The sequence below is a fragment of the Trueperella sp. HMSC08H06 genome, assembly GCF_001808465.1.
Taxonomy (GTDB): Bacteria; Actinomycetota; Actinomycetes; order Actinomycetales; family Actinomycetaceae; genus Trueperella; species Trueperella bernardiae.
This window is the reverse complement of record NZ_KV793365.1, coordinates 56,037-169,120: the sequence shown is the minus strand read 5'-3', so window position 1 is coordinate 169,120 and position 113,084 is coordinate 56,037. Positions and strand designations below refer to the sequence as shown.

Annotated in this window: 109 protein-coding genes and 2 tRNA genes (2 of these 111 cut by a window edge); 25 read left to right on the top strand and 86 right to left on the bottom strand. The window is 66.9% G+C overall.

The genetic code is table 11. The annotated features are described in order from the left end of the window. A protein-coding gene (locus HMPREF3174_RS07370) for an ABC transporter ATP-binding protein (RefSeq protein ID WP_082661057.1) crosses the window boundary here: on the top strand, positions 1-368 show its final stretch. 1,405 nt of this gene lie to the left of the window's left edge; 368 of the gene's 1,773 nt are visible here — the last part of the coding sequence; its start codon lies beyond the left edge, outside the window; the stop codon is at positions 366-368. After that, complete coding sequence (locus tag HMPREF3174_RS07365) at positions 365-2,176, top strand: ABC transporter ATP-binding protein (RefSeq protein ID WP_062612247.1); 1,812 nt, start codon at positions 365-367, stop codon at positions 2,174-2,176. The genes HMPREF3174_RS07370 and HMPREF3174_RS07365 overlap by 4 nt, the downstream gene beginning before the upstream one ends. Before the next feature lie 6 nt (positions 2,177-2,182). Here HMPREF3174_RS07365 and HMPREF3174_RS07360 read toward each other — a convergent pair whose 3' ends face one another. The 3 genes from HMPREF3174_RS07360 to HMPREF3174_RS07350 are packed head-to-tail and all read right to left on the bottom strand — an operon-like array spanning position 2,183 to position 4,147. After that, on the bottom strand, positions 2,183-2,911 hold the full coding sequence (locus HMPREF3174_RS07360; protein ID WP_062612245.1) for an HAD hydrolase-like protein: 729 nt from the start codon (positions 2,909-2,911) through the stop codon (positions 2,183-2,185). Further along, positions 2,908-3,531 (bottom strand): L-threonylcarbamoyladenylate synthase, encoded by a 624-nt coding sequence (locus tag HMPREF3174_RS07355; RefSeq protein WP_062612243.1) that lies wholly within the window; start codon positions 3,529-3,531, stop codon positions 2,908-2,910. The genes HMPREF3174_RS07360 and HMPREF3174_RS07355 overlap by 4 nt, the downstream gene beginning before the upstream one ends. Then, positions 3,515-4,147, bottom strand: coding sequence for a hypothetical protein (locus HMPREF3174_RS07350; RefSeq protein ID WP_083200501.1), 633 nt, complete (start codon positions 4,145-4,147; stop codon positions 3,515-3,517). The genes HMPREF3174_RS07355 and HMPREF3174_RS07350 overlap by 17 nt, the downstream gene beginning before the upstream one ends. A 59-nt stretch (positions 4,148-4,206) precedes the next feature. Here HMPREF3174_RS07350 and HMPREF3174_RS07345 point away from each other — a divergent pair, with 59 nt between their 5' ends. Next, positions 4,207-4,626, top strand: coding sequence for a phosphopantetheine-binding protein (locus HMPREF3174_RS07345; protein ID WP_062612240.1), 420 nt, complete (start codon positions 4,207-4,209; stop codon positions 4,624-4,626). A gap of 33 nt (positions 4,627-4,659) precedes the next feature. On the opposite strand, the gene HMPREF3174_RS07340 is transcribed toward HMPREF3174_RS07345, so the two are convergent. From HMPREF3174_RS07340 to HMPREF3174_RS07290, 11 genes are all read right to left on the bottom strand, one after another. After that, the gene (locus tag HMPREF3174_RS07340; protein ID WP_068538373.1) at positions 4,660-5,163 is read right to left on the bottom strand and encodes a DUF3145 domain-containing protein; all 504 of its coding nucleotides are present in this window, start codon (positions 5,161-5,163) and stop codon (positions 4,660-4,662) included. An 83-nt stretch (positions 5,164-5,246) separates the two neighbouring features. Further along, positions 5,247-6,155 (bottom strand): TIGR01777 family oxidoreductase, encoded by a 909-nt coding sequence (locus HMPREF3174_RS07335; RefSeq protein WP_068538374.1) that lies wholly within the window; start codon positions 6,153-6,155, stop codon positions 5,247-5,249. After that, positions 6,152-6,637 (bottom strand): peptide deformylase, encoded by a 486-nt coding sequence (gene def, locus HMPREF3174_RS07330; protein ID WP_070448302.1) that lies wholly within the window; start codon positions 6,635-6,637, stop codon positions 6,152-6,154. Before def ends, HMPREF3174_RS07335 begins: the two co-directional genes overlap by 4 nt. Positions 6,638-6,835: 198 nt before the next feature. Continuing rightward, positions 6,836-6,910, bottom strand: a tRNA-Asn gene (locus HMPREF3174_RS07325). A 161-nt stretch (positions 6,911-7,071) separates the two neighbouring features. Beyond that, positions 7,072-7,563, bottom strand: a complete 492-nt coding sequence (locus HMPREF3174_RS07320; RefSeq protein ID WP_148132196.1) for a hypothetical protein — start codon at positions 7,561-7,563, stop codon at positions 7,072-7,074. Continuing rightward, positions 7,547-7,765 carry a hypothetical protein gene (locus HMPREF3174_RS07315; RefSeq protein WP_062612231.1) on the bottom strand — a complete coding sequence of 73 codons (219 nt, stop codon included), beginning with the start codon at positions 7,763-7,765 and terminating at the stop codon, positions 7,547-7,549. The genes HMPREF3174_RS07320 and HMPREF3174_RS07315 overlap by 17 nt, the downstream gene beginning before the upstream one ends. A 51-nt stretch (positions 7,766-7,816) precedes the next feature. Beyond that, entirely contained in the window at positions 7,817-8,647 is an 831-nt protein-coding gene (locus tag HMPREF3174_RS07310) for a hypothetical protein (protein ID WP_070448301.1), read from the bottom strand. Then, a complete protein-coding gene (locus HMPREF3174_RS07305) occupies positions 8,644-9,255 on the bottom strand; it encodes a DUF6318 family protein (RefSeq protein ID WP_143601933.1) in 612 nt (203 codons plus the stop codon). Before HMPREF3174_RS07305 ends, HMPREF3174_RS07310 begins: the two co-directional genes overlap by 4 nt. 127 nt (positions 9,256-9,382) lie before the next feature. Continuing rightward, a tRNA-Ile gene (locus HMPREF3174_RS07300) sits at positions 9,383-9,459 on the bottom strand. A gap of 74 nt (positions 9,460-9,533) precedes the next feature. Continuing rightward, positions 9,534-10,436: a 4Fe-4S dicluster domain-containing protein gene (locus HMPREF3174_RS07295; protein WP_143601935.1), complete on the bottom strand. Its 903-nt coding sequence runs from the start codon at positions 10,434-10,436 to the stop codon at positions 9,534-9,536. After that, positions 10,429-11,040 carry a TorD/DmsD family molecular chaperone gene (locus HMPREF3174_RS07290; RefSeq protein WP_070448300.1) on the bottom strand — a complete coding sequence of 204 codons (612 nt, stop codon included), beginning with the start codon at positions 11,038-11,040 and terminating at the stop codon, positions 10,429-10,431. Before HMPREF3174_RS07290 ends, HMPREF3174_RS07295 begins: the two co-directional genes overlap by 8 nt. Positions 11,041-11,137: 97 nt before the next feature. Here HMPREF3174_RS07290 and HMPREF3174_RS07285 point away from each other — a divergent pair, with 97 nt between their 5' ends. From HMPREF3174_RS07285 to HMPREF3174_RS07270, 4 genes are read left to right on the top strand one after another with little or no spacing between them, the layout of a single operon-like run. Further along, entirely contained in the window at positions 11,138-11,449 is a 312-nt protein-coding gene (locus HMPREF3174_RS07285; protein ID WP_070448299.1) for a twin-arginine translocase TatA/TatE family subunit, read from the top strand. Between the two features lie 47 nt (positions 11,450-11,496). Then, complete coding sequence (gene tatA / locus HMPREF3174_RS09670; protein ID WP_068538380.1) at positions 11,497-11,904, top strand: Sec-independent protein translocase subunit TatA; 408 nt, start codon at positions 11,497-11,499, stop codon at positions 11,902-11,904. Positions 11,905-11,936: 32 nt separating this feature from the next. Beyond that, positions 11,937-12,674 carry a twin-arginine translocase subunit TatC gene (gene tatC, locus HMPREF3174_RS07275; protein ID WP_062612223.1) on the top strand — a complete coding sequence of 246 codons (738 nt, stop codon included), beginning with the start codon at positions 11,937-11,939 and terminating at the stop codon, positions 12,672-12,674. Next, positions 12,667-12,927 carry a DUF6457 domain-containing protein gene (locus tag HMPREF3174_RS07270; protein ID WP_062612221.1) on the top strand — a complete coding sequence of 87 codons (261 nt, stop codon included), beginning with the start codon at positions 12,667-12,669 and terminating at the stop codon, positions 12,925-12,927. Before tatC ends, HMPREF3174_RS07270 begins: the two co-directional genes overlap by 8 nt. Positions 12,928-12,931: 4 nt before the next feature. Here the strand turns inward: HMPREF3174_RS07270 and dnaG are convergent, their stop codons facing one another. Together dnaG and HMPREF3174_RS07260 are read right to left on the bottom strand one after the other, a co-directional pair. Continuing rightward, the gene (dnaG, locus tag HMPREF3174_RS07265; protein WP_070448298.1) at positions 12,932-14,866 is read right to left on the bottom strand and encodes a DNA primase; all 1,935 of its coding nucleotides are present in this window, start codon (positions 14,864-14,866) and stop codon (positions 12,932-12,934) included. 89 nt (positions 14,867-14,955) lie between these two features. Then, positions 14,956-16,200 (bottom strand): deoxyguanosinetriphosphate triphosphohydrolase, encoded by a 1,245-nt coding sequence (locus HMPREF3174_RS07260; RefSeq protein WP_070448297.1) that lies wholly within the window; start codon positions 16,198-16,200, stop codon positions 14,956-14,958. A gap of 35 nt (positions 16,201-16,235) precedes the next feature. Here HMPREF3174_RS07260 and HMPREF3174_RS07255 point away from each other — a divergent pair, with 35 nt between their 5' ends. Next, positions 16,236-17,276, top strand: a complete 1,041-nt coding sequence (locus HMPREF3174_RS07255; RefSeq protein ID WP_148132195.1) for a hypothetical protein — start codon at positions 16,236-16,238, stop codon at positions 17,274-17,276. A 56-nt stretch (positions 17,277-17,332) separates the two neighbouring features. On the opposite strand, the gene dusB is transcribed toward HMPREF3174_RS07255, so the two are convergent. Genes dusB through HMPREF3174_RS07240 form a run of 3 tightly spaced genes read right to left on the bottom strand, consistent with a single transcriptional unit; the run spans position 17,333 to position 21,191 of the window. Then, entirely contained in the window at positions 17,333-18,616 is a 1,284-nt protein-coding gene (dusB, locus tag HMPREF3174_RS07250) for a tRNA dihydrouridine synthase DusB (protein WP_168160572.1), read from the bottom strand. Then, complete coding sequence (locus tag HMPREF3174_RS07245) at positions 18,613-19,797, bottom strand: YibE/F family protein (RefSeq protein ID WP_236698625.1); 1,185 nt, start codon at positions 19,795-19,797, stop codon at positions 18,613-18,615. Before HMPREF3174_RS07245 ends, dusB begins: the two co-directional genes overlap by 4 nt. Continuing rightward, positions 19,797-21,191, bottom strand: coding sequence for a glycine--tRNA ligase (locus HMPREF3174_RS07240; protein WP_068538384.1), 1,395 nt, complete (start codon positions 21,189-21,191; stop codon positions 19,797-19,799). Before HMPREF3174_RS07240 ends, HMPREF3174_RS07245 begins: the two co-directional genes overlap by 1 nt. 202 nt (positions 21,192-21,393) lie before the next feature. Here HMPREF3174_RS07240 and HMPREF3174_RS07235 point away from each other — a divergent pair, with 202 nt between their 5' ends. From HMPREF3174_RS07235 to HMPREF3174_RS07210, 6 genes are read left to right on the top strand one after another with little or no spacing between them, the layout of a single operon-like run. Further along, complete coding sequence (locus tag HMPREF3174_RS07235) at positions 21,394-22,419, top strand: metal ABC transporter substrate-binding protein (protein ID WP_083297715.1); 1,026 nt, start codon at positions 21,394-21,396, stop codon at positions 22,417-22,419. Continuing rightward, the gene (locus HMPREF3174_RS07230; RefSeq protein WP_070448295.1) at positions 22,419-23,201 is read left to right on the top strand and encodes a metal ABC transporter ATP-binding protein; all 783 of its coding nucleotides are present in this window, start codon (positions 22,419-22,421) and stop codon (positions 23,199-23,201) included. The genes HMPREF3174_RS07235 and HMPREF3174_RS07230 overlap by 1 nt, the downstream gene beginning before the upstream one ends. Positions 23,202-23,209: 8 nt before the next feature. Then, the gene (locus HMPREF3174_RS07225) at positions 23,210-24,124 is read left to right on the top strand and encodes a metal ABC transporter permease (RefSeq protein WP_062612683.1); all 915 of its coding nucleotides are present in this window, start codon (positions 23,210-23,212) and stop codon (positions 24,122-24,124) included. A gap of 26 nt (positions 24,125-24,150) precedes the next feature. Continuing rightward, on the top strand, positions 24,151-24,540 hold the full coding sequence (locus HMPREF3174_RS07220; RefSeq protein ID WP_306467460.1) for a Fur family transcriptional regulator: 390 nt from the start codon (positions 24,151-24,153) through the stop codon (positions 24,538-24,540). 40 nt (positions 24,541-24,580) lie between these two features. Beyond that, complete coding sequence (locus HMPREF3174_RS07215) at positions 24,581-25,090, top strand: DedA family protein (protein WP_168160571.1); 510 nt, start codon at positions 24,581-24,583, stop codon at positions 25,088-25,090. 41 nt (positions 25,091-25,131) lie between these two features. Continuing rightward, positions 25,132-25,341 (top strand): RNA-binding S4 domain-containing protein, encoded by a 210-nt coding sequence (locus HMPREF3174_RS07210; protein WP_068538387.1) that lies wholly within the window; start codon positions 25,132-25,134, stop codon positions 25,339-25,341. Here the strand turns inward: HMPREF3174_RS07210 and dnaE are convergent, their stop codons facing one another. From dnaE to dinB, 23 genes are all read right to left on the bottom strand, one after another. Further along, on the bottom strand, positions 25,342-28,884 hold the full coding sequence (gene dnaE / locus HMPREF3174_RS07205; protein ID WP_070448294.1) for a DNA polymerase III subunit alpha: 3,543 nt from the start codon (positions 28,882-28,884) through the stop codon (positions 25,342-25,344). Positions 28,885-28,965: 81 nt separating this feature from the next. After that, positions 28,966-29,424 (bottom strand): GNAT family N-acetyltransferase, encoded by a 459-nt coding sequence (locus tag HMPREF3174_RS07200; protein WP_201783125.1) that lies wholly within the window; start codon positions 29,422-29,424, stop codon positions 28,966-28,968. Continuing rightward, positions 29,421-30,281, bottom strand: a complete 861-nt coding sequence (locus HMPREF3174_RS07195; RefSeq protein ID WP_371258051.1) for an RluA family pseudouridine synthase — start codon at positions 30,279-30,281, stop codon at positions 29,421-29,423. The genes HMPREF3174_RS07200 and HMPREF3174_RS07195 overlap by 4 nt, the downstream gene beginning before the upstream one ends. A 59-nt stretch (positions 30,282-30,340) precedes the next feature. Beyond that, entirely contained in the window at positions 30,341-30,805 is a 465-nt protein-coding gene (gene lspA, locus HMPREF3174_RS07190; RefSeq protein ID WP_062612195.1) for a signal peptidase II, read from the bottom strand. Positions 30,806-30,859: 54 nt separating this feature from the next. Then, positions 30,860-31,447, bottom strand: a complete 588-nt coding sequence (locus HMPREF3174_RS07185; RefSeq protein ID WP_062612681.1) for a DivIVA domain-containing protein — start codon at positions 31,445-31,447, stop codon at positions 30,860-30,862. Positions 31,448-31,654: 207 nt separating this feature from the next. After that, positions 31,655-31,939, bottom strand: coding sequence for a YggT family protein (locus tag HMPREF3174_RS07180; RefSeq protein WP_062612193.1), 285 nt, complete (start codon positions 31,937-31,939; stop codon positions 31,655-31,657). Then, positions 31,939-32,346 carry a cell division protein SepF gene (locus HMPREF3174_RS07175; RefSeq protein ID WP_062612191.1) on the bottom strand — a complete coding sequence of 136 codons (408 nt, stop codon included), beginning with the start codon at positions 32,344-32,346 and terminating at the stop codon, positions 31,939-31,941. Before HMPREF3174_RS07175 ends, HMPREF3174_RS07180 begins: the two co-directional genes overlap by 1 nt. Before the next feature lie 36 nt (positions 32,347-32,382). Beyond that, positions 32,383-33,159, bottom strand: a complete 777-nt coding sequence (locus HMPREF3174_RS07170; protein ID WP_143601938.1) for a purine nucleoside phosphorylase YfiH/LACC1 family protein — start codon at positions 33,157-33,159, stop codon at positions 32,383-32,385. Positions 33,160-33,225: 66 nt separating this feature from the next. After that, on the bottom strand, positions 33,226-34,425 hold the full coding sequence (gene ftsZ, locus HMPREF3174_RS07165; protein WP_062612188.1) for a cell division protein FtsZ: 1,200 nt from the start codon (positions 34,423-34,425) through the stop codon (positions 33,226-33,228). Between the two features lie 113 nt (positions 34,426-34,538). Beyond that, entirely contained in the window at positions 34,539-35,657 is a 1,119-nt protein-coding gene (locus HMPREF3174_RS07160; RefSeq protein WP_070448293.1) for a cell division protein FtsQ/DivIB, read from the bottom strand. Then, positions 35,654-36,985 (bottom strand): UDP-N-acetylmuramate--L-alanine ligase, encoded by a 1,332-nt coding sequence (gene murC / locus HMPREF3174_RS07155; protein ID WP_070445376.1) that lies wholly within the window; start codon positions 36,983-36,985, stop codon positions 35,654-35,656. Before murC ends, HMPREF3174_RS07160 begins: the two co-directional genes overlap by 4 nt. Next, positions 36,982-38,088: an undecaprenyldiphospho-muramoylpentapeptide beta-N-acetylglucosaminyltransferase gene (murG, locus tag HMPREF3174_RS07150; protein WP_148132194.1), complete on the bottom strand. Its 1,107-nt coding sequence runs from the start codon at positions 38,086-38,088 to the stop codon at positions 36,982-36,984. The genes murC and murG overlap by 4 nt, the downstream gene beginning before the upstream one ends. After that, entirely contained in the window at positions 38,088-39,317 is a 1,230-nt protein-coding gene (locus tag HMPREF3174_RS07145; protein ID WP_062612179.1) for an FtsW/RodA/SpoVE family cell cycle protein, read from the bottom strand. The genes murG and HMPREF3174_RS07145 overlap by 1 nt, the downstream gene beginning before the upstream one ends. Beyond that, entirely contained in the window at positions 39,304-40,773 is a 1,470-nt protein-coding gene (gene murD, locus HMPREF3174_RS07140; RefSeq protein ID WP_210382942.1) for a UDP-N-acetylmuramoyl-L-alanine--D-glutamate ligase, read from the bottom strand. Before murD ends, HMPREF3174_RS07145 begins: the two co-directional genes overlap by 14 nt. Next, a complete protein-coding gene (mraY, locus tag HMPREF3174_RS07135; protein WP_062612175.1) occupies positions 40,770-41,855 on the bottom strand; it encodes a phospho-N-acetylmuramoyl-pentapeptide-transferase in 1,086 nt (361 codons plus the stop codon). Before mraY ends, murD begins: the two co-directional genes overlap by 4 nt. Continuing rightward, a complete protein-coding gene (murF, locus tag HMPREF3174_RS07130) occupies positions 41,856-43,250 on the bottom strand; it encodes a UDP-N-acetylmuramoyl-tripeptide--D-alanyl-D-alanine ligase (RefSeq protein WP_070448291.1) in 1,395 nt (464 codons plus the stop codon). Further along, positions 43,247-44,734 carry a UDP-N-acetylmuramoyl-L-alanyl-D-glutamate--2,6-diaminopimelate ligase gene (locus HMPREF3174_RS07125; protein ID WP_070445384.1) on the bottom strand — a complete coding sequence of 496 codons (1,488 nt, stop codon included), beginning with the start codon at positions 44,732-44,734 and terminating at the stop codon, positions 43,247-43,249. Before HMPREF3174_RS07125 ends, murF begins: the two co-directional genes overlap by 4 nt. Positions 44,735-44,740: 6 nt before the next feature. Then, complete coding sequence (locus HMPREF3174_RS07120) at positions 44,741-46,633, bottom strand: peptidoglycan D,D-transpeptidase FtsI family protein (RefSeq protein WP_062612171.1); 1,893 nt, start codon at positions 46,631-46,633, stop codon at positions 44,741-44,743. 8 nt (positions 46,634-46,641) lie between these two features. After that, on the bottom strand, positions 46,642-47,034 hold the full coding sequence (locus tag HMPREF3174_RS07115; RefSeq protein WP_062612169.1) for a cell division protein FtsL: 393 nt from the start codon (positions 47,032-47,034) through the stop codon (positions 46,642-46,644). Further along, entirely contained in the window at positions 47,031-48,032 is a 1,002-nt protein-coding gene (gene rsmH / locus HMPREF3174_RS07110; protein WP_101923417.1) for a 16S rRNA (cytosine(1402)-N(4))-methyltransferase RsmH, read from the bottom strand. The genes HMPREF3174_RS07115 and rsmH overlap by 4 nt, the downstream gene beginning before the upstream one ends. Positions 48,033-48,114: 82 nt before the next feature. After that, positions 48,115-48,546 carry a division/cell wall cluster transcriptional repressor MraZ gene (gene mraZ, locus HMPREF3174_RS07105; protein WP_062612165.1) on the bottom strand — a complete coding sequence of 144 codons (432 nt, stop codon included), beginning with the start codon at positions 48,544-48,546 and terminating at the stop codon, positions 48,115-48,117. A 242-nt stretch (positions 48,547-48,788) separates the two neighbouring features. After that, complete coding sequence (locus tag HMPREF3174_RS07100; protein WP_062612163.1) at positions 48,789-49,157, bottom strand: DUF3040 domain-containing protein; 369 nt, start codon at positions 49,155-49,157, stop codon at positions 48,789-48,791. A 31-nt stretch (positions 49,158-49,188) separates the two neighbouring features. Beyond that, positions 49,189-50,460 (bottom strand): DNA polymerase IV, encoded by a 1,272-nt coding sequence (gene dinB, locus HMPREF3174_RS07095; protein ID WP_062612161.1) that lies wholly within the window; start codon positions 50,458-50,460, stop codon positions 49,189-49,191. Between the two features lie 41 nt (positions 50,461-50,501). Here dinB and HMPREF3174_RS07090 point away from each other — a divergent pair, with 41 nt between their 5' ends. Further along, positions 50,502-51,329, top strand: coding sequence for a spermidine synthase (locus HMPREF3174_RS07090; protein WP_070448290.1), 828 nt, complete (start codon positions 50,502-50,504; stop codon positions 51,327-51,329). On the opposite strand, the gene HMPREF3174_RS07085 is transcribed toward HMPREF3174_RS07090, so the two are convergent. Then, a complete protein-coding gene (locus HMPREF3174_RS07085; RefSeq protein ID WP_070445393.1) occupies positions 51,330-52,349 on the bottom strand; it encodes a PAC2 family protein in 1,020 nt (339 codons plus the stop codon). 141 nt (positions 52,350-52,490) lie between these two features. On the opposite strand from HMPREF3174_RS07085, the gene HMPREF3174_RS07080 reads away from it, so the two are divergent. The 3 genes from HMPREF3174_RS07080 to HMPREF3174_RS07070 all read left to right on the top strand — a co-directional run bounded on the left by HMPREF3174_RS07080 (position 52,491) and on the right by HMPREF3174_RS07070 (position 57,910). Continuing rightward, positions 52,491-54,713: a HelD family protein gene (locus tag HMPREF3174_RS07080; protein ID WP_070448289.1), complete on the top strand. Its 2,223-nt coding sequence runs from the start codon at positions 52,491-52,493 to the stop codon at positions 54,711-54,713. Between the two features lie 14 nt (positions 54,714-54,727). Next, positions 54,728-55,933, top strand: a complete 1,206-nt coding sequence (serA, locus tag HMPREF3174_RS07075) for a phosphoglycerate dehydrogenase (RefSeq protein WP_062612153.1) — start codon at positions 54,728-54,730, stop codon at positions 55,931-55,933. 63 nt (positions 55,934-55,996) lie between these two features. After that, positions 55,997-57,910: an AMP-binding protein gene (locus tag HMPREF3174_RS07070; protein ID WP_062612151.1), complete on the top strand. Its 1,914-nt coding sequence runs from the start codon at positions 55,997-55,999 to the stop codon at positions 57,908-57,910. Between the two features lie 69 nt (positions 57,911-57,979). Here the strand turns inward: HMPREF3174_RS07070 and nrdR are convergent, their stop codons facing one another. Next, entirely contained in the window at positions 57,980-58,420 is a 441-nt protein-coding gene (gene nrdR, locus HMPREF3174_RS07065; RefSeq protein WP_070448308.1) for a transcriptional regulator NrdR, read from the bottom strand. A gap of 107 nt (positions 58,421-58,527) precedes the next feature. Beyond that, positions 58,528-59,106, bottom strand: coding sequence for a LysM peptidoglycan-binding domain-containing protein (locus HMPREF3174_RS09075; RefSeq protein ID WP_083297714.1), 579 nt, complete (start codon positions 59,104-59,106; stop codon positions 58,528-58,530). A gap of 190 nt (positions 59,107-59,296) precedes the next feature. Here HMPREF3174_RS09075 and lexA point away from each other — a divergent pair, with 190 nt between their 5' ends. Further along, positions 59,297-59,989, top strand: coding sequence for a transcriptional repressor LexA (gene lexA, locus HMPREF3174_RS07055; RefSeq protein ID WP_070448288.1), 693 nt, complete (start codon positions 59,297-59,299; stop codon positions 59,987-59,989). Here the strand turns inward: lexA and HMPREF3174_RS07050 are convergent. Beyond that, positions 59,967-61,913 (bottom strand): ATP-dependent DNA helicase, encoded by a 1,947-nt coding sequence (locus tag HMPREF3174_RS07050; protein ID WP_062612145.1) that lies wholly within the window; start codon positions 61,911-61,913, stop codon positions 59,967-59,969. The genes lexA and HMPREF3174_RS07050 overlap by 23 nt on opposite strands. Continuing rightward, positions 61,910-63,346: a GTPase HflX gene (gene hflX, locus HMPREF3174_RS07045; protein WP_083297713.1), complete on the bottom strand. Its 1,437-nt coding sequence runs from the start codon at positions 63,344-63,346 to the stop codon at positions 61,910-61,912. Before hflX ends, HMPREF3174_RS07050 begins: the two co-directional genes overlap by 4 nt. 81 nt (positions 63,347-63,427) lie before the next feature. On the opposite strand from hflX, the gene HMPREF3174_RS07040 reads away from it, so the two are divergent. Continuing rightward, the gene (locus tag HMPREF3174_RS07040) at positions 63,428-64,033 is read left to right on the top strand and encodes a class I SAM-dependent methyltransferase (RefSeq protein WP_062612143.1); all 606 of its coding nucleotides are present in this window, start codon (positions 63,428-63,430) and stop codon (positions 64,031-64,033) included. On the opposite strand, the gene miaA is transcribed toward HMPREF3174_RS07040, so the two are convergent. From miaA to pgsA, 8 genes are all read right to left on the bottom strand, one after another. Next, entirely contained in the window at positions 63,997-64,926 is a 930-nt protein-coding gene (gene miaA / locus HMPREF3174_RS07035) for a tRNA (adenosine(37)-N6)-dimethylallyltransferase MiaA (protein WP_068538405.1), read from the bottom strand. The genes HMPREF3174_RS07040 and miaA overlap by 37 nt on opposite strands. Continuing rightward, positions 64,923-66,452, bottom strand: coding sequence for a tRNA (N6-isopentenyl adenosine(37)-C2)-methylthiotransferase MiaB (gene miaB / locus HMPREF3174_RS07030; RefSeq protein WP_143601944.1), 1,530 nt, complete (start codon positions 66,450-66,452; stop codon positions 64,923-64,925). The genes miaA and miaB overlap by 4 nt, the downstream gene beginning before the upstream one ends. Before the next feature lie 61 nt (positions 66,453-66,513). Then, positions 66,514-67,059, bottom strand: coding sequence for a regulatory protein RecX (locus tag HMPREF3174_RS07025; RefSeq protein WP_083200508.1), 546 nt, complete (start codon positions 67,057-67,059; stop codon positions 66,514-66,516). Beyond that, positions 67,059-68,102, bottom strand: coding sequence for a recombinase RecA (recA, locus tag HMPREF3174_RS07020; RefSeq protein ID WP_070448287.1), 1,044 nt, complete (start codon positions 68,100-68,102; stop codon positions 67,059-67,061). The genes HMPREF3174_RS07025 and recA overlap by 1 nt, the downstream gene beginning before the upstream one ends. A 259-nt stretch (positions 68,103-68,361) precedes the next feature. After that, complete coding sequence (locus tag HMPREF3174_RS07015) at positions 68,362-68,574, bottom strand: DUF3046 domain-containing protein (RefSeq protein ID WP_062612134.1); 213 nt, start codon at positions 68,572-68,574, stop codon at positions 68,362-68,364. Next, positions 68,571-68,942 (bottom strand): helix-turn-helix domain-containing protein, encoded by a 372-nt coding sequence (locus HMPREF3174_RS07010; RefSeq protein WP_276786553.1) that lies wholly within the window; start codon positions 68,940-68,942, stop codon positions 68,571-68,573. Before HMPREF3174_RS07010 ends, HMPREF3174_RS07015 begins: the two co-directional genes overlap by 4 nt. 109 nt (positions 68,943-69,051) lie before the next feature. Beyond that, positions 69,052-69,537, bottom strand: coding sequence for a CinA family protein (locus tag HMPREF3174_RS07005; RefSeq protein WP_062612130.1), 486 nt, complete (start codon positions 69,535-69,537; stop codon positions 69,052-69,054). Then, positions 69,524-70,099, bottom strand: a complete 576-nt coding sequence (gene pgsA / locus HMPREF3174_RS07000; RefSeq protein ID WP_236698624.1) for a CDP-diacylglycerol--glycerol-3-phosphate 3-phosphatidyltransferase — start codon at positions 70,097-70,099, stop codon at positions 69,524-69,526. Before pgsA ends, HMPREF3174_RS07005 begins: the two co-directional genes overlap by 14 nt. 51 nt (positions 70,100-70,150) lie before the next feature. Between pgsA and HMPREF3174_RS06990 the strand changes: the two genes are divergently transcribed. Beyond that, on the top strand, positions 70,151-71,413 hold the full coding sequence (locus HMPREF3174_RS06990; protein WP_148132193.1) for a CapA family protein: 1,263 nt from the start codon (positions 70,151-70,153) through the stop codon (positions 71,411-71,413). Here HMPREF3174_RS06990 and HMPREF3174_RS06985 read toward each other — a convergent pair whose 3' ends face one another. Continuing rightward, the gene (locus HMPREF3174_RS06985; protein ID WP_070448286.1) at positions 71,414-73,981 is read right to left on the bottom strand and encodes an FtsK/SpoIIIE family DNA translocase; all 2,568 of its coding nucleotides are present in this window, start codon (positions 73,979-73,981) and stop codon (positions 71,414-71,416) included. Positions 73,982-74,112: 131 nt separating this feature from the next. Here HMPREF3174_RS06985 and HMPREF3174_RS06980 point away from each other — a divergent pair, with 131 nt between their 5' ends. Next, on the top strand, positions 74,113-75,015 hold the full coding sequence (locus HMPREF3174_RS06980; protein ID WP_062612124.1) for a 2-hydroxyacid dehydrogenase: 903 nt from the start codon (positions 74,113-74,115) through the stop codon (positions 75,013-75,015). Here HMPREF3174_RS06980 and HMPREF3174_RS06975 read toward each other — a convergent pair. After that, positions 75,012-76,688 carry a ribonuclease J gene (locus tag HMPREF3174_RS06975; protein ID WP_062612122.1) on the bottom strand — a complete coding sequence of 559 codons (1,677 nt, stop codon included), beginning with the start codon at positions 76,686-76,688 and terminating at the stop codon, positions 75,012-75,014. The genes HMPREF3174_RS06980 and HMPREF3174_RS06975 overlap by 4 nt on opposite strands. A gap of 150 nt (positions 76,689-76,838) precedes the next feature. After that, positions 76,839-77,735 carry a 4-hydroxy-tetrahydrodipicolinate synthase gene (gene dapA, locus HMPREF3174_RS06970; protein ID WP_068538411.1) on the bottom strand — a complete coding sequence of 299 codons (897 nt, stop codon included), beginning with the start codon at positions 77,733-77,735 and terminating at the stop codon, positions 76,839-76,841. A 76-nt stretch (positions 77,736-77,811) separates the two neighbouring features. On the opposite strand from dapA, the gene HMPREF3174_RS06965 reads away from it, so the two are divergent. Beyond that, positions 77,812-78,399, top strand: a complete 588-nt coding sequence (locus HMPREF3174_RS06965; protein WP_070448285.1) for a GNAT family N-acetyltransferase — start codon at positions 77,812-77,814, stop codon at positions 78,397-78,399. Positions 78,400-78,403: 4 nt separating this feature from the next. Here HMPREF3174_RS06965 and HMPREF3174_RS06960 read toward each other — a convergent pair whose 3' ends face one another. The 3 genes from HMPREF3174_RS06960 to HMPREF3174_RS06950 are packed head-to-tail and all read right to left on the bottom strand — an operon-like array spanning position 78,404 to position 83,632. Beyond that, on the bottom strand, positions 78,404-81,583 hold the full coding sequence (locus HMPREF3174_RS06960) for an SNF2-related protein (RefSeq protein WP_070448284.1): 3,180 nt from the start codon (positions 81,581-81,583) through the stop codon (positions 78,404-78,406). Continuing rightward, on the bottom strand, positions 81,580-82,311 hold the full coding sequence (dapB, locus tag HMPREF3174_RS06955; protein ID WP_068538414.1) for a 4-hydroxy-tetrahydrodipicolinate reductase: 732 nt from the start codon (positions 82,309-82,311) through the stop codon (positions 81,580-81,582). Before dapB ends, HMPREF3174_RS06960 begins: the two co-directional genes overlap by 4 nt. A gap of 22 nt (positions 82,312-82,333) precedes the next feature. Further along, a complete protein-coding gene (locus HMPREF3174_RS06950; protein ID WP_082661080.1) occupies positions 82,334-83,632 on the bottom strand; it encodes a M16 family metallopeptidase in 1,299 nt (432 codons plus the stop codon). Positions 83,633-83,759: 127 nt separating this feature from the next. On the opposite strand from HMPREF3174_RS06950, the gene HMPREF3174_RS06945 reads away from it, so the two are divergent. Then, positions 83,760-84,452 (top strand): hypothetical protein, encoded by a 693-nt coding sequence (locus HMPREF3174_RS06945; RefSeq protein WP_062612111.1) that lies wholly within the window; start codon positions 83,760-83,762, stop codon positions 84,450-84,452. 62 nt (positions 84,453-84,514) lie between these two features. On the opposite strand, the gene HMPREF3174_RS06940 is transcribed toward HMPREF3174_RS06945, so the two are convergent. From HMPREF3174_RS06940 to rimP, 17 genes are all read right to left on the bottom strand, one after another. After that, positions 84,515-86,854, bottom strand: a complete 2,340-nt coding sequence (locus HMPREF3174_RS06940) for a polyribonucleotide nucleotidyltransferase (protein WP_070448283.1) — start codon at positions 86,852-86,854, stop codon at positions 84,515-84,517. A gap of 161 nt (positions 86,855-87,015) precedes the next feature. Further along, the gene (rpsO, locus tag HMPREF3174_RS06935; RefSeq protein WP_062612106.1) at positions 87,016-87,285 is read right to left on the bottom strand and encodes a 30S ribosomal protein S15; all 270 of its coding nucleotides are present in this window, start codon (positions 87,283-87,285) and stop codon (positions 87,016-87,018) included. A 146-nt stretch (positions 87,286-87,431) separates the two neighbouring features. Then, positions 87,432-88,415 carry a bifunctional riboflavin kinase/FAD synthetase gene (locus tag HMPREF3174_RS06930; protein WP_068538415.1) on the bottom strand — a complete coding sequence of 328 codons (984 nt, stop codon included), beginning with the start codon at positions 88,413-88,415 and terminating at the stop codon, positions 87,432-87,434. Continuing rightward, a complete protein-coding gene (locus HMPREF3174_RS09470) occupies positions 88,412-88,630 on the bottom strand; it encodes a hypothetical protein (RefSeq protein WP_083200509.1) in 219 nt (72 codons plus the stop codon). Before HMPREF3174_RS09470 ends, HMPREF3174_RS06930 begins: the two co-directional genes overlap by 4 nt. A gap of 9 nt (positions 88,631-88,639) precedes the next feature. Next, positions 88,640-90,340, bottom strand: a complete 1,701-nt coding sequence (locus HMPREF3174_RS06925; RefSeq protein ID WP_068538416.1) for a DUF2207 family protein — start codon at positions 90,338-90,340, stop codon at positions 88,640-88,642. Further along, positions 90,337-90,897, bottom strand: coding sequence for a LemA family protein (locus tag HMPREF3174_RS06920; protein ID WP_068538525.1), 561 nt, complete (start codon positions 90,895-90,897; stop codon positions 90,337-90,339). The genes HMPREF3174_RS06925 and HMPREF3174_RS06920 overlap by 4 nt, the downstream gene beginning before the upstream one ends. Positions 90,898-90,972: 75 nt before the next feature. Then, positions 90,973-91,998, bottom strand: a complete 1,026-nt coding sequence (locus HMPREF3174_RS06915; RefSeq protein ID WP_062612097.1) for an ABC transporter ATP-binding protein — start codon at positions 91,996-91,998, stop codon at positions 90,973-90,975. Continuing rightward, positions 91,974-94,376, bottom strand: a complete 2,403-nt coding sequence (locus HMPREF3174_RS06910; protein WP_070448282.1) for an extracellular solute-binding protein — start codon at positions 94,374-94,376, stop codon at positions 91,974-91,976. The genes HMPREF3174_RS06915 and HMPREF3174_RS06910 overlap by 25 nt, the downstream gene beginning before the upstream one ends. A gap of 54 nt (positions 94,377-94,430) precedes the next feature. After that, positions 94,431-95,837 carry an MFS transporter gene (locus tag HMPREF3174_RS06905; protein WP_068538418.1) on the bottom strand — a complete coding sequence of 469 codons (1,407 nt, stop codon included), beginning with the start codon at positions 95,835-95,837 and terminating at the stop codon, positions 94,431-94,433. Between the two features lie 103 nt (positions 95,838-95,940). After that, positions 95,941-96,633, bottom strand: a complete 693-nt coding sequence (locus HMPREF3174_RS06900) for a response regulator transcription factor (protein WP_068538419.1) — start codon at positions 96,631-96,633, stop codon at positions 95,941-95,943. Beyond that, positions 96,630-97,415, bottom strand: coding sequence for a sensor histidine kinase (locus HMPREF3174_RS06895; RefSeq protein WP_068538420.1), 786 nt, complete (start codon positions 97,413-97,415; stop codon positions 96,630-96,632). Before HMPREF3174_RS06895 ends, HMPREF3174_RS06900 begins: the two co-directional genes overlap by 4 nt. After that, positions 97,412-98,431: a tRNA pseudouridine(55) synthase TruB gene (gene truB / locus HMPREF3174_RS06890; protein WP_244899196.1), complete on the bottom strand. Its 1,020-nt coding sequence runs from the start codon at positions 98,429-98,431 to the stop codon at positions 97,412-97,414. The genes HMPREF3174_RS06895 and truB overlap by 4 nt, the downstream gene beginning before the upstream one ends. Beyond that, positions 98,431-98,868 carry a 30S ribosome-binding factor RbfA gene (rbfA, locus tag HMPREF3174_RS06885; protein WP_062612087.1) on the bottom strand — a complete coding sequence of 146 codons (438 nt, stop codon included), beginning with the start codon at positions 98,866-98,868 and terminating at the stop codon, positions 98,431-98,433. The genes truB and rbfA overlap by 1 nt, the downstream gene beginning before the upstream one ends. 75 nt (positions 98,869-98,943) lie before the next feature. Then, the gene (infB, locus tag HMPREF3174_RS06880) at positions 98,944-101,682 is read right to left on the bottom strand and encodes a translation initiation factor IF-2 (protein ID WP_068538421.1); all 2,739 of its coding nucleotides are present in this window, start codon (positions 101,680-101,682) and stop codon (positions 98,944-98,946) included. A 101-nt stretch (positions 101,683-101,783) separates the two neighbouring features. Further along, positions 101,784-102,041: a YlxR family protein gene (locus HMPREF3174_RS09665; RefSeq protein WP_210382941.1), complete on the bottom strand. Its 258-nt coding sequence runs from the start codon at positions 102,039-102,041 to the stop codon at positions 101,784-101,786. A gap of 82 nt (positions 102,042-102,123) precedes the next feature. Further along, positions 102,124-103,125, bottom strand: coding sequence for a transcription termination factor NusA (gene nusA, locus HMPREF3174_RS06875; RefSeq protein ID WP_062612082.1), 1,002 nt, complete (start codon positions 103,123-103,125; stop codon positions 102,124-102,126). An 8-nt stretch (positions 103,126-103,133) separates the two neighbouring features. Continuing rightward, positions 103,134-103,583 (bottom strand): ribosome maturation factor RimP, encoded by a 450-nt coding sequence (rimP, locus tag HMPREF3174_RS06870; RefSeq protein WP_062612080.1) that lies wholly within the window; start codon positions 103,581-103,583, stop codon positions 103,134-103,136. Between the two features lie 39 nt (positions 103,584-103,622). Between rimP and HMPREF3174_RS06865 the strand changes: the two genes are divergently transcribed. Continuing rightward, a complete protein-coding gene (locus tag HMPREF3174_RS06865) occupies positions 103,623-104,450 on the top strand; it encodes a hypothetical protein (RefSeq protein ID WP_068538422.1) in 828 nt (275 codons plus the stop codon). Here HMPREF3174_RS06865 and HMPREF3174_RS06860 read toward each other — a convergent pair. From HMPREF3174_RS06860 to HMPREF3174_RS06825, 8 genes are all read right to left on the bottom strand, one after another. Then, positions 104,447-106,225: a proline--tRNA ligase gene (locus HMPREF3174_RS06860; RefSeq protein WP_068538423.1), complete on the bottom strand. Its 1,779-nt coding sequence runs from the start codon at positions 106,223-106,225 to the stop codon at positions 104,447-104,449. The two genes, HMPREF3174_RS06865 and HMPREF3174_RS06860, sit on opposite strands and share 4 nt — an antisense overlap. Positions 106,226-106,364: 139 nt before the next feature. Beyond that, entirely contained in the window at positions 106,365-107,216 is an 852-nt protein-coding gene (locus HMPREF3174_RS06855) for a GNAT family N-acetyltransferase (protein ID WP_062612074.1), read from the bottom strand. After that, a complete protein-coding gene (gene ispG / locus HMPREF3174_RS06850; protein ID WP_068538424.1) occupies positions 107,216-108,352 on the bottom strand; it encodes a flavodoxin-dependent (E)-4-hydroxy-3-methylbut-2-enyl-diphosphate synthase in 1,137 nt (378 codons plus the stop codon). Before ispG ends, HMPREF3174_RS06855 begins: the two co-directional genes overlap by 1 nt. A gap of 71 nt (positions 108,353-108,423) precedes the next feature. Beyond that, on the bottom strand, positions 108,424-109,695 hold the full coding sequence (locus HMPREF3174_RS06845) for a M50 family metallopeptidase (protein WP_062612070.1): 1,272 nt from the start codon (positions 109,693-109,695) through the stop codon (positions 108,424-108,426). Then, the gene (dxr, locus tag HMPREF3174_RS06840; protein WP_062612068.1) at positions 109,695-110,906 is read right to left on the bottom strand and encodes a 1-deoxy-D-xylulose-5-phosphate reductoisomerase; all 1,212 of its coding nucleotides are present in this window, start codon (positions 110,904-110,906) and stop codon (positions 109,695-109,697) included. Before dxr ends, HMPREF3174_RS06845 begins: the two co-directional genes overlap by 1 nt. After that, positions 110,906-111,451, bottom strand: a complete 546-nt coding sequence (locus HMPREF3174_RS06835) for a cell division protein DivIVA (protein ID WP_062612065.1) — start codon at positions 111,449-111,451, stop codon at positions 110,906-110,908. Before HMPREF3174_RS06835 ends, dxr begins: the two co-directional genes overlap by 1 nt. Then, positions 111,448-112,725 (bottom strand): dual-specificity RNA methyltransferase RlmN, encoded by a 1,278-nt coding sequence (rlmN, locus tag HMPREF3174_RS06830; RefSeq protein ID WP_062612063.1) that lies wholly within the window; start codon positions 112,723-112,725, stop codon positions 111,448-111,450. The genes HMPREF3174_RS06835 and rlmN overlap by 4 nt, the downstream gene beginning before the upstream one ends. Before the next feature lie 10 nt (positions 112,726-112,735). Further along, on the bottom strand, positions 112,736-113,084 hold the final stretch of the coding sequence (locus HMPREF3174_RS06825; RefSeq protein ID WP_062612061.1) for a phosphatidate cytidylyltransferase. It continues 536 nt past the right edge of the window; the window shows 349 of its 885 coding nt (coding positions 537-885); the start codon falls outside the window, past its right edge — the gene reads right to left on this strand; the stop codon is at positions 112,736-112,738.

Sequence of the window (113,084 nt, the reverse complement as noted above, 5' to 3'; positions counted from 1 at the left end):
TCGAATCGGGCGGTAAAAACTTCTCCGGCGGCCAGCGCCAGCGCCTGACGATCGCTCGTGCGATCTACCGGTGCCTGCCGGACGCACAGGGCCGCCGGCAGGCTGACCTGCTGATCTTCGACGATTCCTTCTCAGCGCTCGACTACCAGACCGACGCGCGGCTGCGGCGCGGCTTGCGCGCCTTCATTGGTGACGTTGCGGTGTTCATCATTGCCCAGCGCGTGTCGACCATCCGCCAGGCCACCCACATCCACGTGCTCGACCACGGCCACATCGTCGGAGTGGGCACCCACCATGAGCTACTCGATTCCTGCGAAACGTACCAAGAGATCGTCGCGTCGCAGCTGACCGCGGAGGAGGCACGATGAGGGGCGGACCTCACGGGGCGAACCCGTATTCGACCGAGACTCGCGACACGAAGGGAGCGCTGAAGCGCCTGCTCCGCATGCTGCGGACCGAGCGGCTGCGCGTGTTCGGCATCGCCGTCCTCATGTTGTTCGCGGCGGGCGGCAGCGTGCTCGCGCCGAAGTTCTTGGGCGACGCCACGAACGTGGTCGTCGATGGCATCTCCGGAAGCGGCGTGGACTTTTCCAAGCTTGCGCGGGTGTTGCTTTTCGTCGTCGGGCTGTACGCGGTCTCAGGCATCACGAACTTCGCCGCGGGCTACATTATCCGCTACACGGTCCAGGACCTGGGCTACAAGCTCCGCCACGACGCACAGGCCAAGATCGACGCGCTATCCCTGTCATGGCTGGATAAGCAGCAGCGCGGCGACCTCCTCTCCCGCGTCACGAACGACATCGACAACATCACCCAAACCCTCATGCAGACCCTCAACCAGGTGATCCAGTCGGTCTACCTGCTGATCGGCATCGTGGCGATGATGATTTGGGTTTCGCCGCGGCTGACCGTGGCCGCCCTGTTCGTCATGCCGCTTGGCGTCGTCGCTCTGCTCGTCATCCTCAAGAAGGCCCGGCCAGAGTTCCGCGCCCAGTGGGCGAAGACGGGCGAGGTATCGGCCATCGTGGAGGAATCCTTCACGGGCTTCGACGTGGTGAGCGCCTACGGCCTCCAGGACGACTTCGAGCGCATCTTCGACAAGGCCAACCACGGCCTGTACGAGGCGGGCTACAAGGGCCAGTTTCTTTCCCAACTCTCCCAGCCGATCATGGGTTTCGTGTCCAACCTCGGCTTTGTCATCATCGCGGTGTGGGGCGGGTTCCAGGTGATCAACGGCCAGCTAACGATCGGCGGCCTGCAGGCGTTCATCCAGTACAGCCGCCAGCTCAGTCAGCCGGTCTCTACGCTCGCGTCCATGACGGCGATGCTGCAGTCGGGTGCCGCCTCGGGCGAGCGCATCTTCGACTTCCTCGACAGCGAGGAGATGGACCATGACGCCGCCGTCGATTTCCACGACCTCATTCCTGCTGACAAATTCCATGGCCACATCACGTTCGAGAGCGTGGAGTTCTCCTACGAGGAGGGCATCCCAGTGATCAACGGCCTGTCGCTGGACGTGCATCGCGGGGATCAGGTGGCGATCGTGGGTCCCACGGGCGCGGGCAAGACCACGCTGGTCAACCTGCTCATGCGCTTCTATGAAATCAACGGGGGCCGGATCGCGCTCGACGGCGTGTCCACCCGCGACTTTTCCAAGGATTCGCTGCGCTCCCAAATCGGCATGGTATTGCAGGACACGTGGCTGTTCGAGGGCACGATTGAGGAAAACATCGCGTTTGGCAAGGAGGGCGCCACCCACGACGAGGTCGTCGCGGCGGCGAAGGCCACGGGCGTGGACCGCCTGGTGCGCCAGCTACCTGAGGGCTATGACACGATCATCGACGACGAGGGCGGCAACATCTCCGCTGGCGAGAAGCAGCTCATCACGATCGCCCGCGCCTATCTTTCCGACCCGGCCGTGCTCATCCTTGACGAGGCCACATCGTCGGTGGACACCCGCACAGAGATGCTGGTCCAGCGCGCCATGGGCGAGCTGCGCGAGGGGCGCACGTCGTTCGTCATCGCCCACCGTCTATCCACAATTCGCGACGCCGACCTCATCATCGTCATGGTTGACGGCGACGTGGTGGAGCAGGGCACACACGAGGAACTGCTCGCGCACCACGGCGCCTACTACGATCTGTACCAGTCGCAGTTCAGCGGGCCGGAGGAGTAGGGCGGCCTAGAAGCCGTTCGCCCGGGTATCGAGGAGTAGTTCGCGTAGCTCGTGCGGGGTGGAGACCGTGGCCCAGGCGAGCTCGCGCTCCTCGGGCCACGAGTCGGCCCATTCGACCAGGATGGTCCGCACGCCGTGGACGCCCGCGCCCTCGATGTCGTAGATGCGGTCGCCCACCATGATGACGTCGTCGCGCCACGGGCCCGACGTGGGCGAGCTCGCTGGCACTTCGGCCGAGCCCGTGAGCTGCCCGGCACCGGCGGCGAGGACGCCCTTGGCGCGTAGCTCGTTGAGCGCGGATTGGACCACCTCGGCCTTGCCGAAGAGGTTCTTTTCGGTGGTATCCCCGCACACCGCGGTGAAGAGGTGGGCGATGCCGAGGTGCTCGCACACGCCACGGGCGCTGCGCTGGAACTTGGAGGTGGCAAGGCCGAGCGCAAAGCCGTCGTCGTGAAGGCGCTCGAGTAGTTCGCGCGTGCCGGCGAAGAGGTCGACGTCGTTGCCTACGGCCGAGTAGCGGCGCCGGTATTCGTCGATGTAGTCCTGAACCTGGTCGGCGGGCACGCCGAGGTCGCCGAAGCTGGCCTTGAGCGGCGGGCCGAGGTACTTGCGGAACGCCTCGAGCGGGAGGTCGACGCCAGCGAGCGCCTTCATTGTGGCGGCGAGGGTGGAGGTGACGACGGGCGCGGAGTCGGTCAGCGTTCCGTCGAGGTCGAAGAGAACGGCTTTGATCATGAGACGTCAAACATCGACAGGTCGCCGGCGCCTTCGCGCGCGATGACGGCTTCACCGCTGGACAGGTCCACCACTGTAGTGGGGCCGCGGCCGACCGGGCCGTCCACCACGACGTCGACCGCGTTGCCCAGGCGGTCATCGACCACCCAGCCCTCCTCGAGGGGCTCCTCCTCGCCCGGCACGATGAGGGTGGAGGACAGCAGCGGTTCACCGAGTTCGGACAGGATCGCCTGGACGATCCGGTGGTCTGGGATGCGCACGCCCACCGTGTGCTTCTTCGGGTTCAACGTCATGCGCGGCACGTCCTTCGTGCCCTTGAGGATGAAGGTATACGGGCCGGGCGTGAGCGACTTGACCAGCCGGAAGAAAACGTTGTCGATGATGACGAAGTGCCCCAGCTGGGCGAAGTTCGCGCACAGCAGCGTGAAGTGGTGCTTGGAGCCGACCTGGCGGATTGTACGGATGCGGTCGAGGCCCTCCTTGTTGGCCAGGGTGCAGGCGATCGCGTACCCCGAGTCGGTGGGCAGGGCGATCACCTCGCCGCGCCGGAGCCGGTCAACCACCTTCGCCACGAGCCGGGGCTGTGGGTCTTGCGGGTGAAGTTCAACGTACGTCGCCATTTTTCGCCTTCCTCGTTGCAATCGCGATTTCCAGATCGTCCACGAGTTCGCCGACCTGGCCCGATTCTTTGAGAATCCGGACGTAAGAGCGGGCCTCATCGATCTTGTTGGCTGCGAGCGCCGCGCTCACGAGTTCCTCGGCCACGCCCAGCACCTGCTCGGCGGGCTTCCAACGGCCGAGTCCGAGCTGGATCGCCGCCTCGTTCTGGCCGGTTTCGCGTAGGAGCTTGATGCCTTCAGCGAGCGCGATTCCGGTTTCTTCCCGGTCCGCCGCCGTCTCAAGGTAACGCTGGGCCGCCTCCGGGTCCTCGGGACCGGAGAGCCGGGCGAGCTGAATGAGCGGGTACCAGGCCCGCGAATCCGAGCCGATCTCCTCGCTTAGTGCCCAGAGCACCAACTCCGGGTCCGCCTCGCTCGAGTCGCCCGTGAGCGGATCGGCGGGTTCTTCGGAGACCGCGAAGCCCTTGATGAGGTCTGCGAGCTCGTCGAACGAAACCACATCGTTGGGATCCTCCGCCAGTTTGTCGCGCAATTCGAGCGCTTCGGCAATGATGCCCGGTTCCTCGTCCTCGTGGGACGCGTTGACGAACCTACGCATGAGATCTAGAAATGCCATACTCTTAGCCTAGCTGATTCTGTTACCGATCGGCTGTCGGCTTCATCCAAGGAGTGAACATGGTGTCCCGCGAAGACCTTGCGCTCGCACGCGCCCGCGTGGTGTTGGCCGACGTCGCCCCCGAAATCCCAACATCTGAGATCGCCCCGGGCGCGCGCCTTTCCGAGGACCTCGAACTCGACCAGGTCTCCATTTGGGCGCTTGCCGCCGGGCTCGAGAAGCTGGCGAAGGTCCAGATTAACGACGCCGACATCTGCGCCTCCACGACGCTCGACGACCTGCTGGCTCACGTGCTGACGGACTTGCCGGCCGATTACGCCGAGGAGGTCGGGCTTGCGGGCGGAGCCGAGCCGGACGAAACCGAGGCCGGCGGTGGTGCGGGCGCGGACGGCGTCGTCGAAAACGCGCAGGAGGACGCGGCCGACGACGCCGAGGATCTCGCCGCCGCCATGGAGGACCTGGCCAACCTTTTCAAGTAAAGCCGGAGCAGGCCCACGGCAGGGGCGGCGGGCCTAACCGACCCGGTGCAGCCAGCGCACGGGAGCGCCCGCGCCGGCGTAACGGAAGACTTCGAGCTCGTCGTCCCAGGCCTGACCGAGGGCGACGTCGAGGAGGCGGCGCAGCTCGTCGGCGTCGCCGTTCGAGTCCTCAATCGCCGCGCGGATGCGGTTCTCAGGGACGACGACGTTGCCGAGCAGGTCGGTCTGAGCGTAGAAGATGCCGAGTCCGGGCGTGCAGGACCACCGGCCGCCGTCGCTGACCGACGTCGGCTCCTCGGTCACCTCAAAGCGCAGGTGCTCCCAGCCGCCAAGGGCCGAAGCGAGCTGCGCGCCCGTGCCGGACTCCCCCGCCCACGACACCTCGCCGCGGTTCATGTTGGGCAGAGCCGGCTGCTTGGTCCACTCGAAATGCACAGGGTATCCAAGCACGCTTGTGACCGCCCATTCAACGTGAGGTTGAACAGCCGGTGTCACTGAATGAATAAATATGACGCCACGTGTGGCTTTGTTGTTCACCGTAACCTCCTGCTTGGGTGAAATTCCCCTTGACACTCAAGCGAGGTTCGTTAGTTCAAGGATGCCACACGACCGGGCGAAAGTCACTCCAGTGGAAGCTCGCGGGCGAAGATCTCCTCAATGGTTGGCGCGAGGAAGGTAAAGCCGTGGTCGGTGAGCTCCTGAGGGTAGACGCGCTGGGAAGCGAGCACCGCCTCGCGCGCCATCTCCCCCGCAAGCCGGAGCGCCGGCGTCGGGACTGAAAGGAAGCCCGGCCGGTGGAAGTGGCGGGCGAGAGCCTCGTGCCAGTGCGCGTTACGGACCGGCTCGGGCCCGACCATGTTGACTGGCCCGGACACGTCGCGGGTAAGGAGGAAAAGGAGCGCGCGGACGTAGTCGTCGCGGGCGATGGCCGACATCCACGCCGAGCCATCCCCCAGCCGCGCGCCCATGCCCGCCCGGTACAGATGTTGCAGGATCCCGAGCATGCCGCCGTCCGCGCCCATGACCAGGCCTGTGCGCAACTGTACCGTCCGCACGCCCAGGTTTTCCGCCGCTGACGACGCCGCCTCCCAGGCCTCGCACAGCTCCGCGAGGAAACCCGACCCGGCCGCCGAGCTCTCCGTGAGGACCTCATCCCCGCGGTCCGGGCCGTAGTATCCGATCGCCGAACCGGCGAGGAAGACCTGCGGCCGGTGGGAGCCCATGGCACTCACCAGGGTCTCGACCGAACCCAGCCGCGATTCCCACAGCGCCCGCTTGTACGAATCGGTCCACGGGCGCGAGAGCAGTCCCGCACCGTTGAGGCAGATGATGCCGTAGGCACCGGCGAGGGCGGCGTCATCGATCGTGCCGGCCGCCGGGTCCCACGTAAACTGCGTGACGCCGGCTGGAGCTTGACGGCCCGGCGTGCGCAACAGTTGGCGCACCTCATACCCGCTCGCGACGGCGGCATCCACCAGGCGCGAACCGATGAAACCGGACGCGCCCGCGAGCACAAGGGCTCTTCTCATTGCATTGCCCTGAGCTTGCGGAAGGCCTCACGGCGCAGGTGGCGCTCGAGCCGGTCGATGAAAAGGTGGCCGTCGAGGTGGTCGATCTCGTGCTGGATGAGGCGCGCCCAGATCTCGCGGCCCTCCACCACCACTTTCTTCCCATCCAGGTCCGTGCCTTCCGCCCGGGCGTACATGGCACGCTTGGCGTGGAACCACAGGTCGGGGACGGAAAGGCAGCCCTCGTCACCGTCCTGGATCTCCTCGGACAGCTTCACGATCGTCGGGTTAAGGATGTACCCCAGCTCGCCCTCGATGTTCCAGGAGAAGGCGCGGAAGGACACGCCGATCTGGTTCGCGGCCAGGCCAGCGCGGCCGTCCTCGTTCACATTCTCCAGCAGGTCCTCCACCAGCTGCTTGATGCCAGGGGTGACCTCCCGGATCGGTTCGCACGGGGTGCGCAGGACGGGGTCGCCAACTACACGGATGTCTCGGTACGTCATGGACGTATTGTCTCACTTTCGCCAGGCGCGCGAGGGGACGGCTGGGTGGCAGCCGCCGGCGGCGTCGAGGGCGAGCACGAGGGCGAGCCGGGCGTCACTAAAGGCGGCACACGTGTTTTCTTATTCCACGCCTATTCCACGGCGGGGAAAGAAAGAACCCCGGTTTCTCACTTTTCGTTGAGATTCCGGGGTTTTGTATGGCTCCCGCGGTTGGACTCGAACCAACAACCCTTCGATTAACAGTCGAATGCTCTGCCATTGAGCTACGCGGGAAAGCAACGTGAATACTTTAACCACAACCACCTGCGAAAGTGAAATCCGAAAGGGCCGTTTTCGAGCATTGTGTGTTTCTGCACAAGCGCAGGCTAGGCGGGTGGGCCGGCGTCGTTGGCACGACGCCGGAGCGGCCGCGGCACGCCCAGGAATCGCGGGCGCTAGTCGATGCCGACGGCCTCGCGCAGCTCGGTGTCGAACACGTCGAGGGCGAGGCGGTCAGCCTCGGTGATGTCGGAGTCGACGATGATCTGAGTGAAAAGCGAGTCGTCCGGGTTGCGCCGCACCTGACCGCGTGCCACGGCGCCGCTCGGCAGCTCGGCGACCTGTGTGAAGACGATCGAGCGGTCGATGCGTTCGCGGATCATCATGATGGCGAGCCCGTCGGCCTCGCGCGGAATGAGGAAGGACAGGGGCGGCGTGCGGGGGTCGACGAAGGTGAGGGTGAGCGTGTTCGTGTCATCATCCCAAGTGCCGGTTTCGAAGTCCGACCACACGAAGGTGGCCCGCTCCCCCTCGGCCGGGATCACGCCGAGGTAGCCGTCCCAACCGCCGATCCACGTGCCCTCGACTTCCGGCTCGACGGGCGTGGCGGCTGCCGGCATGCCGTTCTCATCCGCTAGGTAGCGGGGTAGCTTAGAGCGGCCAAACATTCATGGCCTCCCACGCTGCCGCGCCGCCGCTGATGTTCTGCGCGGCGAAATACCCCATGACCGCGAGGACGATCCCGCCCACGATCGCGAGCGCAAAATAGCGCTTGCGGGCGCGCATGAGCGTGGCCATGTCCTCGTCACTGAGCCCGTATTTGTTCGTGGGCTCCTGGGTTTGGTCTTCGGATCGCTCGTCGTTCGACATCGGCTTCCTTCCGCTGGGGTTTGTGCCCAGCCTACTGGAGAGACGCCGCGGCTAGCGATTCGCCGTGAGCACCGCCTCTGCCTCCACGGCCGTGAGCGGCTCGGAGGTCACGGTGGTGAGCGCCTGGCCGGGAACCGGGTACCATCCCGGCGAGCCCGCCACGCGGATCAGCACCTCCCACCCCACGCGCACGCTCGGCGTATACGCGCCCGGCTGGGTGTAGGTGTAGGTGACGCCGCCGTCCGGGTACGTCCCGCCCGGGTCGGAGGTCACGAAGCTGGACTCATCGCCCGGCAGCCACTCATACGACGACGGCGTGAACGCCAGCTCCACCTGCGTGCCCAGCACGGTCACCGACGTCGTGTAGTGCGCCGCCGACGAGGCAAAGTAGACCGGCTTGTTGATGACCACCTGGCCCGACGCCGGCTGCAAGGACATAACGCCGCCATCGATAATCGTCTGCGCGTTGGCCTGAATGTAATAGCCCAGGTCAGCCACGGTCATCTGCGGGGCCGGCGCCGCCGCATCAGACTCCCCCGCCTCGCCCGGCTCCTTCGGCGTGCGATACAGGCAGTACTCCGCCAGCGGGCCCGACATCCGCCCCGACTCAAAGTACGACGCCCCCGTATTCGACCAGTATCCCTGGTCGCACATCTCGTCCACCGTTAGCGCCTGCAGCTTGCTCGTGTCAACGCCGGAGCCGTGCCCGACGCCGGTGGCCGGCACGCCCAACGACGACCCACCAGGCGGGTTGACAAACTCGACCCCGTAGCCCCAAGTAATGTCAACGGTGTTCCCGTTGGATTCGGCATTCCAGTTGCCCGATGAACCATTACCGCCCGAAACTGCCATGAGAACGGCCATGACAATTGCGGCCTTCACAGGTCAACCTTCCCGAAGAGCTCAGGCTTCAGTCGATCGAAATAACGTACGAGCAACTGACCATCGACGTTCTTTACACCAACAACCACTGTGTGTTGGCCAGGTTCTGTCTCTTCGAGTCCATCTGTGCCGTAGTACTTAACCAACCGCCGATCGATAAGCAGGTCGATACGGTAATCAAATTCTCCCTGAGCAGTGAAGCCAGCTTCACCAAGAATCTCGTAGGGGAAATCCATCCAGGCACCGGTCTCGTTGTCGGCTTTAGCGTCATTCACAACAGCCTGACAAAACTCGCACTCGGGAAGTGCGTACTTCTCCCACAGCTCTGTGTCGCCTGTTGCCTTCACATAGGGGTAGAGCTCAAGGTAAAACTTAGCGAGCTCATACGCGTTGTTGACATCGACGCCGGTCAACTCCGGCTCCGCCGGTGCCTCCATCGCCGGGCGCGGCGGGATCGTGTAGGTGCTAGAGGGCTCGGCGGTGGCAGTGCCAGTGGAGGTGCCAGTGGAAGTTGTTTCGGCCGGCGCCGTCTCCTTGGTGGTACACCCGGCCAGCCCGCTGGCCAGCACGGCGGCAGTCATAGCCATCGCAAAAATTCGCTTCTTCATGAAGCCAACTTATCCCCGGGGCCGACGGCCGTGCTTTCGTTATCCACAGGCAGACGTGGGTACCGGGCATACCCGGCTCGACGCCGCGCTTCGCCTTGCATGCCACGACAACGTCCGCCCGGCACACTGGTGCCCCCACCAGGACTTGAACCCGGGACCAAAGAATTATGAGTTCCCTGCTCTAACCATCTGAGCTATGGGGGCTTGCCCCGTAAGTGTACCAGCGGCCACCGCCAAAACGACATTTCCGCCGGTCACCCCGGCACCGGCGACTCCGACTATGCGGGCCCGAGCCTCCCCGCCTGCTCGGGAGCCGCCTGCCCGGGAACCGCATGACCCGGCGGCATCATCGAGCCGAAGGGGTTCGCCGCTCGATAGGCGCACACTTGGCACAGCTCGCCTTCCTCGGCCGGGTGGGCGGCCCCGCACCGGGCGCAGCGTGCGCTGGCTACTGCGGCGAGCCGGCGTTCGGGTTCGTCGAGCAGGTCGCCGAGCCGCATCGGGCCCTGCACCCACACGGCGTGCACCGGGCACAGGCTCACGCACTGCTGCTCACCCCGGCACAGTTCGGAGTGCTGCCACAGCTCGGATCCACCCGCGCGGTGGCGCAGTTCGAGGGCGCCCGTGGGGCACGCCTGCACGCACACGCCACACGCCGTGCATCCGGTCACCCCCAGCCGCACGCCGCCCAGCTGTGCCTGGAGTCCTTCTCCCCTGCCGATCTGCCCGCGTTCGGTGAGTAGCTCGATCGCGGCGAGTGTGCGCGTGGTGTCGTCTGCCTTGAGGGGGATCGGTTGGGCGTCGCGCAGGCCGAGGCCCAGCAGCACGCGCCGCGGCATCGCGATCTTCCCAAGGTGCAAAGGTTCGGGTCCGGGCCAGATCGCCCGCTTGACCTCTGCCTCGCCCACGAGCCCCGGTGTCAGCGACTGCCACCTCGCCACTTGCGCGCCCACGCCCGCCGGGTCGACCGGGCAGGGCAGTACGCTGACCTTCGCAATCCCCAGAGCCAGCAACTGGGCCGGCACTCCAATTGAGGAATCCTTCAGGCACCCGTCCCACACCACCAGCTGGCGGCCCCGCCCCAGCTTGGGCGCCACCGTGTGCTCGCACACCACCACGACCTCCTTGGGCAGGTCGTGGGCGTGCAGCCAACGCAGCAACGCGCCGACGTTGTCAGCCATCGGCACCCGTCAGCTCCTCCACGCCGGCCAGAGCGGCGCGGGTCAGGGCGACGACGCCGCGGTACGTCGCGGTCGTCGCCTGTGCCTCGAGCTCCTCGAGGAGCTCGGGAACAAACCTGTCGAGGTGCTCGCCGCGGAACCGACGAATTTCCGCGTCCTTCTCGCCATCGGCCGAGCCGATCACGAGGTGGGCGAGGAAGGCCAGTTCCACGGCCACGTGGTCACGCGGATAGCTCTCGGTCTTCTGCGAGGCATACCCCGCCGCACGGTACTGCTCGGCAAGCTCCTGCACGAGCGGCAGCGGGTCCTCGCCCGTGAACTCCGACTCCGCCATCCGCAAAGAACCCGACGGCCCAATCAGCGAGTTGAACTCGGCGTTGAGCACGTAGACGCTCTCGCCGGCCTGCCCTATCTCAGCCAGCGCCACTAGCGATTGCGGGTCGCGAAGTGGCCACGTCTGCGCCATCGCTGGGTCCGAAAACCGGCCCACCACGTCGTGATTCGGCGCCTCCACATAGAAGCGCGCTAACGAATACAAGGCTGTTGCGAGCTGCACCGAACGCATCTTGCGCTCTGGTAGCGAGTCCTGCCACGGCGTCGTCATCCTACCTCCTGATGTTACTGGCTCACTCTACAACGACGCCGTCCCCCGCGCCCACGCCGACCCGGACAATCGCCGAACGAGACGATAGGATCGGGGCATGGAGTTTTTCGGGATCTCTGGAGGGGAGTTCCTCATCATCCTCGTGGTGGCCGTGATCGTGCTCGGGCCCGAGGCGATCATCAGCGCCCTGCGCGGCCTGCGCAAAGCCATCGACGCGGCCAAGGGCTTCTCGGCGCGGGTGCGCGAGGAGACCTCGGCGAACCTAAAGTCGGCGGGGCTATCCGACCTTGACCTGTCCGCCTTCGACATGCGCGACCTCGACCCTCGCCAGATGATCCGCGAAGCCGTCCACGAAGAAATGCAAGCGTGGATGCAGCAAACCAACTCGCTCAATCAGAAAAAGAACTAAAGACCATTCGCTACACTGGTGTCCCTGGTCATCGGAAAGGAAGCTCTATGAAGCCGACCCACATCCTCATCCTCGTCATCGTCTTGCTCATCATTTTCGGAACCGCGAAGCTGCCTGACATCGCGCGCTCGCTCGGCCAGTCGGCCAAGGTGATGAAGAAGGAACTGCGCGAGCTGCAAGACGACGAGCCGAAGCAGATCCCGCCGCAGGGCCAGCCCTACCAGCAGCCCTACCAGGGCCAGCAACCGTATCAGGGCCAGCAGTACCAGCAGCCCGGCCAGCCGCCCTACCCCCAGCCTGGTCAGGCACCGCAGCCCGGCCAGGCACCGCAGCAGGACGGTTACGCGCCCGGCGAGCAGATCCCCGGCCAGGCGCTACCCCAGCAGCCCTACCCGCAGAACCCGCCCTTCCCCACGGGCCTTGAGGGCCAGGCGGATAGCCAGCAAAATCAGTGAGCGCCCGTAGACGCAAGAATCCCGAAGGGATCATGCCGATCCGCGAACACCTGCGCGAGCTGCGCAAACGGCTCATGTGGGCACTGCTCGGCATCGGGATCGGTTCGATTGCCGGCTGGTACCTGTACGGGCCGGTCATGGACTACATCACGGCGCCGCTCGCCGAAATCACGAAGCAGCAGGCCCTGCTCAACTTCGACACGATCGGCGCGGCCTTTGACCTGAAGCTGAAGGTGTCGATCTGGATTGGCACGATCATCACGAGCCCGTGGTGGGTCTACCAGATCTTCGCCTTCATTTCCCCCGGCCTCAAGCGCCGCGAGAAGATCCACGTGCTCGCCTTCGGGTTCGCGGGCGTCATCCTGTTCGCCGCGGGCGTCGTCTCCGGCATGCGGATGGCGCCCCTTGCGGTGGATATCCTCACCAGCTTCAACCCCGAAAACTCCGCCAGTCTGCTCCGGGCCACCACGTACGTGACGTTCTACATGCGTCTGGTCATGGCCTTCGGCCTGTCCTTCCTGGCACCGGAGGTGCTGGTGGCGCTCAACTTTCTTGGAATCCTCGGGTGGAAGCCGATGCTACGGCACTGGCGCTGGGCCGTGGTGCTCTGCTTTGTCTTCGCCGCGATCGCCAACCCGCTACCCTCCCCCTGGCCGATGACAATCCAGGCGTTCGTGCTCATCGGGCTCTACCTCCTGGCCGTCCTCGTCTCCTTTATCCATGACAAGCACCGCGAGAAGAAAACGAAAGAAAGGATCAGTCATGACTGATGAAGCAACCAAGATGGCGATCATGGGCAAGTGGCTCGACGCCGTCGCCACCGAGGTCGACGCCGACCCCGCCCTCATCAACACCCACCGCGACGAGCTGCTCGACCTGGTGAGCACGATCGCGCACGGCCCCTCCCGCCCCGGCGCGCCGATGACCCTGTTCCTGCTCGGCATGCGTGCCGGCCAGGGCGCCGACGTCAGCGAGCTTGTGGCCAAGGTCGAGGCCCTCGCCAAGAACTACGAGGAGCGCTAACCGCCTAGGTGTCGGTTTCGTCGAAGGCCCGCCTCTGATTCTCCAGTTCGATCAGGCGCGCGAACAGCACGTCCTGATCGGGGGAATCGGGGGCGGTTCTGCGCATCTGGCCGCGCACCTCCGCGATCTGCCGCGTAATGCCCTGCCGGATGAGCGACATCATGATCCCTCGCACGTACGGCCACTGATCCCCCGCCTCGGGTAGCGGTTCCACGGACAGCTGGGTGACCGCCTGGGCGACGACGCCGTCCGCGTGCTCCATCACCTGGTCCACGTACCACGCGGCCGCCCGCTCCTCGGGTGCCGCATCGCCCTGCTTGCGTAGCTGGGCTAGGCGTTCGTCGTAGATAAAGACGCCGCCTGCCGCCCGGATCGCGTCGTGAACCGCCTGGTGGGTGGGGACGGTGAAAGTGCGCGCGGGGAGCTCCTGGGCGTTGGCTGCGCGGGCGAGCCCGGGCAGTTGCAGCATGACCTCGAGGGCCTGGCGCTCGATCCGCTCGAGCGGGTCGCGGATCCGGTGGCGCGGGGGGAGCGCGCTCGGCATCGGCGGGAGCACCTCCTCGTATTCGGGCACCGGCGCATGCGGCGCAGAACGCACACCCTGAGCTACGATCCGCTCGTCCATCCCCAGGTAGCCGGCGAGCTCCCGCACGTACTCCGCACGCAACACCCTGTCCCGGATCGAGGCGACCACGGGCGCGGTAGTGCGCAGTCCGGCCGTGCGGCCCTCGGCGGTATTGAGCGGCAGGCCGGCAAGTAGCGAGCGCAACACGAAGGCGAAGAGCGGCTCGCGCGCGTCGATCATGGACCGCAGGGCTTCGTCCCCGTAGGCAAGGCGGTAATCGCACGGGTCGAGCCCGTTCGGGGAGACGGCCACGAAGGTTTGCGCACCGAAGCTCTGGTCTTCGTGGAAGGCGCGTAGCGCCGCTTTCTGGCCCGCCTCGTCGCCGTCGAAGGTGAAGATGACCTCCCCACCGAACGCCCGGCCCGAGGACAGGATGACGCCCGCGGCCGGATTCGCCGAGTCCCCCAGCAACCGGCGCACGATCTTCACGTGCTCCTCGCCAAAGGCCGTGCCGCAGGTGGCCACAGCGTGCGGAACGCCGGCGAGGTGGGCGGCCATGACGTCCGTATACCCCTCGACCACCACGATCCGCCGGTCCTTCGCAACGTCCTTCTTCGCCAGGTCCAGCCCGTAGAGCACCTGGGACTTCTTGTAGATCATCGTTTCGGGGGTGTTGAGGTACTTGGGCCCCTCCTCGTCCCCCAGCTTGCGGGCGCCGAACCCGATTGGCTCGCCCGTGATCGAGTGGATCGGCCACATCACCCGGTTGCGGAAGCGGTCGTAGTGCCCGCGGCTTCCAGCCGTGACCAGTCCCGACGCCGCGATCTCCTTTTCCGTAAAGCCCTTGCGACGCAGCTCGGACAGCATCGCGTCCCACGAATTGGGCGAGTAGCCCACGCGGAAGTACGCGATCGCCTCCGCGTCAAAGCCGCGCCCCTCGAGCAGCTCGCGCGCCTGCGCGCCCTCGGGCGTGTGGAGCTGCTTGACATAGAAGTCCTCGGCCACGCGGTGGGCGTCGATGAGCCGGGCCCGCGTCACGTCGCGCGGACCGCGCTGAACCGGTGCGCCCTCCTCATATTGCAGGGCCACCCCAAACTTCTCCGCGAGGTGCTCGACAGCCTCCACAAACGAAATGTGTTCGATCTTCTCGATGAACGAGAACGCGTCCCCGCCCTCGCCGCACCCGAAGCAGTGCCAACGGCCCACGTGCGGGCGCACGTTAAACGAGGGCGTCTTTTCGTCATGGAACGGGCACAGGCCCTTCATCGAGCCCACCCCGGCGCTCTTGAGCGTCACATACTGGCCGACCACGTCCTCGATGCGCGCGCGATAGCGCACCTCATCGATACTCTCCCGTTTGATCAGCCCAGCCACGCCCCCATCTTAGCGGCAAGCGACCGCCCCTGCGCGCCCGAGTGCCCCGGCTCGCGGGTTTCGCCCCCGCGAGCGCGCCCGGTGGATAACTAATTCCTCAGCATCCCGCAGAACCGGGCGTGCCACAGGCGGGCCGACTGGTCGGTGAGGGAGGCAATCTGGTCGATGACCACCCGCAGCTTCGCGTCCTCCCCCGCCGCCTCGCACCACTGGTCGAGGAACTGCCGCTCGAGGCGTTCCTGCGGATTTTCCGTGATCGCGTCCACGAGGTCCATGAGCAAGGTGCGCTGCTCGTAGTAGACCGGTTCGAACTCGCGCGGGGCCATGACGTAGTGGACGGCCAGGCCCTTGAGGAACGTGATCTCGGCCAGGGTCTCGCGCGGCACGGTGAGGCCCGCAGCGTGGCGGTAGATCGGCTCCCCGCCGCTCGCCTCCAGGCTCACGCTACACACAGCCGACACGAAGCGCCCGATCAAATCCGAGGTAAGATCCTTGAGGCGGGCCAGGTCGCGTAGCGTGCCCTCGTAGCTCGCGGGCCAGGATTTCATGGCAAACAAGCGTTGGGAGGCGGCCACCAGCTCGTCAGCCGAAATCGCCGTGCCGTACCACAGGGTGGTTGCGGCGACGACGTCGTCGACCTGCCGCGTCCGGTCCGCCTGCAACGCCGAAGGGTCGAGCTTACCGCGCACGATCGCATCCTCGATGTCGTGGACGGAGTAGGCGATGTCGTCGGACAGGTCCATCATCTGCGCCTCGGCACACCGGCCCTCCTCGCCCCCGCGCACCCACGCGAACACGGGCTCGTCGTCGGCGTAGTAGCCGAACTTGGGGCTCAGGCTCCCAGCGGGCCCGCCGAAGAGCGGCCAGGGGTACTTGATCGTGGCGTCGATCGTGGCGCGCGTGAGGTTAAGGCCGGCCGGGCGGTCGTCGTCGTGAAAACGCTTCGGCTCGAGCCGCGTAATGACGCGCAAGGTCTGGGCGTTGCCCTCGAAACCGCCGATGCCGGCGCAGATGTCGTTGAGCGTGTGCTCGCCGTTGTGGCCGAAGGGCGGGTGGCCGATGTCGTGGCACAGGCAGGCGGCCTCCACCAGGTCCTGGTCCGCGCCGAGGTTCTTCGCCAGGCTCCGCCCCACCTGGGCCACCTCGAGAGAATGGGTGAGGCGGGTGCGGATGAAGTCGTCCGACTCAGGGCCGAGCACCTGGGTCTTCGCACCCAGCCGCCGCAGCGCCGAGGAATGCAGCACCCGGGCCCGATCGCGCTCGAAGTCGGTGCGGGACGGATTCTTCGAGGGTTCGTGCGCCCAGCGCTGGGTATCGATAGAAGAATAACTCACGCCCTCACCTTACCCGCTGTGGCACAATGGAACACGTGATTGCATCCAACCAGGGTTCTCCAACGGCCTCGCCGCTGTACCGCGCGCCGCGCGTTCCCGGCCCCTGGGCGCGACATCACCTGTGGTACCAGGCCACCCCTCAGGAAGTCCACACCACCAACGTCGCCCTCGGGCTCATCTCCGAATGCGCGCGCTTCGGCATGAACGTCATGTCCCTGCCCGCCCTGATTGCCGACGCCGAACCGGACTACATCGAGAAGGTCACCCGCGCAGCCTCGCGGCGGGGTGTCCGCCTCTTGCCGCACGTCGGCGCCGACGTCGTCGCCCGCGCCCCCGCACTCGCCGCGGAACGCTATGCCATCCTTAACCAATGGTTCGACCACGGCGCCTACGGCGTAGAACTCGGCACGATCGACCTCACCGACCCCGAAGAGCTCACCGACTCCGGCGCGCACATCCACGCCGGCTGGGACACCCGCGAACTCCTCGCCTACGTCGAATCCCACCAGGACGCGATCGTGTCCGCCAACGTGCGCTCCACCTCCTTTGCCGAGGCCAGCACCCACGCCCTCGAAGACTTCTTCGACGTGGTGCGCTTCCAGATCGCCACCCCACACGCCTTCACCCCGGACACCTTCCCCGGCGAGGTCGCCAACATCCTGCAATTCTTCGAAATCGCCGGCGCGATCCCCTCCTGGAACTGCTCCTTCGACGCGCTCGAAAACCGCGCCGGAAACCTGAGCGAGGGCGCGATCCTCCTCGCCTCGTGCTTCTTCCCCGGCTTCCTCCACTTCGAGCAGAACATCCCGGGCCGCTCGCCGTCAGTGCGCCACGCGCTGCGCCTGCGCAACTCGCTCTCGCTCCATCACTCCTCGATCCTCATCTCCACCGACAAGGCGGCCGACGGCTTCATCTGGCTCGCCACCGACAAGGTGAGCATGCTACTCAACTTCGGCCCCTACCCCTACCTGGTGCCCAACGACGGCCGAGTGCTCGTCTCCTCCCTCATCGAACTCCCCGAGGAGGGCACCAACCTTGTGATCCCACCCGGGGAAGCCGCCTGGCTGCGGCGCTAGGGTTGCCCCCGAATTGAGCGCTGCCCCCGAATTGAGCGCGGGCCTCACAGCGGGCGTCAGCCGCCCGAGATCCCGAGCTCGGCCTCGTGCAGGCGCGCCTTCTGCTCGGCGGTAAGCTCGTGGGAGTCGAGCCAGAATTCGGGCAGGTGTGGCTGCTTTTCCCCGCCGGCCCGGCCGCGCGGCCCGCTGGCCGCCTCCGGGTAAGGCTGGTCAAGGTCGAGCTGGCCGAGGCGGGCGCGCAGGTCCTCCAGCGTCTCCACCAGCCCCAGGTCGCGCCGCAGCTGCCCGCCCACGGCGAAGCCGCGCATATACCAGCCCACGTGCTTGCGCATCTCGCGCATCGCCCGGCGATCATCCCCAAAGTGTTCCACCGCGAGCTCGGCGTGGCGCATGATGATCTCGCACACACGAGCCAGGTTCGGCCGCATACGCCGATCCGAGCCATGCATAGCGGCCACGAGGTCGTAGAACAGCCAGGGCCGGCCCTGGCATCCGCGCCCCACCACGGCTCCGACCGCTCCCGTTAGCTCCATCATCGCTGCCGCATCCTCGGCCTCAAACACGTCGCCGTTGCCGAAGACCGGCAGGGACGATTCGCGCACCAGATCGCCAATGACCTCCCAACGGGCCGTACCAGCATAGTGCTGGGCGGTGGTGCGGGCATGCAGGGTGAGGGCCGCGATCCCGGCATCCTCGCAGATCCGGGCCACGTCGCGGAAGGTCTCGTGGTCGTCGTCGATACCGATACGGAACTTGGCCGTGACCGGCACGCGCCCGCCCGAGGCCTCGTCGGCCGCGCGCACGGCCTCGCTCACGATCGCCTCGAACAGGTCGTGCTTCCACGGCAGCGCAGAGCCGCCGCCCTTGCGGGTCACCTTGGGCACAGGACAGCCGAAGTTGAGGTCGATGTGGTCGGCGTACCCGTTCCCGACCACCAGCCGCACCGACTCCCCCACCGCCGCTGGGCCCACGCCGTAAATCTGGATTGAGCGCACCGGGTCGCCCATGTCGGGCTGGATCATCCGCATCGTCTCTGGCGTGCGCTCCACCAGCGCCCGCGACGTGATCATCTCGCACACGTACAGCCCCGCCGGCGCAAACGTTCCCTCCGCGTGATCAGGATTCACGACGCCGTCCGGCCCGGCCGCGCCCGAATCGCCGGCGACGTCGGCCAGGGCCTGCTCGCCAAACTGCCGGCACAGCTGGCGGAAGGGCGGGTTGGTCACGCCCGCCATCGGGGCGAGCATGAGCGGGGTGCCGAGCCCGAGGGAGCCGATGCGCACGGCAGGGACGCCGCGCTGCGGCGTCGTGAGGCGAGCGGACGCGGACGGGAAGCTCATGCGTCCGCCTTCCGCGAGGGCGCAATGGGCGCAAGCAGGGTGGCGATCGCCGTGGTCATCGGGATGGCGAGCACCAGGCCGATCGAGGCAACGAGCGTACGGACGATCTCCTCAGCGATCTGGCCCACCGTGAACAGGTCGAGCACCCCGCGGTTGACCAGCGCCGCGCTCATGAGGAGCGGCAGCGAGGTGCCCACGTAGGCGAAGGCGAGGGTGTAGACAGTGGAGGCAATGTGGTCGCGGCCGATCACCATCGCCTGGCTGAACACCTTCGCACGGCTCGCCGCCGCGTTCGCCGCCTGCAACTCCCACACGGTGGAGACCTGCGTGATCGTCACGTCGTTAAGCGCGCCCAGGCCAGCCAGGATGATCCCGCACAGGAGGATGTCGCTCATGTTGAGGTAGGTCAGCTGCCCGGCCAGCGAAATCGCGTCGTCCGACAGCGTGCCCGTGAGGTTATTCGCCCGCACCGACACCGCCGCCAGAACACCCGTAATGAGCAGGCCGGCAAAGGTGCCAAGCACCGCCGTCGTGGTACGGATCGAGACACCGTGGGCGAAGTAAATGGAGGCGAACATCATCGCCGATGCCCCCACCACGATGACGGCCAGCGGGGCAGTACCCACCATGAGAGCCGGCAACATGAAGGTGCCCACCACCGCGAGCGAGGCGGTCAGGCCTAACAGCGCCGCGAGCCCCTTCCAGCGGGCCACCGCCACCACGACGATGACGTAAAGCGCCACCAGCGCCGACAACGGCACGTCGCGCACGAAGTCCACAAAGATATAGGGAGAGCCAAACTCCACCGCGCCGGGATTGAACAGGGCCTTAATCTTATCGCCCACGTCCAGCCCGTTGCCCACCACCTCGAACGGCACGTGGACCGGCACCTCCACCCCGTCCACCACCATCGTGACCGGGTACTGGCCCACCTCGTCCATTGCGCCGATCGACGTGACCGTGCCGATCGCAGTCGACGAACCGGAATAGTTGAGCTCCACCGAACCCACCGGGGTCTCACCCCGCGGCCACAACCACACCAGGCCAACGAGGGTGGCCACCGCGAGCGGCACCACGATCGCCGCAAGGATCAGCCGTACCTTCCGGCGCTGCTGCGGGCCCATGGAAAGGTGGGCCGCGTGCGAGTGCACGTGGCCCACCCCGTCGTGAGAGCTACCCACTAACAGCCCGCCAGCTTCTCAGACAGGAAGGACTTGACCTCATCCATTGGGATGCGGACCTGCTCCATCGTGTCGCGGTCGCGGATCGTCACCGCCTTGTCATCCAGGGAGTCGAAGTCGATCGTCACGCAGTACGGCGTGCCGATCTCGTCCTGGCGGCGGTAGCGGCGGCCCACGGCCCCGGCGTCGTCGTACTCGATGTTCCAGTACTTGCGCAGGTCAGCCGCGAGGTCTTTCGCCACCGACGTCAGCTCCTCCTTACGCGAGAGCGGAAGCACGGCCACCTTGACGGGGGCCAGGCGCGGGTCGAGCTTGAGTACAACGCGCTTATCCACGCCGCCCTTCGTGTTGGGCGCCTCGTCCTCCGCGTAGGCCTCCACGAGGAAGGCCATAAGCGAGCGGGTCAAGCCCGCCGACGGCTCGATGACGTACGGCGTGTAGCGCTCGCCGGACTGCTGGTCGAAGTACTCCAGTTTCTTGCCCGAGGCCTCCGAGTGGGCCGAGAGGTCGAAGTCCGTACGGTTCGCAATCCCCTCGAGCTCGCCGAACTCGGAGTTCGGGAAGCCGAAGCGGTACTCGATGTCCACCGTCCGCTTGGAGTAATGCGAGAGTTTCTCCTGCGGGTGCTCGTAGAGGCGCAGGTTGTCCGGATCAATGCCGAGGTCGGTGTAGAAGGCCAGGCGCTCATCAATCCACGCCTGGTGCCATTCCTCGTCCTCGCCCGGCTTGACGAAGAACTCGATCTCCATCTGCTCGAACTCGCGGGTGCGGAAGATGAAGTTGCCCGGCGTGATCTCGTTGCGGAAGGACTTGCCCGTCTGGGCGATGCCGAACGGGGGCTTCACGCGCGCCGACGTCATGACGTTGGCGAAATTAACAAAAATGCCCTGGGCGGTCTCCGGGCGCAGGTAGTGCAACCCCGCCTCGTCGTCGACCGGCCCGAGGAAGGTCTTGAGCATGCCGGAAAACGCGCGCGGTTCAGTCCACTTGCCGCGGTTGCCACAGTTGGGGCAGGCCACGTCCGCCATCGTCACGTCCGCCTCGTCCACGCCGTTCTTGGCGGCGTACTGCTCGATGAGCTCGTCCTCACGCAGGCGCTTGTGGCACTCGAGGCACTCCACCAGCGGGTCCGAGAACGTGTCCACGTGCCCGGACGCGTGCCAGACCTGGCGCGGCAGAATGATGGAGGAATCCAGGCCGACGACGTCGGCGCGCCCCTGCACGTTCCGCTTCCACCACTGGCGCTTGATGTTTTCCTTGAGCTCGACGCCGAGCGGCCCGTAATCCCACGCGGAGCGCGTGCCGCCATAGATTTCACCCGAGGGGAAGACGAAGCCGCGCCGCTTGGCGAGGGAAATTGCTTGATCGAGACGCGAAGGTGCCTGCTTGGCCACTGTTTCGCTCCTTTCTTTGCCGCACCTGGATGGTGCGGAATACCACCCCGCAGCTGGCTGCTGCGGGTCACCGGAAACCCGGTGGCCAGACGAAGGTCCACTTTTATTCTATGGTGAACGCCCCCTTTCCACGGCCTCGCCCCATGTGGAAGGCATCACCGGAGATTGACTGTCATTCTCAAATACTCCGATAATAGTTCCCATGAAGATGTTAAAAACTGCTTCAGTGTTCTTCGCCAGCGCCCTCGCGCTGAGTGCCTGTTCCTCCGCGCCCGATGCCGGCAGCACCGATAGCGCCGACTCCTCGGCCCTCAAGGTCACCACCTCCTTCTACCCGCTGACCTACCTGGCCGAGCGCATCGGCGGCGAGCACGTAGCTGTCACCGACCTCACCCCGCCCGGGGCCGACGCCCACGGCGTCGAGCTGTCCCCCAAGGAGGTCTCCGAGCTGTCGGACGCCGACCTCGTGCTCTACATCGCCAAGCTCTCCCCCGCCATCGACGACGCGATCGATGCCTCCGACGTCTCGGCCGTCAACATCGGCGATTCGGTCAACCTCCTGCCCTTCGCCGAGCTCGGCACCGACCCGCACGAGGGCCACGATCACGACGCCGAGGCCGAAGATCACGATCACGACCATGACCACGACGCCGAGGCCGAAGGTCACGATCACGACCATGACCACGAGGACGGCGACGGCCACGACCACGGCACGCACGATCCGCACTTCTGGACCGATCCGGCCCGCATGATGCTCGCCGCGGACACGATCGCCCAGCAGCTCATCAACCTGGACGAGGCGAACAAGGCCACCTACGAGGCGAACGCCGAGGCCGTCAAGGCCGACCTGCAGGGCCTGTTGGACGAGCTCGAGGGGATCGACGCTACGCAGTGCCGCACGGATTCCTTCCTCGTGTCGCACAAGGCCTTCTCTTACCTCGCGCTTGAGGCCGGGCTCAACCAGATCGGCATCGCCGGTTTCGACCCGGAGATTGAGCCCTCGCCGGCCCGCATCCGCGAGATCCAGGAGCTCGTGACCGAGCACCAGATTGACACGGTCTTCGCCACCTCGGATGGCGAGACGAAGACCGCGAAGGCGATCGGCGATGACCTCAACCTCACGGCCGACGTCCTCGACCCGGCCGCCACCCAGCGTGACCCGAACATGGATTACCTCGACGTGATGAAGCACGACATCGAACTGCTGCGCACGTCCATGGGGTGCTAATGACGCTCGCAGTTACTGCGAGTGGCCTGCACGTCCAGCTCGGATCGGCCCACATCCTGTTAGGGATCGACTTCGAGCTGGCCCAGGGCCGCACCCTCGCCGTGCTTGGTGCGAATGGCTCCGGCAAGTCCACGCTTGTGCGTGCGCTTGTCGGGGCCATCCCCACGTCTGCGGGCACGATCACGCTGTTCGGCACGGACCTCACCGCGCGCCGCAAGGTGGACTGGGCCCGCATCGGATTTGCTCCCCAGCGCACGACGGCGACCTCCGGCGTTCCCGCTACCGCGCTCGAGACCGTCATGGGCGGCCTTGTGTACGGCAATCTCCTGCGCCCCCGGCGCGGCGGACGGGAAGCCGCGATGGCCGCGCTCGAAACAGTCGGGCTGGCCGATCGCGCGAACGAGTCTGTGCAGACCTTCTCCGGCGGCCAACAGCAGCGCATCCTCACCGCCCGCGCCCTCGTCCGCGACCCGGACCTGCTCATCCTCGACGAGCCCTTTGCCGGCGTCGACAGCTCTTCGCGCGAAACCATCCTCGCCACGCTCGCGGCTGAGAAGGCCAAGGGCAAGACGATCATCCTCGTCTTGCACGAGGTCCACGAATACCGCGAGCTGGTGGACGAGGCGCTCATCCTCGACGCCGGCCGTGTACTCGAGCACACCACCGACATCGCTGACCTCCACGGCTCTGGCCACCACGCCCTGCCCGGGCACGACCACGTCCACGAGCACGGCGACAACGCCCCGCACTACCGATCCCCCTGGCTTGGAGGCCCTCTGTGATTGTCGACATGCTCTCCTCCACCTTCATGCAGCGCGCCCTCATCGTCGCGGTCCTGGTGGGGCTCGCCGCCCCGGTGGTCGGCACCTACCTCGTCCAGCGACGCCTCACCCTACTCGGGGACGGGATCGGCCACGTGGCTCTCACCGGTGTGGCCCTCGGCTGGCTCGCGGCCAGCGCCGCCGGCGCCATCGACAAAGATGCCTGGGCCGTCCCCGGCGCGATCATCGCCTCGGTGGTCGGCGTCCTCCTCATCGAGTGGATGCGCACCCACGGCCACGCCTCGGGCGACGTCGCCCTCGCCATGCTTTTCTACGGCGGCATCGCCGGCGGCGTGCTCCTTATCGGCATCGCCGGGGGCACGACGTCGAACCTCAACGCCTACCTCTTCGGCTCCATCTCCACCGTCACCAGGACCGACACCTACCTCACGATCGGACTGACCATCGTCATCCTCGCCGTCGGGATCGGGTTGCGCCCCGCGCTCTTCGCGTTGTGCCACGACGAGGAGTTCGCTCGCGCGTCGGGCCTGCCCACCGGCCTGCTGTCGATCCTCATCTCCGTCACGGCGGCTCTCACCGTGGCCCTGGCCATGCGGATCGTGGGAGCGCTCCTCGTCTCGGCACTCATGGTGATCCCGGTGGCGATCGCCCAGACGCTCTCCCGCTCGTTCAAAACCACGATGCGGGCCGCTATGGCCATTGGGGTGGTCGTGGCAGTCGCCGGCCTCGTCATCACCTACGTCAAGCCCTGGTCCCCCGGCGCCACCATCGTCGTGCTCGCGGTGGGCCTGTACGCGATCGTCGTCGCGTTGCGCCCCCTCGTCATGCGGGCCCTCAAGCGCGATGTGCACCGCCACCCGCACCCCCACCACGCTCCCGACGTCAAGGTCAACGTTGACTGCGACACCGCGCCGCTACGCTAGGATAGAGGCGGAGGTTCCCCATGAGAATGACTAGGCAGCGCAACGCGATCGCCACCTTGCTGGAAGAGACGGAAGAATTCCTGCCCGCCCAGCGCATCCATGAGCTGTTGCTCGAACGCGGCGAGAAGGTGGGGCTGGCCACCGTCTACCGCAACCTTCAGGCACTCGCCGAGCAGGGAAGCGTGGACGTGCTACGCCAGGAAGGCACCGACGTCCAGCTCTTCCGCCACTGCAAGGACGACGGCCACCACCATCACCTCCTGTGCCGCAGCTGCGGGCGCACGGTTGAGCTTTTCATCCCCCAGCTCGAGGACCTAACCAAGGGCGTCGCTAAGGAACACGGCTTCACCGACATTTCGCATGACATCGAAATCTATGGCCTATGCGCTAATTGCGCGGAAGACGCTGCCAGCTAACACTTTCCTTTTTCCCTGAGTGTCGCGTAGTGTAGGCCTGGTGGGACTTATTGACGCGATCGCCGAATTCGTCCGGAGCGGGCCGGTGGCTTTCGTGTACCTCTTTTTCCTTTTCGGCGCGTTTTCCCGCTCGCAGGCGATCTACTGGCTCGGCCGCTACATGGGGTCCTTCATCATGAAGCGGGGCCGGCCGCACGGCGGCTGGCGCGTGCGGATGTACAACCGCATCCACGCCGATTCCACCCAGAACGCGATCGCGGCACTTCGCCGGCGCGGGTGGCCGATGATCCCGTTCTCCTTCGTCACGGTAGGCCTCCAGACTCTCATCCAGCTCTCCGCCGGGGTCATCGCCATGCCCTGGCTGCGCTACTCCATTGCGAGCATCCCGGGCGCGATCGCCTGGGCCCTCATCTACACCACGATCGGCTGGGCCGTGTGGTCCGCCGCCTTCCGCGCGGCCACGGGCTCGCCCTGGGCCCTGCTCGCCCTCCTCGTCGCCGCCCTCGCCCTCGTGTGGCGGCGCACCCGCAACACGCCCACCGCGGCGTAGCCCTGGCCGGCTTCGGGCCGTGCCCGTGAGACAATAGAGTCATGGAAGAAATACCCGTACGCCTGCCGATTAAGCTCAGCCAGTTCCTCAAGCTCGCCAACCTTGCCGAAACCGGCGGGCACGCCAGCGAACTCATCGCCGCCGGCGAGGTTGCAGTCAACGGACAGGTGGAGACCCGCCGCGCCCACAAGCTCGCCGCTGGCGACGTGGTCGAGGCCGGCGGCTACCGCGCCAAGGTGATCGAAGGCTAACTACACCACGCAGTCCCGCCCGAGTAGCACCTTGAGCTCCGTGTAGAGCGACGGCTCCGGGGAGACCCAGAAGTTGCTCGCAACCTCGGCCACCACGGTCTTGTTCGGCGCGGCACACCACACGTGTAGACGCACCGGCGACTGGCCCGGATAGCGGGCAAGGATCTCCGCCAGCTGATCCATTTTCACCGCGCTACACGCCCGCTCGTCGATCTTGATGTCGATCGGGTGGTCCAGCTCGATTTCGCCCGCCGGCGGCAAGGTCATCGTCCTGGCAGACAGCTTGACCGGCCCCTCATCTTCGATCTGGGCCCGGGCCTCTACGATGACTACCGCGTCCGGGATCAGGATCGAAGACACCTGCTGATAGGTGGCCGGGAAGAAGTTGACGTCGATCGGGCCGGTGCGGTCCTCGATCGTGGCGATCGCCCACGCCTTGCCCGACTTCTTCGTGATCTTCGTTTGAACGGCGGATATGAGGCCCGCGATCGTCACCATCTGCCCGTCACGCACGTTGTCTGATTCGAGCAGGTCAACCACCGTGGTGTCCGCGGCGCGGTTGAGGAAGTTCTCCATGCCCGATAGCGGGTGGTCCGAGACATACAGGCCGAGCATCTCCCGCTCGAAGTTGAGCTTTTCGCGCTTGTCCCATTCGGGGATGTCAGGGATCGCCACGTCGAACCCGTCGCTACCGCCAACCCCCAGGTCTCCGAAGAGATCGAACTGGCCGGCCGCCTCGTTGCGCTTGACCGGGATGACCGCATCGATCGCCTCCTCCACGATCGCCACGAGCGCCCGGCGGCACTCCCCCAGCGAGTCAAAGCCACCCGCCTTGATCAGGCACTCGATCGAGCGCTTGTTGCAGGCCGACAGCGGGATCTTGTCCAGGAAGTCCTGGAACGAGGTGAAGGGCCCCTTCTCCTCGCGCGCCTTGATGATGCCGTCCACTACGTTCGCGCCCACGTTGCGTACGGCCCGCAGGCCCACGCGGATCTCATCGCCGACCGCCGTGTAGTCGGCCAGCGAAGTGTTGACGTCCGGCACCTGCACCTTGATGCCCATGCGCCGGCATTCAGCGAGATAGGTGGCCACCTTCGTCTTATCCGACATCTTCGAGGTGAGCAGGGCCGCCATGAATTCGGCCGGGAAATGGGACTTGAGGTAGGCCGTCTGGTAGGACACCAGCGCATAGGCCTCCGAATGCGACTTGTTGAAGGCGTAGGAGGAGAAGGGCAGCAGGATGTCCCACAGGGTGTCGATCGACTCCTGAGAGAACCCGTTGTCCCGCATACCTTGGGAGAAGCTGGCGAACTGCTGCTGGAGCACCTCGGCCTTCTTCTTGCCCATCGCCTTACGCAAAATATCTGCCTGGCCCAGCGTGAAGCCCGCCAGCTTCTGGGCGATACGCATCACCTGCTCCTGGAACACGATGAGGCCGTGGGTAACGCCCAGGATGTCTTCGAGGGCCTCCTCCAGCTCCGGGTGGATCGGCGTCTTTTCCTGCAGCCCGTTCTTGCGCAGGGCGTAGTTCGTGTGCGAGTTCGCGCCCATCGGGCCCGGGCGGTAGAGGGCGGAGACGGCCGAGATGTCGGCGAAGCTGTCCATCTTCATCTGGCGAAGCAGCGTTCGCATGCCGGCGCCATCGAGCTGGAAAATGCCGAGCGTGTCGCCGCGAGCCAGCAGCTCGTACGTCTTCGGATCATCCAGCGGGATCGCGTCAATATCCGGGGCATCCTTTCCGTTGACCCGGATGTTTGCCAGGGCCGCCTCGATCACCGTGAGGTTCGACAGGCCGAGGAAGTCCATCTTGATCAGGCCCAGTTCCTCGCACTCAGGGTATTCGAACTGGGTGAGGATCGCGCCGTCCTGCTGGCGCATCATGACCGGAATGACATCGGTCAGGGGCTTGGAGGACATGATGACGGCGCAGGCGTGCATGCCCGTCTGCCTAGTCATTCCCTCCAGGCCACAGGCCAGGTCATAGACCTTCTTGCAGTCCGGATCGTTGTCAATCAGTTCGCGGATCTCCCCCGCCTCCGCATACCGCGGGTGATCCTTGTTGAACAAGTCATTGACCGGGATGTCCTTGCCCATCACCGACGGCGGCATCGCCTTGGTGAGCCGATCGCCCATCTCGAACGGGTAGCCGAGCACGCGAGAGGCATCCTTGAGCGACTGCTTGGCCTTGATCGTGCCGAACGTGACCACCTGGGAGACCTTGTCCTTGCCGTACTTGTCCTCCACGTACTCGATCACCTCGTCCCGCCGGCTATCGTCGAAGTCGATATCGAGATCGGGCATGGAGATGCGCTCCGGGTTCAAGAACCTCTCAAAGAGCAGATCGTGCTTGATCGGATCGAGCTGGGTGATTTCGAGTGCGTAGGCCACCATCGATCCCGCACCCGATCCGCGCCCCGGGCCCACGCGGATCCCGTGCCGCCGCGCCCAGCGGATGTAATCCGAGACCACCAGGAAGTAGCCGGGGAAGTCCATCTGCAAGATGACGTCCATTTCGTAGTCCGCGCGCTTGCGCACGTCATCCGGGATGACATCCCCGTAGCGGCGGTGCAGCCCGTCATTGACCTCCCGCACGAACCACGACTTCTCATCTTCCCCGCTCGGCACCGGGAACTTGGGCATGTAGTTCACGCCGTCGGCCGTGGTGTCGAAGTGGACGTTGCAGCGCTCCACGATCTCCAGCGTGTTCTCGCACGCGCCCTCGAGGTGGCCGAAAGAATTCCACATGTCCTCCGAGCTACGGATGTAGTAGCCCGTACCCTCGAAGCGGAAGCGGTCCGGATCCATGAGCGTGGAGCCCGAGTTCAGGGCGAGCATCGCGTCCTGCACCGTGGACTGATCCTGGGTGACGTAGTGCGAATCGTTCGTGGCCAGCAGGGGCGCCCCGATCTGGCGCGCGATCGCCAGCAGATCGTCCTTAACCCGGCGTTCGATATCCAGGCCGTGGTCCATGAGCTCGAAGTAGAAGTTCTCCTTGCCGAAGATGTCCTGGAACTCGCCCGCAGCCTTCAGCGCCTCGTCAAACTGGCCCAGCCTCAGCCTGGTCTGGATCTCCCCCGACGGGCATCCCGCCGTGCCGATGAGCCCGTGATGGTATTTCTCCAGCAGCTCCCTATCGATGCGCGCAGCCTTGCCGAGCGTGCCCTCGATCGAGGCGAGGGACTGCATGCGGAACAGGTTGTGCATGCCCTCCGTGGTCTCCGCCAGCAGCGTCATGTGCGTGTAGGAGCCACGCGCCGACACGTCGTCCTTCCGCTGGGCTTCCGTGCCCCAAAATACGCGTGTCTTATCGTGGCGGGAGGTGCCCGGCGTCATGTAAGCCTCCAGCCCGATGATTGGCTTGATCCCCGCGCCGTTTGCCGCCTTGTACAGTTCGTAGGCGCCGTGCAGATTCCCGTGGTCGGTAATCGCCACGGCAGGCTGGCCAAGCGCCGCCACTTCCTTGACCAGGCGCCCGATCTTCGCCGCTCCATCGAGCAGCGAGTAATCGGTGTGGACGTGAAGGTGCGCGAAGTTCTTAGCCATGGGATTCAGTCTAGCGAGGGCCTCCGGCAAAGTTCTCGGAGCCCGATGTGATCCCACCTAACCGCACCGCCGCCCGCAATTCTACTGGGCCTCGGCGCGTCGCAGTGTGAGGACCATGTCCTGGTGCCAGATCCCCTCGTCCAGGTAGCGCTCCCGGTTCACGACGCCGTAGCCCAGGCTTGCGTAGAAACCCATCGCGCTCTCCTGGGCCGACAGCTCCACGCGAACGTCGTCACCCGCCACATCAAGCGCCAGCTCGTGCATCGCGTTCATCAGCGCACGGCCCACCCCGGTGCCGCGGGCCCAAGAATGGACCGCCACGCGGCCCACGTGCACGTGCCCGGCCTCGTCGATCAAGAGCCGGGCAGTGCCGGCGTCGTGCCCGCCCACCTCAGCCAGGACGTGGCGGGTGGGCGGAGCGAAATCGAGCGCGTCGATCTCGTTGGCCGCCTCCACGTGCTGCTCGTCGACGAACACGGCCATCCGGATCGCGAAGCAGCGCTCGAGCTCCTCGCGGGTGGTCACCTGCCAGACCCTCACGGCAGGCCGTATCCCTCACGCACGGTCGTGAGCGCCCGGGCCAGATCCTCCGCGTACGGCGACTCGAACTCGATGTAATGCCCTGTGGTTGGATGCTCGAAGCCGAGCTTGACGGCGTGCAGCCACTGCCGCTCCAACCCGAGCCGCTCGGCCTGCACCGGATCCGCGCCGTACATGACATCGCCCAGGCACGGGTGCTTGATGGCGGACATGTGCACGCGGATCTGGTGCGTGCGCCCCGTCTCCAGGTGAACCTCCACGAGCGAGGCCCCGGGCATCGCCTCGATCACGTCGTAGTGCGTGATCGCATGCTTGCCGTCCGCGCGCACGCCCATCTTCCACTGATGGCGCATGTCGCGCCCGATCGGCGCCTCCACCGTGCCCGACATGGGATCGGGGTGGCCTTGGATGAGCGCGTGGTAAACCTTCGTGACCGTCCGCTCCCGGAACGCGTGCTTGAGCCCCGAATAGGCCCGCTCGGACTTGGCCACCACCATGGCCCCCGACGTGCCTACGTCCAGCCGGTGCACGATCCCCTGGCGCTCTTGTGGGCCCGACGTCGTCAGCCGCACCCCCGAGGCGAGCAGTGCGCCCAGCACGTTGGGCCCCTCGAAGTTCTGGGAGGCATGGGCGGCCACCCCCGCGGGCTTGTCCACTACGATGATGTCCTCGTCCTCGAAGATCACGCCCATGCCCGCCACCGGCGTCTCGCGCACGAGCGGCTCCTCAACCGGCAGTTCCACCTCGAGCACACTACCCGGGCCCACCTTGGTCGAGTTCTTAGGGCGGGCACCGTCGAGCAACACGTCCCCGCGCTCCACGAGCTCTGCGCACTTGGCCCGCGAGAGCCCGGTCATCGTGGCAAGGGTGGCATCGACGCGGCCGCCGGCCAGCCCGTCGGGAACGAGGTAGGTGTTCACTGGGTTTTCTCCGGGGTGCGTCCGAATTCGTAGGCGAGGAGGGCCACCACGCCCACCACCAGCGCGATGTCGGCCACGTTGCCCACGAAGTAGCCGTTGTAATCGATCATGTCCACCACGTGCCCGCTGGGGAATCCTGGCTCCCGGAAGAGCCGGTCGATCAAGTTGCCCACGGCGCCGCCCCAGACAAAGCCGAGGATGATCGCCGGCACCTGCGCCGAGCGCGCGATGACCACGGGCAGGCCCACGCTCACCACCGCGGCGATCGCCGTGATCACCCACGTCATCGAGTTGCCAAGCGAGAACGCGGCTCCTGAATTGAACACGAGGCGCAGCGACAGGAAGGAGCCGAGGAGCTCAATGCGTTCCCCGCCGCCGAGTGCGCCGAGTGCCCACTGCTTGACCAGCTGGTCGATCGCAATGGTGAGAAGGCCAAGAATAAAGGGAAGGGATTTCTTCATCTCACAAACAAGAAGAGGAGGACACAGCCGCGCCCTCCTCCCCCGAAAAACGAGTTACTGGTTACCCTGCATCTCAACGTTCTGCAGCAGCGACTCGAGGTAGCTGCGCAGGCGCGTGCGGTAGTCACGCTCGAACTCACGTAGCTCGGAGATCTTGCGCTCGAGCAGGGAGCGCTCCTCCTCCAGCTTGGTGAGCGTGCGGTTGTGAATGTCCTCCGCTTCGGTGATGATGCGGGTGCGCTCGGCGTTCGCCTCGGAGATGATGCGCTCCTCCTCGGCCTTGCCGTTAGCCACGTGCTCGTCGTGAAGACGCTGGGCCAGAGCGAGCATCGAGGTGGCGTCCGTGACCTCGTTCACCGGCTGGTCAACCTGGGCGAACTGGGCGGTGGAGGTGGCGTCCGACGGCGCGGCCTGATCGGACTGCGGGGTGGCAAGGCCAAGCTGGTTCTCGAGCTCCGTGATGCGAGCCTTCGCTGTCTGCAGCTGGGCCTCGAGCTCAGCCTTCTCCTTCGTCAGGGCCGCGATCGTTTCGGCGACCTCGTCGAGGAAGAAATCGACCTGATCCTTATCGAAGCCATCCTCGGCGCGCTGGGGTTCATTGAAGCGCATATTGACGACATCGTGCTCGGTTAGCTGAGCCATGTTCTTCACCTCGTGATCAATAAAGAATTGTTGCGGAGGGCATACCCGCGGTATAAACCCTCGTCTCGGCTTAGACTACTAGACCTGCGCCCCTTATACATAACGATTAATCGACTACCCGCGCGCCTCAACCGTTTAACACGTCACAGTTTTCGGCTCTAGCACCCGAGCGAAAGCCCACGTCCCACTCTCGCTACCGCGCGGATCCTAGAGCAGGTAGGCGAAGCGCTGGATCACCTGGACAGCAATGAACAGCACGATGAAGCCCAGGTCGAGGCTGACCCCGCCGAGGTTGAGCGGGGGAATGAACTTCGCCAGGAGCTTCAGCGGAGGGTCAGTCAGCTTGTAGATAAGGTTGGCGAGGACCACCAACGCTCCCGAGGGATACCAATCCCGCGAGAGAATCTGGACGAAATCCAGCACAACACGCCCGATGAGGACGAGGACGTAGAGCTGGCACGCCCAGAACAGGACTAGCCCAAAGATCGTCATCAGGAGAAGGCGCGCGGGGCTTCAGTGCCGTAGGAGTCGATCTTGACCGACTTCGGGGTCAGAAGGAAGACGTCCTCGGAGATGGAGTTGAAGGAGCCCTCGAGGCCGAAGGTGAGGCCGTAGGCGAAGTCCACGATGCGCTTGCGCTCGTCATCGGCGGCCTCGGACAGGTTGAGCACCACCGGCAGACCGTTGCGGAACTCGAGCGCGAAATCGGCGGCGTCGCGGAAGCTAGAGACCCACACAGTGACGATGCGCGCTACTTCGGGAGCCTGGGAGACCGGGCGGATCGGGCTCACGCTTTCGTAGTCCTCATCCTCCGGGTAGTCTTCGTACTCGTCGTAATCGACGTCGTCGTACTCGTCCTCCGGCATGGCCTTCGCTGCAATCTTGTCAAACAGACCCATGGGTGCACCTCTCTCGCATTGGCTGACTCTAAACTATTAGAGAAAACCGGGATTTCCGTGAGCGTCACGGGCGTGTCGCAAGATCTGAAGCACACCGGCGAAGCGGCCCGTCTGGGTTCCGGCGTGCGTGGCGCGGCGGTGTGAAAAATGGTCGGCGGATTCGTACGTGCACACGTCCGAGCGGTAAATCTGGCGTACACCGCACGCGCGCAGCTGGGCCTCCAGGCCCGCGGGGATGTCGAGCGAGGGTGTTCCCGACGACGTCGTGGCGAGACTTTCCGGCCACCTCCCACCGACCTCCTCGGCCAGTTCCTCCGAGACCTCGTAGCAGCGCCCGCAGATCGACGGGCCGAGGATCGCGATGACCTCCCCCTCGAGGTCGGCAACTGCGGACGGGCCGACGCCGAGGTCGAGCCCCGCGCGCCCCACGTGCACCACGGCGCCGCGTTGTCCGCTTTCCTCGACGAGGATGAGCGGCACGCAGTCGGCCACCATGACGGCGCCCACCTGCCCCTTGCCAAGGGCGATCGCGTCGGCCTCACCCACCTCGAGCCAACCGAAGCGCAACCGCGCGTCGAGGGCGTCGACGATGCGGGACCCGTGGACCTGGTCCATCCACGTGATCTCCTGGCCGATGTAATGGCCCAGTGCCAGGCGGTTGGCGTGGACATGAACCGGGTTGTCCCCCACGTGTATTCCCAAGTTGAGCGAGGCGTACTCGCCCGTCGACGACCCGCCGTGAACCGTGGTGAAACCGGCCCTCACGCCAGGCGGCAGCGGGCCCTCGAACCAGTCAATCATGGAAGAAGACACCCTCTCATTTTGCCAAAAAATCCCCGGCGCACATTCGCGCGCCGGGGAATAGGTTGGAGGAAGAAACTATTCGTCGCCGAACAGGAAGGGCGGGATGTCGAGGTCCGGGCGCTGGCGCTTCGGCTCCTCAACCACGGGCACCTCAAGCGGGGTGCCGCTGACCGCCGGGCGGTGGGCCGTCTGCACCGGCTCCTCCTGCTGGTAGGCCTGGCCCGGGGTGCGCTCCTCGGTGGCGGGCGGCACGGTCGGGACAGCCGGGGCGGACGTGGCGGCCTGCTGAACGGGAGCCGCCGGGGCGGCCGGGGTGTCGAGTAGCACGTCGTCGGCCTCGTCGAAACCAGCGGCGATCACGGTCACGCGCACGTCGTCGCCCAGCGACTCGTCCACGATGATGCCGATGATGATGTTCGCGTTCGGGTCCACGGCCTCCTTGACCATCTGCGCCGCCTCGGACTGCTCGCGCAGGCCCAGGTCGGTAGAGGAGGTGAAGGCGAGGAGCACGCCGTGAGCGCCGTCGATACGGGCCTCCAGCAGTGGGGAGGAGATTGCGTTCTCGGTGGCGCGCAGCGCGCGGTCCGGGCCATTGGCGGTGCCGATGCCCATGATCGCGGTACCGGCGTCCTTCATTATGGTCTTCACGTCCGCAAAATCGACGTTGACCACGCCCGGCATGGTGATGAGGTCGGAGATGCCCTTCACGCCGTTCTGGAGCACCTCGTCCGCCAGGCGGTAGGCCTCGATGATCGACAGGTCCTCCTCGGTCACCTCAAGCAGGCGATCGTTGGGGATGACGATCAGGGTGTCGACGGCGTCGCGAAGCTCTCGGATGCCGTCGTTAGCGTTGCGGGAGCGCTGGAGGCCCTCAAAGGAGAACGGGCGGGTGACCACGCCCACGGTGAGCGCGCCCTGCTCGCGGGCGGCACGCGCGATGACGGGAGCGGCGCCGGTGCCGGTTCCGCCGCCCTCGCCGGCGGTGACGAAGACCATATCCGCGCCCTCAAGGGTGGAGACGACGACGTCGAGGTTCTCCTCGGCAGCGCGCTTTCCCACCGTGGGGTCAGCGCCGGCACCCAGGCCGTTCGACACGTCGCGGCCGATATCAATCTTGGTTTCGGCCTCGGACTTGGCCAGGGACTGGCTGTCGGTGTTGACGGCGATGAAATCGACGCCGGCAAGGCCGTCCTGGATCATGCGATCGACAGCGTTGACGCCGCCTCCGCCGACCCCGACAACCTTGATGCTTGCAGAGTTGTTCAGAGCGTACATGTATCTTCCTTCCGAACTTCAAGTTCTACTTGAAGTTTTCTGTCTCCAACCTCGCGAAAAAGGTAGAGATCTCGGAAGGCAAATTCAATGACCTCGCCGGTGTGTTGCGAGATTCATCGGCTCACAGGCGCGTCCGGCACGGACACGTCGAAGAAGCTCGCCTGCTGGGTGAGCAGAACGGCCAGCACCTGGGCCTTGAACTCCCCGCGCTCGAGGCTACCCCAGTAGACCTGGCGCCCCTCGGTAAGGTTGAGCGTAACCAGGTTGCCCTTGGCCACCGACACCTCGGTCACCTGCGCGAGCACGGCCTGATCGAGCGCGCTCAAGACCTCGAGCCCGTCCGAGATGGCCTCGGCCGGGTCCAGCCCGTCGCTCGCCCCGATGCGCGGCAGTCCGGCCGCAACCTCGGGCGGCACCGTGAGCTTCGTCCCGTCCGCCGTCACGGCGCTACACGAATCCTTCGGGCCCAGGCATGCCACCGGCACCGACTCGGTGATCTCGATGCTCAGCGCGTGGCGGTAGTCCTTGGTCACCGTGGCCGAGGCGACCTCCGGGATGTCCCGGATATCTCCGGCGAGGGCCTCGGCGTCGAGAAGTACGAGGTTCTGACCGTCGTGTGCAGCCACGAGCTGTTCGAGCTGCGTTCGGTTGACGATCGAGGTTTCTGCGTATCCCGAGATCTGGTCTGTTGAGTACTGGTAGCGCAGGAGCGGGGAGGCGAGCACGATCCAGGCGAGCAGGGCGAGAAGGCCGACGACGCCTGCGCCGAGCCCAGCCCGCCGCAGGCGCACCCGCCGCGCCTCACGCTTGCGCTCCACGCGCCGGGCATCCAGCTCCCCCTCGTCCGCGCGCCTCGACGCCAGACGGCCGCGAAGCTCACCCCCGGCTGCCCGGGCCGACTGCATGAGGCGGCTGAACGCCCCGGGGCGCGCGAGCGCGCCGGGGTCCTCCGCACGGCCTCGCTCCCGCCGCATCTCCACGGGCTCGAGGTCTTCAGCCTCGGGATCCTCAGAGGCGGCGGAGTCCCCCGCCTCCGCGCTGTCCCAGTCGCCGCTCGCCCAATCCTCGGCCTCCCACTCGTCGGCGTCCCACTCGTCGTCGAGCGGCACCATCGGTGCCGTGGGGATGTAGTCCTCAGCGCTCGGACGCGGCCGGCGCAGCTCACCCCCGCCGTCACGATCGGTGGGACCGGTGAGCTTGCGCGGCTTCTTCGGTTGCCGGGGAGCCCTCATAGCGCCTCGAGTACGACGTCGGCTAGCTCGGTCACGTCGCCGGCGCCCATCGTGATGATGATGTCTCCAGGCGCCGACAGCTCGGCAATCCGGCGCGCGGCCTCAACGCGATCAGGCACCAGCTCCGCACCCGGCAGCTGGTCGGCGATGACATTCGACTCCGCGCCATCCTCCGGCACCTCGCGCGCGGCGTACACCGAGGTGAGGACCACCGAGTCCGCCAGCGCGAGCGCCTCGGCAAACTGCGTGGCGAAGATCTGCGTGCGCGAGTACAGGTGGGGCTGGAAGAGCACCCGCACGCCCGCGGCGCTCTGCTGGCGAGCAGTCTCGAGCGTGGCGCGCACCTCCGTGGGGTGGTGGGCGTAGTCATCGATGACGCGCCGGCTCGCGACCTCGCCGCGCAGCTCGAAGCGCCGCCCGGTGCCGTGGAAGGTAGCAAGGGCCGCGGCCATCTGCGCCGGATCCTCGCCCAGCTCGATGCCCACCAGCAACGCGCCGGTGGCGTTCAAAACGTTGTGCTGGCCCGGAACGGACAGCGCCAGGTCGATCGGCTTGCCGCGGAAGCTCACGCGTGCCCCATCGCCCGTGTCCTCGATCCGGGCGTGGTTCTCCAGCCCGTCCCCGCGCCCGTATGTCCACACGCGGATCCCCTCGGAGCGCGCACGCTCCCCCAGCTCAAGCGCGTCCTCACTGTCCGCACAGCACACGATCAGGCCGCCAAACTCGATCCGGCGGGCAAACTCCACGAAGGCCTCGAAGAAGGCCTCCTTCGAACCGTAGTGGTCGAGGTGGTCAGGCTCCACGTTCGTCACCAGCGCCACGCGCGGGCGGTAATTGAGGAAGGAGCCGTCCGATTCGTCAGCCTCCGCAATGAACATCTTGCCCGTGCCCAGGTGCGCGCCGGAGGCACCGCCGGCCAGGCGTCCCCCGATCGCGCGGGAGGGATCGCGCCCCAGGGATGCGAGAGCGACCGCGAGCATACCCGACGTCGTCGTCTTCCCGTGTGCCCCGGCCACCGCCACGAAGTCTTTGTCCGCCGCCGCGATGGCGAGGGCCTGGCTGCGGTGGATGATCTCCTGGCCGCGTTCGGTGGCAACCATCAGCTCGGGGTTGTCGGCCTTGATCGCGGTGGAGACCACCACGGTGGCAGCCGGATCCACGTGCGCCGCGTCATGGCCCACAAAAACCGTGGCGCCCGCAGCCTTCAACCGCTGCAAGTTCGCCGAATCCTGCCGGTCAGAGCCGGTGACGGCCTCGCCGCGCTCGAGCAACAGCTCACCCACAACGCTCATGCCCGCGCCGCCCGCTCCAATGAGGTGGTACATCATCGCTCCTCCGCCAGGCGCATCGCGATACTGGCCAGGCGGCTGGCCGCGTTTAGCGGCGAGACGCCCTTGGAGCGCTCGGCCATCGTCTCCAGCTGATCGCCCTCGAAGAGGGGAAGGATCGCGGAGCGCACCTTCTCGGCCGTCAGCGCCTTGTTTTCGATGAGAATCGCTCCCCCGGCGCTCACCACGTCGCGCGCGTTGAGCGCCTGCTCGCCATTGCCCACCGACAGCGGCACGAAAACGGCCGGGATGCCGAGCGCAGACAGCTCCGCCACCATGCCCGCCCCCGAACGGGAGACCGCCAGGTCCGCCACCGCGTAGGCGCTCTCCATGTCGGACAGGTAGTCGAGAACAACGTAGCCCGGGTCGGGCGCGGCCGCGCGGACGGCGTCGTCCTTGTCCTTGCCCGTGATGTGAAGGACCTGGACACCGGCGGCCCGGATGTCGGCGGCGGCCTGGGCGAACACCTCGTTCATGTGGAGGGCACCGGACGAACCGCCCGTGACCAGCATGATCGGCGACGCCGGGTCGAGCCCGAAGCGCGCGGCGGCCTCCTCACGCAGGCTCTTCCTCCCACCCGGGCGCGCCGAGAGCTGCTCGATCGCACGCTTGAGGGGAAGGCCCACGCTCACCGTGATGCCCTTCGCAGCGCGCAGCGGAGTGGAGGGGAAAGTGAGGGCCACCGTGGCCGCGAAGCGCGCTCCAAGCTTGTTCGCCATGCCCGGGCGGGCGTTGCCCTCATGCACAATCACCGGGATCTTGCGCTTGCGTGCCGCGAGGTAGACCGGGGTGGACACGTAGCCACCGAAACCAATGACCACCTCGGCGTCGTGGCGCTCAAGGATCTCCCCCGCCGCCGCGATCGCACCACGGAAATTCATGGGAAAGCGCACCACATCCAGGGAGGGCTTGCGCGGCAACGGCACCCGCGGGATGGTCTCTAGCCGAACGTCGGCCGCAGGAACCAGGGTGGTCTCAAGTCCGGCGGCGGTGCCCACCGCCACTACCTGCGTGCCCGGGTATTCCTCCGTAATGGCGTTGGCCGTGGCCAACAGAGGGTTGACGTGGCCGGCCGTTCCCCCTCCCGCAAGTATGATTGCCATTATCGATTGCTCCTCACTACGGTCCGGATTCGTTGCACAAGCCTACCGCGAACCCGCCAGCTCTCCCGAACCCCCGGCACGGCCAGTGCGGCGGACATGACGCACCCCACCATCGCCAGCGTGGCGAGCATGGACGATCCGCCCATGGAGATGAAGGGCAGCGGCACGCCGAACACGGGAGCGAGGCCGGTGACCACGTACATGTTGGCCAGCGCCTGCCCGCACAGCCACAGCGCCGCACCCGCGGTCATGAGCTGGGCGTACCTGTTGGGGTGCTTGCGGCAGATCTCCACCAGGCTCCAGCCAAGCGCGAGGAAGAGGACGATGACGGTCACCGTGCCGAGCAGGCCAAGCTCCTCGCCAATGACCGCGAAGATGAAGTCGGTGTGGGCCTCGGACAGGTCGCGCCACTTCTCCTTGCCCGCGCCGATCCCGGCGCCCGTCAGCCCGCCCGTGCCGAAGGCGAACTGGGCGAAGTCGGACTGCTTGGGCAGGTGGGTGTCGGGCAGGGTAAACAGGTCAGAGACGAACTCGCCGATGCGGCGCAGACGCGAGGGGTTGGCCGCCACCATGGCACCCACGCCCAAGCCGCCGAAGAACGCCACGATCCCCAAATGCTTGAGCCGCAGGCCCGCGAGGAAGAACAGGCCGCCGGCGATGAGAATATAGATGAGGCCCGTTCCCACGTCTCCGCCAGCGAGCACCAGGCCCACCGCCACGAGGAAGCCGAGGGCTGGGATCCACAGCGTGCGCAGGTCCTCGACTTCCTTCAGCTGAAGGCGGGCGAGCATGTGGGCGAGCCACAAAACGAGCGCGAGCTTGATGAACTCCGAGGGCTGGACCGTGATCGGGCCGAGCGAAAGCCAGTTGTTGTTGCCGGCCACGCCCCCACCCTGGGCGAGCACGCCAATCTGGAGCAGGCAACCGATGGCAAGGAAGAGGTGCACGAAGCGCCTGGTCACCTGGTACGGGATGAGCGCCATGACGATGAGGCCCACGATCCCGATGAGGGTGGTGAGCGCCTGGCGGGTCGCCACAGAAAATAGCGTGAGGTCCGGGTTGGCGTCCACCGCCCGGATCGAGCTAGGGGCCGTGGCCGAATACACCATGACCACGCCAAAGATCGTGAGGAGGAACGTGGAAGCGACGACCACCACGAGCGCCCGCTGAATGTCATCGCGGCGGGTGAGCTCGCGCTCCGAGAGCGCCGGACTATCAATGCTCGTCATCGTCACCGCCCAGCCTCGCCGCCGCCGCAGCGAACTTCTCCCCGCGCTCGGCGTAGGAGGCGAACTGATCCTGGGAGGCGCAGGCCGGCGCCAAAATGACCGTGTCGCCCGGCTGGGCAAGGTCGGTGGCCGCCCCGACCGCGTCATCCATCGGCGCGTCAGCATCCTCGGCCACGTAGTGGACCGGTACCTCGAGGCCGGCAAGCGCCGAGCGCCACGGCTCCTGATCACGCCCGATCACGACGACGGCGCGCAGGTTCGCGGCCACCTTCGCCACGAGCGCCTCGAAGCGGGCACCCTTGGCCAGCCCGCCCACGATCCACACGGCGTTTTCGAGCGCGCGCAGGGAGGCCTCGGCGGCATGGGCGTTGGTGGCCTTCGAGTCATCGACGTAGCGCACGCCGCCCACGTGGGCCACGGTCTCGATGCGGTGGTGGCCGCCCGTGAACTCTCGTAGCCCCTGGCGCACCGCCTCCGGCTCCACCCCGACCGCGCGCGCGAGTGCCGCGGCGGCCAGTGCGTCCTTGGCGATGTGCACGGGCAACGCCGTGCCCTCGGGGGCGAGGTGAGCGATGTCGGCAACATCGAAAAGCACCTCGGCGTGCGTGTGGCGGCGGGGAATGAAGGCGCGGTCCACGGCGTGCTCGTCCACGAAACCCAGCTGGCCCACGGACGGCACTCCCATCGACAGCCCGATCGCACGGGCTCCCTCCACTACATCGGCGCCATCCACCATCGCCTGCACCGTCTCATCCCCCACCGGGTAGAGGCACGCCGCGTGCGTGTTGGTGTAAATCCGGGCCTTCGCATCCCGGTAGTCGGCGAAAGTGCCGTGCCACTCGAGGTGGTCGTCGGCGATGTTGAGGCACACGGCCGCGGCCGGCTCCATTGAGTAGGTGGCGGCCAGCTGGAAGGAGGACAGCTCGAAGGCGAAGACCTCCGGCGCGTCCTCACTCGTCTCGCTCACGGCCGTCACGGCCGGGGTGCCGACGTTTCCGACGGCGAGCGCCCGGCGCCCGCCCGCTCGGAGGATTGCCTCGGTCATGGTCACGGTGGTCGTCTTGCCGTTTGTGCCGGTGATGCAGAGCCAAGGCGCGAAGACGCCGTCGTGCGCGGCACGCAGGTGCCAGGCAAGCTCGATCTCGGACCACACGGGCACGCCGGCTGCGCGTAGCGCCTGCCACTCGGGGCCGACCTGCCGGAAGCCCGGGGCGATAATCACTAGGTCCGGGCCCCAGGAGAGCAGCGCCTCAAGCAGGGCGGCCGGATCCGCCTCCGAGCCACCGTCCAGGTGGGCGTAGGGTTCGCGGGCCGACGGATTCGCGTCCCACGCCGACAGCACGGCCTGCGTGTGCCGCGCGAGCGCGTCAAGGGAGGCCCGGCCGGAAATCCCCAGGCCGAGCACCGCCACGCGCATGGAGGAAAACTGCGCCGCGCCGGGAATCGAACGCGTCATTGCCGCGCCAACCATTCTGCGTAGAACAGGCCAATACCGGCGGCCGCCATGAGAGCCTGGATGAGCCAGAAGCGCACCACGATCGTCACTTCCTTCCAGCCCTTGAGCTCGAAGTGGTGGTGCAGCGGCGCCATCCGGAACACGCGCTTGCCCGTGGCCTTAAACACACCGATCTGGATGACGTCCGACATGACGATGATGACGAACAGGCCGCCCAGCATGACGCCGAGGATCTCGGTGCGGGTGAGGATGGTGAGCCCGGCGAACGCGCCGCCGAGCGCGAGCGAACCGGTGTCCCCCATGAAGATCGCGGCCGGGGAGGTGTTGTGCCACAGGAAGCCCAGGCACGCGCCCACAATCGCGGCGGCCACGATCGCCAGGTCGCGCGGGTCGCGCACGTCGTAGCAGCCCGGGGCGGGGTTCACCACTGACGAGCACGTCTGGTAGGACTGCCAGATCGTGACGAAGGCGTACCCGGCGAACGCGATCGCGGATGCGCCAGAGGCAAGGCCGTCCAGGCCGTCGGTGAGGTTGACCGCGTTCGACCAGGCCGTGATGAGGAAGTTGGCCCAGATGATAAAGAGGATCAGACCCACCACGATCCCGAAGTGGGCAAGATTAATGTTCGTGTCGCGCACGAAAGAGATCCGGGTGCTTCCGGGCGTGCGGTTGTAATCGTTGCGGAACTGCAACACTGCCGCTGCGAACGAAATGCCCACCACCGCCTGCCCGATGATCTTCGCGATCGGGGTCAGGCCGAGCGAGCGTTCGTTGCGGATCTTGGCAAAATCGTCGAAGAAGCCAATGAGGCCCATGCCCACCATGAGGCCGAGCAGCAAGACGCCCGAGGCGTTCGGGCCGCGCCCGGTGGCGATGTTCGCCATCGTGTAGCCAACGATTGTGGCGAAGATGATGACGATGCCGCCCATCGTGGGCGTACCACGCTTAACGAGGTGCGTGGTCGGTCCGTCCTCGCGGATGAACTGGCCATAGGAGCGTTTCCGCAAGAAACGCACAAGCACCGGCGTGCCGAGCAGCGCCACGAGCAGCGATGCCGCCACCGAGATGAGAATTGCGAGCATTTAGTCCTCTCTCACCAGCGCGTCAGCCACGCGCCACACGCCCGAACCGTTCGAACCTTTTAGCAAGACTACGTCACCTTTGGCCAGGATCGTGGTAGCCACGTCGAGCGCTGTTTCAGATGAGGCGGTCTGTGTGGCGAGCCCGGCCGCGGCCGCGGCGTGCGTCAGGGGCCGTGTTTCTTCGCCGACGCCGATCACGACGTCGACCCCGCGGGCGGCGGCATAGTGCCCGATCGCCTCGTGCTCGGCATCCGCGTCCGCACCGAGCTCGAGCATGGCGCCAAGGATTGCGACCTTGCGCCGGCCCTCCCCAAGCCGCTCGAGGGCGTCGAGCCCGGCCCGCATGGAATCGGGGTTGGCATTGTACGAATCGTCGATGATGAGGATGCCGCCGCGCTCGGAGACAGACATGCGGTGCGGGCTAGCCGCGCCCGTCTCGCTCAGCACGCGCGCGGCCTCCTCCACGCCAATCCCGTAGTAGTCGGCCACGGTTGCGGCGGCCAGTGCGTTGGACACGTGGTGCTCGCCCACGAGCGCCAACGTCACCGGCGCACGGCCGGTGGAGGTGACGAGCACGAAGGTGGCCCGACCGGCGTCGTTAACGCTCACGTCCTCGGCATGAACGCCGGGAAGGGCCGGGTCGCCGAAGAAGAGCAGGTCGCGATCGGTGAGCTTGGCCATGGCCCGCACTCGCTCGTCAAGGGCATTGAGGATGACGGTGCCGCCCTCGCGCACGCCTGTCACCATCTCCGACTTGGCCTTGGCCACGTTCTCGATCCCACCGAAGTGGCCCAGGTGCGCGCGGGCCACGATGAGGACCACGCCCACGTCGGGCGGCGCGATCGAGGTCAGGTAGTCGATGTTGCCCATGTGGTCGGCGCCCATCTCGAGGACGAGGGTGGCGGTATCGGCGCCGGCGCGCAGGACGGTGAGCGGCAGGCCGAGCTCGTTATTGAAGGAGCCGGGCGGGGCGATGATCGGCCCGCGGATCGCCAGCAACGCGGCGAGTAGGTCTTTCGTGGTGGTCTTGCCCACCGAGCCGGTCACAGCCACCACCTGCAGGCGCGGGTTCGCCTCGCGCGCCCGACGCAGGCTTTCGCGGGCCAGACGGCCGAGGGCCGCGAGCACGTCGTCGACCACGATGAGGCGATTGGCCGGCGCCCCGGAGGCGAGGGCCACCTCGCGGCCGGCGGTCATGACGGCGCTGGCCCCGGCCTCAATGGCCTGGCCCGCCAGCGTGGAGCCGTCCACGCGCTCGCCTGCGATCGCCACGAAAAGCTCCCCGCCGCGGATCTGACGCGTGTCGGAGACAACCGCCACCACCTCGCCGGTGGCCGGCGCCTCGATGCGGCCACCGGCGTCCGCCGCCGCCTGTTCGATCGAGATCGGAATCATTCGCCCTCCCTGAGCCTCAGCGCCGTGCGTGCCACCACGCGGTCATCGATGTCGATGGCGCGGCCCGCGACGTCCTGAACCGTCTCGTGCCCGCGCCCTGCAATAAGGATAGTGTCATCCTCCCCCGCGCCCATGATCGCCGAGGTGATGGCCCGCTCACGGTCGCCGATCTCGGCGTAGTCAAAGCCCGCCGGAATCCCCTCGATCATCTCAGCCCGGATTCGAGCCGGGTCCTCGGTGTGCGGGTCGTCGTCGGTGATAATCAGGTAGTCGGCGTGCTCGGCCACGGCAGCAGCCATCATCGGGCGCTTGCCCCGATCCCGATCACCCGCCGATCCCGTCACGACGACGAGGCGCCCGCCACGCGCGGCGCGCAGCGACGTCATCGCCTTGACCAGGGCGTCGGTGTTGTGCGCGAAGTCCACCACGGTGTAGGGACGCTCCCCCACCAGCTCCATGCGACCCGGGATCGCCGGGCTGATCCCGCGCTCGCCGAGGGCTGCCGCCAGTTCCTGCGGGGCCACCCCCGATTCCATCACCATGACGGCGGCCAGCGCGGCGTTGGCCACGTTAAAGTCGCCAGGCAAGCGGGTGAGCGTCTCCAAGCTTCCGAGCGGGCCGGTCAGGCTGATCGTCTGCACGCCCGTCTCGAACGCCGAGGTGCCCTGCCAGTCGGCGTCGTTACCCCGAACGGAGAGGGAGACAACCGCGCCCGGCCTGCGCCCCGATACCTCGCGAAAGAGCCGGCGCCCCCACTCGTCGTCGACCATGATGACGCCGCGCGCCGAGTGCTCCTCGTCGAAGAGCAGCGCCTTGGCCTGGAAGTACTCCTCGAAAGTCTTGTGGTAGTCGAGGTGGTCCTGGGTGAGGTTCGTAAAGCCCGCCACGTCGAAGCGGATGGGGTTCGTGCGGCCCTGGGCGAGGGCGTGGGAGGAGGTCTCCATGACGAGGTCGGTGCCCCCACGGGCCACGAGGTCGGCCAGCATGCGTTGGAGGTCCACCGGCTGGGGCGTGGTCAGCTGCGCCGGCATCGCCTCCCCCGCGATCCGCACCTCGACCGTGCCGATGAGGCCGGTGGTGCGGCCCAGGCGGGCGAGCGCGTCCTCGATCATGTAGGCCGTGGAGGTCTTGCCGTTCGTGCCGGTCACGGCGAAGGTGGTGAGCCGCTCGTCCGGGCGGCCGAAGCAGAAGGAGGCCACGAGCCCGGCCACGCGCGCCGGGTCGGCCACAACGAGCACGGGCACACCGACGTCGCCCGCAATCTCCGCGCCCTCGGCGTCGGTGAGCACCGCGGCGGCACCCGCATCGACAGCGGCGCGCGCAAAGCGGGCGGCGTGCACAGTGGCGCCACGGACTGCCACGAAGAGGTCACCCGGGCGGACCTGGCGGTTGTCGGCGCACACCCCCGTGACCGATCCGACCGCGGGGGCGATGTGCAAAAGCTCGGCGAGGTCGGCGAGCTCAGTGAGCGATGGAGGCATCATTTTTCCCTACTGCTGCGACTGCTGGGATTCGATCAGTTCCGCCTCGGTCCACGGCAGGCGCACGAGCGGCACCTGGGACGGGGCCACCTTCATCTGGCGCATGGCGAACTCGGCGGTGCCGCTGAAGACGGCCGCGGCGGTGTCGCCACCGTAGCCCGCGCCCGCGGCGTTGTAGATGATGGAGGCGAAGATGATCTTCGGGTCCTCGGCCGGGATCGTCCCCACGAACGTTCCGGCTCGCTTGGTGAGCGCGCCCGAAGCATCCGGCACCTGCGCCGTGCCCGTCTTGCCCGCCACGTTGTAGCCCTCCACGCGCGCCCGCCAGCCGGTGGAGTGCGGGTCGGTGACCGCCTGCATCATCTCGAGCATCGTGTGGGCGGACTGCTCGGTGATGACCTGGCGCGATTCGCCGACCGCCGTGGGCGTGTAATCACCGTCCACGCTTTCCACACCATCCACCAGATGCAACGGGATGTAGACGCCCTTATTGGCAATGACGCTCATCATCTGGCCCAGCTGGAGCGTGGTGGCGCTCCACGCCTGGCCAAACATCGTGGTGTAGTGGGTGCGTCCGGCCCAGTTTTCATACGGGTAGACGACGCCGGAGCTCTCGCCCGGCAGCTCGATGCCGGTGCGCGCGCCGAGGCCGAAGTCCATCATGTACTGGTAGCGCACCGAGTCCTCGATCGTGTCGCCGATCTGGACCAGGCCCGTGTTGTAGGACTTCGCCAGCGTGCCGGCCACCGTGAGGCGCTCGGTGGGGTGCTCGTCGTTGTCCTTGATGACCTCACCGTTCGGCATCTCCAGCCGGCTCGCCACCGTGAACATGTCGAGCGGGGTGACCGTGCCCTCGTTGATCGCGGCAGAGTACGTCACCAGCTTGCCGGTGGATCCGGGCTCGACCACCGCCGAGACCGCCCGCGAGTTCCAGTCTTTCGGATCGGAGGCAGACAGGTTCGCCGGGTCCGGCGATCGCGAATCGGCCAGGGCCAGCACTCTCCCGGTGCCCACTTCGATGACGACGGCGGCGCCCCACTCAGCGCTCTGGCCTGTCACCACCTCGTTGAGGGCGTCCTCGGTGGCCTTTTGCAGGTCGGCGTCGATCGTGAGGTGGACCGAGCCGCCGTCGACGGCGGGGGTCTCGCGGCGCTCGGAGTTGGGGAAGACGGCGCCGCCGGCCGCCACCTCGTATTGGATCATGCCCTCGGTGCCGGAGAGGAGGTCGTCATACTGCTGCTCGATGCCGGCCCGCCCGATCGGGTTGCTCGATTCTTCGGTCTCACCCAGGTAGCCCAGGATCGTGCCGGCCGTGGTACCGCCCGGGTACTGGCGCTGCATGAAGCGCTCGGGGTAGATCCCGCGGATGCCGAGCGCGTTAATCTCCCGCCACTCGTCCGGGGAGATGTCAGAGGCGATGAGCTGCCACTTCGACTTCTTCTCCCCGCCCAGCAACAGGCCGCCCAGCTCGGCCGGGTCGGCGTCGAGCAGGGGCGCGAGGATCTTGGCCGCGGCCGCCGCGCCCGAGCCTGTGACGTTGCCGTCGTCGTCGCGCGTGACGAACTCGGCGATCTCGGTCTGGTCGGCGCGCACGTTGTAGCGCTCAACGGAGGTGGCGAGCACGGCGCCATTGGCGTCCACGATGTCGCCGCGCTTGGCTTCGAGGGGGTAGGTACGCCAGCGGAATTCGCGTGCGGTTTCCGACAGCGCGCCCGCCTGGATCACCTGGAGATAGAAGAGGCGAAGCCCCAGGATCGCGGCGAGGACCATGACCACCAGAGCGGTTGCCCGCATCCGGCGGTTGGTCGTCTTCCGCGCAGCGGTATCGGGCCCCTTCCCGGTTCCCAGACCTCGCCGGATGCCGGCGCGAATCGCCGAAGCAACCGATTGGTCTTGTGCCATCTCATCCCCTAGTCCTGGGCCGGAGCGGTGATCACCCCGGTTTCAAGGTCGACGTGCAGCGCGTTGGTGGCGGGAACCAGGCCGAGTCCCTCCGCGCGCGCACGTAGCTGTTGCGGAGTCGCAACGGCGATGACGTCCTTCTTCAAGGTCGCCTCGCGCGCCGCGGCTTCATTCAGTTCCACACTAATGTTTTTGATCTCGTATGCACCCTGCACCATCCGCGTGTTGAGGTGAAATGCGACGCTGAAAGAGCCGATGAGCAGCAGCGCACACATGAGCACCGCCCCCCAGAAGCCGCGCGCGGGCGCGGGAGTGGGCACCACAGACAGCCCCGGCATCTCGATAACGGGACGGGAGGTGGGCGCGTTCCATGCGCGCTGGCGATCGACAGCGATGCTCATAGGTGATCTCTCCGGTGGTCGGGGTTGGACAGGTGGGATGGGGTGGGTGCGATGCGCTCCACGGCGCGCAGGCGCACGGAGGCACTTCGGGGGTTGGCGGCGATCTCCGCCTCGGTGGCTTTGATCGCACCACGGGTGAGCGCCTTGAGATAGGGTCCATGGCCCTCAAGTTCGAGCGGAAGGCCGGCCGGGGTGGTGGACCTGGTACCCGCGGCGAAGGCGTCCTTGACGATGCGGTCCTCCAGTGACTGGTAGGACTCCACCGCGAGCCGCCCGCCCACCTTGAGCGACTCGATCGCGCGGGGCACGGCCAGTCGCAACGAATCGAGCTCGCCATTGACGGCGATCCGCAGGGCCTGGAAAGTGCGCTTGGCGGGGTTGCCGCCCGTGCGTCGTGCCGGGGCCGGGATCGACTCGCGCACAATCTCCACCAGCTCGCCCGTGCGGGTCAGCGGCTCCTTGTCACGACGACGAACCACCGCCTCCGCGATCCGGCCGGCGAACTTCTCCTCGCCGTACACGCGCAGGATCCGCGCGATCTCGGCCTTGGGTTCGGTTGCCAGGATGTCGGCGGCCGTGCGCGGGCTGGTGGTGTCCATCCGCATGTCGAGCGGGGCGTCAGCGGCGTAGGAAAACCCGCGCTCCTCCTCGTCCAGCTGGAGGGAGGACACGCCCAGGTCCATGAGGATCGCCTCGACCTTCCCGCCCTCGCCGAAGCGGGCGGCGACCTGGTCGACGTCGTCGTACGTGGTGTGCACGGCGGTGAAGCGCTCGCCGAAACGCGCTAGGCGCTCGGAGGCGAGCCGGATGGCCGCCGGGTCGCGGTCGATGCCGACCACGCGGATGTTCGGGAAATCGGTGAGGAACGCCTCGGAGTGCCCGCCCATGCCGAGCGTACAGTCGATGAGTACGCCGCTCTCCAGCGCGGGCGCCAGCAGATCAAGGCAGGTGCGGGCAAGGACCGGCACGTGCAGTGCGTTGTTCGAAGCGTCTGCCACGGCCGCTCCTTTCTTGTTGTGGCCCTCCACCGCTGGCCTGAAGCTGGGGAATTGCCGCAGGACACCGGTGGAGGACCGGCCGTTAGAAGAGCCCGGGGATGAGCTCGTCCTCCCGATCCGCAAACTCGGATTCGTTCGATTCGAGGTACGAATTCCACTTGGCCAGGTCCCACACCTCGACGCGCGTACCAGATCCGATCACGGCTACCTCACGGCCGAGGTCGGCGTATTGACGCAGCGAGGCCGGGATGGTGACCCGGCCCTGCTTGTCAGGAATCTGATCGTTGGCCCCGGAGAGGAAGACGCGGGTGTAGGTGCGTGCATCCTTCGAGGTCATGGGCGCCTGGCGCAGGTTGTCCAGAATGCTTTCGAACTCCGACATGGGAAAGATGTACAGGCAGTGCTCCTGCCCGCGCGTCATCACGAGGCCGCCCTGAAGCTGGTCACGAAACTTCGCAGGGAGGATCAGACGACCCTTGTCGTCCAAACGTGGTTCGTACGTGCCAAGGAACATCTACACCCCCTTTTTTCCCGTTGCCACCACTTTACCCCACTTTGCTCCCCTGGCAAGCATTAGACGCGCCAATTTCACGATCTTTTCCGGAATTATCAATGAAAGATCGGGTGGAGGGATTTTCTCACAACGGGCCGGCGGACAGGCCCGCGGGCGGGCCCAATATCCGACAACTCACATATTTCGGGCGAGCGCGGGCAAAGAAAATGCGGCCGAAGCCGCATGTGGTGGAAAGTGGAGGGCTAGCCTTCCTGACGCTTACGCCACTGCTCGCGCTGCCTCTCCATGAAGTCCGACTGGCCAGCCTGCTTGCGCGGCGCCGCCGGCGCGCTGACCTTCGTCATCCCCGCCGACAGGTACCACAGGCCACCGAACACGACGACCACGCCCGCCACGCCCACGATCACCACTTCGCTCGCCACGCCACCGAGCACCACGAGCAGGCCCAGCACGGCCACGATGAGGCCAATCACCAGGTGCTTGGGCGAGAAGCTGGTCTGAACCGCGCCCCTTTCCTCGGACTTCAAGGATTGCGCGAGATGCGGATCGTCGTCGGTCAACTGCGCCTCGAGCTGCTCGAGCATCCTGCGTTCGTAGTCGGAAAGAGCCATGGTTTCTCCCTTGGTCGGTCCGCACATTCTATCAAATGCCCTGACCCGGACGCTCGGCGCTTTCGCCGCGCGGATAACCGCCGCCCTCTCCGGCCCGTTCCACCAACGACGCCGGCCCGAGCACCCCGGCCCCAAACCGGGAGCGGACCTGGTCCATCGCCGCCTCGGCCCGCCCGCGCCGGCCGTCGTCGCCGATCGAAAGCTGGATCCCCTCCTCGATCCCCGCGAGGTTCTCGGCCCGCACCCCGAGCAGACGGATCCCGCCATCAGGCACGCCAGCCGAGTCGAAGAGGCGGCGCGCGGCGTCGAAGATCTCAGCGGCGAGCGCGGTGGGAGCCCCGAGGGTGACCGTGCGGGAGATCGTGGAAAAGTCCGCCGCGGAGCGCAGCTTGATCCCGATCGTCCAAGATACGAAGCCGGCGGCGCGGAGCCTGCGGGCGACGTCGTGGGACAGCTCGAGCAGGGCCCGCTCTCCCTCGGCGCGCGCAGTGAGGGGTTCGAAGTAGGTCTGCTCGCGGCTGATCGACTTTTCCTTGCGGTGCGGGGTGACGGCGCGCGGATCGTGGCCCATCGCGAGCGTGTAGAGCTGGGAGCCGGCCGCCTCCCCGAGCAGGCCGCGCAGGCGGTGCTCGCCGAGGGCGGCGAGGTCGGCCACGGTGTAGATGCCCTTGCGGTCGAGCTTTTCGCGGGTCTTGTCTCCCACGCCCCACAGCGCGCCGACAGGCAGGCCGTGGAGGAAAGGCACGGTTTGGTCGTAGGGAATGAGGAGGAGGCCGTCGGGTTTGGCCTGGGCCGAGGCGATTTTGGCCACGTGCTTGGTGGCGGCAACCCCGATGGAGGCGGTGAGGTGCTCTTGGGCGTAGATGCGGCGACGGATCTCGGTGGCGATGGCCACCGGCGAGCCGAAGATCTTCCGGGCACCGGCCACGTCGAGGAAGGCCTCGTCCACCGACAGCGGCTCGACCCGCGGGGTGAACTCGTGGAAGATCGCCATGATGCGGGCCGAGACTTCGCCGTACAGGCCCTTCGAGTGGGGCAGGATGATGAGGTTCGGGCACAGGCGTTTCGCGCGGGCCACCGGCATCGCCGAGTTCACCCCGTAGCGGCGGGCTTCGTATGAGGCGGCGGAGATGACGCCGCGATCCTGCCCGCCCACTGCCACCGGCTTGCCCACCAGCTCCGGCTTGGTCAGCAGCTCCACGGAGACGAAGAAGGCATCCATGTCCACGTGCAAGATGGGGGTGCGTGAATCGTCACTCCCCCAGTCTCGCTTGGCGTTACGCGAACGCGGTGCCCGGGACATGGTGCCCTCCTTTCCTTTCCTCTTGAGTCTAGACTGTGGCCATGGCCCGCAAATCGAATGCAGGAATCACGCGCGTCCAGACCGCCATGTCCACCGTGGATCTCGTGGAGCTCGACGGCCTGCTCACCTTGTACGTGGACGGCGTGGAGTCCTCCGCGATCGACCCGAAGGATCCCGCCCACCTCGAGTTCGAGTACATGCAGCACATCCGAATCGCGCTCGACGCGATGATCGAGGGCCCCGTACGCGCCCTACATCTGGGCGGGGCCGGGTGCGCGCTGGCACGGGCGATCGACGCCGAACGGCCCGGCTCGCGCCAGCTGGCCATCGAGATCGACCCCGAGCTCGCCGCGCTGGTGCGCGAGTGGATCGACCTGCCCTCCGCGCCGCGCCTGCGCATCCGCGCCGAGGACGCCCGCGTCACGCTCGAAACGAACCAGGGCTCGTGGAACCTCATCGTGCGCGACACCTTCGCCTCCGGCCGCATCCCCCGCTACCTCACCACCGTGGAGGCCCACGCTCACGCCGCACGCCTGCTCGCCGACGGCGGGCTGTACGCACTCAACATCGCCGGCGAGGCGGGCCTGGCCCCGGTCTACCGGGAGGTGCGCGCGTTGCGGGCCAGCTTCGCTCACATCGCCGCGATCGCCGACCCCGCCATCGTCAAGGGCCACCGCTTCGGCAACGTCATCCTGCTCGCCTCCCAGGCGCCGCTCCCGCTCGAGACCATCTCGCGCGCCGTGCGTCGCCTGCCGCTACCCACGGTGGTCGTGGGCCAGGCGCGCCTGGAGGAGTCGGCCGTGGGGGCCACCCTTCTCCACGACGCCGATGTGGGATGGCCGCCGCAGGCCCAGGCAGCGCAGAGCTAACTATTCGCCTTTGGGTGCCTCAGGATCGTCGTCGTCGCGCGAACGCCGGCCGAGCCCCACGCGGAAGCCCTTGCCGATCCGGCGCAGGTCCGAGGTGAAGCCGCGCTCGGTCTTGGTCTTGTGCACGCGGTCGAGCGGCGAGGTCTCCTGCGAGGCGAGGAACTGCTCCACGGCCTGGCCGATCTCATCCGAGGACGGGATGACGGGCGCCGATTCCTCGTTCGTGACGAAGCCGATGTCGGAGGAGTCGTAGTCCTTCTCCAGTGAAGCGACGAGCTCGTCAAACTCGGAGCCCTCCGTGCGCATCTGTTCGATGGCCGCGCGCTGGGAATCCTCCAGCTGCTCCAGGTCACCGAGCGGGAAGGTGGGACCACCGCGGGCCGCCAGCATCTTGATCGCCGCGAGCGCGCCCGCGAAGAACGGGCTCTCCCCGCGCACCAGGTAGAACGGCACGCGCACCCGGATGTTGATCACGGGAACCGAGCGCTGGGCGGCGGCGTGCTCGAAGATGTCGGATAGTTCGGCAAAGTGCTCGGCGAAGCCCTCCACCACCGGGTGCTTCCCCGCCGATTCGGTGGTGCGAATAAGCATGTCCACCGGGCGAGTGTGCGGCACGGGCGCGGGCATCGCGGCGAAGGAGTAGACGGTCTGAACCCCGAAGTGCTCCACGATCTCCAGAACGTCCTCCGCCAGGGCGTTCCACCGGAAATCGGGCTCGGCGCCGCCGAGGTAGAGGAAAGATTCGCCGTGGACGTCGGTGACGAGCATGAGCTCGATGCCCGGCATGGTCATCCCCACAATGTGGCCATCGGAATAGCTGACGATGGGGCGCTGGGCGCGGTAGTCAAACAGCGGGTCCGGGTCGAAGGTGCCGATCCGTTCGGCGTCGAGGGTCTTGATGGTCGCGTCGATGGCGTGGGCCGTGTTGCCGGCATCTACCAGCGGGTCGACCAGGTTGAGCACGAGCGTGCTGACACGCAGGTCATCCGTGCCCGGCTCAAGTGTGTAGAAATGTGCCACGTTCAATCCTCCTCGTTCTACATTCTCACAACGTGTCCGCCGCCGTGAAATATTCCGCGCGTCGGCTTTGCTCACGGCCGAACGTGCATCCGCCGGCAAAAAGGAGGATAATTGAAGCCTTAAAAAGTTTGGGGGTCACCATTGCACACATCCGCCATCGAACGTGCCATTGCCGAGGAGCAGGAGTTTGTTGACGTCGCTTACGCGGCGCTCGACCGCCAGCGCGAGTACTACCGCGACCAGCTCACCCGGGTGCGGGCGGCCGGCGGGCGCGGCACCCCGGGCGCCGTCTCCGAGCGCGACTCCTTCGCCACGCACTACGAGGACAACCTGCTGCGCCTGCGCAACTTGGAGAACCGCCTCGTCATGGGGCGCCTCGACCACAACGACGGGGCGGTGACCCACATCGGGCGCATGACGTTGCGCGACGAGGACCAGCGCATCCTTCTCACCGACTGGCGGGCCCCGCAATCCGAGCCCTTCTACCAGGCCACCGCTGCCCAGCCGGGCACCGTGGTGCGCCGCCGCCACATCCAGACCCGTATGCGGGACGTGACCGGGGTGGAGGACGAGCTGCTCGATAAGGCCACCTCCTCCGACCTCAACCTCACGGGCGAGGGCGCGCTCATGGCCGCCATGGCCCAGGCGCGCGATGGGAAGATGGGCGACATCGTGGGCACCATCCAGGCCGAACAGGACCGGGTGATCCGCTCCGAGGACGCGGGCGTGCTCGTCGTCCAGGGCGGGCCGGGCACGGGCAAGACGGCCGTGGCCCTCCACCGGGCCGCCTACCTGCTCTACACCCACCGCGAGCGCCTGGCCCGCTCCGGTGTGCTCATCATCGGCCCCTCCCCGCTCTTCCTGCGCTACATCGACCAGGTGTTGCCCTCGCTCGGCGAGTCCGACGTCGTGTCCACCACCATCGACGAGCTGCTGCCCGGGATCAGCCCCACGGCGAGCGAGCCGGTGGAGGTGGCCGAGATCAAGGGCCGGGCGGTATGGGCAGACATCGCCAAACGGGCGGTGCGACAGATCGTGCAAAAGCCGCTTCCCGCGCCCGTGTCCTTCAAGGTGGACGGCAAGACGCTCACGCTCACCCCGGACATGGTCGAGGACGCCCAGCGTCGCGCCCGCCGCTCGGGCAAGCCACACAACCAGGCGCGCGAGGTCTACGCCCGCCGCCTCGTCACGGCCCTCGCCGAACAGCTCGCCGCAGCGCTGGAGACCACCGTGGAGGACTCGGACTGGCTCATTTCCGACGTCGCCGAGTCGATCGATGCCCGGCGCGAGATCAACCTTCGCTGGCTGCCCTCCTCCTCGGTCACCCTACTCGAGCGCCTCTACCATTTCCCCGAGCTCCTCGAGCGGGTGGCCCCGCAGCTGAGCCCGGCCGAGCGCGCCGCCCTACGCCGCGAACGCGGCAGCGGCCTAACCCCGGCCGACATCCCCATCCTCGACGAATTGTCCGAGCACCTGGGCGCCTTCGCCTCCGACACCGAGCGCCACGCCAAGACCGCCAAGGAGGCCGAGGAGCGCCAGCTGGGCGAATACGTCAGCTCCACCATGTCCGCCATGGGCCTCGGCGGCGGTATCGTCAATTCCGACATAATGACGCGAAGGGTAGCCGACTCCGACTCCGGGGTCACGCTCGCCGAGCGCGCGATGAACGACCGCACGTGGACGTACGGACACGTGGTGATCGACGAGGCCCAAGAGCTGTCCCCCATGCAGTGGCGAATGATCGAGCGACGCAATCCCTCGCGCTCCATGACGATCGTGGGAGACCTGGACCAGCGCCCGGCCGGCGCTCCCGAGGGCGGCTGGGCCAGCGCACTCGGCCCGCTCGCCCAACACCACCGGGTTGAAAGGCTCACCATCTCCTACCGCACGCCCGCCACCGTCCTCACCAAGGCCGCCGAAGTCATGGGCGCTCACGGCCACCCCGTGGGCTTCATGCGCGCCGCGCGCGACTTGGAGGGCTCCCTCGCCTACCACAAGGGTGGGGATGACCAGCTGATCGAGCTGGTTGCCAAGGCATGCGCCGAGCTCGACGCCGACTTCGGCGCTGGGCGCGGGTCGATCGGCGTCGTCGTCGCGAAAGCGGACCACGAGCGCGCCGGGGAGCTCCTCAAATCCTCCCCGCGTCTCAAAGACTGGACGTTGGACCGGCACGGTTTCGATATTTCGGCGAGAATACATGTGTTGACCGCGGGGATGTCGAAGGGGCTGGAGTACGACGTCGTCGTGCTGGTGGAACCTGAGGCCATCCTTGCGGACGGGCCGGGTGACCTGTACGTCGCAATGACTCGCCCCACCAGGCGACTCGACGTCCTGACGCGCGGCCCACGCCCAACTGGTTTCTAGCGAAAGAGTAGACGGTGGCACGGGTCCTGCTTCTTGAAAACCCACACGAGGTCGCAAACGAGGTCTTCGGACAGTACGGGATCGAGGTGGAACGCGTACCCGGCTCCCTGGACACCGACGAACTCATCGCCCGCCTCCAGGGCTTCGACATGGTTGGTATACGCTCCAAGACCAACATCACCCGCGACGTCATCGAAGCCTGCCCGCAGCTGACCGCGATCGGCGCCTACTGCATCGGCACCAACCAGATCGACCTCGAGGCCGCCTCCGACCACGGGGTGGCCGTCTTCAACGCCCCCTACTCCAACACGCGCTCCGTGGTGGAGATGGCGATCGGCGAGCTCATTGCACTCGTGCGCCGCATCCCGCAAAAGAACGCCGCCCTCCACAAGGGCGTGTGGCAAAAGACCGCCGAGGGCGCCCACGAGGTGCGCGGCAAGACGCTCGGCATCATCGGCTACGGCTCGATCGGTTCCCAACTGTCCGTGGTGGCCGAGGCCCTGGGCATGAAGGTCATCTTCCACGACATCGCCGAGCGCCTGGCCCTCGGCAACGCCACCCGGGTCTCACTCGACGAACTGCTCGCCACCGCCGACGTCGTCTCCCTCCACATCGATGGCCGCCCCGCCAACACGGGCTACTTCGACGCGGAGATGTTTGCAAAGCTCAAGCACGGGGTCATCCTGCTCAACCTCGCCCGCGGGCACGTCATGGATCTTGACGCCCTGCGCGAGGCCCTCCTGTCCGGCCAAGTGGCCGGCGCCGCAGTGGACGTCTTCCCCAGCGAGCCCCTGAAGAACGGTGACCCGTTCTCCTCCGTGCTCATCGGCTTCGACAACGTCATCCTCACCCCGCACATCGGCGGCTCCACCCTCGAGGCCCAAGAGTCGATCGGCAGCTTCGTTAGCGCCAAGCTCCTCAACTACTGGCGCAAGGGCTCCACCGAACTGTCGGTCAACACGCCCAACATAGCCACGGCCCCCGCCGCCGAATCCCTCCACCGCGTGGCCTGGTACCACTGGAACACGCCAGGCGCCCTGGCCGACGTCAACCGCCTGTTCGCCGACGAGGGCGTCAACGTCACCTTCCAGTCCCTGGCCACCCAGGGCGAGTACGGCTACATGGTCACCGACACCGCGGCCGAGGTCCCGGAGGTTATCCTCGAGCGTCTGCAGGAGGCCAAGGCCCACATCCGCCTGCGCCTGCTGACCCGAGAATAGGCTTGCGCACCTCTCCGGGTGCCTCCACGCGGTACTCTTATCCCTAAGTGGGAAGGAGCCCCTATGGACCACATGACACTCGCGCACTCGTACTACGCCGATGGCGTGGCGACCACGATCGAGCCTGTCTCGACCACGATCGACCAGCTGCTTGTCGACGCCACGCGCGATTTCCCCGACCGGGTGGCCATCGACTTCCTCGCTCGCGAGTTCACCTACGCCGAGGTCTTTGACGAGGTGCGCCGGGCCGCCCAGGTGCTCACGATGTGCGGCGTGCGCAAGGGCGATGTCATCTCGGTGATCCTGCCCAACTGCCCCCAGCACTACGTGGCCTTCTACGCTGCCCAGTTCCTCGGGGTGACCGTGGCCGAGCACAACCCACTCGCCCCACCCTCTCAGATCGACGCCCAGATCGACCTGGTGGGATCGACCGTGGTGATCGGCTGGGAGCAGACACTGGAAAAACTGCTGGCAGGCGGCGATTTCAAGGACCGCACCTACCTGGCCGTCAACCTCACCAAGGCCCTGCCCGCCAAGTCCCAGTTCCTGCTCAAAATGCCACTCAAGGCCGCGAAGGCCCAACGCAACAAGCTACGCGGGCGGGTGCCGGACGGGGTGCACTCGTGGGACAACCAAGTCAAGCACAACGCCCCGCTCGACCTCAGCCGGGCGGAGGGCCCCGCGCTCGACGACGTCGCCGCCCTCCTCATGACGGGCGGCACCACGGGCACCCCGAAGGCCGTGGCGCTCAGCCACCGCTCCCTCCTGTCGAACACCAAGCAGATCGAACTGTGGCTGTCCGACCTGGTCTATGGCGAGGAGACCGTGGGCGCCGTGCTGCCCTTCTTCCACGCGTTCGGCCTGCAGCTATCCATGCTCACCTGCGTGGGCCTCGCCGCCACACAGGTGATGACTCCCTCCTTCGACGTCGACATCCTCTTCGCTGCCCACAAGCGCCACCCGCTCACCTTTTTCGGCGGCGTGCCGCCCATGTTTACGAAGATGCTCGACGCAATCGACGCCGGCAAGGTCGCAGACCTTTCGACCATCCGGTATTCGGTGTGCGGCGCGATGGCGCTCGACCCAGAGCTCGCCCGGCGTTGGGAGGAAAAGTCGGGGTTGATGATCGAGGGCTACGGCATGACCGAGGCCTCCCCCGTCATCGCCGGCTCGCCCCTCACCGAACGACGCCGCCCCTCCACCCTCGGCCTGCCCTTCCCATCCACCGAGGTGAGGATCGTCGACCCCGAAAACCGCTCGGTGGAGGTTGCCGACGGGGAAATCGGCGAGCTTGCCGTGCGCGGGCCGCAGGTCTTCCAGGGCTACTACAAAAACCCCGAGGAGACCGAGAATACCCTCAAGGACGGGTGGCTGTACACGGGAGACCTGGGGCGCTGGGATGACGGCTTCCTCGTCATGGCCGACCGGCGCAAGGAAATGATCATCAACTCTGGCTTCAACGTCTACCCCTCCGAGGTGGAGTCCGCCGTGCGCGACATGCCGGGTGTGGTGGACGTGGCCGTGGTGGGCATGCCCACAGACACGTTCTCCGAGTCCGTGGTGGCCGCGCTCGTGCTCGAGCCCGGGGCCACGGTGGACCTGGAGGCGGTGCGGGCGTGGACGGAGGACAAGCTCTCCCACTACGCCATGCCCAAGTCGATCGCCATCTTCGACGAGCTGCCCCGCTCCCAGCTGGGCAAGGTCATGCGCAAGAACGTGACCGAGCGGCTGGCGAACCTCGAGCTGGTCTCCGGCCAGTGGCGCGAGCGCGTCTCGGAGGCCACCGCGAAGCGCGCCGAGCGCCTCGACGAGTACGTGGCCTCCGTCAAGGAGCGGGCCGCGCGGATGACTGGTAGCGCGCCCGAAGAACCCGAGACGACCGGGGAGCCTGGGGCGAGCAACGCGCCTGAGAAGCACGAGGCAACCGAGGCGCCTAAGGCGGCCACGGACGGCGAGACCTCACCCGCTGACGAGTAGACAAGTAGGAGACCGTCTCACCCGTGCGAGCCTCCGCCCGCGGCGAGCGATCACGACGAGCAGGTACGGCTAGTTCTTCAGCGCGGCGATCGCCTGCTCGAAGTCCTCGAGCGATTCGAAGTTGGAATAGACGGAGGCAAAGCGCAGGTAGGCCACCTTGTCGAGATCGCGCAGGGGCTCGAGAATCGCCAGGCCCACGTCCTGTGAGTCGATTTGGGCAACGCCGGAGGCGCGGATCGCCTCCTCCACCTTTTGGGCGAGGACCGCGAGCTGGTCGGACGTCACGGGCCTGCCCTGGCAGGCCCTCCCAACGCCCTTGATCACCTTGTCCCGTGAGAAGGGCTCGGTGGCACCCGAGCGCTTGGTCACCATGAGGGTCGCTGTCTCCGTGGTGGAGAATCGGCGCCCGCACTGCGGGCATTCACGGCGCCGGCGGATGAGTTGGCCGTCGTCAGAGGTGCGCGTGTCGATCACGCGCGAATCTTCATAGTGACAAAAGGGACAGAACATGGTCATAAAGCTACCGCCCGCACTGAAGGATCGGCAAGACAGCGCCCCATGTCCGCGCTGATCCACCGCTGCCCGCGCGATGACCCCAACCATGCGCCGGCCCTCGATCAGTACGCCGGCAGGAGCAGCTGGGCGCCGGCTTCGATGTGCGTACCATCGAGCGTGTTGAGCGACATGATGTCACGCACCACCTGCTCAGTAGGCAGGCCGCTTCCCATGGCACTGGCGATCGACCACAGCGAGTCCCCCGCCATCACCGTGGTGACCGCGCCTGCCTGGGGGCCGACGCCGAGGGCGGCGTAGAGGAAGATGGCCAGGGCGAAGGCGAAAATTGCGACCGCCGCAACGGCGAGCCCCGCGAGCACATTGCGCTGGCGAGCGTTCATCCTGGAACGCTGCTGTGCCACCGATCGTGCAGGCGCCGCGCCCCGAACCGCGCGCGCCGCGCCCGCCCGCTGCGCCCGAGCAACCACGGGTACCGTGGCCACGCGCTCCACGGGCCGCGAAGCTACCACCCGCCGGGCCGGCGCAGTATCGGCAGAACCGGGCGTGGGAACAGCACGCAGGATTCGAGCTGAGCGATCGGGCCGCACGGCCACCTTGCGCTCGCCGGCGCGCACCGCGCGCAACGTGGGCCGCGACGCGGGCCGGACCTCAATGGTGGCATCGCTTCGAAGTGCAGTCATGTCTCCTCCTCGAACATACGTTCGTCGAACATCTGTTTGAATCTTACCGGAGGAGCTCCGCGGTGTCTAGAACCTGTGTTCGACACACATTAGAACAGATGTTTGAACTCGCTTTGCTCACCCGATAACCTGTAGGAGAAAGTCAATCAGGCCGCTCCGACAACTTTTTCTGGAGCCGTGAGGGGGAGCCATGAGCATCTCGGATCGCCAACTCGCTATCCTGCGCGCTATCTGTTCGGCGATCGCCGAACGGGGCTTCCCTCCCACCGTGCGCGAAATCGGCCTAAGCGTTGGCCTCAAGTCCTCGTCCTCGGTCAAGTACCAGCTAGATCTGCTCGAGCGCGAAGGGTACCTCGCGCGCGATCCACGCCGCCCCCGCACGATTGAGGTCACAGAGCGCGGCCTCGAAATCGCCGGCTTCGAGGTGCAAATCCCCGCAATCCCCACCAGCTTCCATGTGGAGGGCACCGCCGTCTACCGGCTCAACGATACCGATATCGCCATCAACGCCCCCGTCAACGTCCCGGCGGTCGGCCGCATCGCGGCCGGCGGCCCGATCCTGGCCGAGCAGCACGTGGAGGACGTGTTCCCGCTCCCCCGCCAACTCACGGGAGACGGGGATCTGTTCATGCTCTTGCTCTCAGGCGATTCGATGATCGACGCCGCGATCTGTGACGGGGACTGGGTGGTGGTGCGCCGCCAGCCCGTGGCCGAGAACGGGGAGATCGTGGCCGCGATGATCGATGGGGAGGCCACGGTCAAGACCCTCTCGCGCAAGGACGGGCACGTGTGGCTCCTGCCCCGCAATTCGAATTACGCGCCCATCCCGGGCGACGAGGCCCAGATCCTAGGCAAGGTCGTTACCGTTCTTCGAGCCCTGTAGCCAGCCGCTCCAGCGCTGTGAGCACCACGGCCCGGTCGGTCGTGCGCCACATGTCCGGCAACGACGCCAATAGAAAGCCCGAGTAGCGCGCCTTACGCAGGCGCGAGTCCAGCACGGCCACCACGCCCCGGTCGTCGATCCGGCGCAGCAGCCGGCCGGCCCCTTGGGCAAGCAGGAGCGCCGCGTGCGTGGCGGAGACGGTCATGAACGGATTGCGCCCTGACTCGCCTGCGGCCTGGGTGCGCGCCTGAATGAGCGGGTCGTCCGGGCGCGGGAACGGGATGCGATCGATGACGACCAGCCGGCACGTGGGCCCGGGTACGTCCACGCCCTGCCACAGCGAGAGCGTGCCGAACAGGCTCGCGCTCGGGTCGGCCGCGAACTGTTCGAGCAGAGTCGGCAGCTGGTCATCCCCCTGGCATGCCACCGGAAGGTCGATCCGCTCGCGCACGTACTCGGCTGCCCGGGTCGCACCGGCACGCGAGGTGAACAGGCACAACGCCCCGCCCCGCGAGGCCTCGATGAGGTCCACGATCTCCTGCAGGTGCTCATCCCCGTAGCCCTCCCGACCGGGGGCGGACAGGTGCTCGGCCACGTAAAGGATGCCCTGGCGCCGCTCGTCGAATGGCGTGCCGACGTCGAGCCCGCTCCACTCCCCCTGGCTGGGGAAGGTGAAGCCCACCCGGCCGGCCATCGCGTCGAAGCTCCCACCCAGTTGTAGCGTGGCCGAGGTCAGCACCACCGGTGTGTCCTCGAACAGGCCCGAGGCGATCGCGCCCGACACGTCGAGCGGGGCCAGGTAGAGCGCGCGGTTGTCGTTGTACTCACTGACCCACGCCACGAGCCGCCCTTCACTCACCGCCCCCGAGATCAGGTCAGCACACAGGTTCACCAGCTCCGTCAGCCGAGAGCGCAGAACGTTCTTGGTGGCGTTCGCCTCCTCGTTCGAGCTCGAGAGCGAGGCGACTTCGCCGCCCGCGGTCTGCGCTTTGCCCATGATGCGCGCGATCGTATCGGAAAGCGCGTCGCCGATCCGGATGAGCCGACCCTCGTTGACGGCGCCGAGCGCGTCGGCCAGCTCGTCGGCGACGTCGCCCAACCCCTCGTCGTCGAGCCCAGCCTGGCGCAGCATTCGCGCGATGCTACGCAGCTCGTAGCCGGTGAGCGAGCGCGTGAGCTGGCCGGTTACGCGGTCGACCAGGTCGTGGGCCTCGTCCACGATGTAGGCGTCCGACTCGGGCAGCACGGGCGTGCCGGCGGCCTGGATGCCGAGGAGGGCGTGGTTTGTTACCACGATGTCGGCCTCCTCCGCCTGCGCGCGGGCCATGCGCGGGAAGCACTCGTGGCGCAGCGAGCAGTGCTCGCCGATACACTCGCGCTTTTGGATGGAGATCTGGTTCCATGCCCGGTCGGACACGCCGGGGACCAGGTCGTCGCGGTCGCCGGTATCGGTGGCGAGGGCCCACTCGCGGGCGCGCACCACCTCCTCGCCTGTGGCGGTCGCCCCCACCTCACCCTCGGCGCGCGAAAGCAGCGCGTCTTCCTCGGGAAACCCGCCATCGGCCTTGCGCAGGCAGGCGTAGTTGTTCCACCCCTTAAGCAACGCGACTTCCACGTGCGAGCCCATCGTCTCCCGGATCGCGTCGGCCACCGCCGGCGCGTCCTGCGTGATGATCTGGCGCTGGAGCGGCAAGGTGGCCGTGGAGATCGTGGCGCGCTTGCCTGTGGCTGCCGACCACACCATCGCCGGCACGAGGTATCCAAACGACTTGCCCGTGCCCGTGCCCGCCTCCACCATGAGGTGGGATTCCTCCGTCAGCGCCTCGTAGACGGCGTCGACCATCCGTTCCTGGCCCTCGCGCGGCTTGCCGCCGATTCCTGCCACGAGGTGGGCGAGCACCTCGCGCGGTGTCGCCTCGCTCACGCCTGCCCGCCCAGGGCCTCTACCGCCGCGGCCACGTCCGGGTTGACCCGCGCCACCATATGCGTGCCGGCCTCCTCGTGGGATTCGTGCAGGATCTCCCCGTCCTCGTGGATGCGGCTGACGAGGTCACCCCGGTCGTACGGGATGACGACGTCGACCGCCACCTGCGGGTGCGGCAGCAGCTCCTCGATGCGGGTGCGCAGCTCCTCGATGCCCTCCCCTGTTACCGCCGAGACGACCATCGCGTCCGGGAACCGGCTCCGCAAGGTTGCCACGGTCACCGGGTCAGCAATATCGACCTTGGACAGCACGATGAGCTCGGGCACGTCAAGCGCGCCGTCGACGTCGGCAAGCACCTCGTGGACGGCGTCGACCTGGGCCACCGGGTCGTCGTGAGCGGCGTCGACCACGTGAAGCAGCAGGTCGGCGTCGGCGGCCTCCTCCAGCGTGGAGCGGAACGCCTCGACGAGCTGGGTGGGCAGGTTGCGCACAAAACCCACTGTGTCGGTCAGCGTGTACTCGCGCCCGTCGCGCGTGAGCGCCCGCCGCACCGTGGGGTCGAGCGTGGCGAACAGTGCGTTCTCCACGAGCACCCCGGCGTCCGTCAGCACGTTCATGAGCGAGGACTTGCCCGCGTTCGTATATCCCACGACCACGACCGACGGCGTGCGATTCTTGCGCCGGGCGGCACGCTTGGTCTGGCGCGCGTTGCCCATGTGGGCGATGTCCTTGCGCAGCTTGGCCATGCGCCGGTGGATGCGCCGGCGGTCGAGCTCGATCTTCGTCTCACCCGGGCCGCGAGAGCCGATGCCCTCGCCACTGGCAACGCGGCCGCCGGCCTGCCGGGACATCGATTCTCCCCAGCCGCGCAGGCGCGGTAGCAAGTATTCGAGCTGGGCGAGCTCCACCTGGGCCTTGCCCTCGCGCGACTTGGCGTGCTGGGCGAAGATGTCGAGGATGAGGGCCGTGCGGTCGACGACCTTGACCTTGACGATGTCCTCCAGGGCGCGGCGCTGGGACGGGCTCAGCTCGGAGTCCGCGATGACCGTGTCCGCGCCCGTGGCCGCCACAAGCTCGGCCAGCTCGCGGGCCTTACCCGAGCCGAAGTAGGTGGCCGGGTCGGGGTGCGGGCGGCGCTGGAGAGCGCCGTCGAGAACCTGGGAACCCGCCGTCGTGGCCAGCGCCGCGAGCTCGCGCAACGACTCCTCGCCGGCCTTCATGTCATCATCCACCACGCCGATGAGGACCACGCGCTCGAGGCGCAACTGGCGGTATTCAACCTCGGTAACGTCGGTCAGTTCGGTGGACAGCCCCTCCACGCGCCGCAACGAGGAGCGCTCCTCGCGATCCAGCGAATCGCCCGCCCAGTGGCCCCCGTAGGCCGGGTCTTCCTGAAGCGCCGTGCCCTCGCGGGATGTGAAGTTGCTGTTAATGAGTCTCTCCTCGTCTTTCCTCTATTGTCTATCAGCGGGGAAAAAATGGGAAACGCGCCGCCGCCGCGGTATCGTTAGGCCGTGAGCGAGCACTACTTTTCTTCCCATCCCACCTCTGATTCGGCGGTGCGCCAGATCGACGTCCGCCTTCTGGGTGAAGACTACCGCGTGAGCACCACCGCCGGGATTTTTTCACCACAGGGCCTGGATAAGGGCACCGCGGTCCTCCTCCACAAGACGCCTTTGCCCGAACTACCCGCCGGCTCCACCATCGTCGACCTCGGCTGCGGCTGGGGCCCGCTCACCCTCGCCCTCGCCCGCCACTACCCGGCTTCCACCGTGATCGGCATCGACGTCAACGAGCGCGCCCGCGCGCTCACCGCCAAGAATGCCGACGACGCCGGCCTTGCCAACGTCCGCGTGGCCGAAGGGCCCGACAACGCCACCGCGCACATCGACCTGCTGTGGTCTAACCCGCCGATCCGGATCGGCAAGGAGGCCCTCCACGAGCTGCTCACCACCTGGCTCGTACGCCTCGCCCCCACCGGGGTGGCCTACCTCGTGGTCCAGCGCAACCTCGGCGCCGACTCCCTCGCCTCCTGGCTCACCGAGCAGGGGTTTGCCACGTCGAAGCTGCGATCACAGAAGGGCTACCGGGTGCTCGAGGTGCGCCCGAGCGCGCCGTAGGCGGCTCGCGCCACCTCGCTCAGATCGCCTTCCACGTCGATCCACGTGATGCGCGGGTCGCGCCCGAACCACGTGCGCTGCTTCTTGGCCAGGCGCCGGGTAGCCTGAGCGACCGACTCGACCGCCTCGTCCACGCCCATCTCGCCGTCGATGACGGCGATGGCCTCCGCATACCCCGTAGCCTTGCGTGCCGTCTCCCCCTCGCGTAGCCCACACTCAAGCAGGGCGCGAGTCTCCTCGAGCAGCCCGCCAGCGAACATTTTCGCCGCCCGCTGCCCGATCGCCTCGTTCAGCACCTCGCGCTCGCGCCGGACCCCGAGCATGACGACGTCGTCGTAATGGCTGGTGTGGCGCGGAAAGACGGGGGTGTAAGACCGGCCCGTCAGGCGCACCACCTCAAGCGCGCGGATGACTCGCCGCGGGTTTTTCAGGTTGATGGTCTGCGCGCTCACCGGGTCGAGGTCGCGCAACTCCTCGATGAGCGGGCTCAGGCCGCTCTCGGCATGGACGCGCTCGAGCTCGGCGCGGATCTTTGGGTCGGTGCCCGGGAAGTCGAGCTCATCGAGCAGGCCGGAGACGTACAGGCCCGAGCCGCCCACCACCATCGGGATCTTGCCCCGGCCCAGGATCGCCTCGAGTTCGGCCCGCGCGTGGCGCTGGTAGCCGGCAACGGACGCCACGTCGGTCACGTCGAGCACGTCGAGCTGGTGGTGTGCGATACCGCGCCGCTCTTCTACGGGTAGCTTGGCGGTGCCGATGTCCATGCCGCGGTAGAGCTGCATGGCGTCAGCCGAGATGATCTCCACCTCGCCGGGCCCACCCAGCAACTCGGCTAGCTCGAGCGAGAGCGCGCTCTTGCCTGCCGCCGTGGACCCCACCACCGCGATGATCACGATCGCGGGCGGATGGTCGGCAGTCCAAGTCTGACGGGCGCGATGCCCGCGGCCTCATTGGCCAGCTCGGCGCGGCGCTTGACTCCGCGCTCCCAGGCATCCCCGGCGCGCGTGCGGCGAATCGAGAACGTGCCGCCCTCGAGGGCCGAGTCGGCCAGCAGGTGGTGGGGAGCACCATACGTGACGGTGGCCCGCACGCAGTCGCCCGGGCGCGGGCGCTCCGATTCCAGCAGACCCTCCGGCAGGGCCACGTGGACCAGGCGGTTGTCCTCGGCGCGGCCCGTCACGCGCTCGGTCGCCCCATCCTTGCGACCCTCACCCTCGGAGATGAGGACCTCCACCGTGGTGCCTTCGAGCGCCTTCGCGTCCTCGGCGCTGATGCGCTCCTGGAGGGCGACCAGCCTGTTGAGCCGGTCCTTCGCCACCTCCTCCGGCACCTGGTCGGCCATGTCGGCCGCCGGGGTGCCCGGGCGCGGCGAATAGATGAAGGTAAAGGCCGAGCTGAAGCGCGAGGCCTCCACCACGTCGAGCGTGGCCTGGAAGTCCTCCTCGGTCTCTCCGGGGAAGCCCACGATGATATCGGTGGTGATCGCGGCGTTCGGGATCTTCGCCCGCACGCGGTCCAGGATCCCAAGGAAGCGCTCGGAACGGTACGAACGGCGCATGGCCCGCAGGATCCGATCCGAGCCGGACTGCAGGGGCATGTGAAGGGAGGGCATGACGTTCGGGGTCTTAGCCATCGCGGCGATCACATCGTCAGTGAAGGCGGCCGGGTGCGGTGAGGTGAAGCGCACGCGCTCCAGGCCCTCGATCTCACCCGTGGCCCGCAGCAACTTAGCGAACGCGCCGCGGTCACCAAAACCAACGCCATATGAATTGACGTTCTGGCCGAGCAGGGTCACCTCGATGGCACCCTCAGCCACCACGGCCTCGACTTCGGACAGGACCTCCCCCGGCCGCCGGTCCCGTTCCTTGCCGCGCAGGTGCGGCACGATGCAAAACGTGCACGTGTTGTTACAGCCCACCGAGATGGAGACCCACGCAGCGTAAACCGACTCGCGATGCGTGGGCAGGGTGGAGGGGAAAACCTTGAGCGACTCCTCAATCTCCACCGCCGCCTCATCATTGTGCCGGGCGCGCTCGAGCAACGCGGGCAGCACGTCAAGGTTGTGGGTGCCCAGGACGACGTCAACCCACGGCGCCTTCTCCACGATCCCGCCACGCAGCTGCTGGGCTAGGCACCCGCCCACGGCGATCTGCATGCCGGGGCGCTGACGCTTGACGGCCGCGAGCTGGCCGAGGTTGCCGAACAGCTTGGTGGCCGCGTTCTCGCGCACGGAGCACGTGTTGATCACCAGTACATCCGCGCCCTCGTCCCCCGCGTCGGTGGCGCGCGCCGCCTTGTCGGGCACCTCGGACACGGGCACATACCCGGCCGCGTCGAGGAGGCCGGCCAGGCGCTCGGAATCGTGGACGTTCATCTGGCACCCGAGGGTGCGCACCGCGTAAGTCTTCAGCTCAGTCATCCCCGCCAGTCTACTGGCAAACGTCCGCGGCCCCACCTCCCACATCTGCGAGATGGCGCACCTAACCGAGAGCCGCCTCCATCGCCTGCCGAATGTGTTCCGGGCTAAACCCGCGCCGGCCGAGCGCGCCATAGAGGCGCCGGCGCTTCTTCTCTTCCTCCAGGCCAGCCATCGATGCCGCCTTCTTGCGAGCAAACGCGATGGCCGCCGCCAGCTCATCCTCCACCGTTATCTGCTCCAGCGCCCGCTGGGCCAGCTCACCCTCCACGCCCTTGGCGCGCAGTTCCTGGGCAAGCACGCGCCGTGTGGTCACCTTCCCCTCGAACTTCGAACGCACGTACATGTACGCAAAGCGCTCGTCATCCACAAGTCCCGCGTCCACGAACGCCTGGAGCGTTGCCTGCGCGATCTCATCGGGCACGAGGTTGCGTTCCATCGCATCACGGAGCTGCCGGCGCGAGCGCTCCTGCGCCGCGAGCAGCCGGTAGCACAGGTTGCGGGCGTAGACGTGCCAGTCCTCTTCGTTGCGGGCCGCCGCCCGCGCAGCCCGGCGCTCCACGAAGTCGCGCCGGCGCCGCGGGCGGGGGTCCTCAGAGTAGTCGACCACTACTCATCAACCTCAGCCATCTCCTCCTCGGTGGCCGCGCCTTCGCCCACCCCGAGCTGGGCCTTGACCTTAACCTCGATCTCCTCGGATATCTCCGGATTGTCCTTGAGAAACTGGCGCACCTTCTCCTTGCCCTGGCCCAGCTGGTCACCCTCATAGGTGTACCAGGAACCGGACTTGCGGATGACGCCGGCATCCACCGCCATGTCGATGATGCCGCCCTCCTTCGAGATGCCCTGGCCGTAGAGGATGTCGAACTCGGCCTGCTTGAATGGCGGGGCCATCTTGTTCTTCACCACCTTCACGCGCGTGCGGTTGCCCACCGGCATCGAGCCTTCCTTCAAGGTCTCAATGCGGCGCACGTCCAGGCGCACCGAGGAGTAGAACTTGAGGGCGCGCCCGCCCGTGGTGGTTTCCGGGTTGCCGTAGAAGACGCCGATCTTCTCACGCAGTTGGTTGATGAAGATCGCGGTGGTGCCCGAGGCGGACAGAGCGCCCGTAAGCTTACGTAGCGCCTGGGACATGAGCCGGGCCTGGAGGCCGACGTGCGAATCGCCCATGTCGCCCTCAATCTCGGCCTTCGGCACGAGCGCCGCCACCGAGTCAACCACGATGATGTCCAGCGCACCTGAACGGATCAGCATGTCCGCGATCTCAAGCGCCTGTTCGCCCGTATCGGGCTGGGAGACGATGAGCGCGTCCGTATCCACGCCGAGCTTCTCGGCATATTCCGGATCTAACGCGTGTTCGGCGTCGATAAAGGCGGCAATACCGCCAGCCGCCTGCGCGGAGGCAACCGCGTGCAGGGCCACGGTGGTTTTACCCGAGGACTCCGGGCCGTAGATCTCAACGATTCGACCCCGCGGGAGGCCGCCGATGCCGAGTGCGACATCGAGTGCGAGCGAGCCGGTGGGGATCACCTTCACGCGCACCTCCGGCGCGTCCCCGAGGCGCATTGCCGATCCCTTACCAAATTGACGATCGATCTGCCCGAGCGCGGTTGCCAGTGCCTTTTCGCGATCGGCGGTTTCCTTCTTTGCCATGTTTTTCCTCACGTATTGGGGCCGTGTGGGCCGGTTGATAGAACAGGTCTTTTTTGGTGTGCGCCCTCCCCGAGCGCCATACCAGCAACGATATGCCCGACCTCCGACATTCTTTTTCTGCACCCCCTGAAATTGGGGTTAGGTGTGCGAAACGAGTTGCCGTGGATAACTTTAGCCGAACATTCGTTCGAGATGGCAAGCTCCCCCGCGTGTCGCGCACAACAAAAGGGGCGACCCCGCAGGATCGCCCCTCTCATTGCTATTTGCTTTTCCTATGCAGGTATTCGTAGGACTCCGGCAGGTCCATCGCCACGCGCAAGGCGTGCCACACCTCCTGCGGATCGGTGTCCGCGATCGCCTCCGCCGCCGGCCGCGACCCCAGTTCCGGGATCACGAGGTCATGTGCGAGGGCGAGGCCACGCCCATTCGGAAACGCCCGCTCAACAACCTCCCAAAACTCGGAGTGCCTCATCGAGTGGGCGCGAGCTCACCGGCGAGGAGGGCCTCGGCAGTATCCGGGATGCGAACCCCGGCCGCGCGCGCCGCCTGCATCTTGCGCACCATCGGCGGGGTGCGGCCCTCGGCCACGTCGATGCGGTCAGCAACGAGGCGCAGCACGTGGCTCATGGGGACATTCAACGCGCGGCAGATCGAGTGCAGCAGCTCCGAAGATGCTTCCTTCTGCCCACGCTCAACTTCCGACAGGTAACCGAGGGAGACTCGCGCGCCTGACGACACCTCGCGCAGGGTGCGCCCCTGACGCTGGCGGTAATCCCGCAGGACATCCCCCAGTTCGCGGCGGAACAGGACGGTCTCAGTGCGGGTGGCTTCATTCATCATGTCTACTCTCATTCTGCTAGTAGCCTTCACTCATGGCTAACTTCGCGTCTTGAGAAGATATTCCCATTCGAAGCTGAAAGTTCCCTGAGAGGCTCGTTGGAGTTTACCGCTACTTTGCACTTGCGCGTTCGATTATCCCCAGGGCTTCCAAAACGGCGGCGTTGCGCACCTCATCGCGGTTTCCCGCGAAGTGAAACAGCTCCGACGTCGTGCCCTGCGGCGTGCGAATGCCGATCCACACGGTCCCGGCCTCGTGCCCGTCCGCGCTTCCAGGCCCGGCGACGCCCGTGGTGGCCACGGCGAAGTCGGCGTCGAAAAGTTTGGCCACGCCCGCAGCCATCTGCTCGGCGACGACGCCGTCCACCGGTCCCGTCTCCTCCAGCCGCGCCCGGCTCACCCCGAGGATGACAGCTTTCGCTTCGCTCGCATAGGCGACGACGCCGCCCTGGAAGCACGCCGAGGCCCCCGGCACGGAGACGATGGCCGACGCCACGCGCCCGCCGGTCAAGGATTCGGCCACCGCGATGGTCCTCCCCCGCTCCGTCAGCGAGGCGATGAGGGCGGGGAGGTGGGTGACGGCGTCAGTCCTCGCCAATGTTGCGCGCCTCCCGGATGTATTCGACCGCCGAGGTCAGCGCGAAGAAGAGCGCGATCGCGATGAGCCCGTAGGACATCCACATGATCGCGGTGGCGAGTGCGGAGGGGAGGAACGAGTACCACGGGATGATGAGCATACCCGCGCCCACCGACTGTGCCATCATCTTGATCTTGCCGCCGCGGCCCGCGGACATCACCTTCTTCTTCACCACCACCATGCGCATGATGGTGATGCCGGCCTCACGCACGATGAACACGATCGTCACCCACCACCACAGGATCCCGTGCGCCGAAAGCATGACGAGGGCGGAGATGATCAGGAACTTGTCCGCGATCGAGTCGGCGAGCTTGCCGAAGTTCGTGATCAGGCCGCGGCTGCGGGCCAGGTGCCCGTCGAGCTTGTCGGTGAAGGCGGCGAGTGCGAAGATCGCCCAGGACAGCCAGCTGCGAGCAGGCGTGGGGTCAAGAAACGCCCAGATGAAGACGGGCACCAGCACGAGCCGGAGTACCGTCAATGCGTTTGCGATGTTGACCAAAGGTACCTGACGTTTCTCTTCCACTCCTCTACTGTAGATCATGTCCACGTTAAATAAAGCTCACTGGAGGCCGCGTTGAAAAAGCCCGTCACACTCGCCGCACTGACGATCGTGCTCGCCCTCGGCGCGTGTAGCGACTCAACAGGCTCCGCCTCCTCGCCCACGACGCCGTCTGGCCCGTCCACGTCCAACGCTCCGGCCATGCCCACCCCGACGCCGAGCCCGACGCCGACCGCGGACCCGGAGTACTTCACGGTCAGTTCGGGCGGGGACATCCTTTTGCACCTGTCGGTCAACGAGGCGGCCCGGATCGCCGGGGAGACCTACGACTACACCCCGTACTACGCCCCGATCAAGGATTACATCGCGAACTCGGACGTGGCGATCTGCGCGCTTGAGATCCCGATCGTCGGCCCGGATCAGATGCCCTCGAACTACCCCAACTTCGGCGCGCCTTACGACCTGGCGGCGTCACTTGCCGAGATCGGCTTCGACGGTTGTGCGTTCGCCACCAACCACACGATGGACCGCGGCTTTGGCGGGGTGGAGACCACGATCGAGGCGCTGTCCGGCGCGGGGATGGGCTGGGCCGGCGCGGCCCGAACCCAGGACGAGGCCGAGCAGATTCAGTTCTACACGGTCGAAGGCGTCAACCACACGGTGAAGATTGCCCACATCTCGGCCACCACGCTCACCAACGGCATCCCGATCCCGGACGATCACCCCTATTCGTGGAACGTGGTGGGTGAGCTCGGCTCCCCCGTCGAGACGGTGGTGGAGGACGCTAAGCGGGCGCGCGAGCTCGGGGCTGACATCGTCATCGTCTCCATGCACTGGGGAACCGAGTACGTCTCCGAACCCATCGCCGAACAGGTCGATATCGCCCAGCTCCTGGCCGACTCCGGCGAGGTCGACCTCGTCTTCGGCAACCACTCTCACGTCCCCGAACCGCTCGCCAAACTCCCGGGCGGCCCCACCGGGGACGGCATGTGGGTGGTCTACTCGATGGGCAACCAGATCTCGGGCCAGACGGTGGAAAACCACGGCTACCGCGTCACCACGGGCCTCATCACCACCGCCACGATCGAGGCAAACGACGACGGGGCGGCCGTCGTCGACTTCGACTGGATGGCCGTCACCCAGGACCGGCGCGCCGGCGAAAAGCTACACCCGCTCCTGCCTCTCACGCTCGGCGAATATCCCGAGGACCTGCGCCTGTCGGCCCAGGAGATCGCTGGGCGGGCCGAAGTGACCTACCCCGTTATGGAAACCTCCGGGCCCGAGCGCACCGCTCCGCCCGAGGCCACGGGGGCCACGGTCACCAGCTCACGCGAGTAGCTAGTCGCGGCCGGTGAGCTGCCAGGCGTCCTCGTCCGGGTCATCCTCTTCCGGCTCGTAGGCGAGTGGGTCGGTGGCGTAGCGGTCGTTGTTGAGGACGACCGTGCGGTCGGCTGGCACGTCCTCGCTCGCCCCGTCCTCGTCCAGGTCCACGCCCGCACCCGCCTCCCCGTTGGCATACGGGCGGGATTCGGCGTCGGGTTCGCGGGCCACGTCGGCGTCGCCGAAGTCGGCGTCGGCGTAACGGTCCTCGCCCTCGGGATCGTGAAGGGAGACGTCCTCGCCGCGGATCATCGCGAGCACAGTGGGCAGCTGTTCGGGGGTGGCGAGCACCTCGCGTGCCTTCGAGCCCTCCGAGGGGCCGACCACCTCGCGGGCCTCGAGCAGGTCCATCATGCGGCCCGCCTTGGCAAAGCCGATGCGGAGCTTGCGCTGGAGCATGGAGGTCGAGCCGAACTGGGTGGTGACCACGAGCTCGGCGGCCTGGAGAAGGATGTCGAGGTCGTCACCGATCTCCTCGTCGATCACGCGCTTTTCAGCCTTGGGGATCACGTCCTCGCGGTAGACCGGCTGCATCTGGACCTTGACGTGCTTGACCACGGCCGCGATCTCGTCCTCCGTGACCCACGCGCCCTGCACGCGCATCGGTTTCGACGCGCCCGACGGCATGAAGAGCGCGTCACCCATGCCGATAAGCTTCTCGGCGCCCGAGGAGTCGAGGATCACGCGGGAGTCAGCGAGCGAGGACGTCATGAACGCCAGGCGCGAGGGGATGTTCGCCTTGATCAGGCCCGTCACCACGTCCACCGACGGGCGCTGGGTGGCCAGCACCAGGTGGATGCCCGCGGCGCGCGCGAGCTGGGTGATGCGCTGAATCGAGGCCTCCACGTCGCGCGGGGCCACCATCATCATGTCCGCCAGCTCGTCAACCACCACCAGCAGGTAGGGGTAGGGCTGTAGCTTGCGCTCGGAGCCCGGGGGCGCGGTGACTTTGCCGGAGCGGACGGCGTCGTTGAAGTCGTCGATGTGCTTAAAACCGTAGTGGGACAGGTCGTCGTAGCGCTGGTCCATCTCCCGCACCACCCACTCGAGGGCCTCGGCGGCCTTCTTGGGGTTGGTGATGATCGGGGTGATGAGGTGCGGGATACCGGCGTAGATCGTGAGCTCCACGCGCTTGGGGTCCACGAGGATCATGCGCACCTCCTCCGGGGTGGCGCGCATCATGATCGAGGTGATCATCGAGTTGATGAACGACGACTTACCGGCACCCGTGGCGCCCGCCACCAGCAGGTGCGGCATCTTGGCTAAGTTCGCGACCACGAACTGCCCGCCCACGTTCTTGCCCACGGCGACGACGAGCGGGTGGGTCTGCTTGCGGGCCACAGGGCTGCGCAGCACGTCGCCCACCATGACGGTCTCCCGGTCCGTATTCGGGATCTCGATGCCGATAGCGGACTTGCCGGGGATCGGCGACAGGATGCGAACGTCCGCCGACGCCACCGCATAGGCGATATTCTTCGACAGCGAGGTGATGCGATCGACCTTGACGCCCGGGCCGAGCTCCACCTCATACTGGGTGACCGTGGGGCCGCGCGAGAAGCCGACCACCTCGGCGTCCACGGAGAACTCGCTGAAGACACGGGTGAGGGCCTCGACCACCGTGTCGTTCGCGGCGGAGCGTTCCACACCCGGAGGGCCCTCGACCAGCAGGTCGGCGGCCGGCAGGGTGTAGGTGATGTTGGACGATAGCTCTAACTGCTCGACGCGCGGCGGCAGCGGCTCGGGCTTCGGGGCCTTCTTCACTATCTTCCGGGCCGGGCGCGACGGCGTGGGCTCGGGCTCGGGCTCGGGGGCACTGCCCTCAGCGGCCACGACGGTCTCTGCCTCCGAGGCATCGTCGGCGGCGGATTCGATGGTGGCCACCTTCGTCGCCTCGACCTCGGCGGCCGGCTTCTTTCCTCGCCGCACGCGCGAACGCACCGGCTCGGTCAGGGCGACGGTGGGGGTGTCGTCGTCGGCACGGTCCAGGCGAGCCTCGCGGCGGCCCTTGACCCAGTCGATGATGTCGCGCACCGAGGTGTTGAGCGAGAACAGCATGGCGTACACGCCGAGCAACACGAGGAGCGGGACGGCACCCCAGACCGACACGAGCAGGGCGAGTAGCCCGCCGGAGACCAGGCCGACGATGCCGCCCGCGCTCTCCAGGCCTCCAAATCCATCCGAGATCGCCGGCTGGCCCATCGACACGTGAAGAATACCCGTGATCGAGATAGTGAGCAGGGCAAGGCCGATGACGAAGCGCCGGTTCGTGTTGCCCACCGATCGGCGGAAGAGCTTGACCGCGACGCCGATCAGCATGATGGGCACGAAGATGGACAACGCGCCGACCACGCCGGCTGTGGCGTGATGGATGATGTCGCCGAGCAGGCCAGACAGGGAGAACCACTCGCGAAGCGCCACGATGATCGCGAGCGCGAGCATGATGAAGGCAAGCCCCTCGTAGCTGCGCTGCGCCTCTTCCGCGGGCTTGGGTTGCCGTGAATTGACGGGCTTATTCGTCCGAGCCATGTCCCCTCTTTCGTGCATGAATCATCTTGAGCCTAACGGCCCTACCCGAGCGGTGCCCACAGGCGCGCGCAAACGTGGCGTAAATGTGACTTGTTGCCACCCCCGTGATCGGATTGACTAGACTCGAAGCCATGACTGTCTCTGTGAGCATCCCCCAGCCCGAGTTCCGCGCCCTCGTGGAGAGCTACCCCGGGGAGGTGGAGATTGTCGAGTGGAATATCAAGAGCCCCGCGCCGCAGCGCCACATCGACATGGTCCTCACCCCGTTCGTCACGTACAAGCCCGACTTCCGCTTCCTTGAGGGGATGGACGCCTCCCTCATTCAGACCACGTCGATCGGTTTTGACCAGGTGATTGGCCACGTGGGCGACATCCCGCTGGCGAACGCCGCCACGGTTCATGAGACCGCCACCGCGGAGCTCACGCTCGGCCTGCTGCTCGTCATGCAGCGCCAGCTCCAGCGGGCCGTGCGCTCCCAGGACGCCGGCCACTGGGACCTCTTCTTCGCTCCCGGCCTGGCCGACAAGAAGGTCCTCCTCATCGGCTACGGCGGGGTGGGCAAGGCGATCGCCTCGCGCCTGGAGCCGTTCGAGGTGGAGCTGGTCCGGGCGGCGTCGTCGCGCCGCGAGGACGAGCTCGGCACGATCTACGGCCCCGAGGACCTGCCGGGCCTGCTGCCCCAGATGGACATCGTCATCGTCATCGTCCCCGGCGCGGCCTCCACGAATAACATGGTGGACGAGGCGTTCCTCGCCTCGATGAAGGACGGCGCCCTGCTGGTCAACATGGCGCGCGGGGCGGTGGCCGACACCGACGCGCTAGTGCGCCACGCGGACCGGCTGCGGATCGCGTTCGACGTCGTCAACCCCGAGCCACTGCCGGAGGGGCACCCGCTCTACACGCACCCGAACGTGTTCTTCACCCCGCACGTGGGCGGGTACTCGGACGCGCTGTGGCCGCGCCTGGAGGCGCTTCTCCACCGGCAGATCGCCCACTTGGAGAAGGGCGAGCCGGTGGAGAACCGCGTGAACTAGGCTTCGATGACGGTGGGGATGATCATCGGCTTGCGGCGCAACTTGCGAGCCACCCACCGTCCCACCACGCGGCGCATCGCCTGCTGCATCTGGTAGGTGGTGGCCGACGCGTTCGCGATCGACTCGTCGAGCGCCGTGCGCACGTCGGGCAGGATCTCCTCGAACACCGAATCGTCCTCGGCCATGCCGCGCGCCTGGATGTGCGGGCCAGTGAGGACCTTGCGCTCCTGGGCGTCAATGACGGCGAAGATCGCGATGAAGCCTTCCTCGCCCAGCGTGCGGCGGTCAGTCAGCTCGGCCTCCCCGATCTCGCCCACCGAGGAGCCGTCCACGTACACGTACCCGCACGGCACTTCGCCCACGATCGAGCAGTGCCCGTCGATCATGTCGATCACCGAGCCGTCCTCGGCCAGGATCACGTTCTCCGCCGGCACGCCCGTCTTGACCGCGATGGCGCCGTTGGCCACGAGGTGGCGGACCTCACCGTGGACCGGCATGGCGTACTCGGGCTCGAGGATGTTGTAGCAGTACAGCAGCTCGCCCTCGGCAGCGTGCCCGGACACGTGCACTTTCGCATTGCCCTGGTGGACCACCTTCGCTCCCAGCTTGGTCAGGCCGTTGATGAGGCGGAACACCGAGTTCTCGTTGCCCGGGATGAGCGAGGAGGCGAAGATGACCGTGTCGCTCGGGCCCACCGTGATCGACTTGTGGTTTCCGGAGGCGATGCGCGAGAGCACGGCCATCGGCTCACCCTGGGATCCGGTGGACATGTAGACGATCTCGTCGTCGGGAAGCGAATCGGCGTGCTTGAGGTCGATCAGCGTGTCCTCGGGGACGGACAGGTAGCCCAGCTCCTCGGCGATCCCCATGTTGCGCACCATCGAGCGCCCCACGAAGCACACCTTGCGCTCGTACTTGTAGGCGGCGTCGAGCACCTGCTGAACGCGGTGGACGTGCGAGGAGAAGGAAGCCACCACGATCTTGCCGCGCGCCTGGGCGAACACGGACTCGATGACCGGGCCGATGTTCGCCTCCGACGGCACGAAGCCGGGGACCTCGGCGTTCGTGGAGTCGCACATGAACAGGTCCACGCCCTCCTCGCCAACGCGGGCGAAGGAACGCAGGTCGGTGATCCGCCCATCGAGCGGCAGCTGGTCCATCTTGAAGTCGCCCGTGTGAAGGACCGTGCCCGCGTTCGTGCGGATAAACACGGCCAGCGCGTCCGGGATCGAGTGGTTGACCGCGATGAACTCGCACTCGAAGTTGCCGAGGTTTTCGATGTCACCCTCCTCGACCACATGCGTGTAGGGCTTGATGCGGTGCTCAGCCAGCTTGGCCTCGACCAGTGCGATGGTCAGCTGCGAGCCGATAATCGGGATGTCCTCGCGCAGGCGCAGCAGGTAGGGCACGCCGCCGATGTGATCCTCGTGTCCGTGGGTGAGGATGATCGCGTCGATCTGGTGGAGGCGATCCTTGATGTAGTCGAAATCCGGCAGGATCAGGTCCACGCCCGGCTGGGACTCTTCGGGGAAGAGCACGCCACAGTCGACCACGATCATGCGCCCGTCAATCTCGAAGACGGTCATGTTGCGCCCGATCTCGCCAATCCCGCCCAGCGGGACGATGCGGAGGGTGCCGTTCTTAATGGATGGGGGAAGCTTCGTCTTAGTCACCCCACCATTGTCGCATGTTTGGGCGCGGCTTGCTTTCACAGGTGGCGACGCGCTGCGTCACGACGCCGTCCACCCGGCTTGCGGTCCGAGCACCCGGTTTGCACGGGGCCGGGTAGGCTGCCCGACCTGCCGCTTCTGGTTGGCGGCCGGCTACTCGATGAAGCCCTCGGCGCGCAGGGCAGTGCGGAGATTGGCAAGCTCGGCATCGGAGGCACCCACGAGCGGCAGGCGCACGGTGGCCGAGTCCAGCACGCCGATCATCTTGAGGGCCTCCTTGGCCATGACGGCCCCCTGGCCCCCGCCCATGATCGCGTCGATGATGGTGGACTGCTTGGAGAACTCGGCACGCGCGGCCGGCAGATCCCCGGCATCGACTTCGGTGACGAGCGCACGGAGCCCGGAGGCGATGAGGTGGCCGGCCACCGACACCACGCCGGAGGCTCCGTGGGCGAGCCAGGCGAAGTTGAGCGAGTCGTCGCCCGAGTAGTACTCGAGGCCCGTGCGGGTGATGCGCTCAAAACCCTGGGGCACGTTGCCGGTGGCGTCCTTGACCGCCTTGATCTGCGGGTGCTCCGCCAGACGGTCGAGCGTGGCATCCGAGATCGCCACGCCGGTGCGGCCGGGAATGTCATAGACCATGACAGGCAGGTCGGTGGCCTCGGCCACCGCCACGATGTGCTGGTAGACCCCGTCCTGAGAGGGACGGTTGTAGTAAGGGGAGACGACGAGCAGGCCGTCCGCGCCCGATTCCTGGGCGCCCTTCGCGATGCGCACGGCGTGTGCCGTGTCGTTCGAGCCCGCTCCCGCCACGATCATCGCCCGGCCCGCAACCGCAACCTTGACCTCGCGCACCAGCTCGTTCTTCTCCGGCTGGTGGGTGGTGGGCGATTCGCCCGTGGTACCGGACAGGACGAGGGCGTCGCACCCGTCGTCAACCAGCTTGCACGCCACCTTGCACGCGCTGTCGATGTCAATCGAGCCGTCCGGGTGAAACGGCGTGACCATGGCGACGGAGACGGAACCGAAGGAGCGCGAAGGAGTATTCATGGCACTACCCTATACGGCGCTCCCCCATTCCGGCTCAGCTTTCGTCATCTGGACGTTTCCCTGACACAATGGCGGGGTGAACGTTGTGAAATCCGTGCGCCCCGCCCGACCCTCCGACGCGCTCGCCATCGCCCAGGTCCAGCGCGATGCCATGTTGGAGGCAATCTCAGCCGGCCTCGACCACCGTGCTGGCCCCATGGTCGGCGCACAGCTCGAGATCGGCTCGCTTGCCGCCGCTTGGCAGGCCACGATCGAGGACCTGCCCTCCGATCGTCACCACGTGCTCGTGGCCGTAGCCGGAGACGAGGTGGAGGGCTTCGCCGCTGTCGCCCCCTCCCCCGCCGTTATCCTCAAGGGCGACGACGAATCCGGGCGCGACGCCGAAAGCGGGCGGCCGCGGGTCGCCTATGAGATCACGAACTTCTCCGTGCCGTTGCGCATGGCAAGCGCCGGCCACGATGCCCGCCTGCTCGCCGCCATCACAGACATCTGCACGGATGCCACCGAGCTCCACACATGGGCGATCGCCGGCCATGACCAGTTCACCCACTTCCTAGACGCCTCCGGCTTCGCCCCGCGCCCCCTGCGCCGGCACGCAGAGGTGGACGGGGAGGAAATCCGCGAGCACCTGTGGTGGACCACCCTCGAACGAGACGCCGACTAGTGCGCTAGTCGAGCAGGGCCCGCAGCTCGGCGGCGGACAGCTTGCCGTCCGCCGCGCCGTCCTCGCTCAGCACCCCGAGCAGCCGGCGCTTTTGATCCTGGAGGTCCACCACCTTTTCCTCGATCGTGCCCTCCGCCACCAGACGGTAGACGTGGACTGGGCGGGTCTGGCCGATGCGGTGCGCGCGGTCCACGGCCTGTTCCTCGGCCGCTGGGTTCCACCACGGGTCGGTGAGGATCGCGTAGTCCGCCATCGTGAGGTTTAGCCCCGTGCCGCCCGCCTTGAGCGAGATAAGGAAGACCGGCGCCTCCCCCGCGGCGAAACGTTTGATGAGGCCCGGGCGCCCGCGCGTGGACCCGTCCAGGTACAGGTAGGGGATCCCCGCCTCATCCAGCCGCTCGGCCACCAGTTTGAGGAAGCGCGTGAACTGGGAAAACACCAGTGCCGAGTGATGCTCGGCCACAAGGCTCTCCAGCAGGGGAAGCAGCTCATCCAGCTTGGAGGCCGGCGCGGCCGAGTCCCCGTCCGCCAGGCGCGGGTCGATCGCCAGCTGGCGCAGGCGCGTCAGCGACGACAGGATCTCGATCCGGTCCTCCTCCGACAGCCCGAGCACCCGCTGGCGCTCCTTTTCCAACTGCACATCATACATTCGCCGGTGGGATCCCTTGAGCTCCACGCGCAACACCTGCTCCTGCTTGGGCGGCAGGTCCAGGCTCACGGACTGCTTCGTGCGCCGCAGAAGGAACGGGCCGATGCGCCGGCGCAGCGTCGCCATGAGCTCCTCGCCCCCGCCGTCCGGGCTGGAGGCGGCCTTCTCGATCGGCTTGCGGTAGGCATCATTGAACTTTTCCGCCGAGCCCAGCAGGCCCGGGGCGGTGAGGGAGAACATCGCCCACAGCTCCCCCAAGTTGTTCTCGATCGGCGTGCCCGTCACGGCGAAGACCGTGGCCGCCCCCAGGCTTGCCGCCACCGCAAACCCCTTCGACTTGGCGTTCTTCACGTTCTGCGCCTCGTCCAGCACCAGGCCCGTGATCCCAAGCGCCCGGTAATCGTCCGCCTCCAGCCGCATGAGGGTGTAGGAAGTCACCACGACGTCCGCGCCGCTCACCTCATCGGCCAGGCGGGTGCCCCGAATACGTTCGGTCGAATCGATGCCCACCACCTTCAGCGTCGGTGCGAAGCGCTCGGCCTCACTCACCCAGTTGCCCACCACCGAGGTGGGAGCCACCACCAGCCACGGCGAGCCGGGGTTACGCTCGCGGTCACGCAAAATCATCGCCAGGACCTGGACTGTCTTGCCCAGGCCCATGTCGTCGGCCAGCACGCCGCCCAGCCCCGCGTCACGCAGCTGGCTCAGCCAGCCAAAGCCCACCTCCTGGTAGGGGCGCAGTGTGGCATTCAGCGTATCTGGCACGGTGGCCGGCTCCGGTTCGGGGGCATTGCGCACTGCCTCCAGCCAGCGGTTCGCGGAAGCATTCACGATCCCCAGGTCGAGCAGGTCTTGCCACCAGGACTGCCGGATCTTCGGCACTCGCAGCTCCGAGCGCCGAGCGTCGCCCAGCAGACGCGCCTCCTCGATGAGCGCGCGCAACCTTGCAAGATCCGGGCTGTCGAGGTCCACGTACGAGCCGCCCACATAGGTGAAGCGTTGCCCCACGGCCAGCGCGCCCAGCAGCTCGCGTAGCTCGACCGGCTGCCCATCCACGAGCACCCGCATCCGCAGGTCCAGCCAGTCACGCGATTCGTCCACGTCCAGGTCTACCTGAACATCCTCGGCCCGGCGGAACGTGGGGGTATCCTGGACGACCTCCACGCCGATCGCGGCCAGTTCGCTGGCCAGCTCATCCAGGGCCAGGAGCTGCTCGCCCCGGAGTTTGATCCAGCCCAGCCGCTCGCCCATCATCGCCGGGCACACCCGCGCCACCACGTCGCTCGCCTCGCTCCGAATCGCCTGCTCGGCCTCCGCGTTCCGCCCGGGCCCGGGCGGACTCCACAGCGGATACGTGCTGATCACGTGCCCACGCTTGTCCTGGTAGGCCCACTCCCAGTTCGCGGTCACCACGGGCAACCGCTCGCCCGAGGAGGTGAGGGTGAGGCGCAAAACCGGCTCGGGCGGCAAGGGCAGCTCGTACCCGTCCGTCTTGATCATCCCAGTCACGCGCAACGCCGGGAGGAAATCCCGCTCGAAGTCATCCTGTTCGGAGGTGGGGACGCGGACGTCCTTGCGGCGCAGGTAACTCCATTCCTCGCTTGCCACCGGCTCGAGGAAGGCCATGTGGAGCTTGCCGTCATCCCAAAACACCAGTTGGCTCGGCTTGCCGATAAGTAGGAAGTCCTTCGGATCGCTTGGATGGTTGAGCGCCGCCGTGACGTCGATGAAATCGCCCGTGTCCGTCAGATTAATCGTGGGAACGGCCGGCTCCGGCTCGATAATAATCGGCAGCTTCGTCACCGTGTCGACGAGTTCAACACCAGCGTCGATGCAGCCCTTGAGGTAGTACCCAAGGAGCGGAGAGTGCAGCATCGTCATTGACAGCGGCTCGCGCATCCCGAACAGGCCGCCCGAGCCCAGCTCACACGCCATGAGGAAGTCGCGCACCGCCCGCACCTGGCGCGGATCAAATTCGCGCCCGATCCCCTCCCGGAGGTTGGACAGCGAAATGCCCGTCTTGATCCACGTGTCCCGCTTGCCCTTCCGCATCGAATGCATCTCGAGCCTGCCGGTGGTCTGCTGCTTCCATATGGGAAGGCTCGACATAGGAACACGCGGCGCCGTGAAGGTAAACCCGAGCGCGATGGGATCTTGCCCCGTGGCTTCGAGACCCAGCATGTTGGTCAGCGCCCTGCGCCAGCCCGAGTTCGCGTCAGTGCGAGGACGGCTCACCTGCGAGGCGGTCATGAGCGACGGCGGCACGAGCTTAAGCGCCGTGAGCGTGGCGCTCACGCAGTGCTTACAGTTGTACCCCACCGGGCAGGTACACCGGCCGGAGAAATGGACGAATTCCTCCCCCTCCAGCTCGTATTCGATCCATTCGGTGTAGATCTCCCCGTTCGAGCCGCTAGAGATCGCCTCGATGTCCTCATCACTTGCCGACGTGACGGACGATTGACCGCGCAGGGCATACACGAGGCCCCGCGCGAACGAGCCCGAGTCAACGAAACGTTCGAGCCCGCCGTAGTTCATAGATTCAACAGCGACTCAAGGCCGTACGTCAGCCCCGGGCGGCCCGCCACCTCGCGCACCGCGAGCAGCACGCCGGGCATGAAGGACTCTCGCCCGAACGAATCCTGGCGGATCGTCAGCTGCTCGCCCGGGTTACCCAGCAAGATCTCCTCATGGGCGTACAGGCCGCGCAGGCGGACGGCGTGAACATGCACCCCGTCGATCTGCCCGCCGCGGGTGCCGAGCGGATCGGATTGCGTGGCATCCGGACTTGCCAGCCCCGCCTCCTTGCGCACAGCCCCAATGCGCTGCGCGCTGGTGGTGGCCGTGCCCGACGGCGCATCCACCTTGTCCGGGTGGTGCAGCTCGATCACCTCTACCGACTCGAACATTGCCGCCGCCTTCTCCGCAAACGACATAGCCAACACCGCCGACAGCGCGTAATTGGGCGCAATGATCGCGTTCTTCCCCACACGCACCGCGTGTTCGCGCACCGCCTCTAGGCGCTCCTCCGTCCACCCCGTGGTGCCCACCACCACGTGCGATCCCGCATCGAGGATCGCGTGCACGTTCGCGTCCGTAGCGCTCGGCACCGTAAATTCAACGACGACGTCCGCCCCCGCCAGCGATTCGGCCGTGATCGGATCGCCCGCGTCCAGGCGCGCCACGAGATCGTGGCCGGCCCCTTCGACAGCCTCGCACACTGACCTACCCATGCGCCCTGCGGCGCCAACAACTGCAACCTTCATCTTATCCTCCTCTCCCCCAAGTCTAAGACCCGGGTCCGACAATCATGAGCGATCTCGGCGAGCGGGCGATATCGCGGGCCAGCTCCTGGATCTGCTCCGCAGTGACGGCGCGCGCCTGGGCAAGTACTTCGTCGAGCGAACGCAGACGCCCGAACAGTTCGGACGTGCCGAGCCGGGAGCGCCGAAACGAGTTGCTCTCCGCGGAAAAGACGAGGCGGGCCCGGCGTTGGCGGAAGGCGATATCGACCTCGCGCTCGCTCACACCGCTGTCCGCGATGTCATGCAGGCACTCGGTCATGATCTCTGCCACCGCCTGCGTGTGGGAGGGCGAGCACAGCGCCTCCATCGCAACCAGGCCACCCTCAAGGTAGCCGGCCTGCCAGGCATAGGTGGCATAGGCCAGCCCGCGCCGCTCGCGCACTTCCTGGAAGAGCCGCGAGGACTGGCCGCCGCCCAGGATCGTCTCGAGCGCAGTGAGGATCTCCTCCCGCTCGTCCAGGAGCGGCAGCCCGGGGTATCCGACCACCACGGAGGACTGGCGCCCTGGGCGCTCCGCGAAGCCCTCACCCCCGGCCGTATACCGAATGTCCGCTCCGCGGCGGCGCGGTTCCGGCGCCCGCTCGGCCAGGTCCCACCCCGCCTCGCGCAGCTCCTTGGTCAGCAGGGCAACAAGCCGATCGTGGTCCACCTCCCCCGCGGCGGTCACGATGAGCTCTCCGGCATGGTAGTTGTCCCGGTAGTGGCCCACCATGTGCTCATGGTCGAGCGCCTCCACCGTCTCGAACGTTCCACCGATCGGCCGCGCCAGCGGGTGGGTGCCCATGACGAGCTCCAGGATGGCATCGGACGCGACGTCGGACACGTCGTCGTCGGCAGCGGCGAGCTCCTCGAGGATGACGCCGCGCTCGAGCTCCATGTCGGATCGGTCGAGGCGCGAGTTGCAGAACATGTCCACGAGGAGATTCAGCAATTCAGGCAGGTCGCCGGCGAAGACGTGGCCGTAGTAGCAGGTATACAGGCGGGCCGTGGCGGCGTTCATCGTACCGCCCAGCGCGTCGCCCAGGGCCGAGATCTCCGCGGCCGACCTTGTGTGCGTGCCCTTGAAGAGCAAGTGCTCAAGGAAGTGTGTGGATCCTTCAGCGTCCCGGGCCTCGTCGCGCGACCCGGCTCCTACCAAGAAACCGAGCGCCACCGACTTCTGCCCCGGCACGTGCTGGGTAAGCACGCGGATGCCGCTGGGGAGGAGGGTGCGCTGGGTGGGGATGCCGTCGTCGTCGAATGCGAGAGTGCCCGGAAGATCCAGTGGTAGTTGTAGCGCCATAAGATAGCCCATCTTACTTTTTTCGTCTCAACCACACCACCTGTCGCAACGGGCTTGCCCACGCGTTGGTGAGCTCTCTGGTCACAGATTTACAATCCGTAACGAAAGCATCTACTGAGGATTACGCATGCACGCACATTTTATTCCCTGGCCCACGCTTCCCCAGACCCCGCAGGGTCGGCCGCGCGCCGGAGCCCTCGTCACCACGTTCGCCGACGCAAGCACATCCATCCAGTGGTTCGACCCGGACATCCTGTTCTATTTCCAAGTCTGGGACCGCCTCGATGGCGCTGGCGGCAGCCGCCTCGAACCCGACATCTGCTTAAACGACAACGGCGATATATCTGTCGCAACCCTGCATACGCCGTGGGTCGAAGATAACATCCTGGGCCGATATTCAGTTCGCGACGGTCGATGGATCGACGAGCCAGATGGCCCGTGGGCCGAGTTCACTCGCCGCGCCTGTTCTGCCTTGGCCGAAGGCTTGCGTGCACCCAAAGTGGACCTGCCAGAAGGTAGAGTGTCCATCGTCGCAGTGCACAACTACCTCACGATTCATGTCAACTCTGGCGGAACGATGTATCGTCTGCTCGAGCGCGAGGTTCCCCGCGATGACGAATACGAGCCAATCTATCGACTCTTCGGCGTGCTGAGCGACGATTATCCCGTTCTCAGCCACGCCACCGCGGTCCTCCGGGATGACCGGTGGACCTACTGGGCACCCGGCACCGACGCCTACACCAACCCCAATGGAACACCTTCCCCCGCCTGGCTCGGTCTCGTCTCAGCCGCGTTTTGGAAGTTGTCGCAGTCTTCGTAGACCCTGGAGAGATAAGGGCGAGGGGCCAGCCCCTGCGGACCGGCCCCTCACCCATCTACCGATTACTCGTCAGCGGACTCCTCCGAGTCGCTTTCTTCGCGGGTGCGAGTGCGACGGCGACGACGCTCGCCGCCACGCTTCTCGCCATCCTCGCGGCGGTTACGGCGACGCGGGCGATCCTCTTCTTCCTTCGCGCTCTGCTCGGCCTCAGCGGCCAGCTGCTCGTCGGTGAGGACCGCGTGGAGCGAGAGCTTGCCACGCTGATCGATCTCGGCCAGCTCGACCTCGACCTTGTCGCCAACGTTGAGCACGTCCTCCACGGCGTCGATGCGCTTGCCACCGACCAGTCGGCGGACCTGCGAGATGTGCAGGAGGCCGTCCTTGCCCGGGGCCAGCGAGATGAACGCACCGAAGGTGGTGGTCTTGACCACCGTGCCCACGAAACGCTCGCCCACTTCCGGCATCTGCGGATCGGCGATCGCGCTGATGGTCTGGCGGGCGGCCTCGGCCGACGGGCCGTCGTTCGCGCCGATGTAGACCGTGCCGTCGTCCTCGATCGAGATCTCCGCGCCCGTGTCCTCCTGGATCTGGTTGATCATCTTGCCCTTCGGGCCGATGACCTCGCCGATCTTGTCCACCGGGATCTTGATGGAAATGATGCGCGGGGCGGTCTCCGCCATCTCGTCCGGGGCCGGGGCGGCTTCCTCGATGAGGTCGAGGATCGCGAGGCGGGCCTCGTGAGCCTGGGTGAGCGCCTGGGCGAGGACCGCGGCCGGGATGCCGTCCAGCTTGGTGTCAAGCTGGAGGGCCGTCACCATGTCACGCGTGCCAGCCACCTTGAAGTCCATGTCGCCAAGCGCGTCCTCGGCGCCGAGGATGTCGGTAAGCGCAACGTAGCGCTGCTCGCCCTCAACCACGCCGGAGATCAGGCCCATGGCGATACCGGCAACCGGAGCCTTGAGCGGCACACCCGCGTTGAGGAGCGACAGGGTGGAGGCACAAACCGAGCCCATCGACGTCGAACCGTTGGAGCCGAGAGCCTCAGAAACCTGGCGGATCGCGTAGGGGAAGTCCTCGCGCGCGGGCAGGACCGGGACCAGGGCGCGCTCGGCGAGCATGCCGTGGCCGATCTCGCGGCGCTTGGGCGAGCCCACGCGGCCCGTCTCACCGGTCGAGTACGGCGGGAAATTGTAGTGGTGCATGTAGCGCTTGGCCGTGACCGGCGAGAGGTTGTCCAGCTGCTGCTCCATCTTGAGCATGTTGAGGGTGGTCACGCCCAGGATCTGGGTCTCGCCACGCTGGAACAGGGCCGAGCCGTGAACGCGCGGAAGCACCTCGGTCTCGGCCGTGATGGTGCGGATCTGTGCCGGGGCACGCCCGTCCATACGCACGCCTTCGGTGAGGACGCGGTAGCGCATCTCCTCCTTCCAGTGCTGGTTCACAGCCAGGGTGAGGGCCTGCTCGCGGTCCTCGAAGCGGTCGGACAGCTCGGAGACGATGGTCTCGGTCAGCTCGTTGAGGGCGTCGTCGCGCTCGTGCTTGTCCACGATGCCCCACAGGGCCTCGAAGCGGCCGTTGATCTGCTGGCCAACAGCCTCGAACTCCTCGTCCTCGTACGGCAGGAAGCGCGGCAGGTCAAGCTCTTCCTTCTCCACCTGCTCGGTGAGCTTGAGCTGCGCCTCGCACAGGGTGCGGATGAAGGGCTTGGCGGCCTCGAGGCCCTCGGCAACCGAGGTCTCGGTGGGCTTCGTGCCGCCCTTGGCCACGTTGTCCAGCGCCTCATCGCCAGCCTCGGCCTCGACCATCATAACGGCGATGTCGTCGCCAACAATACGGCCGGCCACCACCATGATGAACGTGGCATCCGGAAGCTCGGAGTAGCGCGGGAAGGCCACCCACTGGCCGTCGATGAGGGCCAAGCGCACGGCACCAATCGGGCCCGAGAACGGCAGGCCGGAAATCTGGGTGGACATCGAGGCGGCGTTCATGGCGACGACGTCGTAGGCGTCATCCGGGTGAACCGTGAGCACGGTGGCCACGATCTGAACCTCGTTACGCAGGCCCTTGGCGAACGCCGGGCGCAGCGGGCGGTCGATGAGGCGGCAGGCCAGGATCGCGTCGGTGGACGGGCGGCCCTCGCGGCGGAAGAACGAGCCGGGGATGCGGCCGGCCGCGTACTGGCGCTCTTCGACATCAACGGTCAGCGGGAAGAAATCGAACTGTTCCCTCGGCTGAGAGGAGACGGCGGTGGCGGACAGGATGGTCGTCTCGCCGTCGAGGTAAGCAAGTGCCGAGCCGGCAGCCTGGCGGGCAAGCAGGCCGGTCTCGAAACGAATGGTACGGGTGCCGAACGAGCCGTTGTCAATAACGGCTTCGGCGAACTTCACGTCTGGACCCTCCATGGATCTCCTTTTCATCTGCCCGCGGTCATCGATTGTCATTGACGCTTTCGTGAGCGGCAACCACAACCGAGGACCGACGGGGATAACTTCTTCTACGTTCGCCCACCAGGCGGTGAGACGAACAATCGGCCCGCTCCATGGGGAGCGAGCCGATCGGGCGTCTAGCGGCGCAGGCCGAGACGCTTAATCAGCGAACGGTAGCGCTCGATGTCTTCGTTCTGAAGATACGTCAGAAGACGCTTGCGCTTACCGATGAGGAGCATCAGGCCGCGGCGCGAATGGTGATCGTGCTTGTGGGTGCGGAAGTGCTCCGTGAGTTCAGAAATACGAGCCGAGAGCAGAGCGATCTGCACTTCGGGAGAGCCGGTATCGCCCTCATGAGTCGCGTATTCCTTAATGATGTCGTCCTTACGCTCCTTGGACAGAGCCATACGATTCTCCTTCTACTCGTTGCGCGGAGCCTGGGGCATGTTCTCCCAAGCGATGACGCTCCGCGGCCGATCGAACGGCTTAGCTAGTCTAGCACGGCGCGCAATCACGCCTCCGTGGCCGCATGGGTGATATGCGCCTCTGTCAGTTAGCGGGCCGTGACGTCCTTCGGGTCCACCCTGTGCGAGACCGGCACGCCGAGGATCTCCGCGCTCTTGCGCAGATCGTCATCCATCTGGGCCTGCAGCTGTTCCACCGAGTCCATCTTCATCATTGGGCGCACGTAATCTACGAAGTCGATCGCGATCTCCTCCCCGTACAAGTTCAGGTCGGCGCGCCCGAGCACATGGGCCTCCACCGTGCGCTCCTCGCCGTCGAACTGGGGGTTCGTGCCGATCGAGATCGCGGCGGGAAGGTGGACTGTCGCCGTCGATCCCTTCACCTGCCGCACCACCCAGCCAGCGTAGACGCCGTCACGCGGCACCTCCCCCACGCCCGAGCCGGGCAGGTTCGCCGTGGGGAATCCGAGCTCGCGCCCGCGCTTGAAGCCGTGCTGGACGATCCCGCGCAGCCGGTGTGGCCGGCCGAGGATCTTCGCGGCCTTACGCACGTTGCCCGCCTCGAGCAACTCGCGCACCCACGTGGAGGAATAGCGCCTGCCGGACGGCCCGCCCAGGTCGTCGATGAGCGTCACGTCGATCCGGCCCTCGCCGTACTCGACCAGGAACTGCCCGTCCCCGGCGTTACCCTTGCCGAAGCGCACGTCCTCGCCGACGACGACGGCCACCGCCTTCAGCTTCCCGATCAGCTCCTCGTCCACGAAGGCCTTAGGGGTCGTCTCGGCGTAGTCGAGGTCGTACTTTTGCACGACGACGCCGTCCAGGCCTGCCGCCTCCAGCATATTGAGACGGTCCTCGAGGGTTGAGATGAGCGGGAGGTCGACGTCGGGACGGTGGACGTGGCTGGGGTGGGGGTCAAAAGTGAGCGCCACGGAGGCAACGCCGCGCTCGCTAGCCTGCTCCACGGTCTGGGCGAGAATCTCGTGGTGTCCGCGGTGGACGCCGTCGAAGATACCGATGGTCACAACCGAGGGGCCGAGGTCGTAATCCTCGGCCGAGTGAAACACCTTCACTGCCCGCGCAATCCGAGCTGCATCCGGCCCTCGGAACGATCGTCTGGGGCGCCCGCGGGGGTGTTAGCCGTGCGCACGCCGTGGTGCTTACCCTTGCCACCGCAACCGCAGCCGCCACGGCCCTGCCCGTGCCCGTGGCCGCCGCACCCGCAGCCGCCACGGCCGTGGCCGTGTCCTTCGTGGCCCTTGCCACCGCATCCACATTGTTCACTCATAGGTTCATCCTAACGGATGCCGCCGCCGGATCCCCCACCGAACGAACCGCCACCGCCGCCGGAGGAGGAGAAGCCGCCCCCGCCCGAGGACGAGGAGGTGGCGTCGTTGTACGCGGAGCTGAGCGAGGAGGAGATCGAGGAGGCCATGGACACCGAGTTCGGGGTGAAGCTGGACTGTGTCGCGTAGTCCGGGTCCACGATCTTGAACTGCTCCTGGACCTCCTGCGCGATCCCGAGGTAGCCGGCCCACACCATGTACTGGTCCCACAGCAGCACCTGGGAGGCGCCGCGTTCGGCGAGCAAGGAGAAGTCCGTCAGGTAGTTGCGCAGCATGACGACGCGGCGGGCGAGCTCCTTGCCGCGGCCGGTCGCGTCGTACTTGGTGGTGGGGAACACGCCCAGCACTCTCTTCTTCGTCTTGACCATGAGGCCCTGGTGGATCATCTCCAGGCGTGACTGATCGAGCGCTTCTTCCCGCCACCGCTTCATGGTAGAGACATTCCTGCGCGTGTATCGCTCGATCTCGCTGGCCTGCAAGATCCCGTCCTCGCCGGCAGCTGCCATCATTATGGACCACAGCCATTGCTCGGTGGGCCCTTGGATCACGGGCTCGCGCTGGATAATGAAGGCCGGCTCGTCGCGCTTGAAGAAGCGGCCCCGCTCCATCGTCGTCTCACGCACGGCCCCCTGCCCCACCCAGGTGAGGAAGAGCGCGGTGGCGAGTCCGGGCAACGGAGAGCCATAGAGGGCCACGAGGTCCTCCAGTCGGCCGTCGTAGGGGATGTCGCGCCAGTACTCGTCCTTTTCCACCCGGCCCGCGAAGCCGTGCTTCGTCGAGTTCTTCGACCTCCTGGCCACATCGAGCCCGATCGCAACGAACGCGATGGTGAGAAGCGCGGGGATGGGGATCGACAGCAACTTGCCCGTCGATGACGATTCTCCCGTGACCAAAAAGTCGCCCTCGGAATCGTCGCCGCGATCGGAAAAGTCCGAGCCCTCCTTCGCCTTCGCCTCGAGGGACTCGGCGGTGTGGTCGAGCTGCGAGGTGGTGGCGAAGGGCCCCTCGGGGAAGATCGCGAGCATGACCATGTGGTCCGAGGAGTCGATCGGCCCGGAGGAGCTGGCCGTTAGCGCGCTAGCTGTGATCGCCGTGCGGCCCTCGTAGCCGAACCCCCACACGCGCGAGTTTTCCTGCGTGTAGGTCATGCCGATCGCGTTCGTCAGTGAGATCGAGATCGACTCACTGTACGTCATGTTGTAGGGGATGAACTCCCAGTACACGGCCTGGGCGCCGTCGGTGAGGTTCTTGACCACGTTCGTCACCGTGTACGTCATGACGGCGGTGTGGGTGCCGTACGTGCCAAAGCCGAAGGCGAGCTCGTAGCCGTCGTCGAGGGTCACGACGCCCGACTGGCCGGCTTTCTCCTCCAGGCTGCGGTCCACGTCCCACTCGCCCACGTCGGTCAGCAACTTGCCATCGAGCACCACGGAGAAGTCCGAGACCTTCGAATCGGCGAGGTTGCCGAGCGAAATGTAGTGCTCGGTGCCGTCCTGCGCCGTGAACGTGCGGGTGTCGGTCACGCGCATCGACCCGTCCGATTGCAACTCGGCCACGATGTCGATGCTTGAAATCTCGGTCGCCTGTGCCGGGATCGGGGCGAAGAGCGCCGGGATCAGGACAAGTGCAAAGGCGAAGACGAGGCGTTTCATGACCAGCCCGGCATCTCGTTCTTCGTGGCCGTGTTTTCGAAGTAGGCCTCCTGCTTGAAGCCGAACAGCGCGCCGACGATCATCGAGGGGAACTGGCCGCGGTAGCGGTTGAGTTTGGTCACCGCGTCGTTGTAGAACATGCGCGAGTGGCGCACGTTGTCCTCAAAGCGCGTCACTTCGCCCATCGCGGACTGGTAGGTCTCCGACGCGCGCAGCTGCGGGTAGGCTTCCGCGAGCGCGTTGAAGCGGCCGAGCATCGAGCCGAATGCCTGGTCGTCCGCCGCCACGTCGGCCGGGGTGGAGGTGGGGCGCAGGGGCGCGCGCTCCTTCGTCACGGCCAGAAGGGTCTCGGCCTCGTGCTCCGAGTACTGTTTGGCGGCGGCGATCACCGAAGTCAGGGCATCCCAGCGGGATTCGATCTGGGTGGCGATCTGCCCCATTGCGTTGCGAACGTTCTCCCGCAACGCCACGAATCGGTTGTAGGTGACGATGACCCACCCCATGAAGGCCAGGAGCAGGAATCCGATGATAAGAATGATGAGCAATAATGTAGGCATGGCCCCCATTATGACATCATGGCGCACGCCACTGCACCAGGGGAGATCTGGCAGATACCCCTAAGCGAACTGACGTCAGGATTGCGCTTCCACGAACCAGCCGTACGTGAAGACCACGCCGAGCTCTTGCCCCACCTCTCGCGTCCGCATGGTTTCCGGCTCGGTCACCACGAGGGTGCCGAGCGGCGTCTCCACCTCGTACTCCATGTGCGTGCGCGCGAAGATGGCACGCATGACCCGGCCGGTCACCATCCCCTGTTCCGGTTCGGTGAGCGCAAGGGTCTCCGGCGGCACGACGACGTCGGCCCGGCCCGGTACGAGTTGCTGGACGGTGGGCAGCCCCAGCCAGACTCGCCCAAACTCCACGTGTGCCACGCCCTCGCTGGCCCGGCTGATCTTGGCGCTCAGGATGTTGGGGATGCCCATGACGCGCGCGCAGAATGCGGTGGCGGGCTGACGGTAGAGCTCGGCCGGCCTTGCGCACTGGACGATGCGCCCGCGATCCATGATCGCCATGGTATCTCCAAGCCGGCATGCCTCCTCCACGTCGTGGGTGACGTAGATGGCGGCGATCTTGTTGCGCCGCACCTGCTCGATAATCGTGGATTGGATCGAGGCGCGCAGGGAGGGATCGACGTGGACGAGCGGCTCGTCGAGGAGGAGGATTCGCGGTCGGCGAACGAGGGTGCGGGCGAGGGCCACGCGCTGGGTCTGCCCGCCCGACAGGTGCTCCACGCCCACGTGTGCCAGGCCCAGGATGTTGAGTTGGGCGAGCGTGAGGTTGACCAGGTCCTCGCGCTGGGAGGGGGCAAGGCCGGTGTCGTCGAGCCCGAAGGCGACGTTGTCCCACACGTCGCGGCCGGGAAAGAGCACGGAGTCTTGGAAGACCGTGCCCGTGGGGCGCCTGTGCATGGGCAGAGAGTCCAGGTCACGGCCGAAGCTGATGCGCCCCGAAGCCCGGATGGCCCCCGAGATGGCGTGGACCAGGGTGGACTTGCCGCACCCGGATGGCCCGACGATCGAAAGGACCTGCCCGGGTTCCACCCGCAACGACACGTCCTGCACGATCCCCGCGCTCACACGGTCGACGACGAGCGCCATCGCTTCCTCCTCACTTCGATCCACAGCACGCCGGCCACCGCCAGCAGGGAGATCACCAGCATGCTCATGATGATGCTCAGGCCGAACGCTTGCCCGTCTGCGGCGGCGGCGACCTGACTTTGGACGGCCAGAGGGGTCAGGGCAAGTCTGCCCCCGACGTCGATAAAGATGGCCGGAGCGCTGCGCGTGAGGACCAGGCCCGTCAGCAGCGCGACCGCGATCGTGAGGGTGGGCCACACGATCGGGAGAAGCTCGCCGGCCAGGCGCAAGCGGTAGGCCCCCGCGTCACGCATGGCAGCAACGAAGGGCCGGATGTCGAGGCGGACGATCACCATCGCCAGCACCGCCAGCGGCAGCACCAGCAGCAGGTAGGCCAACACCACCCCGAGGAAGCCCTGATAGAGCGAATCGACGCCCACGATCGGCGGCACCAGCTTCGCGCCGGCCAGCTCCATCCAGTCGCTGTGCAGGGCACTGACGAACACCCCGCCGGTGGTCTGCGCACTAAGGACGAGCACGAGCGAGGGATAGACGAGCAGGTGTGCGCGGCGCACGGGCACGGCCATGACGATAAGGCCGGCGAGGATGAGGGCGACGGTCACGACGACGAGGAGGATGGCCACGGTCGTCGTGACGGACAGGGAGGCAGAGCGCCTCGCGTTGGCCGCCACGATCCAGGCGAGCGCCACCAGGGGAACTGCGAGCGCGAACAGCAGGCCAGCCCAGGGCTGCGGGGCCGGCGGGCTGGGTGAGGCGGGGTCGACACTGCGGATCCGCGCCGTCAGCGCCCGGCTGAGCGGGAGCGAAACGAGCGCCGCGATCGCACACGAAATAGCGAGGGCCGCGGGCATGGCACCGGGCCGGTTGGTCGACATGCCGATGAGGATCTCGGAGGCGAAATACCGCCGCGTGCCACCAAAGACAAGGGTGAGCGTGGGGTCGGTGAGGGTGAGCAGGCCGGCCACGGCCGTGGCCATGAGAACGCCCCGGGCCGCTTGCGGCGCCACCAGCCTGGCGGCGATCGCGGAGCGCGGCAGACCGAGTGCCCTGGCCTCGATGAGATGGCGATCACCCACGGCCGCCAGGGCCAGGAGCGACACAGCAAAGCCGATCGGCACCGAGGAGATCGCGCTGGCGAGGATCACCACGCCCGTACCGTCCACGTCCAGGCCGAAGGGAGGGTAGGTCAGGGCCAGCGCCCACGTGGCCGGCGGCAGAAGGAAGGGCGTGACGGCCAGCATGGCAGTGAGCACGCGGAAGCGGCCGAAGCGGTAGCCGAGCGCCAGGGCCATGCCCGCCAGCGCGGAGACGAGCCCGGCGGCCAGCGCCACGACCAGGCTGCGCGGCAACGCCTCCAGGTAGGGCGAATCGCCCAGCCGGTCACGCTCCCACGTCGCGATGAGCTCGGAGCGGTGGGCGCCCGCCCGCTCGATGTCCTCCCCGAAGATCGGCACCGCCACGGCATCGAGCGTGGTGCTCAGGTTACCAGCGAGCGCCGCCGACGTCGGATACTGCGTGGAAGCCGCCGCACTCACCATCTGCCCCTCATCGGCGATGGCGTAGCCGACAAAGGCCTCGGCCAGCTCGGGGCGCGTGGTCCCGGCCAGCACCCCCACCGAGCCGATCTCGAAACCGACACCGTCGGCGAAGTAGACCGGGTGGACCGCCTTGCCAGCGTTCCGCTCCGCCAGACAGTAGGAGTCAAAGGTGAGAGCCAGGGGAAGCCGCCCGCCGGCCACGATCGGCGCGGGGAACGTGCCCGACGTGGTGTAGGTGCCCACATTCTTCTCCAGCGCCCGATAGTAGGCCCGTGCCCCGTCCTCCGAGCCAAGCCGCTCGACCTGGCTCCACAAGATCGTGGCCGCCGTTCCCGACGTCGACGGGTGCGGCATCGCGATCGCATCGGCGTAGGCCGGGTCGATGAGGGCGTCCCACGAAACTGGCGCCACGGCGTCGTTGGCCACGCACAGGCTGAGTACGCCGCCGTAAATCCCAAACCAGCGCCGGCCGGGATCCTTCCAGCGCCCCGGGATCGAGTTGGCCGGCTCGCTCGCAAGCGGGCGCAGCAGACCGTCGGCGGCGGCCTGGGTGTAGGCCTCGGCTGGGCCGCCCATCCACACGTCGAACTCGCCGCGCGCGTTGGGCGAGGAGATGTGGGCGAGGGCCTGCGACGTCGGCACGCGCACCACCAGCGCATTCACCCCCTGAGCCGCCTCGAAGGAGTGCGCCACCGCCTCGCACGCCTCGGCCTTGTTCGAGCACAGGATGGTCAGGTCCGGCTCCGTCTGACGTGTGAGGAGCGCCCCGATGATTCCCACCGCGATCAGCGGCGCCACCACGAGCCAGGCATGGCGGTGGAACCAACGGGAATGACGCATAGAAGAGAGCATAGTCGCGCTACTTCCTTCTATGCGCCATCCCGCACTCGCCGATTACTCGTTGCCCTGAGTCTCCAGGCGTATGAGTTCCTCGCGAGCCTCCATCATCTTCCTCTCATCCTTACCCACGATCATCATGAGGACGAAGGCGAGGACCACGATGGCGGTCAGCGTGGCGTACGTGACGTTCCAGCCGAAGCGGTCAATGAGGATGCCGACGCCGGTCGAGGCGAGCGTTGCGCCGAGCAGATAACCGAACATGCCGGTGAAGCCCGCCGCGGTGCCCGCCACCTCGCGCGGCGAGAGGTCAATGGCCTGCAGGCCGATGAGCATGACGGGGCCGTAAATGAGGCCACCGATAATGGCGATGAGCACGTAGAAGATCCAGATCGGGGCGGTGGCCGGCAGCTGCCAGTAGGCCACGAGCGCGATACCCACGCCGGCGATGAACAGCATGCCTGCGCCCGAACGCCAGCCCTTGAACACCTTGTCCGAGATCCAGCCGCACAGGATCGTGCCGACAATGCCCGCCAGCTCGTAGATCGCAAACCCGATGATGCCGGTCTTGATGTTCGCGCCATGGATGACGTCGGTGAGGTAGACCGGGATCCAGGACAGCACGCCGTAGCGCAGTGTGTAGACGAACACGTTGGCGATGGCGAGCAGCACCACCACGCGGTTGGTGAGGACGTGCTTGAACAGCATCGTCTTCCACGGCAGGTTCTTCTCCTTGCTCTCCACCTTCGCCGGGTCGTTACGGTACTCCTCGATCGGGGGCAGGCCCACCGCCTCCGGCCGATCGCGCAGCATGAAGAAGATGAGCACGGCGATGACGAGCGCCACGATGCCGGGGACGAGGAACGCAGGCGTCCAGTCCGAATCGGAGGTCTGGAACTGGTCCAGCGCCCACACGGCCAGCAGGCCCAGGCCACCGGCGCCGACGTTGTGAGCGGTGTTCCACAGCGACGTCATCCAGCCGCGCTCGGAGGTGGAGAACCAATGCACGAGGATGCGGCCCGACGGCGGCCAGCCCATGCCCTGCGCCCAGCCGTTGATGAACATGACGGTGGCGAAGATCCCCACCGACCCCACGATCGAGGGCACGAAGGAGATGACGATGTTGATGATGGCCGACAGGGCCAGGCCGATCGGCATGAAGTAGCGGGCGTTAGCTCGATCTGAGAGCATCGCCATGAAGAACTTCGACAGGCCGTAGGAGAAGAGAACGGCGTTGGCCACAATGCCAATCCCGACCGTGTTCATCAGGTCATATTCCTTGAGCAGGCCCGAGACCAAGGAGACGTTGTTGCGGATGAGGTAGAAGGCTGCATACCCGATGAAGATGCCCATGAAGACCTGCCAGCGCATGCGCTTATAGGTCTTGTCAATCTTCTCTTCGGGGAGCCGGGGCGCGGCCGGCGGTGCTAAGAGCACACCGAGCCCGCGTGATGTCTGTGCCATGATTGTCCCTTTCGCATGAGCGCATCGTTGCGCCGATACGTCGATGCTAAAAGGGGGCCAGTAACAGCGCCGGAAGGCAAAGTTACACTTGGTAACCGGCCCGTTACTCTTGGGCCGAGGCTTGCTCCTGGACCGAGTAGCCCTCCCCGCGGTGCGAGCGGATCACGACGCCGACCCCGGACTTCTCCAGCGTCTTACGCGTGCGGTAGATCGCGGTTTTGAGCATCTCGCGCCCGCCGTGGTGGTCGGGGGCGCCCCACGCCTCGTTGAGGAGCTGACGGTGGGTGACCACGGCGCCGGCGTGGCGAATGAGGGTGGTGAGGAGGCGGACCTCGGTGGCGGAGATGTTGAGGCGACGCCCGCGCCACGTGGCCTCGAGCCGGTCCGCGTCCACCACCAGCTCGCCGATGGACTCGCGCACCTCATCCGGGTAGCTGCGCCGCAAGAGGGCCTGGGCGCGCAGCGCCAACTCCTGGGGCGAAAACGGCTTGGTGATGTAGTCGTCCGCGCCGGCCTCCAGGCCTCTGATGCGGTCCTCCACGTCCGAGCGGGCGGTGAGCAAGATGATCGGCAGGTCACCGACCTGGGAGCGGATGCGCGCGGTCAGGTCGAGCCCCGAACCGTGCGGGAGCATGATGTCGAGGACCGCAAGGTGAAAGTGGGAAGTGGACAGCAGTTGCCACGCCTCGGCGGCGCTGGCCGCCGTTAGGCACGTAAATCCTTTGGATTCGAGGGCGAAGGTGACGATGGCGAGCATCTGCGGCTCGTCGTCCACCACAAGGACGCGCGGCATCATTCACCTCCCGGATTGCCCAGCGGCAGGAGCACCACGATCGTGGTGCCGACGTCGGGGCGGGTATCAACCATGATCTTTCCGCCGTGTGCCGCCACAATTTCCTGTGAGACGAGCATACCAATGCCCGAACCCGGCCGGCGGCTCGATCCTGTGGCGAACGGGGTGAAAAAGCGTTCCAGATCCGCGCTGTCCATCCCGTTACCGTGGTCGGTGACCTCGAGCAGGGCTCCCCCGTCCTCCGCCTGGTTCACCCGCACGCGCACCCCGTCCTCGCCCTCCGAGTGGCGGATGGCGTTGTTGACGAGGTTCCACACGAGCTGGCGGATGAGCTGCTCGTCGGCATACAGCGGCAGGATCCCACCACGCACGTCCACCAGGATCGGGATGTCAGTGGTGCGGCGCAGGGACTGGGCGGCATCCCCCACGACGTCGCGGATATCCACCAGGTCGAGCCGTAGCGCCGCCCCGTCCTTAAGCCGGCGCTGGACGAGCGAGTTCTCCGCGATTCCGATCGCCTGGGTGGCATTATCGAAGATCGTGGACACGAAGCTAGCCTGGGTCTCGTTCAGCGGGCCGGGGCTCTCCCCCATGAGGAGCTCGGCCGAGGCCTCGATGAGCGACAGCGGCGTGCGGATCTCGTGGGCGACCACCGCCGGCTGGCTCTCATACCGCGTGACTTCCACGCGCGCACGCTCCAATTCTGAGGTCAGGCGACTGTTGAGGACGGCGAGCCTGGCAATGATCCCCGCCGCGACCACCGCGATGATGATGGCCGCGATCATAGCGTGAGCTGCAGATCCGGCTTGAGCTTGCCCGAGCGGGGCGAGACCAGCGCCGCCGGCTCGTCGCCCACGAACGTGGCAGCAGGCCAGGGCTCGCCGCGCGTTCCCTCCGTGGAGGCCGTCCGCTTGTCGATGAACAGACCGTTGCGCAGGGCGCGGGCCTCGGCGTCGTCGATCGCCATGACGGGGAAGACCTGCCGGCACACTTGCGCCATCGAGGCCGCGGGCAACTGCTCCCCTATGCTTGCCAGGTCACGCAGCTGGGCGACCGTCCGCGCGTCGTCGACGTGCCAGGGCCCGATCTGCGTGCGGCGCAGGGAGGTTAAGTGCGCGCGGGTTCCGAGCGCCTCGCCGACGTCGCGGGCAAGCGCCCGCACGTACGTTCCGCTCGATGCGGTGACGACGACGTCGAAGTCGGCAACCGCCACATTCCGCCCGCCGAGCTGGATCTGACTGCGCTCGACCAGGCCGGTGCGCTCGAAGCGCTCGATGCGGATGGGGCGGGCGGCGAGCTCGACGCTCTCCCCCTCACGCGCCAAATCATGGGCGCGCTTGCCATCCACCTTGATCGCGGAGACCGTGGAGGGCACCTGCATGATGTCGCCCGTGAGGGCGGCCAGCGCCGCGTCGATCGCCGCGTCCGAGGCCACCGGCGGTTCGGCCGGCGTCAGCTCGCCCTCGGCGTCGTCGGTACTTGATCCGACCCCGAGCCGGATGCGCGCCTCGTAGGTCTTGTCCGCGCCCACGAGGTACTGGATGAGCTTCGTCAGCCGGCCGGTGGCCACGATGAGCAGGCCGGTAGCCATCGGGTCAAGCGTGCCGGCGTGGCCCACCTGCCGGGTGGCGCCCAGGCGGCGCAGCGCGCCGACCACATCGTGCGAGGTCACGCCGCGATCCTTGTCGATCAGCAGCAGCCCCTCACACGGCGCCTCGCCGCGCGGCAACTCGCCCCAGGGCTTCGGGCGCGCCTGGCGGGCGATGGCCCGCTGGCGGTTCCGCTCCCGCCCCTTCGGCACTACTCCTCGCCCTCGGCGTCCTCGAACTGGCTGCGGTAGGGGTTCTCCCCGCCCGCGGGCACGGCGCCCTCGGCGCGCTTGCGGATGTCATCATCGCGCTGGCGGGCAGCCGCGAGCAGGTCCTCCATCGCGCGGGACGATTCGGGGAGGGAATCGAGCAGGAACTCGATCGACGGGGTCAAGCGCAGGCCGAGCTGCTTGCCCACCGCCGAACGGATCATCCCCTTCGCCGACTCGAGCGCGTGGCCCGACTGACGGCGCTCCTCCTCCGATCCCATCACCGTGTAAAACACGGAGGCATGCTGGAGGTCCCCCGTCACGCGCACGTCGGTCACCGTCACCATTCCCAGGCGCGGGTCCTTCAACTTGGTATCGATAAGCCGGGCAACGATCTGGTGAATCTGATCCGCTACCCGATCAACACGTGTATTGGCCATGGTTCTCCTTTGCGTCAGGCGCCCGCATGCGGGCGCGAATGCCGCGGGGCGCCTCCCCGGCGCCCCGCGTGCCACTTAGTCGCGCGGCTTTTCGCGCATCTCCCACGTCTCGATGATGTCGCCCTCGGCGATGTCGTTGAAGCCGAGCGTGATACCACACTCGTATCCCTCACGAACCACCGTCACGTCATCCTTCTCGCGGCGCAGGGACTCGATCGTCAGCTCCGGAGCAACAACCACGCCATCGCGCACCAGGCGCGCCTTGTGGCCACGGTTGATCGTGCCGCTGCGCACGATCGAGCCCGCGATGTTGCCGAACTTGCCCGAGCGGAACACCTGGCGGATCTCCGCGGTGCCCACCTCGACCTCTTCGTAGATCGGCTTGAGCTTGCCCTTGAGCGCGGCCTCGACCTCGTCGATCGCGGAGTAGATGACGTTGTAGAACTTCATCTCCACGCCTTCCTGGTCGGCCAGCTCCTGCACCCGCTCGGCGGGGCGGACGTTGAAGCCGATGATGACCGCGTTATCCACGGTCGCCAGGTCCACGTCCGACTGGGTGACAGCACCCACGCCGCGGTGGATGACCTGCAACTCGACCTCGCCCTGGCCCACCTCGATCTCGAGGAGGCTGGCCTCGAGGGCCTCAACCGAACCGGAGGAGTCACCCTTGATGATGAGGTTGAGGGTCTCAACCTTGCCCTCCTCGATCGCGGCCGTGAGGTCCTCGAGCGAGATGCGCTTGCGGCGCTTGGCCAGCGTGGCGGCGCGCTTGGCCGCCTCGCGGCGCTCGGCGATCTGGCGGGCGGTGCGGTCGTCGTCGGCAACAATGAGCTGGTCGCCAGCACCCGGCACCGAGGTCAGGCCCAGCACCTGGACGGGGCGCGACGGTCCGGCCTCGTCCACGTTGTTACCGTGCTCGTCAATCATCGCGCGCACGCGGCCGTAGGCCGTGCCCACCACGATCGAATCGCCAATGTGGAGCGTGCCGTCCTGAATGAGGGCGGTGATGACTGAGCCGCGGCCCTGGTCGAGCTTCGCCTCGATCGCCACACCGCGCGCGGCCTTGTCCGGGTCCGCCTTCGGCTCCACGAGGATGTCCGAGGTGGCGACCACGGTGGACAACAGCTCGCCGATGTTGATGCGCTGCTTGGCCGAGATGTCCACGAACGGCACGTCGCCGCCGTAATCTTCCGCCACCAGGCCGTACTCGGTCAGCTGTGCGCGGACCTTCGCCGGGTTCGCGCCGTCGACGTCGATCTTGTTGACGGCCACCACGATCGGCACGTCAGCCGCCTGCACGTGGTTGATCGCCTCCACGGTCTGCGGCATGACGCCGTCGTTCGCGGCCACCACGAGGATGGCGACGTCGGTGACGTCCGCACCGCGGGCACGCATCTGCGTGAACGCCTCGTGACCCGGGGTATCGATGAAGGTGATCGAGCGGCGTTCGCCCTCCACATCCACGTGCGTCTGGTAAGCGCCGATGTTCTGGGTGATGCCACCAGCCTCGCCCAGCGCCACGTCCTCATTGCGGATCGCGTCGAGCAGCTTGGTCTTACCGTGATCGACGTGACCCATGACCGTGACCACCGGCGGGCGAGGAAGCAGATCCTCCGGATCGGTCTCCTCGCGCTCGGCTTCCAGATCAATATCGAAGGCCTCGAGGATCTCGCGATCCTCATCCTCCGGGCTCATAATCTTGATGTCGTAGCCGAGCTCGGCACCCAGCAGCTGGAACGTATCCTCATCAAGCGACTGGTTGGCGGTGGCCATCTCGCCCATGCGGAACAGGACTGTCACCAGCGCCGCCGGATCGGCGTCGATACGCTCAGCGAAGTCAGCCAGCGAGGAGCCCGCGCGCACGCGCACAGTCTGCCCGTTGCCGCGCGGCACCGAAATGCCGGCGACCATCGGATTTTGCTGCTCCTCCCACTCCTGGCGCTTCATCCGCTTCGACTTGCGACGGCTACCGCCGTTGCGCTTACCAAACGCTCCGGCCGTGGAACCGCCACGCGCCTTACCGCCGGAGCGGACGAAGCCGCCCCCGCGCTGGTTGTTCGACGTGCCGAAGGTGTTACCACCGGTGGTGGCCGGCCTGCCGCGGCCGCGGCTACGGTTCGCGTCAGTCTTGATGTGCTCCGGCATCATGTTCGGCGACGGGCGCGGACCGCCCGCCGGCTTCGGAGTCTTCTTCGCCGAATCCGAACGCATGCCCTGCTTCGGCGCGAACGGCGAGTTACCCGGACGCGGGCGCCCCATCCCCTGCTTGGACGCAAACGGCGAGTTACCCGGACGCGGACCGCCACGGCGCGGCTGCGGGCGCGGCGGGGCCGCATCGCGCGCGGCCTGGGCCGAGCGAGCGGCCTCACCCGGGGTGGCGATCGTACGCTTGTTGGCCGAGGCCGGGGTGGCCTTCGGTTCGGCTGCCTTCGCCTCGGGCGCCTCCTGCGCCGCATCCTTGTTTTCGTCAGCGACGCGCGGGCCCGGGGCGGGCTTATCGGACGGCTTGGAGGCCATCGCGGCCGGAGTCGGGGCCGACTTCGCGGCAGGCTGAGCCTCCTGCTTGTCGCTGATAGCCGAAGCCGCGGGGGCGGCCTGGGCCTTGGCGGGCGCTTTCTTTGCGCCCTTACCCGAGGGCTTCTTCACATCCTCAGGATGCTTGTCAAAATATTCGCGTGCCTTACGCACGACAGGTGCCTCGATACTCGAGGACGCCGAGGTTACAAATTCGCCACTTTCCTTCAGCACTTCCAAGAGCCTCTTGGACGTCACGCCGATTTCCTTGGCGAGTTCATGTACGCGGACCTTTGCCACAGTTCTCCTTATTCTTTGGTCCGCGCGCTCCGGCGTCAGACCTCTTGCAGACAGCTCATCGCTGGGTACTCATCGGGTGCCCATCGGCTTTCTACCCGCTTTCATCTCTTGGGCTTGCGCCCATCGGTCATTTCTCGAGCCAAGAGGTGCATCGCCTCGTCACTGACCTCGCACCGAAAAGCACGATTCAGCGCACGTTTACGCAACGCCAACTCGACACATTCGGGCGTGGGATGGACCCACGCCCCGCGCCCTCCCGCCGCGCGATCAGGATCGGGGACAGCCGCCCCATCCTTCAGCGCGATACGAAGAAGTTCGTGGGAATGTACAACACCTCGGCAACCGACGCATGTGCGCATGGATACGGAACGAGAGTGTGATGACATACCTAAGCTAGTCTATCCCACCCGCGAAGTACTGGGCACGGCCGGCCCGGGTGAGTTAGCTCAACTCTTGAGCCGAACGCTTATCCTCGGACGCCTTGCGGATGTCGATCGACCACCCGGTCAGCTTCGCGGCCAGGCGCACGTTCTGCGCCTCCTTGCCGATCGCGAGCGAGGCCTGATCGTCGGGCACGATCGCCCGCGCCTGACGCGTGTCACGATTGAGCACATCTACCCGGATGGCGCTGGCCGGCGACAGGGCAGCGGCGATGAAAAGCGCGATGTCGTCGTCGTAATCGACGATGTCGATCTTCTCCCCCTGCAGCTCCTGGGTCACCGCTCGCACGCGCTGCCCGTTCGGGCCGATGCACGCGCCCTTGGCCGCGACAGTCGGGTCATTCGACCACACGGCCACCTTCGAGCGGTGGCCCGCCTCGCGCGCGAGCGCCACGATCTCCACCACCCCGGACTCGATCTCCGGGACCTCGGTGGCGAACAGCTCGCGGACGAAATCCGGGTGCGAGCGCGACAGGCGGATCGACGCCCCGCGCGGGCCGACGTTGATGTCAAGGATGAGGGCGCGGATGAGGTCCCCGTGCTTAAAACGCTCGGTGGGCACCTGCTCCTCAGCCCGCAGCAGGCCGCGGTTGTCGCCCAGCTCCACGAACAGGTCGCGTGATTCGCCCGGGCCGGCCGTGGTGTCCACCGTGCCGGCTACGATCTTGCCCTGCTTGCCCTTGAAATCGCCCAGGATGCGGGCCGATTCGGCGTCACGCAGGCGCTGGGCAATGATCGAGCGAGCGGTGGAAGTGGCAATCCGGCCGAAGTCGTTCGGCGTGTCGTCAAACTCGCCGATGACATTGCCCTCCTCGTCCTCCTCCGGCGCCCACACCGTCACCACGCCCGTGGAGCGATTGAGCTCGATGCGCGCGCCGCGGATCGCGCCGGGCGCGCGGTTGTAGGCGTGAAGGAGGGCCTCCTCGATCGCGCCGAGCAGGATATCCAGGTCAACCCCGAGCTCGCTTTCAACGATCTTGAGCTCATTCATTGAGATGTCCATGGTTCCTCCTAAAACTCGATCTGTACGTGAGCCTTGGCGATCTGCTCCAGCGCGATCACGCGCTGTTCGCCATCCAGAGCAAGTGTTACGTTATCACCTTCGATGTCCTCAACCCGGCCGGTGAGCGCATCCCCACTCGTGAGCACCACGTTGGCCAGGCGCCCCTGGGCGCGCGAAAAGTGGCGGGCGTCGTTCAGCTTGCGCTCGGCTCCGGGCGTGGAGACCTCCAGCGTGTAGGCCCCCGAAATCGGATCGGCCTCATCAAGCGTGGCGGAAACGGCCCGCGTGGCATCAGCCAGCTGCTCCGAATCCACGTTCCCCGGGCCGGACGGCAGATCGATGGTCACGCGCAACACCGAGTGCTTGCCGGCGCGCGTGAGCTTCACGTCCTCCAGGAAGAGCCCCCGGCCCTCGATGGCGGGCCGGATGAGATCAACGATTTCAGTTACCTTTGACATGCGTGAAATTCTACCCGCGCCGTGTGGCAGGATAAAGTTATGGCACATCGGCAAGGTTCCACGCTGGCATTTATCGGCACACTGTTACTCGGGATCGCGCTGTTCGCGCTCGTCATGGTGGTCATGGGCGCGCACCTGGACCGCGACGTCTCCCCCGCCCCCGCCTCGGACGCCGAGGTCGAGCGCCAGATGCTCGCCGCGCGCGCAACCGTCATCAGCGACGACCCGGCGTTCGCCGACGTCGCCGCGCACTGGGCCGAGGCCCTCGGCGGTGTGTGGGTGCCGTGGCCCGACGGCGCCCCCGAGGGTTACACCAATCCTGTCGAACCCTACGTGGCCGGCAGCGACACCCACGCCGAGCTCCTCGAGCTTTCCCGCGCCGCCCTCGATTCTTCGCTCGGACCGATCGCCACCTCGGTGGGGATCTCCGCCCTCACGCTGGGCGCCACCGATGCCGACCAGTGCGGCGAGTACGAACTGTCCGACCTGGCCCGCTCCCTCAACTCCGGGGTGTCAGTAGCCAACATCGAAACGGCACGCCAGTGGCTCGAGTGGCACGCCGCCACCATCCCGGCCGGCCAGCGCGACGCCGAACTGGCCCGCATCGACGAGCTGACCGACCTGCTCGACGCCCAGCTCGCCTCAGGCGCACCCGACGACCGCCCGGTCATCGCACCCGAACCCGAAGGGCCCTACGTGGAGGACGCCTTCAACCTGCTCATCGACCAACTGGCCTTCTCCGCCACCCAGGCTGACCCGGCTGGCAAGCAGGCGATCGCCAGCTTCGTGTGCCACATGGCGAAGACCCCGGACGCGCCTCTCATCGAGGCGCTGCCCGGGATCGAATTCGCGAATGCGGAAGGCTAGCCGATCATCGCGGTGACCTCGGCCACCGCGTCCGCGAGCGCCACCTCGCGCCGCTCGCCGCTGCGCCGATCGCGCAGCTCGACCTTTCCGTCCTTCAGGCCGCGCCCGACGACCACGCCGTAGGGCACGCCGATGAGCTCGAAGTCCGCGAACTTCACGCCGGCCGAGACCTTCTGGCGGTCGTCGTAGATGACCTCCACGCCGGCCGCGTCCAGCTCGGCGGCAATGGCGGAGGCTGCCTCGAAGATCTCCGCGTCCTTGCCGGTGGCCAGCACGTGTACCACGGCAGGGGCGACGTGGGCGGGCCAGATGAGGCCGGCGTCGTCGTGGTTGAGCTCGGCGAGGGCGGCGACCGCGCGCGAGACGCCGATGCCGTAGGAGCCCATGGTCACCACCACGGACTTGCCGTTCTGGTCGAGCACCGTCAGATCGAGCGCCTCGGCGTACTTGCGGCCCAGCTGGAAGATATGGCCGATCTCCATGCCGCGCTCGATGCGCAGCGGTCCAGACCCGTCGGGGGCCTGGTCGCCGTCGCGTACCTCCACCGCCTCCACGAAGCCGTCCGCCTCGAAGTCGCGGCCGTAGACCACGTTGAAGGCGTGGCGCTGTTCGGCGTCTGCGCCCGTGATCCAGGACGATCCGCGGGCCACGTGCGGGTCAAGGAAGTAGCGCACGGAGCCGGAGATCTCCCCGTCTTCGCCCACCACGCGGTCGGGCGAGTTGGGTCCGATCCGGCTGGGGCCGATGTAGCCGGGCACGAGCTCGGGGTGGGAGGCCAGGTCATCGGCCGTGGCCATCTCGATCTCGGCAGGCGCCATGTTCGCTTCGATGCGCTTGAGGTCCGCCTCGCGGTCACCCGGCATACCGATGACCACGAGCTCGCGCTCCCCGGTGGGGTGGGTAGCCACCACGACCACGTTCTTTAGCGTGTCCGAGGCCTGCCAGGGCCGGTCCTCACGCGGCATGACGTCGTTCGCCAGGTCCACCAGCGCCTCGATGGTCTTGCAGTCCGGGGTGGCCACGACCTCCTGCTCGGGCACGCCCGCGAAGTCCAGCTCCGGTAGCGGCGCGGTGGTCACGGCCTCTGTGTTGGCGGCATACCCGCCGTCGGAGACCACGAACGTGTCCTCGCCCACCTCGATGGGCGAGAGGAACTCCTCCGAGCGCGAGCCGCCCATCGCGCCCGACGTGGCCGCGCAGATGACGTAGGGCAGGCCAAGCCGGGTGAACGTGCGCTCGTAAGCATCGCGCATGATCTGGTAGGAGACATCCAGGCCCGCGTCATCCACATCAAAGGAGTAGGCGTCCTTCATCACGAATTCACGCGTGCGCAGCAGGCCGGCGCGCGGGCGGGCCTCATCGCGGTACTTGGTCTGGAACTGGTACAGGTTCAGCGGCAGGTCCTTGTACGAGCTGCACTGGTCCTTCACCGCGAGGGTGAACATCTCCTCATGCGTGGGCGCCAGCAGGTAGTCGTTCTCGCGGCGGTCCTTGAGTCGGAACAGGTTCGCGCCGTACTCCTCCCAGCGGTTCGTGGCCTCGTACGGCTCGCGCGGGAGCAGGCCCGGGAAGAGCATCTCCTGAGCGCCCGCGGCGTCCAGCTCTTCACGGATAATCTGCTCAACCTTGCGCAGCACCCGCAGGCCGAGCGGCAGCCAGGTGTAGATGCCCGGCGCCACGCGGCGGATGTAGCCTGCGCGCACCAGTAGCTTGTGGGAATCGACCTCGGCGTCGGCCGGATTCTCGCGGAGGGTCTTAACAAAAAGATGAGACATTTTCAGCACAAAGCCAAGTGTATATGCCCCGGCCGACAATTCCGTATTCGGCCACCATGTGTACCGAGCGCACGACGCCGTCGCTCACCTCTACGCCCGAATGCCCGACTCTCCGCGCGCAGCTCCCGCACCGCCCGTCTCACAGCAAGATCGTCGAGTACTCCCCCACGGTCTTAAATCCCGCCTTCTCGTACACACGTACGGCGGGCAGGTTGTAGTCGTTGACGTAGAGGGAGACCGTGGGCGCGATCGTGGCCTGAACCAGCCGCGCCACCTGCACCATCGCGGCGGTGGCAATCCCCTGCCCGCGCAGGTCGGGCGCGGTCCACACGCCCTGGATCTGCGCCACTCCCCCGGCCAGCGCCCCGATGTCGGCCTTGAACTCCACGCGCTCGCGCCCATCCGTGCCCCGCCCGAGCCGCACGAAGGTGTGGCCCGCCCGCACGAGCCCGTGCACCCGGTGCGAATACCCCGAGCCGTAGGTGAGGGGATCGTAGCCGACCTCCTCGGTGAACATCGCCACCGACGCCGGCAACACGATCGCGCCCTCGCCGATGCGCGCCGGGCGCACCTCGGGATCGGGCGCCACGCTCTCACGCCCGGCGTATACCATCGACAGCTGGCTCTCGCGCACCTCACGCGCCACGCCCACCCCGGATTCGATCCGCTCCCACAGGGGCATCACCTGCTCGCGCGGACCCACCAGCGAGGAGAAGATGCGGCGGGTGGACAGGACATGGCCGGCGAGCAGGTCCAGGCCGTCGTCGTCGAAACCAAAGGGGACCAGGTTCGCGCCGTTCCAGGCGACGGCCGTGAGTACACCGGCGTCGTCGAAAAGACCAAGCGCGTGGCTGGGACGCGGCCATCCCTCCTCGATCGGGACGCGGGCCAGGATGGTGGCGACGGGGTCAGTGGCGAGGAGGTCGATGGCCGCCTGCCGGTCGGCCGGTCCCAGCCGGCGTAGCCGCCCGGGCCTGCGCAACCAGCGCACTAGACGATCACTTCGACATGCGAGTCCGGATCCTCGGCAAGCCCCAGCTCCTCGGCCACAATCCGGGCGCGCGCGATGAGGGTCTCCACGATATCCGCCTCCGGCACCGTGTCCACCACCTTGCCGCGCACGAAGATCTGGCCTTTGCCGTTGCCGGACGCGACACCGAGGTCCGCCTCGCGCGCCTCGCCCGGGCCGTTGACCACGCAGCCCATGACGGCCACGCGCAGCGGGAACGTGATGTCTTTCAGGCCTTCGGAGACGTTATTGGCCAGCTCATACACGTCCACCTGCGCGCGCCCACACGAGGGGCAGGAGACGATCTCGAGCTTGCGCGGGCGCAGGTTGAGCGAACGCAGAATCTCCTCGCCCACCTTCACCTCTTCCACCGGCGGGGCGGACAGGGACACGCGGATCGTGTCGCCAATCCCCTGGGAGAGCAGGGCGCCGAAAGCCACGGCCGACTTGATCGTGCCCTGGAACTGCGGGCCGGCCTCGGTCACGCCCAAGTGCAGCGGCCAGTCCCCCGCCTCCGAGAGCAGCTCGTAGGCGCGGACCATCGTCACCGGATCGTGATGCTTGACCGAGATCGCGAAGTCGTGGAAGCCGGCCTCCTCGAACAGGCGCGCCTCGTTGACTGCGGACTCCACGAGGGCCTCCGGGGTGGCCTTGCCGTACTTCTTCAGCAGGCGCGGGTCGAGCGATCCGGCGTTGATGCCGATGCGCATCGCGGTGCCGTTCGCGTTCGCGGCGGCCGCGATCTCCGGGATGCGGTCGTCAAACTTCTTGATGTTGCCCGGGTTCACGCGCACGCCCATGCCCGCATCGATCGCGGCGAACACGTAGCGCGGCTGGAAGTGGATGTCGGCCACCACGGGGATCGTGGCCTGCTGAGCAATGATCTTCAGAGCGTCGGCGTCCTTGTCGGTGGGGCAGGCCACGCGCACGATGTCGCATCCGGCGGCCGTCAGCTCCGCGATCTGCTGGAGGGTGGCGCCGATGTCGTGGGTCTTCGTGGTGGTCATCGACTGCACCGTCACGGGCGCGTCGCCTCCCACGAGCACGTCACCCACCTTGATCTGGCGGGTTTTCTTGCGCCGCCGCAGCACGGCGGGCGCCTCTTTGACGGACGGCATTCCAAGAGAAACTGGTGTATTCACGAACACGATTATGTCACTTCCCGCAAAGATTCCCTACCGAAGGCACGCTAGACGACCGGGTTCACGATATCGGCCACGATCAGCAGGATCGTCATCGCGATCAGCGCGAAGAACACGGCGTTGCTCAGCGGCAGGAGGCGGGCGGTATCGAACGGCCCGGGATCAGCCTTGCCGCGTGCCTTGGCGATCGTGCGCCGGGTGCCTTCGAGGATCGCGCCGAGGATGTGCCCGCCGTCCAGTGGCAGCAGCGGGATCATATTGAACACGAACAGCGACATGTTGAGCCCCGCCAGCAGCATCGTCAGGTCCGCCACCCGGTCCGCCGCCGTGTAGTTCACCGCGTTCGAGGAGGTGATGTTACCGGCGATGTCCGCCACGCCCACGATCCCCACAACCCCGGTCTGGTCGCGCTCCCCACCCGTCACCAGGTTCGTGGCCATGTGCCACAGCTGGGCGGGCAGGGTGAGGACCACCTTGGCAGTCCCTGCGGCGATGGTGGCGGTCACGTCCGCCGCGCGCGTGAACGGCTGGCGCTGGCGCTCGAAGGCCGGCGCGATGCCGGCATACGGCACCTCCCGCACCTCGGCCTCGCCCACTTCGTTCTGCTTGGTCTGCTCCACCGGCACGGGTGTGATAACGACGTCGGCCGGCTCGCCCCCACGCAACACCCGGACCGTCACCTGCCCGGTGCCGCCCTGGGCGATCGCGGCGGAGAGCTCGGGCCACGTGGCCACCTCGCGCCGGCCCCATTCGACGATGACGTCGCCAACCTCCAGCCCGGACAGCGCGGCCGGGCTTGGCTCCTTGCCCTCGCACTGGTCGGCCTCGGCCTGCCCGACGCACGGCATGATCGCCCCCACCGCGGTGGTCGGCTGGGAGATCCCGATGCCGGAGACGACCCCGGCGATGAGGAGGGCGGCGAGCACCAGGTTGGTCAACGGCCCGCCGAACATGACGGCGAGCTTCTTCGGCGCGGTGAGGCGCCAGAAGGCCTGGTGCTCCTCCCCCGGCCCGAGTTCGGCGGCCGAGGCCTGGCGCGCCTCCTCGGCCACCGTGATCTGGCCGTTCTTCTCCACGGGGGTGCCCGGCCTGGCCGGGGCCAGCATGCCCGCGATCCGCACGAAGCCACCGAGCGGGATCGCCTTGATGCCGTACTCGGTGCCGCCCCGGGTGGTCGACCACAGGGTGGGGCCAAAGCCGATGAAGTACTGCGAGACCTTGACCCCAAAGCGCTTGGCGGGCAGCAGGTGGCCCAGCTCGTGGATCGCCACCGAGGCCAGCAGGCCAAGAATGAGGAACGCGATGCCGAGGGCGGCCATCAGCCCAGCCGCTCTCGCGCGGCGCGGCGCGCCCAGGCGTCGGCCGCAAGCACGCCGGCAAGCGAGACCTCGCCGGTCCCATCGAAGGAATCAAGCACGGCCGCCACGGTGTCCACAATGTCGAGGTAACCGATCTGGGAGGCAAGGAAGGCATCCACGCACACCTCGTTCGCCGCGTTCAGCACCGCCGGGTGGAGGGCGGAGGCCGCCACGGCGGAACGGGCCAGGTCGATCGCTGGGAAGACATCGGCGTCGTAGGGCTCAAACGTCCAGGCGGCCGGCACATCCCACGCGCACGGGCGCGCCACGTCCTCCAGGCGCGCGGGCCAGGACAGGCCGAGCCCGATCGGCAGGCGCATGTCAGGCGGGGAGGCCTGGGCGATCGTGGAACCGTCGATGAACTCCACCATCGAGTGAATAATCGACTGCGGGTGGACTACCACCGTAATGTCCGCCGGTGCCACGTCGAACAGCAGGGCCGCCTCGATAAGCTCGAGGCCCTTGTTGATGAGGGTCGAGGAGTTGATCGTCACCACGGGGCCCATCGCCCACGTGGGATGGTTGAGCGCCTGCGCGGGCGTCACGTCCTCAAGCTCGGCGCGGGTGCGGCCGCGGAACGGGCCGCCCGAGGCGGTCAGCACCAGCCGGCGTACCTCGCTCTTGCCGGTCACCACCGGGCTGGTCAGCCCCTTTTCGTGGCGGCCCGAACGCAGGGCCTGCGCGAGCGCCGAATGCTCCGAATCGACCGGTACGATCTGGCCCGGCCACGACATCGCGTCCTTAATCAGCCCGCCGCCGATCACCAGCGACTCCTTGTTCGCCAGCGCCAGCGTGGCGCCCGATCGCAGCGCGGCGAGCGTGGGGCGCAGCCCGATCGAGCCGGTGATGCCGTTGAGCACCACGCCCGAATCCTCCGCCGTGCCGGACAGGAAGCCGGCCAGCTCCACCATCGCCTCCTCGCCGCACGCCACCTCCGGCGCGGGCGCGTCGCCCGCCACGGCCTTCCATGCCTCGGCGAATTCGCCGGCGCGGTCGGCGGCGATTGCCACCCGATCGACGTCGTGGTCAAACGCCTGGCGGGCGAGCAGCTCAATGTTGGCGCCGCCAGCGCCCAGCCCGCGCACGCGGAAACGGCCCGGGTGGGTGGCGATGACGTCGAGGGCCTGGGTTCCGATCGAGCCAGTGGATCCGAGCAGGACGACGTCGCGCATCACTCCACCGCCAGCAGGACGGAGACGGCGTGGTCCAAGAAGACGTCAACCACGGACTCGCGGTAGGCATCGGCACCGCGGGCCGAGCCGAAGGTGGCCCCGCGCACCTCGGCCGACGTCAGCTCCGCCTTGCCCGCAAAGTACTCTGACAGGCGCTCGAGCAGCGCATCGACGTCCGCCTTCTTATAACCACGCCCATCGGCGTCGGCGAAGCGCTCCCCGGCCGGACGGAGCAAGCGCGGGTAGAGGGCCTGGGCCTGCTTGTAGGTGGCGGCGAGCCACGCCTCCTCCCCCTCGGCCTCCATGACCTTGGCCCGGCGACGCTGAACGAACGCCGACTCGAGGCGATCGAGGGCGGCGTCGACCAGCGCGGGCGTGTAACCCTTGCGCACCCAGTCGAACGCGACGCCGCGCACGGCCACCTCGTCAATGTCAATCGACTCGTCCCCGGCGTAGGCCAGCTTGGCCTGCTCAAGGAACTCATCGACCTGGGTCGGGTTGTAGCCGTTGTTGAGGCCGCCGACCCGCTTGAATGTATCCGTCATTTTCTCCCCTGTTCCATCACAGCGAGTTGATCAGCCAAATCGACAGGCTCGGCACGGTGCTCAGCCAGGCGCGCCTCCACCGCTTCCTGGGCCTGCTTCGCGCGACGCGCCACGTTGTCCCGGTCCACGACCTCCGCGGCGAGCTGCCCGCACGCACCGTCGATATCCGAACCGCGCGTGTCCCTAATCGTTGTCGAAATCCCGGCATCGATCAAGGTCTGGACGAACGTGCGTGTCGCCCGATCCGTCGACGCCGTCCAGATGCTTCCCGGCGTGGGGTTGAGCGGAATGGGGTTGACGTGCGCCCAGCCGCGCCCGCGCGCATTGAGCTCAGCCGCCAGCAGCTCCGCCCGCCACTGATGATCGTTCATGTCCTTGATGAGGGCATACTCAATCGAAACGCGCCGGCCCGTGCGCACGAAATAGTGCCGCGCGGCGTCCAGCAGCTCACCCACCTTGTAGCGCGAGTTGATCGGAATGAGGTCATCGCGCAGGCCGTCGTCGGGAGCGTGGAGTGAGACCGCGAGCGTCACCTGTAGCCCCTCCTCGGCCAGCTTGAGGATCGCCGGCACCAGGCCCACCGTGGAGACCGTCACGTGGCGGGCCGCCATGCCGAAGCCCTCCGGGGACGGGTCGATCATCCGATGCAACGCCGCCCGCACGGCCGGGTAGTTCGCCATCGGCTCACCCATGCCCATGAACACCACGTTCGTCACCTTCACAGACTCGCCGAGCGCGCCCGACTCGGCGAGCGCCATGTTGAGGCGCAGCTGCTCCACGATCTCGGCCGTGGACAGGTTGCGGGTCAGGCCCGCCTGGCCCGTGGCGCAAAACGGACAAGCCATGCCGCAACCGGCCTGGGAGGACAGACACAGCGTAGCCCGATCCGGGTAGCCCATGAGGACCGACTCCACCACCGCGTCGTCAAACAGCTTCCACAAAACCTTGAGGGTGCGCCCACCATCGGCATACTGCTCGGAGACCTTCTTCACCAAGGGCGGCAGGAGCTGGGACACGATCTCCTCGCGCTGACCTTGGGGCAGGTCTGTCATCTGCGCCGGGGCAGCCGTGCGGTGGTCGAAGTAGTGACGCGAAACCTGGTCGGCACGGAAGGCCGGCAGGCCCATGTCGGCCACGAGGGCGCGGCGCTGCTCGCGATCGAGGTCGGCCAGATGACGCGGAGGCTTGCCGCGCCGCTTTTGCTGGAAGGTGAGCGTGGGGCGCTCGCCGCTCTCCACGCGAGGCTTAACTTGCTTGGGCTGAACGTTCATCATCGTGCCTGCACTATAGCAACCCCAGGCCACCGGCAAACATGAGGTAGCACGCAGGGGCACAAAAAAGGATGGAGTCAATCCGGTCAAGCATGCCGCCGTGGCCGGGGAAGATCGAGCCCATGTCCTTGATCGCGAGGTCGCGCTTGAGCAGCGACTCGGAGAAGTCCCCGGCGGTGGACATGACGGGGGTGACGAGCGCGAACAGAACCACCCACGGCCAGGAAAGGCCCACCATGGACCCCACGAAGAACCAAGCCACGAGGAAGCAGGCGATCACCGAGCCGGCAAAGCCCTCCCAGGACTTCTTCGGCGAGATCGACGGCGAGATCGGGTGCTTGCCAAACAGGACGCCAGCCAGC

Bases quoted from the DNA above. Each gene is read 5' to 3' on its own strand.
- HMPREF3174_RS07365 (WP_062612247.1), top strand. From the start codon at position 365: ATGAGGGGCGGACCTCACGGGGCGAACCCGTATTCGACCGAGACTCGC.
- HMPREF3174_RS07360 (WP_062612245.1), bottom strand. From the start codon at position 2,911: ATGATCAAAGCCGTTCTCTTCGACCTCGACGGAACGCTGACCGACTCC.
- HMPREF3174_RS07355 (WP_062612243.1), bottom strand. From the start codon at position 3,531: ATGGCGACGTACGTTGAACTTCACCCGCAAGACCCACAGCCCCGGCTC.
- HMPREF3174_RS07350 (WP_083200501.1), bottom strand. From the start codon at position 4,147: ATGGCATTTCTAGATCTCATGCGTAGGTTCGTCAACGCGTCCCACGAG.
- HMPREF3174_RS07345 (WP_062612240.1), top strand. From the start codon at position 4,207: ATGGTGTCCCGCGAAGACCTTGCGCTCGCACGCGCCCGCGTGGTGTTG.
- HMPREF3174_RS07335 (WP_068538374.1), bottom strand. From the start codon at position 6,155: ATGAGAAGAGCCCTTGTGCTCGCGGGCGCGTCCGGTTTCATCGGTTCG.
- def (WP_070448302.1), bottom strand. From the start codon at position 6,637: ATGACGTACCGAGACATCCGTGTAGTTGGCGACCCCGTCCTGCGCACC.
- HMPREF3174_RS07320 (WP_148132196.1), bottom strand. From the start codon at position 7,563: ATGTTTGGCCGCTCTAAGCTACCCCGCTACCTAGCGGATGAGAACGGC.
- HMPREF3174_RS07315 (WP_062612231.1), bottom strand. From the start codon at position 7,765: ATGTCGAACGACGAGCGATCCGAAGACCAAACCCAGGAGCCCACGAAC.
- HMPREF3174_RS07305 (WP_143601933.1), bottom strand. From the start codon at position 9,255: ATGAAGAAGCGAATTTTTGCGATGGCTATGACTGCCGCCGTGCTGGCC.
- HMPREF3174_RS07295 (WP_143601935.1), bottom strand. From the start codon at position 10,436: ATGGCTGACAACGTCGGCGCGTTGCTGCGTTGGCTGCACGCCCACGAC.
- HMPREF3174_RS07290 (WP_070448300.1), bottom strand. From the start codon at position 11,040: ATGACGACGCCGTGGCAGGACTCGCTACCAGAGCGCAAGATGCGTTCG.
- HMPREF3174_RS07285 (WP_070448299.1), top strand. From the start codon at position 11,138: ATGGAGTTTTTCGGGATCTCTGGAGGGGAGTTCCTCATCATCCTCGTG.
- tatA (WP_068538380.1), top strand. From the start codon at position 11,497: ATGAAGCCGACCCACATCCTCATCCTCGTCATCGTCTTGCTCATCATT.
- tatC (WP_062612223.1), top strand. From the start codon at position 11,937: ATGCCGATCCGCGAACACCTGCGCGAGCTGCGCAAACGGCTCATGTGG.
- HMPREF3174_RS07270 (WP_062612221.1), top strand. From the start codon at position 12,667: ATGACTGATGAAGCAACCAAGATGGCGATCATGGGCAAGTGGCTCGAC.
- dusB (WP_168160572.1), bottom strand. From the start codon at position 18,616: ATGAGCTTCCCGTCCGCGTCCGCTCGCCTCACGACGCCGCAGCGCGGC.
- HMPREF3174_RS07235 (WP_083297715.1), top strand. From the start codon at position 21,394: ATGAAGATGTTAAAAACTGCTTCAGTGTTCTTCGCCAGCGCCCTCGCG.
- HMPREF3174_RS07230 (WP_070448295.1), top strand. From the start codon at position 22,419: ATGACGCTCGCAGTTACTGCGAGTGGCCTGCACGTCCAGCTCGGATCG.
- HMPREF3174_RS07225 (WP_062612683.1), top strand. From the start codon at position 23,210: ATGCTCTCCTCCACCTTCATGCAGCGCGCCCTCATCGTCGCGGTCCTG.
- HMPREF3174_RS07220 (WP_306467460.1), top strand. From the start codon at position 24,151: ATGACTAGGCAGCGCAACGCGATCGCCACCTTGCTGGAAGAGACGGAA.
- HMPREF3174_RS07210 (WP_068538387.1), top strand. From the start codon at position 25,132: ATGGAAGAAATACCCGTACGCCTGCCGATTAAGCTCAGCCAGTTCCTC.
- dnaE (WP_070448294.1), bottom strand. From the start codon at position 28,884: ATGGCTAAGAACTTCGCGCACCTTCACGTCCACACCGATTACTCGCTG.
- HMPREF3174_RS07195 (WP_371258051.1), bottom strand. From the start codon at position 30,281: ATGACCGGGCTCTCGCGGGCCAAGTGCGCAGAGCTCGTGGAGCGCGGG.
- lspA (WP_062612195.1), bottom strand. From the start codon at position 30,805: ATGAAGAAATCCCTTCCCTTTATTCTTGGCCTTCTCACCATTGCGATC.
- HMPREF3174_RS07185 (WP_062612681.1), bottom strand. From the start codon at position 31,447: ATGGCTCAGCTAACCGAGCACGATGTCGTCAATATGCGCTTCAATGAA.
- HMPREF3174_RS07180 (WP_062612193.1), bottom strand. From the start codon at position 31,939: ATGACGATCTTTGGGCTAGTCCTGTTCTGGGCGTGCCAGCTCTACGTC.
- HMPREF3174_RS07175 (WP_062612191.1), bottom strand. From the start codon at position 32,346: ATGGGTCTGTTTGACAAGATTGCAGCGAAGGCCATGCCGGAGGACGAG.
- ftsZ (WP_062612188.1), bottom strand. From the start codon at position 34,425: ATGTACGCTCTGAACAACTCTGCAAGCATCAAGGTTGTCGGGGTCGGC.
- HMPREF3174_RS07160 (WP_070448293.1), bottom strand. From the start codon at position 35,657: ATGAGGGCTCCCCGGCAACCGAAGAAGCCGCGCAAGCTCACCGGTCCC.
- murC (WP_070445376.1), bottom strand. From the start codon at position 36,985: ATGATGTACCACCTCATTGGAGCGGGCGGCGCGGGCATGAGCGTTGTG.
- murG (WP_148132194.1), bottom strand. From the start codon at position 38,088: ATGGCAATCATACTTGCGGGAGGGGGAACGGCCGGCCACGTCAACCCT.
- HMPREF3174_RS07145 (WP_062612179.1), bottom strand. From the start codon at position 39,317: ATGACGAGCATTGATAGTCCGGCGCTCTCGGAGCGCGAGCTCACCCGC.
- murD (WP_210382942.1), bottom strand. From the start codon at position 40,773: ATGACGCGTTCGATTCCCGGCGCGGCGCAGTTTTCCTCCATGCGCGTG.
- mraY (WP_062612175.1), bottom strand. From the start codon at position 41,855: ATGCTCGCAATTCTCATCTCGGTGGCGGCATCGCTGCTCGTGGCGCTG.
- murF (WP_070448291.1), bottom strand. From the start codon at position 43,250: ATGATTCCGATCTCGATCGAACAGGCGGCGGCGGACGCCGGTGGCCGC.
- HMPREF3174_RS07125 (WP_070445384.1), bottom strand. From the start codon at position 44,734: ATGATGCCTCCATCGCTCACTGAGCTCGCCGACCTCGCCGAGCTTTTG.
- HMPREF3174_RS07120 (WP_062612171.1), bottom strand. From the start codon at position 46,633: ATGGCACAAGACCAATCGGTTGCTTCGGCGATTCGCGCCGGCATCCGG.
- HMPREF3174_RS07115 (WP_062612169.1), bottom strand. From the start codon at position 47,034: ATGAGCATCGCTGTCGATCGCCAGCGCGCATGGAACGCGCCCACCTCC.
- mraZ (WP_062612165.1), bottom strand. From the start codon at position 48,546: ATGTTCCTTGGCACGTACGAACCACGTTTGGACGACAAGGGTCGTCTG.
- HMPREF3174_RS07100 (WP_062612163.1), bottom strand. From the start codon at position 49,157: ATGGCTCTTTCCGACTACGAACGCAGGATGCTCGAGCAGCTCGAGGCG.
- dinB (WP_062612161.1), bottom strand. From the start codon at position 50,460: ATGTCCCGGGCACCGCGTTCGCGTAACGCCAAGCGAGACTGGGGGAGT.
- HMPREF3174_RS07090 (WP_070448290.1), top strand. From the start codon at position 50,502: ATGGCCCGCAAATCGAATGCAGGAATCACGCGCGTCCAGACCGCCATG.
- HMPREF3174_RS07070 (WP_062612151.1), top strand. From the start codon at position 55,997: ATGGACCACATGACACTCGCGCACTCGTACTACGCCGATGGCGTGGCG.
- nrdR (WP_070448308.1), bottom strand. From the start codon at position 58,420: ATGTTCTGTCCCTTTTGTCACTATGAAGATTCGCGCGTGATCGACACG.
- HMPREF3174_RS09075 (WP_083297714.1), bottom strand. From the start codon at position 59,106: ATGACTGCACTTCGAAGCGATGCCACCATTGAGGTCCGGCCCGCGTCG.
- lexA (WP_070448288.1), top strand. From the start codon at position 59,297: ATGAGCATCTCGGATCGCCAACTCGCTATCCTGCGCGCTATCTGTTCG.
- miaB (WP_143601944.1), bottom strand. From the start codon at position 66,452: ATGACTGAGCTGAAGACTTACGCGGTGCGCACCCTCGGGTGCCAGATG.
- recA (WP_070448287.1), bottom strand. From the start codon at position 68,102: ATGGCAAAGAAGGAAACCGCCGATCGCGAAAAGGCACTGGCAACCGCG.
- HMPREF3174_RS07015 (WP_062612134.1), bottom strand. From the start codon at position 68,574: ATGAGGCACTCCGAGTTTTGGGAGGTTGTTGAGCGGGCGTTTCCGAAT.
- HMPREF3174_RS07010 (WP_276786553.1), bottom strand. From the start codon at position 68,942: ATGATGAATGAAGCCACCCGCACTGAGACCGTCCTGTTCCGCCGCGAA.
- HMPREF3174_RS06985 (WP_070448286.1), bottom strand. From the start codon at position 73,981: ATGGCTCGGACGAATAAGCCCGTCAATTCACGGCAACCCAAGCCCGCG.
- HMPREF3174_RS06980 (WP_062612124.1), top strand. From the start codon at position 74,113: ATGACTGTCTCTGTGAGCATCCCCCAGCCCGAGTTCCGCGCCCTCGTG.
- dapA (WP_068538411.1), bottom strand. From the start codon at position 77,735: ATGAATACTCCTTCGCGCTCCTTCGGTTCCGTCTCCGTCGCCATGGTC.
- HMPREF3174_RS06960 (WP_070448284.1), bottom strand. From the start codon at position 81,583: ATGAACTACGGCGGGCTCGAACGTTTCGTTGACTCGGGCTCGTTCGCG.
- dapB (WP_068538414.1), bottom strand. From the start codon at position 82,311: ATGAAGGTTGCAGTTGTTGGCGCCGCAGGGCGCATGGGTAGGTCAGTG.
- HMPREF3174_RS06950 (WP_082661080.1), bottom strand. From the start codon at position 83,632: ATGGCGCTACAACTACCACTGGATCTTCCGGGCACTCTCGCATTCGAC.
- HMPREF3174_RS06945 (WP_062612111.1), top strand. From the start codon at position 83,760: ATGCACGCACATTTTATTCCCTGGCCCACGCTTCCCCAGACCCCGCAG.
- HMPREF3174_RS06940 (WP_070448283.1), bottom strand. From the start codon at position 86,854: ATGGAGGGTCCAGACGTGAAGTTCGCCGAAGCCGTTATTGACAACGGC.
- rpsO (WP_062612106.1), bottom strand. From the start codon at position 87,285: ATGGCTCTGTCCAAGGAGCGTAAGGACGACATCATTAAGGAATACGCG.
- HMPREF3174_RS09470 (WP_083200509.1), bottom strand. From the start codon at position 88,630: ATGAGTGAACAATGTGGATGCGGTGGCAAGGGCCACGAAGGACACGGC.
- HMPREF3174_RS06925 (WP_068538416.1), bottom strand. From the start codon at position 90,340: ATGAAACGCCTCGTCTTCGCCTTTGCACTTGTCCTGATCCCGGCGCTC.
- HMPREF3174_RS06920 (WP_068538525.1), bottom strand. From the start codon at position 90,897: ATGCCTACATTATTGCTCATCATTCTTATCATCGGATTCCTGCTCCTG.
- HMPREF3174_RS06915 (WP_062612097.1), bottom strand. From the start codon at position 91,998: ATGGCGCTCGTCGTCGACCGTGTGAGCGCGGGGATCGTGCAGGACGTG.
- HMPREF3174_RS06910 (WP_070448282.1), bottom strand. From the start codon at position 94,376: ATGCGTCATTCCCGTTGGTTCCACCGCCATGCCTGGCTCGTGGTGGCG.
- HMPREF3174_RS06905 (WP_068538418.1), bottom strand. From the start codon at position 95,837: ATGGCACAGACATCACGCGGGCTCGGTGTGCTCTTAGCACCGCCGGCC.
- HMPREF3174_RS06900 (WP_068538419.1), bottom strand. From the start codon at position 96,633: ATGATGCCGCGCGTCCTTGTGGTGGACGACGAGCCGCAGATGCTCGCC.
- HMPREF3174_RS06895 (WP_068538420.1), bottom strand. From the start codon at position 97,415: ATGATCGCGGCCATCATCATCGCGGTGGTCGCGGCGGGGATCATTGCC.
- rbfA (WP_062612087.1), bottom strand. From the start codon at position 98,868: ATGGCCAATACACGTGTTGATCGGGTAGCGGATCAGATTCACCAGATC.
- HMPREF3174_RS09665 (WP_210382941.1), bottom strand. From the start codon at position 102,041: ATGCGCACATGCGTCGGTTGCCGAGGTGTTGTACATTCCCACGAACTT.
- nusA (WP_062612082.1), bottom strand. From the start codon at position 103,125: ATGGACATCTCAATGAATGAGCTCAAGATCGTTGAAAGCGAGCTCGGG.
- rimP (WP_062612080.1), bottom strand. From the start codon at position 103,583: ATGTCAAAGGTAACTGAAATCGTTGATCTCATCCGGCCCGCCATCGAG.
- HMPREF3174_RS06865 (WP_068538422.1), top strand. From the start codon at position 103,623: ATGGCACATCGGCAAGGTTCCACGCTGGCATTTATCGGCACACTGTTA.
- HMPREF3174_RS06860 (WP_068538423.1), bottom strand. From the start codon at position 106,225: ATGTCTCATCTTTTTGTTAAGACCCTCCGCGAGAATCCGGCCGACGCC.
- ispG (WP_068538424.1), bottom strand. From the start codon at position 108,352: ATGCCGTCCGTCAAAGAGGCGCCCGCCGTGCTGCGGCGGCGCAAGAAA.
- HMPREF3174_RS06845 (WP_062612070.1), bottom strand. From the start codon at position 109,695: ATGGCCGCCCTCGGCATCGCGTTCCTCATTCTTGGCCTGCTGGCCTCG.
- dxr (WP_062612068.1), bottom strand. From the start codon at position 110,906: ATGCGCGACGTCGTCCTGCTCGGATCCACTGGCTCGATCGGAACCCAG.
- HMPREF3174_RS06835 (WP_062612065.1), bottom strand. From the start codon at position 111,451: ATGACGGATACATTCAAGCGGGTCGGCGGCCTCAACAACGGCTACAAC.
- rlmN (WP_062612063.1), bottom strand. From the start codon at position 112,725: ATGATGAACGTTCAGCCCAAGCAAGTTAAGCCTCGCGTGGAGAGCGGC.